The organism is Flavobacterium gelidilacus DSM 15343, assembly GCF_000422685.1.
Lineage (GTDB): Bacteria > Bacteroidota > Bacteroidia > Flavobacteriales > Flavobacteriaceae > Flavobacterium > Flavobacterium gelidilacus.
Genome location: NZ_KE383904.1, coordinates 67,928 through 183,270, shown reverse-complemented (window position 1 = coordinate 183,270; position 115,343 = coordinate 67,928). Strand labels below are relative to the sequence as shown.

The 115,343-nt window shown below is 31.0% G+C and carries 118 protein-coding genes and 1 pseudogene (1 of these 119 cut by a window edge); 18 read left to right on the top strand and 101 right to left on the bottom strand.

The features are described from left to right. Nucleotides 1-110 precede the first annotated feature (110 nt). The 5 genes from G507_RS0113330 to G507_RS0113310 all read right to left on the bottom strand — a co-directional run bounded on the left by G507_RS0113330 (nucleotide 111) and on the right by G507_RS0113310 (nucleotide 4,030). On the bottom strand, nucleotides 111-563 hold the full coding sequence (locus G507_RS0113330; protein WP_026717955.1) for a peroxiredoxin: 453 nt from the start codon (nucleotides 561-563) through the stop codon (nucleotides 111-113). A gap of 1 nt (nucleotide 564) precedes the next feature. Next, nucleotides 565-975 (bottom strand): 6-pyruvoyl trahydropterin synthase family protein, encoded by a 411-nt coding sequence (locus tag G507_RS0113325; RefSeq protein ID WP_026717954.1) that lies wholly within the window; start codon nucleotides 973-975, stop codon nucleotides 565-567. A gap of 45 nt (nucleotides 976-1,020) precedes the next feature. Continuing rightward, a complete protein-coding gene (gene idi, locus G507_RS0113320; RefSeq protein ID WP_026717953.1) occupies nucleotides 1,021-1,548 on the bottom strand; it encodes an isopentenyl-diphosphate Delta-isomerase in 528 nt (175 codons plus the stop codon). Nucleotides 1,549-1,633: 85 nt separating this feature from the next. Continuing rightward, on the bottom strand, nucleotides 1,634-3,196 hold the full coding sequence (locus G507_RS0113315) for an NAD(P)/FAD-dependent oxidoreductase (protein WP_026717952.1): 1,563 nt from the start codon (nucleotides 3,194-3,196) through the stop codon (nucleotides 1,634-1,636). A 42-nt stretch (nucleotides 3,197-3,238) separates the two neighbouring features. Next, on the bottom strand, nucleotides 3,239-4,030 hold the full coding sequence (locus G507_RS0113310; protein ID WP_026717951.1) for a hypothetical protein: 792 nt from the start codon (nucleotides 4,028-4,030) through the stop codon (nucleotides 3,239-3,241). 128 nt (nucleotides 4,031-4,158) lie between these two features. Between G507_RS0113310 and G507_RS0113305 the strand changes: the two genes are divergently transcribed. Continuing rightward, nucleotides 4,159-4,395, top strand: coding sequence for a hypothetical protein (locus G507_RS0113305; protein WP_026717950.1), 237 nt, complete (start codon nucleotides 4,159-4,161; stop codon nucleotides 4,393-4,395). A gap of 77 nt (nucleotides 4,396-4,472) precedes the next feature. On the opposite strand, the gene G507_RS0113300 is transcribed toward G507_RS0113305, so the two are convergent. After that, nucleotides 4,473-6,668 carry a RecQ family ATP-dependent DNA helicase gene (locus G507_RS0113300; protein WP_026717949.1) on the bottom strand — a complete coding sequence of 732 codons (2,196 nt, stop codon included), beginning with the start codon at nucleotides 6,666-6,668 and terminating at the stop codon, nucleotides 4,473-4,475. Nucleotides 6,669-6,823: 155 nt separating this feature from the next. Between G507_RS0113300 and G507_RS0113295 the strand changes: the two genes are divergently transcribed. The 4 genes from G507_RS0113295 to lptB all read left to right on the top strand — a co-directional run bounded on the left by G507_RS0113295 (nucleotide 6,824) and on the right by lptB (nucleotide 9,847). Beyond that, nucleotides 6,824-7,789 carry a KpsF/GutQ family sugar-phosphate isomerase gene (locus G507_RS0113295; protein WP_026717948.1) on the top strand — a complete coding sequence of 322 codons (966 nt, stop codon included), beginning with the start codon at nucleotides 6,824-6,826 and terminating at the stop codon, nucleotides 7,787-7,789. After that, nucleotides 7,789-8,604, top strand: coding sequence for a twin-arginine translocase subunit TatC (gene tatC, locus G507_RS0113290; RefSeq protein WP_026717947.1), 816 nt, complete (start codon nucleotides 7,789-7,791; stop codon nucleotides 8,602-8,604). Before G507_RS0113295 ends, tatC begins: the two co-directional genes overlap by 1 nt. 3 nt (nucleotides 8,605-8,607) lie before the next feature. Further along, complete coding sequence (locus G507_RS0113285) at nucleotides 8,608-8,958, top strand: carboxymuconolactone decarboxylase family protein (RefSeq protein ID WP_026717946.1); 351 nt, start codon at nucleotides 8,608-8,610, stop codon at nucleotides 8,956-8,958. Between the two features lie 148 nt (nucleotides 8,959-9,106). Continuing rightward, entirely contained in the window at nucleotides 9,107-9,847 is a 741-nt protein-coding gene (gene lptB, locus G507_RS0113280) for an LPS export ABC transporter ATP-binding protein (protein WP_026717945.1), read from the top strand. A 159-nt stretch (nucleotides 9,848-10,006) separates the two neighbouring features. On the opposite strand, the gene G507_RS16980 is transcribed toward lptB, so the two are convergent. After that, nucleotides 10,007-10,852: a glycoside hydrolase family 25 protein gene (locus G507_RS16980; protein ID WP_035666282.1), complete on the bottom strand. Its 846-nt coding sequence runs from the start codon at nucleotides 10,850-10,852 to the stop codon at nucleotides 10,007-10,009. Further along, the gene (locus G507_RS0113270; protein ID WP_211218984.1) at nucleotides 10,845-11,591 is read right to left on the bottom strand and encodes a CDP-alcohol phosphatidyltransferase family protein; all 747 of its coding nucleotides are present in this window, start codon (nucleotides 11,589-11,591) and stop codon (nucleotides 10,845-10,847) included. Before G507_RS0113270 ends, G507_RS16980 begins: the two co-directional genes overlap by 8 nt. 103 nt (nucleotides 11,592-11,694) lie before the next feature. Between G507_RS0113270 and G507_RS0113265 the strand changes: the two genes are divergently transcribed. Then, nucleotides 11,695-12,768, top strand: coding sequence for a putative type IX sorting system protein PorV2 (locus G507_RS0113265; protein ID WP_026717943.1), 1,074 nt, complete (start codon nucleotides 11,695-11,697; stop codon nucleotides 12,766-12,768). A gap of 53 nt (nucleotides 12,769-12,821) precedes the next feature. Continuing rightward, nucleotides 12,822-13,925, top strand: a complete 1,104-nt coding sequence (locus G507_RS16975; protein ID WP_035666281.1) for a lipoprotein N-acyltransferase Lnb domain-containing protein — start codon at nucleotides 12,822-12,824, stop codon at nucleotides 13,923-13,925. Between the two features lie 126 nt (nucleotides 13,926-14,051). On the opposite strand, the gene G507_RS0113255 is transcribed toward G507_RS16975, so the two are convergent. From G507_RS0113255 to G507_RS0113140, 24 genes are all read right to left on the bottom strand, one after another. Continuing rightward, nucleotides 14,052-15,437, bottom strand: a complete 1,386-nt coding sequence (locus G507_RS0113255) for an exopolysaccharide biosynthesis polyprenyl glycosylphosphotransferase (RefSeq protein ID WP_026717942.1) — start codon at nucleotides 15,435-15,437, stop codon at nucleotides 14,052-14,054. Between the two features lie 78 nt (nucleotides 15,438-15,515). Then, nucleotides 15,516-16,526, bottom strand: coding sequence for a glycosyltransferase family 4 protein (locus G507_RS0113250; protein WP_026717941.1), 1,011 nt, complete (start codon nucleotides 16,524-16,526; stop codon nucleotides 15,516-15,518). After that, entirely contained in the window at nucleotides 16,489-17,838 is a 1,350-nt protein-coding gene (locus tag G507_RS0113245) for an O-antigen ligase family protein (RefSeq protein ID WP_342662436.1), read from the bottom strand. Before G507_RS0113245 ends, G507_RS0113250 begins: the two co-directional genes overlap by 38 nt. Continuing rightward, nucleotides 17,838-18,890 carry a glycosyltransferase gene (locus G507_RS0113240; protein ID WP_281169403.1) on the bottom strand — a complete coding sequence of 351 codons (1,053 nt, stop codon included), beginning with the start codon at nucleotides 18,888-18,890 and terminating at the stop codon, nucleotides 17,838-17,840. Before G507_RS0113240 ends, G507_RS0113245 begins: the two co-directional genes overlap by 1 nt. A gap of 53 nt (nucleotides 18,891-18,943) precedes the next feature. Continuing rightward, nucleotides 18,944-20,071, bottom strand: a complete 1,128-nt coding sequence (locus G507_RS0113235) for a glycosyltransferase (protein ID WP_026717938.1) — start codon at nucleotides 20,069-20,071, stop codon at nucleotides 18,944-18,946. A gap of 28 nt (nucleotides 20,072-20,099) precedes the next feature. Further along, complete coding sequence (locus tag G507_RS0113230; RefSeq protein WP_026717937.1) at nucleotides 20,100-21,116, bottom strand: glycosyltransferase family protein; 1,017 nt, start codon at nucleotides 21,114-21,116, stop codon at nucleotides 20,100-20,102. Next, nucleotides 21,116-22,108 (bottom strand): glycosyltransferase family 2 protein, encoded by a 993-nt coding sequence (locus tag G507_RS0113225; protein WP_026717936.1) that lies wholly within the window; start codon nucleotides 22,106-22,108, stop codon nucleotides 21,116-21,118. The genes G507_RS0113230 and G507_RS0113225 overlap by 1 nt, the downstream gene beginning before the upstream one ends. Then, nucleotides 22,105-23,670: a glycosyltransferase family 2 protein gene (locus G507_RS0113220; RefSeq protein WP_035666280.1), complete on the bottom strand. Its 1,566-nt coding sequence runs from the start codon at nucleotides 23,668-23,670 to the stop codon at nucleotides 22,105-22,107. The genes G507_RS0113225 and G507_RS0113220 overlap by 4 nt, the downstream gene beginning before the upstream one ends. A 4-nt stretch (nucleotides 23,671-23,674) precedes the next feature. After that, the gene (locus G507_RS0113215; RefSeq protein WP_026717934.1) at nucleotides 23,675-24,820 is read right to left on the bottom strand and encodes a glycosyltransferase family 4 protein; all 1,146 of its coding nucleotides are present in this window, start codon (nucleotides 24,818-24,820) and stop codon (nucleotides 23,675-23,677) included. A gap of 12 nt (nucleotides 24,821-24,832) precedes the next feature. Beyond that, complete coding sequence (locus G507_RS0113210) at nucleotides 24,833-25,705, bottom strand: hypothetical protein (protein ID WP_026717933.1); 873 nt, start codon at nucleotides 25,703-25,705, stop codon at nucleotides 24,833-24,835. Further along, complete coding sequence (locus G507_RS0113205) at nucleotides 25,705-27,138, bottom strand: MBOAT family O-acyltransferase (protein ID WP_026717932.1); 1,434 nt, start codon at nucleotides 27,136-27,138, stop codon at nucleotides 25,705-25,707. Before G507_RS0113205 ends, G507_RS0113210 begins: the two co-directional genes overlap by 1 nt. A 14-nt stretch (nucleotides 27,139-27,152) precedes the next feature. After that, on the bottom strand, nucleotides 27,153-28,031 hold the full coding sequence (locus tag G507_RS0113200) for a hypothetical protein (protein ID WP_026717931.1): 879 nt from the start codon (nucleotides 28,029-28,031) through the stop codon (nucleotides 27,153-27,155). Then, nucleotides 28,028-29,431, bottom strand: a complete 1,404-nt coding sequence (locus tag G507_RS0113195; RefSeq protein ID WP_035666279.1) for a glycosyltransferase family protein — start codon at nucleotides 29,429-29,431, stop codon at nucleotides 28,028-28,030. Before G507_RS0113195 ends, G507_RS0113200 begins: the two co-directional genes overlap by 4 nt. A 104-nt stretch (nucleotides 29,432-29,535) precedes the next feature. Then, entirely contained in the window at nucleotides 29,536-30,357 is an 822-nt protein-coding gene (locus tag G507_RS0113190; protein ID WP_026717929.1) for a polysaccharide pyruvyl transferase family protein, read from the bottom strand. Between the two features lies 1 nt (nucleotide 30,358). After that, nucleotides 30,359-31,234 (bottom strand): N-acetylneuraminate synthase family protein, encoded by an 876-nt coding sequence (locus G507_RS0113185; RefSeq protein WP_026717928.1) that lies wholly within the window; start codon nucleotides 31,232-31,234, stop codon nucleotides 30,359-30,361. 157 nt (nucleotides 31,235-31,391) lie between these two features. Then, complete coding sequence (locus G507_RS0113180) at nucleotides 31,392-32,549, bottom strand: acylneuraminate cytidylyltransferase (protein ID WP_026717927.1); 1,158 nt, start codon at nucleotides 32,547-32,549, stop codon at nucleotides 31,392-31,394. 13 nt (nucleotides 32,550-32,562) lie between these two features. After that, nucleotides 32,563-33,441, bottom strand: coding sequence for an FkbM family methyltransferase (locus tag G507_RS0113175; RefSeq protein WP_026717926.1), 879 nt, complete (start codon nucleotides 33,439-33,441; stop codon nucleotides 32,563-32,565). Then, nucleotides 33,442-34,227, bottom strand: coding sequence for a glycosyltransferase family 2 protein (locus G507_RS0113170; protein WP_026717925.1), 786 nt, complete (start codon nucleotides 34,225-34,227; stop codon nucleotides 33,442-33,444). It abuts the gene before it with no gap. After that, complete coding sequence (locus G507_RS0113165; protein WP_026717924.1) at nucleotides 34,220-35,347, bottom strand: glycosyltransferase; 1,128 nt, start codon at nucleotides 35,345-35,347, stop codon at nucleotides 34,220-34,222. The genes G507_RS0113170 and G507_RS0113165 overlap by 8 nt, the downstream gene beginning before the upstream one ends. Next, nucleotides 35,344-36,417 carry a glycosyltransferase family 2 protein gene (locus tag G507_RS0113160; protein ID WP_035666278.1) on the bottom strand — a complete coding sequence of 358 codons (1,074 nt, stop codon included), beginning with the start codon at nucleotides 36,415-36,417 and terminating at the stop codon, nucleotides 35,344-35,346. The genes G507_RS0113165 and G507_RS0113160 overlap by 4 nt, the downstream gene beginning before the upstream one ends. Nucleotides 36,418-36,419: 2 nt before the next feature. Further along, the gene (locus G507_RS17400) at nucleotides 36,420-37,376 is read right to left on the bottom strand and encodes a glycosyltransferase (RefSeq protein ID WP_026717922.1); all 957 of its coding nucleotides are present in this window, start codon (nucleotides 37,374-37,376) and stop codon (nucleotides 36,420-36,422) included. 8 nt (nucleotides 37,377-37,384) lie between these two features. Continuing rightward, entirely contained in the window at nucleotides 37,385-38,107 is a 723-nt protein-coding gene (locus G507_RS0113150; RefSeq protein ID WP_026717921.1) for a hypothetical protein, read from the bottom strand. Continuing rightward, nucleotides 38,104-39,372, bottom strand: coding sequence for an ABC transporter ATP-binding protein (locus G507_RS16965; RefSeq protein WP_035666275.1), 1,269 nt, complete (start codon nucleotides 39,370-39,372; stop codon nucleotides 38,104-38,106). The genes G507_RS0113150 and G507_RS16965 overlap by 4 nt, the downstream gene beginning before the upstream one ends. Nucleotides 39,373-39,461: 89 nt before the next feature. Continuing rightward, complete coding sequence (locus G507_RS0113140; protein ID WP_026717920.1) at nucleotides 39,462-40,331, bottom strand: ABC transporter permease; 870 nt, start codon at nucleotides 40,329-40,331, stop codon at nucleotides 39,462-39,464. Nucleotides 40,332-40,523: 192 nt separating this feature from the next. On the opposite strand from G507_RS0113140, the gene G507_RS0113135 reads away from it, so the two are divergent. Further along, entirely contained in the window at nucleotides 40,524-41,258 is a 735-nt protein-coding gene (locus G507_RS0113135) for a tyrosine-protein phosphatase (protein WP_026717919.1), read from the top strand. Nucleotides 41,259-41,916: 658 nt separating this feature from the next. On the opposite strand, the gene G507_RS0113130 is transcribed toward G507_RS0113135, so the two are convergent. The 7 genes from G507_RS0113130 to G507_RS0113100 form a co-directional block, all read right to left on the bottom strand. Next, nucleotides 41,917-44,277: a GumC family protein gene (locus G507_RS0113130; RefSeq protein ID WP_026717918.1), complete on the bottom strand. Its 2,361-nt coding sequence runs from the start codon at nucleotides 44,275-44,277 to the stop codon at nucleotides 41,917-41,919. A gap of 1 nt (nucleotide 44,278) precedes the next feature. Then, on the bottom strand, nucleotides 44,279-45,049 hold the full coding sequence (locus tag G507_RS0113125) for a polysaccharide biosynthesis/export family protein (protein ID WP_026717917.1): 771 nt from the start codon (nucleotides 45,047-45,049) through the stop codon (nucleotides 44,279-44,281). A gap of 60 nt (nucleotides 45,050-45,109) precedes the next feature. Beyond that, entirely contained in the window at nucleotides 45,110-47,047 is a 1,938-nt protein-coding gene (locus G507_RS0113120) for a polysaccharide biosynthesis protein (RefSeq protein ID WP_026717916.1), read from the bottom strand. A gap of 36 nt (nucleotides 47,048-47,083) precedes the next feature. After that, nucleotides 47,084-48,226, bottom strand: a complete 1,143-nt coding sequence (locus tag G507_RS0113115) for a DegT/DnrJ/EryC1/StrS family aminotransferase (protein WP_026717915.1) — start codon at nucleotides 48,224-48,226, stop codon at nucleotides 47,084-47,086. 60 nt (nucleotides 48,227-48,286) lie between these two features. Continuing rightward, nucleotides 48,287-48,922: an outer membrane beta-barrel protein gene (locus tag G507_RS0113110; protein WP_035666271.1), complete on the bottom strand. Its 636-nt coding sequence runs from the start codon at nucleotides 48,920-48,922 to the stop codon at nucleotides 48,287-48,289. An 85-nt stretch (nucleotides 48,923-49,007) separates the two neighbouring features. Continuing rightward, a complete protein-coding gene (locus tag G507_RS16960) occupies nucleotides 49,008-49,577 on the bottom strand; it encodes a sugar transferase (RefSeq protein ID WP_051191691.1) in 570 nt (189 codons plus the stop codon). Between the two features lie 368 nt (nucleotides 49,578-49,945). After that, entirely contained in the window at nucleotides 49,946-50,125 is a 180-nt protein-coding gene (locus tag G507_RS0113100; RefSeq protein WP_026717913.1) for a hypothetical protein, read from the bottom strand. A 714-nt stretch (nucleotides 50,126-50,839) separates the two neighbouring features. On the opposite strand from G507_RS0113100, the gene G507_RS0113095 reads away from it, so the two are divergent. Further along, nucleotides 50,840-51,592, top strand: coding sequence for a hypothetical protein (locus tag G507_RS0113095; protein ID WP_026717912.1), 753 nt, complete (start codon nucleotides 50,840-50,842; stop codon nucleotides 51,590-51,592). Nucleotides 51,593-51,682: 90 nt separating this feature from the next. Here G507_RS0113095 and G507_RS17915 read toward each other — a convergent pair. From G507_RS17915 to recR, 20 genes and pseudogenes are all read right to left on the bottom strand, one after another. Further along, a pseudogene (locus G507_RS17915) lies at nucleotides 51,683-51,811 on the bottom strand (acetyltransferase); the annotation flags it as partial. Between the two features lie 233 nt (nucleotides 51,812-52,044). After that, a complete protein-coding gene (locus tag G507_RS0113090) occupies nucleotides 52,045-52,689 on the bottom strand; it encodes an acetyltransferase (RefSeq protein WP_026717911.1) in 645 nt (214 codons plus the stop codon). 7 nt (nucleotides 52,690-52,696) lie between these two features. Then, the gene (locus G507_RS0113085) at nucleotides 52,697-53,302 is read right to left on the bottom strand and encodes a sugar transferase (protein WP_026717910.1); all 606 of its coding nucleotides are present in this window, start codon (nucleotides 53,300-53,302) and stop codon (nucleotides 52,697-52,699) included. Then, nucleotides 53,295-54,479, bottom strand: a complete 1,185-nt coding sequence (locus tag G507_RS0113080; RefSeq protein ID WP_026717909.1) for a glycosyltransferase family 4 protein — start codon at nucleotides 54,477-54,479, stop codon at nucleotides 53,295-53,297. The genes G507_RS0113085 and G507_RS0113080 overlap by 8 nt, the downstream gene beginning before the upstream one ends. Before the next feature lie 5 nt (nucleotides 54,480-54,484). Next, nucleotides 54,485-55,441 (bottom strand): polysaccharide deacetylase family protein, encoded by a 957-nt coding sequence (locus G507_RS0113075; RefSeq protein WP_051191689.1) that lies wholly within the window; start codon nucleotides 55,439-55,441, stop codon nucleotides 54,485-54,487. Nucleotides 55,442-55,443: 2 nt separating this feature from the next. After that, nucleotides 55,444-56,490: a GNAT family protein gene (locus G507_RS0113070; protein ID WP_026717907.1), complete on the bottom strand. Its 1,047-nt coding sequence runs from the start codon at nucleotides 56,488-56,490 to the stop codon at nucleotides 55,444-55,446. Between the two features lie 2 nt (nucleotides 56,491-56,492). Continuing rightward, nucleotides 56,493-57,407 carry a glycosyltransferase family 2 protein gene (locus tag G507_RS0113065; protein WP_026717906.1) on the bottom strand — a complete coding sequence of 305 codons (915 nt, stop codon included), beginning with the start codon at nucleotides 57,405-57,407 and terminating at the stop codon, nucleotides 56,493-56,495. An 8-nt stretch (nucleotides 57,408-57,415) separates the two neighbouring features. Then, nucleotides 57,416-58,489 (bottom strand): EpsG family protein, encoded by a 1,074-nt coding sequence (locus G507_RS0113060; protein ID WP_035666265.1) that lies wholly within the window; start codon nucleotides 58,487-58,489, stop codon nucleotides 57,416-57,418. Between the two features lie 32 nt (nucleotides 58,490-58,521). After that, a complete protein-coding gene (locus G507_RS0113055) occupies nucleotides 58,522-59,430 on the bottom strand; it encodes a WaaS/CpsH family glycosyltransferase (protein WP_026717904.1) in 909 nt (302 codons plus the stop codon). Next, nucleotides 59,427-60,395, bottom strand: a complete 969-nt coding sequence (locus G507_RS0113050) for a glycosyltransferase family 2 protein (protein ID WP_026717903.1) — start codon at nucleotides 60,393-60,395, stop codon at nucleotides 59,427-59,429. Before G507_RS0113050 ends, G507_RS0113055 begins: the two co-directional genes overlap by 4 nt. Before the next feature lies 1 nt (nucleotide 60,396). Beyond that, nucleotides 60,397-61,518 (bottom strand): polysaccharide pyruvyl transferase family protein, encoded by a 1,122-nt coding sequence (locus G507_RS0113045; protein ID WP_026717902.1) that lies wholly within the window; start codon nucleotides 61,516-61,518, stop codon nucleotides 60,397-60,399. Then, nucleotides 61,515-62,867, bottom strand: a complete 1,353-nt coding sequence (locus tag G507_RS0113040) for a Coenzyme F420 hydrogenase/dehydrogenase, beta subunit C-terminal domain (protein WP_026717901.1) — start codon at nucleotides 62,865-62,867, stop codon at nucleotides 61,515-61,517. The genes G507_RS0113045 and G507_RS0113040 overlap by 4 nt, the downstream gene beginning before the upstream one ends. Beyond that, complete coding sequence (locus G507_RS0113035; RefSeq protein WP_245575623.1) at nucleotides 62,867-64,183, bottom strand: lipopolysaccharide biosynthesis protein; 1,317 nt, start codon at nucleotides 64,181-64,183, stop codon at nucleotides 62,867-62,869. Before G507_RS0113035 ends, G507_RS0113040 begins: the two co-directional genes overlap by 1 nt. Nucleotides 64,184-64,408: 225 nt before the next feature. Continuing rightward, entirely contained in the window at nucleotides 64,409-65,455 is a 1,047-nt protein-coding gene (gene rfbB, locus G507_RS0113030) for a dTDP-glucose 4,6-dehydratase (protein WP_026717899.1), read from the bottom strand. A gap of 1,458 nt (nucleotides 65,456-66,913) precedes the next feature. Continuing rightward, nucleotides 66,914-68,215: a nucleotide sugar dehydrogenase gene (locus tag G507_RS0113025; RefSeq protein ID WP_026717898.1), complete on the bottom strand. Its 1,302-nt coding sequence runs from the start codon at nucleotides 68,213-68,215 to the stop codon at nucleotides 66,914-66,916. A 269-nt stretch (nucleotides 68,216-68,484) separates the two neighbouring features. Then, a complete protein-coding gene (locus G507_RS0113020; RefSeq protein ID WP_035666262.1) occupies nucleotides 68,485-69,873 on the bottom strand; it encodes a UDP-glucose 6-dehydrogenase in 1,389 nt (462 codons plus the stop codon). 653 nt (nucleotides 69,874-70,526) lie between these two features. Continuing rightward, nucleotides 70,527-71,510 (bottom strand): SDR family oxidoreductase, encoded by a 984-nt coding sequence (locus G507_RS0113010; protein WP_026717896.1) that lies wholly within the window; start codon nucleotides 71,508-71,510, stop codon nucleotides 70,527-70,529. After that, nucleotides 71,511-73,949: an exopolysaccharide transport family protein gene (locus tag G507_RS0113005; protein ID WP_026717895.1), complete on the bottom strand. Its 2,439-nt coding sequence runs from the start codon at nucleotides 73,947-73,949 to the stop codon at nucleotides 71,511-71,513. A gap of 2 nt (nucleotides 73,950-73,951) precedes the next feature. Next, the gene (locus G507_RS0113000; RefSeq protein WP_026717894.1) at nucleotides 73,952-74,740 is read right to left on the bottom strand and encodes a polysaccharide biosynthesis/export family protein; all 789 of its coding nucleotides are present in this window, start codon (nucleotides 74,738-74,740) and stop codon (nucleotides 73,952-73,954) included. Between the two features lie 70 nt (nucleotides 74,741-74,810). Then, nucleotides 74,811-75,431 (bottom strand): recombination mediator RecR, encoded by a 621-nt coding sequence (recR, locus tag G507_RS0112995; protein WP_026717893.1) that lies wholly within the window; start codon nucleotides 75,429-75,431, stop codon nucleotides 74,811-74,813. A 78-nt stretch (nucleotides 75,432-75,509) separates the two neighbouring features. Here recR and G507_RS0112990 point away from each other — a divergent pair, with 78 nt between their 5' ends. Next, nucleotides 75,510-76,952 (top strand): sodium:solute symporter, encoded by a 1,443-nt coding sequence (locus G507_RS0112990; protein WP_026717892.1) that lies wholly within the window; start codon nucleotides 75,510-75,512, stop codon nucleotides 76,950-76,952. On the opposite strand, the gene G507_RS0112985 is transcribed toward G507_RS0112990, so the two are convergent. Then, nucleotides 76,929-77,288, bottom strand: coding sequence for a CoA-binding protein (locus G507_RS0112985; RefSeq protein ID WP_026717891.1), 360 nt, complete (start codon nucleotides 77,286-77,288; stop codon nucleotides 76,929-76,931). The genes G507_RS0112990 and G507_RS0112985 overlap by 24 nt on opposite strands. A 98-nt stretch (nucleotides 77,289-77,386) precedes the next feature. Between G507_RS0112985 and G507_RS0112980 the strand changes: the two genes are divergently transcribed. The 3 genes from G507_RS0112980 to G507_RS0112970 all read left to right on the top strand — a co-directional run bounded on the left by G507_RS0112980 (nucleotide 77,387) and on the right by G507_RS0112970 (nucleotide 80,008). Continuing rightward, entirely contained in the window at nucleotides 77,387-77,809 is a 423-nt protein-coding gene (locus G507_RS0112980) for a hypothetical protein (RefSeq protein ID WP_026717890.1), read from the top strand. Nucleotides 77,810-77,862: 53 nt separating this feature from the next. Continuing rightward, entirely contained in the window at nucleotides 77,863-78,504 is a 642-nt protein-coding gene (locus G507_RS0112975) for a MarC family NAAT transporter (protein WP_026717889.1), read from the top strand. Nucleotides 78,505-78,577: 73 nt separating this feature from the next. After that, entirely contained in the window at nucleotides 78,578-80,008 is a 1,431-nt protein-coding gene (locus G507_RS0112970; RefSeq protein ID WP_026717888.1) for an SDR family oxidoreductase, read from the top strand. A gap of 78 nt (nucleotides 80,009-80,086) precedes the next feature. On the opposite strand, the gene ctlX is transcribed toward G507_RS0112970, so the two are convergent. Both ctlX and G507_RS0112960 read right to left on the bottom strand, forming a co-directional pair. After that, nucleotides 80,087-81,022, bottom strand: a complete 936-nt coding sequence (gene ctlX / locus G507_RS0112965) for a citrulline utilization hydrolase CtlX (RefSeq protein ID WP_026717887.1) — start codon at nucleotides 81,020-81,022, stop codon at nucleotides 80,087-80,089. A gap of 55 nt (nucleotides 81,023-81,077) precedes the next feature. Then, nucleotides 81,078-81,992 carry a dimethylarginine dimethylaminohydrolase family protein gene (locus tag G507_RS0112960; protein ID WP_026717886.1) on the bottom strand — a complete coding sequence of 305 codons (915 nt, stop codon included), beginning with the start codon at nucleotides 81,990-81,992 and terminating at the stop codon, nucleotides 81,078-81,080. Nucleotides 81,993-82,143: 151 nt separating this feature from the next. On the opposite strand from G507_RS0112960, the gene G507_RS0112955 reads away from it, so the two are divergent. Then, nucleotides 82,144-82,509, top strand: coding sequence for a hypothetical protein (locus G507_RS0112955; protein WP_026717885.1), 366 nt, complete (start codon nucleotides 82,144-82,146; stop codon nucleotides 82,507-82,509). A 57-nt stretch (nucleotides 82,510-82,566) separates the two neighbouring features. Here G507_RS0112955 and G507_RS0112950 read toward each other — a convergent pair whose 3' ends face one another. From G507_RS0112950 to rpsL, 38 genes are all read right to left on the bottom strand, one after another. Continuing rightward, on the bottom strand, nucleotides 82,567-83,850 hold the full coding sequence (locus G507_RS0112950; RefSeq protein ID WP_026717884.1) for a citrate synthase: 1,284 nt from the start codon (nucleotides 83,848-83,850) through the stop codon (nucleotides 82,567-82,569). A gap of 356 nt (nucleotides 83,851-84,206) precedes the next feature. Further along, nucleotides 84,207-87,194 (bottom strand): T9SS type A sorting domain-containing protein, encoded by a 2,988-nt coding sequence (locus G507_RS0112945; RefSeq protein WP_084518984.1) that lies wholly within the window; start codon nucleotides 87,192-87,194, stop codon nucleotides 84,207-84,209. Nucleotides 87,195-87,332: 138 nt separating this feature from the next. Further along, nucleotides 87,333-88,094 (bottom strand): LytR/AlgR family response regulator transcription factor, encoded by a 762-nt coding sequence (locus tag G507_RS0112940; protein ID WP_026717882.1) that lies wholly within the window; start codon nucleotides 88,092-88,094, stop codon nucleotides 87,333-87,335. 56 nt (nucleotides 88,095-88,150) lie between these two features. Beyond that, nucleotides 88,151-90,106: a tetratricopeptide repeat protein gene (locus tag G507_RS0112935; protein WP_026717881.1), complete on the bottom strand. Its 1,956-nt coding sequence runs from the start codon at nucleotides 90,104-90,106 to the stop codon at nucleotides 88,151-88,153. A gap of 193 nt (nucleotides 90,107-90,299) precedes the next feature. Beyond that, a complete protein-coding gene (gene eno / locus G507_RS0112930) occupies nucleotides 90,300-91,592 on the bottom strand; it encodes a phosphopyruvate hydratase (RefSeq protein WP_026717880.1) in 1,293 nt (430 codons plus the stop codon). Nucleotides 91,593-91,760: 168 nt separating this feature from the next. After that, nucleotides 91,761-92,879 (bottom strand): glutamine-hydrolyzing carbamoyl-phosphate synthase small subunit, encoded by a 1,119-nt coding sequence (gene carA / locus G507_RS0112925; RefSeq protein WP_026717879.1) that lies wholly within the window; start codon nucleotides 92,877-92,879, stop codon nucleotides 91,761-91,763. Nucleotides 92,880-93,241: 362 nt separating this feature from the next. Next, nucleotides 93,242-93,748, bottom strand: a complete 507-nt coding sequence (gene rplQ / locus G507_RS0112920) for a 50S ribosomal protein L17 (RefSeq protein WP_026717878.1) — start codon at nucleotides 93,746-93,748, stop codon at nucleotides 93,242-93,244. 62 nt (nucleotides 93,749-93,810) lie between these two features. Beyond that, nucleotides 93,811-94,803, bottom strand: coding sequence for a DNA-directed RNA polymerase subunit alpha (locus G507_RS0112915; protein WP_026717877.1), 993 nt, complete (start codon nucleotides 94,801-94,803; stop codon nucleotides 93,811-93,813). A 20-nt stretch (nucleotides 94,804-94,823) separates the two neighbouring features. After that, entirely contained in the window at nucleotides 94,824-95,429 is a 606-nt protein-coding gene (rpsD, locus tag G507_RS0112910) for a 30S ribosomal protein S4 (RefSeq protein ID WP_026717876.1), read from the bottom strand. Between the two features lie 117 nt (nucleotides 95,430-95,546). Next, nucleotides 95,547-95,930 (bottom strand): 30S ribosomal protein S11, encoded by a 384-nt coding sequence (rpsK, locus tag G507_RS0112905; protein ID WP_026717875.1) that lies wholly within the window; start codon nucleotides 95,928-95,930, stop codon nucleotides 95,547-95,549. A gap of 8 nt (nucleotides 95,931-95,938) precedes the next feature. Then, nucleotides 95,939-96,313, bottom strand: coding sequence for a 30S ribosomal protein S13 (gene rpsM / locus G507_RS0112900; RefSeq protein ID WP_026717874.1), 375 nt, complete (start codon nucleotides 96,311-96,313; stop codon nucleotides 95,939-95,941). Nucleotides 96,314-96,315: 2 nt separating this feature from the next. Next, the gene (gene ykgO, locus G507_RS17580) at nucleotides 96,316-96,432 is read right to left on the bottom strand and encodes a type B 50S ribosomal protein L36 (RefSeq protein ID WP_073370549.1); all 117 of its coding nucleotides are present in this window, start codon (nucleotides 96,430-96,432) and stop codon (nucleotides 96,316-96,318) included. A gap of 10 nt (nucleotides 96,433-96,442) precedes the next feature. Beyond that, nucleotides 96,443-96,658, bottom strand: coding sequence for a translation initiation factor IF-1 (infA, locus tag G507_RS0112895; RefSeq protein ID WP_008254466.1), 216 nt, complete (start codon nucleotides 96,656-96,658; stop codon nucleotides 96,443-96,445). Nucleotides 96,659-96,665: 7 nt separating this feature from the next. Then, complete coding sequence (secY, locus tag G507_RS0112890; RefSeq protein WP_026717873.1) at nucleotides 96,666-98,015, bottom strand: preprotein translocase subunit SecY; 1,350 nt, start codon at nucleotides 98,013-98,015, stop codon at nucleotides 96,666-96,668. Between the two features lie 16 nt (nucleotides 98,016-98,031). After that, nucleotides 98,032-98,484, bottom strand: a complete 453-nt coding sequence (gene rplO, locus G507_RS0112885; RefSeq protein ID WP_026717872.1) for a 50S ribosomal protein L15 — start codon at nucleotides 98,482-98,484, stop codon at nucleotides 98,032-98,034. 11 nt (nucleotides 98,485-98,495) lie between these two features. Next, nucleotides 98,496-98,675, bottom strand: coding sequence for a 50S ribosomal protein L30 (gene rpmD, locus G507_RS0112880; RefSeq protein ID WP_026717871.1), 180 nt, complete (start codon nucleotides 98,673-98,675; stop codon nucleotides 98,496-98,498). Between the two features lie 15 nt (nucleotides 98,676-98,690). Then, nucleotides 98,691-99,215, bottom strand: a complete 525-nt coding sequence (rpsE, locus tag G507_RS0112875; protein ID WP_026717870.1) for a 30S ribosomal protein S5 — start codon at nucleotides 99,213-99,215, stop codon at nucleotides 98,691-98,693. A gap of 6 nt (nucleotides 99,216-99,221) precedes the next feature. Continuing rightward, nucleotides 99,222-99,572, bottom strand: a complete 351-nt coding sequence (gene rplR, locus G507_RS0112870) for a 50S ribosomal protein L18 (RefSeq protein WP_026717869.1) — start codon at nucleotides 99,570-99,572, stop codon at nucleotides 99,222-99,224. Nucleotides 99,573-99,583: 11 nt separating this feature from the next. Continuing rightward, a complete protein-coding gene (gene rplF / locus G507_RS0112865) occupies nucleotides 99,584-100,126 on the bottom strand; it encodes a 50S ribosomal protein L6 (protein ID WP_026717868.1) in 543 nt (180 codons plus the stop codon). Between the two features lie 12 nt (nucleotides 100,127-100,138). Then, entirely contained in the window at nucleotides 100,139-100,537 is a 399-nt protein-coding gene (rpsH, locus tag G507_RS0112860) for a 30S ribosomal protein S8 (protein WP_026717867.1), read from the bottom strand. Nucleotides 100,538-100,643: 106 nt separating this feature from the next. Next, nucleotides 100,644-100,913, bottom strand: a complete 270-nt coding sequence (rpsN, locus tag G507_RS0112855; protein ID WP_026717866.1) for a 30S ribosomal protein S14 — start codon at nucleotides 100,911-100,913, stop codon at nucleotides 100,644-100,646. A 3-nt stretch (nucleotides 100,914-100,916) separates the two neighbouring features. After that, nucleotides 100,917-101,468, bottom strand: a complete 552-nt coding sequence (rplE, locus tag G507_RS0112850; protein ID WP_026717865.1) for a 50S ribosomal protein L5 — start codon at nucleotides 101,466-101,468, stop codon at nucleotides 100,917-100,919. Between the two features lie 2 nt (nucleotides 101,469-101,470). Then, on the bottom strand, nucleotides 101,471-101,785 hold the full coding sequence (gene rplX, locus G507_RS0112845; protein ID WP_026717864.1) for a 50S ribosomal protein L24: 315 nt from the start codon (nucleotides 101,783-101,785) through the stop codon (nucleotides 101,471-101,473). Nucleotides 101,786-101,797: 12 nt separating this feature from the next. Continuing rightward, nucleotides 101,798-102,166, bottom strand: coding sequence for a 50S ribosomal protein L14 (rplN, locus tag G507_RS0112840; protein ID WP_026717863.1), 369 nt, complete (start codon nucleotides 102,164-102,166; stop codon nucleotides 101,798-101,800). A gap of 2 nt (nucleotides 102,167-102,168) precedes the next feature. Continuing rightward, a complete protein-coding gene (gene rpsQ, locus G507_RS0112835) occupies nucleotides 102,169-102,426 on the bottom strand; it encodes a 30S ribosomal protein S17 (protein ID WP_026717862.1) in 258 nt (85 codons plus the stop codon). 17 nt (nucleotides 102,427-102,443) lie between these two features. Next, entirely contained in the window at nucleotides 102,444-102,632 is a 189-nt protein-coding gene (gene rpmC / locus G507_RS0112830) for a 50S ribosomal protein L29 (RefSeq protein ID WP_026717861.1), read from the bottom strand. A 13-nt stretch (nucleotides 102,633-102,645) separates the two neighbouring features. Next, the gene (rplP, locus tag G507_RS0112825; RefSeq protein ID WP_026717860.1) at nucleotides 102,646-103,071 is read right to left on the bottom strand and encodes a 50S ribosomal protein L16; all 426 of its coding nucleotides are present in this window, start codon (nucleotides 103,069-103,071) and stop codon (nucleotides 102,646-102,648) included. Nucleotides 103,072-103,091: 20 nt separating this feature from the next. Then, a complete protein-coding gene (gene rpsC / locus G507_RS0112820) occupies nucleotides 103,092-103,826 on the bottom strand; it encodes a 30S ribosomal protein S3 (protein WP_026717859.1) in 735 nt (244 codons plus the stop codon). An 8-nt stretch (nucleotides 103,827-103,834) separates the two neighbouring features. Further along, on the bottom strand, nucleotides 103,835-104,245 hold the full coding sequence (rplV, locus tag G507_RS0112815; RefSeq protein WP_026717858.1) for a 50S ribosomal protein L22: 411 nt from the start codon (nucleotides 104,243-104,245) through the stop codon (nucleotides 103,835-103,837). 6 nt (nucleotides 104,246-104,251) lie between these two features. Beyond that, nucleotides 104,252-104,530, bottom strand: a complete 279-nt coding sequence (rpsS, locus tag G507_RS0112810; protein WP_026717857.1) for a 30S ribosomal protein S19 — start codon at nucleotides 104,528-104,530, stop codon at nucleotides 104,252-104,254. 10 nt (nucleotides 104,531-104,540) lie between these two features. Further along, nucleotides 104,541-105,365 (bottom strand): 50S ribosomal protein L2, encoded by an 825-nt coding sequence (rplB, locus tag G507_RS0112805; RefSeq protein ID WP_026717856.1) that lies wholly within the window; start codon nucleotides 105,363-105,365, stop codon nucleotides 104,541-104,543. Nucleotides 105,366-105,374: 9 nt separating this feature from the next. Beyond that, nucleotides 105,375-105,665, bottom strand: coding sequence for a 50S ribosomal protein L23 (rplW, locus tag G507_RS0112800; RefSeq protein WP_026717855.1), 291 nt, complete (start codon nucleotides 105,663-105,665; stop codon nucleotides 105,375-105,377). 6 nt (nucleotides 105,666-105,671) lie between these two features. Beyond that, a complete protein-coding gene (gene rplD, locus G507_RS0112795; RefSeq protein WP_026717854.1) occupies nucleotides 105,672-106,301 on the bottom strand; it encodes a 50S ribosomal protein L4 in 630 nt (209 codons plus the stop codon). Further along, nucleotides 106,301-106,918: a 50S ribosomal protein L3 gene (rplC, locus tag G507_RS0112790; RefSeq protein ID WP_026717853.1), complete on the bottom strand. Its 618-nt coding sequence runs from the start codon at nucleotides 106,916-106,918 to the stop codon at nucleotides 106,301-106,303. The genes rplD and rplC overlap by 1 nt, the downstream gene beginning before the upstream one ends. 226 nt (nucleotides 106,919-107,144) lie before the next feature. Further along, nucleotides 107,145-107,450: a 30S ribosomal protein S10 gene (gene rpsJ, locus G507_RS0112785; protein WP_008254495.1), complete on the bottom strand. Its 306-nt coding sequence runs from the start codon at nucleotides 107,448-107,450 to the stop codon at nucleotides 107,145-107,147. A gap of 11 nt (nucleotides 107,451-107,461) precedes the next feature. Continuing rightward, the gene (gene fusA / locus G507_RS0112780) at nucleotides 107,462-109,618 is read right to left on the bottom strand and encodes an elongation factor G (RefSeq protein ID WP_026717852.1); all 2,157 of its coding nucleotides are present in this window, start codon (nucleotides 109,616-109,618) and stop codon (nucleotides 107,462-107,464) included. Between the two features lie 9 nt (nucleotides 109,619-109,627). Continuing rightward, nucleotides 109,628-110,104 (bottom strand): 30S ribosomal protein S7, encoded by a 477-nt coding sequence (gene rpsG / locus G507_RS0112775; protein WP_026717851.1) that lies wholly within the window; start codon nucleotides 110,102-110,104, stop codon nucleotides 109,628-109,630. Nucleotides 110,105-110,196: 92 nt separating this feature from the next. Beyond that, nucleotides 110,197-110,580 (bottom strand): 30S ribosomal protein S12, encoded by a 384-nt coding sequence (rpsL, locus tag G507_RS0112770; protein ID WP_026717850.1) that lies wholly within the window; start codon nucleotides 110,578-110,580, stop codon nucleotides 110,197-110,199. 202 nt (nucleotides 110,581-110,782) lie between these two features. Here rpsL and G507_RS0112765 point away from each other — a divergent pair, with 202 nt between their 5' ends. From G507_RS0112765 to G507_RS0112750, 4 genes are all read left to right on the top strand, one after another. Further along, nucleotides 110,783-112,444, top strand: a complete 1,662-nt coding sequence (locus G507_RS0112765; protein ID WP_026717849.1) for a BamA/TamA family outer membrane protein — start codon at nucleotides 110,783-110,785, stop codon at nucleotides 112,442-112,444. A 151-nt stretch (nucleotides 112,445-112,595) separates the two neighbouring features. After that, entirely contained in the window at nucleotides 112,596-113,330 is a 735-nt protein-coding gene (gene rlmB, locus G507_RS0112760) for a 23S rRNA (guanosine(2251)-2'-O)-methyltransferase RlmB (protein WP_026717848.1), read from the top strand. Between the two features lie 16 nt (nucleotides 113,331-113,346). After that, nucleotides 113,347-114,174 carry a tetratricopeptide repeat protein gene (locus G507_RS0112755; protein ID WP_026717847.1) on the top strand — a complete coding sequence of 276 codons (828 nt, stop codon included), beginning with the start codon at nucleotides 113,347-113,349 and terminating at the stop codon, nucleotides 114,172-114,174. Nucleotides 114,175-114,195: 21 nt separating this feature from the next. Beyond that, nucleotides 114,196-114,732: a hypothetical protein gene (locus G507_RS0112750; protein ID WP_026717846.1), complete on the top strand. Its 537-nt coding sequence runs from the start codon at nucleotides 114,196-114,198 to the stop codon at nucleotides 114,730-114,732. Here the strand turns inward: G507_RS0112750 and G507_RS0112745 are convergent. Then, on the bottom strand, nucleotides 114,719-115,343 hold the 3' portion of the coding sequence (locus tag G507_RS0112745) for a rhomboid family intramembrane serine protease (RefSeq protein WP_026717845.1). The gene runs 125 nt beyond the window's last position; only the last 625 of its 750 coding nucleotides appear in the window; its start codon lies beyond the right edge, outside the window — the gene reads right to left on this strand; the stop codon is at nucleotides 114,719-114,721. The genes G507_RS0112750 and G507_RS0112745 overlap by 14 nt on opposite strands.

Sequence of the window (115,343 nt, the reverse complement as noted above, 5' to 3'; positions counted from 1 at the left end):
TGTCTTATTTACAATACAAATATCAACAATATATGTGGTTTGAAAAGTGATTTTTCGATAAAAAACGTTTAATTAAAGTCAAATGAGTAAAAAGTATAGATTAATTCAACCTACTTCATTTTTTGAATCATCTCTAAAGCATGCTCAATATGAACATTTGCTTTGATACTGTTGAAAACAGAAACTACTTTTCCTTCTTTATCAATAATATAAGTGACTCTTCCAGGCAATAAGCCAAAAAAGTGAGTTGGAACACCAAAAATATTTCTTATTTTTTTATTTCCGTCAGACAACAATATAAAAGGTAATTTATGCTTTAGAGCAAACTTATCATGTGAATCTTCAGAATCACCACTAACACCAATTACTTCTGCACCTAAATCTTGAAAATCCTGGTATTGATCTCTAAAACTACACGCTTGCGTTGTACAACCTGGTGTATTGTCTTTTGGGTAAAAATAAATCACTAAAGGTTTTCCTTTGTAATTTGACAATTCGAATTTTTCACCTGATTGTGTTTTTGCTTTGAAGTTTGGTACTATATCACCTTTACTAATTGCCATATTAATTTCCTTTATAGGTTACAAAATTTCTTGGTGTTTCATATAAAACGACTTCTAAATCATTTTTTTGTTCAATATATGGTCGTAATTTATTCCAAATTACTACGGCAATATTTTCTGCTGTTGGATTTAAATTTTCGAAATCAGACACATCAACATTTAAATTTTTATGATCAAATGCGTTTTCTATGTGTTCTTTAATTAAATCAGACAGAATCTTTACGTCTACAACAAAACCTGTCTCTTGATCGATTTCACCAGTTACACTTACAATTAACTCATAATTATGACCATGAAAATTAGGGTTGTTGCATTTTCCAAAAACAGCGTTATTCTTTTCCATTGACCAATCTTTTCGAAATAATCGATGGGCTGCATTAAAATGGGCTTTTCTTGAAACAGTTACTCTCATTTGATATAATATTGTTTATTAACGATTTTTTTGACTGGTGAATTTTTATATTTTATGGTTTTCTAAATAATGGTAAAATTTATCGAAAATGATTTTAAACCAAACCGTATAAATTTCAGGATGGATTTCCATATCATTTTTGATCGCTTCAATTTTCATCCATTTCCAACTCTCGACTTCCTCTAAATTTATTTTTGGATCATCATTTGAATACCCAATCATTACATGATCTAATTCGTGTTCAGTTAATCCATTATCAAAAGGAGCTTTGTAGATGAAATGAAAAAGCTCTTTAAGTTCTGTAACAAAGCCCATTTCTTCTTCTAAACGTCTTTTTCCTGCTTGAATATTTGATTCACCTGCTCGTTGATGACTGCAACAAGTATTTGTCCATAAAAGCGGTGAATGGTATTTGTGTGAAGCACGTTGTTGCAACATGACTTCATTTTTATCATTTAATACAAAAACGGAAAAGGCACGATGCAATAGGGCTTGTTCATGAGCAGCCATTTTCTCCATTAAACCTATAGGTTCATCGTTGATATCAACTAAAATTACTTTTTCTTCAATCATGGTTTTTATTTCACTTCAAAAATACGAAAAAAGTACCATTTTAAGGCTCAAAAATAATTTTAGTAAAAGTTTAACGGCTGTTGAATTATGCTTTTATCGATTCTGAAATCATTAAAGCACATTTTTCGCCATCTATTGCTGCAGAAATAATTCCACCGGCATAACCTGCTCCTTCACCACAAGGATATAATCCTTTAATTTGAACATGTTCTAAGGTTTGATTATCTCTTGGAATTCTGACTGGTGAAGATGTTCTACTTTCTGGTGCATGTAAAATAGCTTCATTGGTAAAATAACCATTCATAGATTTACCAAAATGCACAAATCCTTCTCTCATGGTTTGGGTTAAGAAACTTGGAAAAACTTCTCCTAATTCTACAGAAGTTGTTCCTGGCACATAAGATGTTTTTGGTATCGATGATGAAACTTTCGTTTGAGTAAAATCTACCATTCTTTGAGCTGGAACTTTTTGAGTTTCTCCTGCTAATTGCCAAGCTTTTTGTTCTATGGCTTTTTGAAACTCCATTCCGGCCAAAGGTCCAAATTTTTCAAATGGTTTGAAATCTTCTAATTTTAATTCAACTACAATTCCCGAATTAGCTGTTGCTTGATCTCTTTTAGAAGGTGACCATCCGTTAGTAACTACTTCACCTGGACTCGTAGCACAAGGAGCAATTACGCCTCCTGGACACATACAAAACGAATACATGCCACGACCTGCAACTTGTTTTACGATTGAATAGGGTGCTGGAGGCAAAAATTCACCACGAAAATCACAAGAATATTGAATTTTATCTATCAATTCCTGTGGATGTTCTGCTCTTACTCCAAGCGCAAAAGGTTTAGCTTCAATAAAAATATCTTTTTTATGTAATAATTCAAAAATATCTCTGGCAGAATGACCGGTTGCTAAAATGACTTTATTGGATTCAATTGTAGTTCCATCGTGCAAAACTACTCCTTGAATTTCATTGTTTTTTATAGTAAAATCTGTGACTCTTTTTTCAAATAAAACTTGTCCACCACATTCGATAATTTTCTCACGAATATCCTGAATAATTTGAGGTAGTTTATTGGTTCCAATATGTGGATGAGCTTCTACTAAAATTTCTGACGTTGCACCAAAAGCGACTAAAAGTTCTAAAATTCTATCTACATCACCACGTTTTTTGGAACGTGTATATAATTTCCCATCTGAATAAGTTCCTGCTCCACCTTCACCGAAACAATAATTGGAATCTTCATTTACAATTCCTTCAACGTTTATGGATTTTAAATCTCTTCGTCTTCCACGAACATCTTTTCCTCTTTCAATGACAATCGGTTTTAAGCCTAATTCAATTAATTGTAAAGCTGCAAATAATCCAGCTGGACCAGCACCAACGACAATAACTTCTTGTTTATTGGAAACATTTGGGTAATTTGGCAATTGAATTTCAGTATCCACAAAAGCTTCATTTTGCAAAAAAACTTGTCCTTTGACGTTGAATTTAACAGCTTTTTGACGAGCATCAATGGAACGCTTTTGCACTACAACTTTCTGAATATCTTTTACAGAAATTTGCAATTGTTTAGCAACGGCTTGTGCTAACAAATTTTCATTTGAGGCAACTTCTGGTGCAACTTGAAATTGGAATTCTTTTGGCATTTTTTTTGAGGTTCAGATATTCAGATTATAGATTTTCAGAAATTAATTATAAGTAATTATTATTTCTGATATTAATTCTTGCTGACTACCATTAAAATTATATTTTTTAATATGAATTGGATAATCTTCTGCGTTGTAAGTTATTACAAAATCTCTAAATTGTGTCCCTTGAATTGAATTTATGTTGTCATAACTATAACTTTTAATCAAATTGTTTTGATTAATAACATTACAAGTTTCCAATTCTAAAAGATACTTTAAATAAGGATTCATGTTTTTCATCATACTGTTCTTGGCATCAAATTCAAACGTTTGTTTGTAAGATTGAGTTGAAAATTGATTTTGAAAAATAGTTTTTATTATATTATTAGAAGTAATTTGATAATCTTCAGAATTAAAAATCACCCAATTTCCATTATTGCTATAACTATTTGTTTTTGAAACTAGAATACCATTTTGATAACTAAATGTCGTTTTCTCGTCTTGATCATCTTGAATAATTGTTGTTAACAAATCTCCTTCATAAGTCAGAAAATTAGACTCAACATATAGATTATTTACTAATCTTTTGATTTCAATGATTTTTGAACCATCGTATACAAAATCCAATCTATTGTTAGAATCAGAAAGTGATTTTAATAGATTATTTTCATAATTAAAATCCATATAATAGTCCGTATCAACCTGACCATTATAATATACCTTTTCTTCAATTTTTTTAATTGTATTTGTTGTTAAAGCAGAAGAAGAAGAAGAAGAAGAATCATCATTTGAACAAGAAATTACACTTGTAATAAGGATAAATAAAAGAACATTACAGGCTTTTTTTTTCATTTTTTTTTAAATTTGAGATCAAAAATAATGAATATATAATATCAATTAAGAAAATTAGAACATTTTTTATTTTTTGCAAAAGCAAAGAAATGTTTTTTGAAGTTGTAACTTTGTTTTTTATAAAAATTATGTCGAGAAAAATAAAACTAATTTGGGATTTTAGAGGAGAAGTTGCTGCCAAAACAGCTGAACATCACGAAATTCATTTAAAAGAATTCATAGAAGCAGAAAAACTTGAATTAAACATCACTGGTTTTGAAGTTCTAAACGAAATGTACGCTATTGCTTTTATGGTTGTAGAAGAAAAAGATATGATAATGGTTCGCGATGCTTTGAAACCTCATCGTGGAGAAGTTTTTGAATAAAATTCTAAAAAAATAAATTCCAAATTCCAACTACTATAGTTAGGAATTTGGAATTTAAAATATTGGAATTTCAACTTCTAATTCGCTACTTCACTAATAAACTTAATTCGCATTAAGCGTAACTCTTCAGTATCATAATCACCGTCAAATTCTTTTAGTGCAGCATCTATTTTATCAGATTCAGATTCCATAAAATAATCATGAATTTCTTCTTGTTGTTCATCATCTAATATATCATCAACCCAATATTTTATATTTAATTTCGTTCCAGAATAAACGATTTGTTCCATTTCTTTTAACAAATCATCCATCGATAAACCTTTGGCTTTCGCAATATCATCCAACGCTAATTTTCTATCTACATTCTGAATAACATAAAGTTTTAATCCTGAATTTGCTCCTGTAGATTTAACTACCAAATCATCTGGACGAGTTATATCATTTTCATCAACATATCTGTTAATTAAGGCTACAAAAGGAGGTCCGTATTTTTTGGCTTTTCCTTCTCCAACTCCGTGAATATTACTAAGTTCTACTATAGAAATAGGGTATTTTAAAGCCATATCTTCTAAAGACGGATCTTGAAAAATCACGAATGGTGGTACACTTAATTTTTTAGCTTCTTTTTTACGTAAATCTTTCAACATTGCCATTAATACTTCATCAGCAATTCCTGTTGATTTAGATGCTGTTACAATTGCATCATCTTCTACTTCATTATATTCATGGTCTTCTGACATCATAAATGAAGTTGGGTTTTTTAAATAAGCTTCTCCTTTGGCTGTTGTTTTTAGAACACCATAACTTTCAATATCTTTTCCTAATAGCCCATCTACTAAAACCTGACGAATTAAAGCCATCCAATATCTTTCTTCAAAAGCACTTCCTTTTCCGAAGTAAGGCTGAACATCTATTTTTTGGGCTTTAATAATAGCGTTTACTTTTCCAACTAAAGCAAAAATCAATTCTTTTGATTTAAATATTTGCTTAGTATCTCTCACCATATTTAGCAAAATCACGACTTGATCTTGGGCTTCAACTTTTTTCTTGGGATTGCGAACATTATCATCCATGTCTGCTCCATCTCCATTTACATCGTCAAATTCTTCTCCAAAATAATGCAGTAAAAATTTTCTACGACTCATTGAAGTTTCAGCATAAGCCACAACTTCTTGCAACAAAGAAAAACCAACTTCTTGTTCAGCAACTGGTTTTCCTGACATGAATTTCTCCAATTTCTCAACATCTTTGTATGAGTAGTAAGCTAAACAATGTCCTTCTCCTCCATCACGACCAGCACGACCCGTTTCTTGATAATAACTTTCTAATGATTTTGGAATATCATGATGAATTACAAATCGAACATCTGGTTTGTCAATTCCCATTCCAAATGCGATTGTTGCTACAACGACATCAACATCTTCCATTAAGAACATATCTTGATGTCTGGCTCTTGTTTTAGCATCTAATCCTGCGTGATAAGGAACCGCAGAAATTCCGTTTACCTGAAGTACTTGTGCTATTTCTTCAACTTTTTTACGACTTAAACAATAAATAACACCCGATTTTCCTTTGTGCTGTTTTATAAATCTAATAATATCTGATTCAACATTTTTAGTTTTTGTACGGATTTCATAGTATAGGTTTGGTCTATTAAATGAAGCTTTAAAAGTATTGGCGTTAGACATTTCTAAGTTTTTTAGGATGTCTTCTTGCACTTTTGGAGTAGCGGTTGCAGTTAATCCAATAATTGGAATATCTCCAAGCAACCTTATAATGTTTCTTAAATTTCTATATTCTGGTCTAAAGTCGTGACCCCATTCTGAAATACAATGTGCTTCATCAATTGCGACAAACGACACAGGCACTTCATTAAAAAAATTAATATAGTCTTCTTTAGCTAATGATTCTGGTGCTACATATAATAATTTTGTGACACCTGATCTGATATCTGCTTTAACCTGATTTATTTCCGTTTTAGTCAGTGAAGAGTTTAAAACATGGGCAATTCCATATTCTGAACTTATGCTTCGCATGGCATCTACTTGGTTCTTCATTAGAGCAATTAAAGGGGAAACAACAATAGCTGTTCCACCCAAAACTAATGCAGGAAGTTGATAACACAACGATTTTCCTCCACCAGTTGGCATAATTACAAATGTGTTGTTTCCAGTTATAATACTTTTTACAACACCTTCTTGTAGACCTTTAAATTGGTTAAATCCAAAATACTTTTTTAATTCTTTATGTATGTCTATTTCGCTAGATTTCATTCTTTTTGGTGCATTTAATTCTTTGAAGGTAATCATTTAATTTTATTAGAAATATATCTCTACCTAAATATTATGTTTTAAGATGATTTTACCTAAATTTGCATCTATAAATATACAACTTTCTTTAAAAAACCAAAATAAAATAAAAATAAATTTTGAACACTACTGAAAACATTCTATTAAATGCAAAAAAAACAATACTATCTGAAAGTGAAAGCATTGCAAAACTTGCAGATTATTTAACAACTGATTTTGCTGAAAGTGTAGAAAAAATATTTGTATGCAAAGGAAGAGTTGTTGTTACAGGAATTGGCAAAAGCGCTATTATTGCTCAAAAAATCGTAGCAACTTTAAACTCAACCGGAACACCTTCTATGTTTTTACATGCTTCTGAAGCTGTACATGGTGATTTGGGAATGTTACTAAATGAGGACATTGTAATTTGTATTTCTAAAAGTGGAAATAGTCCAGAAATAAAAGTTTTAGTTCCTTTATTAAAACGTTTTGGCAATACTTTAATAGGTATGACTGCTGATTTAAATTCGTTTTTAGGCAAAGAATCACATCATGTTTTGCATGCTCATGTTGACGCTGAATCTGATCCAAATAATTTAGCACCAACAAATTCAACAACGGCACAATTGGTTTTAGGTGATGCCTTAGCCGTTTGTTTAATGGAAATGAGGAACTTTAAAAGTGAAGATTTTGCCATTTATCATCCTGGAGGAGCTTTAGGTAAAAAATTATTACTTCGTGTAAAGGATATGTTGGATACAACACATGCGCCACAAGTTAATCCTGAGGCTTCAATAAAAAAAGTAATCATGGAGATTTCTGAAAAACGTTTAGGGGTTACTGCAGTTATAGAAAACAACAAAGTTATCGGAATAATAACAGATGGTGATATTCGTAGAATGTTAAACGATAGAGATACGTTTGCGGATTTAACTGCTAAAGATATAATGACTAAAAGCCCTAAAAATATTTCTACTTCAATTTTAGTTAGTGAAGCTTTAAATGTTTTGGAAAACAATGCCATTACGCAATTAGTTGTAATTGATGAAGGAGAATATAAAGGCATTATTCATTTACACGATATTCTTAAAGAAGGAATTGTATAATGGCAAAGAAGAATATAGCAGAAATGTCATTTTTAGATCATCTTGAAGAATTAAGATGGTTATTGATTAGAAGTACTATTGCTATTTTAGCATTTGCAAGTGCTTCCTACTTTTTTATCGATTATATTTATAGTGATATCTTATTTGGTCCAAAAAATCCAAAATTCATTACGTATCAATTTTTCTGTAAAATATCAACTTACTTTGGTTTTCAAGACGCACAAATTTGTAATGCTGAAATGCCTTTTATCATTCAGAATACTGATATGGGTGGACAAGTTTCTTTTATGATTTGGACTTGTATTACTGTCGGATTCATAGTAGGTTTTCCATTCATATTATGGGAGATTTGGAAGTTTATTAGTCCAGCACTTTATGACAAAGAGAAAAAATACGCGGTGCTTTTTATTGTTGTATCTTCCTTTTTATTCTTTTTAGGGATATTGTTTGGATACTTTATCATAACACCCTTATCAGTTTATTTCTTTGGTTCCTTTTCGGCTAGTCCAGAAATCGTGAATGAATTCAACTTAGAATCTTATACGGGAATGATAAAAACGTCGGTTTTAGCTTGTGGATTGATTTTCGAATTACCAATTTTAATCTACTTTTTAACTAAACTAGGCTTAGTTACGCCAAGTTCCCTTAGACAATATAGAAAATACACCTTAATTATAGTACTAGTCCTTTCTGCAATTATTACACCTCCAGATATTATCAGTCAAATAATTGTAGCAATACCTATTATGTTATTGTATGAAATTAGCATTCTAATTAGTGGTGTTGTAGTAAAAAATCAACTTAAAGAAAAATAAAAAATGGCAAATGTAGTAGAAGAATTTAATGATTACCGTTCAAAAATGAATGAAAAATTATTAGCGGATAATAATAAAATTGTAAAACGAATTTTCAATCTAGACACTAATGCATATGCAGAAGGAGCTTTAGATGTTAAAACTAAAGAGCTTTTAGGCTTAGTAGCATCAGCTGTTTTACGTTGTGATGACTGCATCAAATACCATTTAGAAACAGCTCACAAAAACGGAATTACGAAAGAAGAAATGATGGAAGCCATGGGAATCGCAACTCTTGTTGGTGGAACAATCGTAATCCCACACCTAAGAAGAGCTTATGAATTCTGGGAAGCACTTGAAGACAGTGTTCAGTAGACAGTGTTCAGTGTTCAGTGTTCAGTGTTCAGTGTTCAGTGTAAAATAAAAAATTGTTAATTCGTTTAACTGTTAAATTGTTTATTTGTTTATTTGTAAACAAATCTCAGCAACTTTGTAACTTAGTTACTCAGCAACCATAAGAAACATGAAATTAAGAGCAGAAAATTTAGTAAAAACCTATAAGAAAAGAAGTGTTGTAAAAGGTATTTCTGTAGAAGTAAATCAAGGTGAAATTGTAGGACTTTTAGGTCCAAATGGTGCTGGAAAAACGACTTCTTTCTACATGATTGTAGGTTTAGTGAAACCAAATAGTGGTCATATCTACCTAGACGATATGGATATTACTGATTTTCCTATGTACAAACGTGCACAAAACGGAATTGGTTATTTGGCTCAAGAAGCTTCTGTTTTTAGAAAATTAAGTATTGAAGATAATATTCTAAGTGTTCTTCAACTGACTAACAAAACCAAGGAAGAGCAAGTTGCGAAAATGGAAGAATTAATTTCAGAATTTTCTTTGGAACACATTAGAACCAATCGTGGAGACTTACTTTCTGGTGGAGAACGACGTCGTACTGAAATTGCGAGATGTTTAGCTACTGACCCAAAATTTATTTTATTAGACGAACCTTTTGCTGGAGTTGATCCTGTAGCAGTTGAAGATATTCAGAGAATTGTAGCTCAATTGAAAAATAAGAATATTGGAATCTTAATCACAGATCACAACGTTCAAGAGACTTTAGCCATTACAGACAAAACCTACTTAATGTTTGAAGGTGGGATTTTAAAAGCTGGAATGCCAGAAGAATTAGTGGAAGATGAAATGGTAAGAAGGGTTTATCTAGGACAGAATTTTGAATTGCGTAAGAAGAAGCTGGAGTTTTAAAGAAGTGTTCAGTGTTCGGTGTTCAGTGTTCAGTGTTCAGTGTTCAGTAATATGTTATTTTAAAGTTTTTAACGTTACACTTTATTTTTTAAATTTCTGTAATTTCTTACCCGAGCCTGAAAGTGCGAACTGACGAAGTAAATCTGTGTTCCAAAAAACTTACTTCAAACATTTCTCCATCAACTCAATTTTCAAACCATCATAAACGTTTACATCAACTAAACCTTTTATGCCATTGACTTGCGCTTTTTCGGTAAATTGCCATAAAAGCCAATCGTTATCCATTTCTTTTCTCCAAAAATTATAATTAGCTATCCAAAAAGGATATTCAGAGAATTCTTCTTTCAAAAAATCATTATAATAACTTTCTCCTGAATAAATTATCGGTTTAACTTTGTAATGCTTTTCAATTTTAGTCAACCAACGTTTTAAACCTACTTTTAAACTATCAATAGATTGTGTTTTTGGCAGTTTTTCAATATCTAAAATAGGTGGTAGATCTCCTTTGGTTAATTTTACAGTTTTGATGAAATTTTCAGCCTGAAGTAACGAATTTTCATTTGGACGGTAATAATGATAAGCACCGCGAATGTATTTCCCTTTCGTTTTTTCCCAATTATGGGCAAACTTTTCATCTACTTTATCTTTTCCTGCAGTAGAACGAACAATTACAAAATCAACTACGAAACTACCATCTACTTTCTTTATTTCTGACCAATCAACTTCCCCTTGATATTGAGAAACATCAATTCCAATAGTCTTTTCTTTATAAGTGGTCAAAACTTCATAAATCCGAATGTCATGTAGCTCTCGTTCTTTGGTAGATAATGTATTTGAATGTTTAGATTTATAGCCTAAATAATACAAAACTCCATCTCTATATTGATAAACAACTACGGAAAGCATTACAAACAATAAGGCTAAAACAGAAAACACCACTAATTTAGTTAGTGATGTTTGTTTCTTTTTTTGAGTTCGTTTACTTGTAGTTTTCTTCTTAGCCAATTGCTGGTCTTGATGTTGAATTGATTAATACAGATAATAATATATATGACAATACTATAATAGGAATAGCAATAAAATCAAGTAATAAAAATAATACTACAGCAAATGCCATAAATAGGTATTGCAATTTAGCGTCTTTCCATGCAAAAGATTTTAACTTAAGTGAAAATAAAGGAATATTTGCATTTAAAAAATAAGCACTTAATAAAGTTAAAAACATCAATACAAAAGGATTATTTAGTAAATGAAAAAGCCATTCATATTCGCCATAGTATTGTATCATTGGAACACTCATAATAAATAGTGCGTTGGCTGGAGTTGGCAATCCAATAAAAGAATCAATTTGACGCTTATCTATATTAAATTTTGCCAATCTATAAGCAGAAGCAATGGTTATTAGGAATCCGAAATAAGGAACTATACCCATATAAAAGGTCTCTTCTGTTACATTGTATTGAGTTTGTGTGTTTTGAATCGTTTCAATCAGTCTAAACATTATTAAACCTGGCACCACTCCACTAGTTACCATATCAGCTAATGAATCCAGTTGCAAGCCTAATTCCCCTGATACATTGAATTTTCTTGCTAAAAATCCATCCCAAAAATCAAAGAAAATCCCTAAACAAACGAATAAAAAGGCTTCATCATAATAGCCTTTAAAAATGGCAATTATTGCTAATAATCCACTGGATAAGTTTAATAAAGTTATAAAATTTGGTATGTGCTTTTTAATTTCCATAATTGTTACTCAGAATTTATAGCAAATGTAATACAATAAGTTAATACTTTTAGAGTTTAGTAATTAAGAATTTTGTTCGATATTTGTAAAAAAAACAATTGCATTGAAAAAGTTAGTTGTAATTATCCTAATATTACTTCCTGTATTGGTATGGAGTCAAGCTGTGCGAAAATATTCTAATGAATTTTTAAGCATAGGTGTTGATGCAGCTGCATTGGGAATGAGTAATGCCGTTGTTGCAAGCACTGGTGATGTAAATTCTGGGTATTGGAATCCTGCTGGTTTATTAAAACTAGAAGATAGACAAGTTTCTTTAATGCATGCAAGTTATTTTGCTAATATAGCTCAATATGATTATGCCGCTTTTGGAATGCCAATTGATGATAGAAGTGCTTTTGGTATTTCACTAATTCGCTTTGGTGTAGATGATATTTTAAATACGACACAATTAATTGATAGCCAAGGAAACATTGATTACAATAGAATTTCTCTTTTCTCAACAGCTGATTATGCTCTAACGGTTTCTTACGCAAGAGCTTTACCTCTTGAAGGTTTTAATTATGGTGTAAATGCAAAAGTTGTGCGAAGAATAATTGGAGATTTTGCGAATTCTTGGGGGTTTGGTTTTGATTTTGGACTTCAGTATGAAAGCGATAACGAATGGAAAGTTGGATTAATGTTAAGAGATATTACAACCACTTACAATACTTGGACAATAAACGAAGAAGAGTATCAAAAAATTAAAGATGCTGTTCCTGGTGAAAATCAAGATTTACCTGAAACAAGTGAAATTACACTGCCAAAAGCTCAATTGGGACTTTCTAAAAAGTTTGAATTTCACAACGAAATGAGTCTTTTAGCCGCTGGAAATTTAAACATGCAATTTGCACAAACTAATGATATAATTTCAACAAAAGCGGTAAGTATTGATCCTGCTTTAGGGTTTGAATGGGGTTATACCGATTTAGTATTCTTAAGAGCTGGTGTTGGAAATTTTCAACAAATTACTCAAATTGATGATTCTAAAAAACTAAGTTTTCAACCTAATATTGGATTAGGCTTTAAATATAAAGGCATTCAAGTAGATTATGCACTTACAGATTTAGGAGATCAAAGTGTAGCGTTATATTCCAATATTTTTTCTTTAAAAGTCGATTTAGATATTTTTAGTAGATAGTTATTGGTTGTCTGTTGTCTGTTGTCTGTTGTCTGTTAAAATAGTTAATTGTTATGGGTAAAAAATTACTCTTTTTTTTATTTTTATTCGTTTTTTTTCAAGGATTTTCTCAAGATTTACAACTTTCTGAGAATGCTAAAGTTAGTATCATAACAATTGGAACAGCTACTCCTTCGTATGCTTTGTATGGTCATACCGGAATTCGTTTTAAAGACATTGCAACAAATACTGATGTAGTTTTTAATTATGGTGCGTTTGACTTTCAAACACCTAATTTCATGTTACGCTTTGTTAAAGGTGATTTGCAATATTTTGTAACTAGTAATTCTTTTGCTGAATTTGAATACAGTTATAGGTATGAAAACCGAAGTATTTACGAACAAGAACTTAATTTGCCTAAAGATAAAATTAGCATTTTATACAATAACATCAATAACTCCTTAACTTCAAACGAACGCTTTTATACTTATAAATTTATTGATAAAAATTGTACTACAATGGTTATTGATAAAGTCAATGAAGTCTTAGGTAGTCAAGTAATTGATTTTCAAAAACCACAAGAACAAACCTATAGAAGCGTATTATTTCCTTATGCAAATGATCAATTTTTACAGCAATTAGGTATTAATATAATTTTCGGGACTAAAGTAGATGAAAAAGCTACTAAATTATTTCTTCCTTTAGATTTAATGAATGAATTAAAAACTACTAAATACAACGGAAAACCTTTAGTAAAAGAAACTTCAACAATTTTTGAAGCAAAAAAAGAAAAAGTTCCTTTTAATTTTTTCGATTCGATTTATTTACTAATAGTAGTTTTTGGGATAATTGTACTACTAAACAACCAAAAATTAACTTTTGCGTACTTTACGTTATTGGGATTACTTGGTTTATTTTTTAGCTTAATTGGATTATATTCCTTCCATCAAGAAGTACTTTGGAATTATAATGTATTATTGTTTAATCCGTTTTATTTGGTTTTACTTTATTTTTATTACAGAAAAAATGCAATAAAATTTAAACGAGTAAAATGGTTGATTCTTTTTATGTTAGCTATTTATGTAATTTTACTACTCAATAAAGTGTATTTGATTTCTGTTTTACCAATTATAATAGCCAATTTCATTTTGCTTTTTAGAACGAAAATTAATAATTAAAAAATTTTGAAACACAGATTTACTTCGTCAGTTCGCACTTTCAGGCTCGGGTGAGAAATTGAAGAAATTTTAAAAATCTTTATAAATTGGAATTTTGAATTTTTTATATTGGATTTCAAAAAAACCTTACTGTCCTTTATAAAACAAAACAGTTCCTATAGTTTTTATTAAAATATTTATATCTAAAAAAATACTTCGATGCTTGATATAAAATAAATCATATTGTAGTTTAATCAAAGCATCATCAATTGTATCGGTATACGAATGATTCACTTGTGCCCAACCTGTTAATCCTGGTTTAATTACGTGACGTGTTTGATAAAAAGGCAGTTTTTCAGCTATTTGATTAACGAATATTGGTCGTTCTGGTCTTGGTCCAATAATGGACATTTCTCCTTTTAAAACATTGATGAATTGAGGTACTTCATCTAACCTGCTTTTGCGCAAAAACTTACCCAAAGGAGTAATTCTTGTATCGTTTGTTGTGGCAAAAACAGCTCCATCTTTTTCAGCATCTTTTACCATAGTTCTTAATTTATAAATCGTAAAAGGCTTATTGTTTTTACCGACACGATCTTGTGTGTAAAAAAGTGAACCTCTATTCCAAATTAAATTAAAAATTAAGATTAAAGGTAAAATTAGCAATCCAATTGAAATTCCTAGCAGAGAAAAAATCACATCAAAAACTCGCGTAAAAGTTAAGTAAAACTTATTTTGATTGCTTCTGCTAAAAGGGAAGTATTTATAAAAATCTTTGGACAAATAAGCTACTGGTAGTCTGTTTGTACTGGCTTCATATACTTGATCATATTCTCTTATAATAACACCCTCTTCTAATAAATTTAAGAGTTTTTCATATAACCCAACAGATATTTCATCTTTCTTTTTAAAAGCAATTACGATTTCAGTCAATCTATTTTGATATATAAATTCCTCAAATTCCTCAAACGGTATTTTATAATAAGATGATTTGTTTTCATGCTCTAGATGTGAAGCTACAAAACCAATTACCTGATAATGAGGATTTACCTTTGTTAAATCATCAGCCATTCTATTTAAAGACTTACTATCACAAACAAATAAAACACGCTTAATAAATCTGTTAGAAGCAAATAATTTTAAATATAAAAATCTCCAAATTAGTAGCGCAACTAAAATTGCGAAATAAAAATAAATAATTTGTGTTCTATTTTCGGGTAATGTTGGTGTAAAAATTGGGGTTAACAAATAAAACAAAACCGTTGAAGAAGTAGTCAAAATAATACTTCTAACCATTTGATACTGATTGCTAGCGACTTGAAGATTATATAATTCAAAAATAGTTCCGAAAAAATTCAAATACAAGGCTAAAACGATAGTCCAATAAAAATTAGAAAAATCAAGATGAAAGTATGAAAAATTAAAAACTTCTCCTAAAATGTATAATGAAATAAGCACAAAAAGAACATCGATTATTCGAAGTAGAATTTTTCTTTCCGAAATTTCAAAATGTATTTTCTTTTTGATTTTCATTTATAGCTATTATTTGTGCAAATTAACCAATAAATTTACACTTAATCTATACAAAACTGCTTTTTTTGAAGGAATTTATCAAACTAACAATTCATTCCATTTTAATTTCACCACTTGCCAGTCCATAGTTTCCAAAAGCAGTTTAGCGTTTGAAGTAATGTATTTTACTTTTTGAGGATTATTCAATAAGTCTTCAATAGCATTAGTCATTTCTAAAGGTTGATTGTCATTAATTAACAAAGCATTTTTATGATTTGTTAGCATATATGGAATTCCACCAACGTTTGTAGTAACAACTGGCAAACCTAAAGCCATAGCTTCCAAAACACTGATTGGAGTATTGTCAAAATGCGTTGTATTAATAAATACATCATATTCACTCGCTAAATTTGTCCATTGCTCTTTAGAGAGTTTTCCGGTAAAATTGACTTCTAAATTTAGACTTTCTGCAAATTTTTTAGTAGTTCTTAAACTTCCGTCTTTGTCAGGTCCAACCATTTTTAGTGTTGCTTCTGGATATTTTTCTTTTAAAAGTTTTAAAACTTCAACAGCCATTTTCGGGTTATATATAGCAGCAAAAGCTCTAACCCATAATAACTTCGGCTGAATTATAGCTCTAGTCTTAAAGACGTAAGCATTTAGATCAATAGAATTAGGTATAAAAATTATATTATCAAATCCTTCTGATTTAAATTTATCTAATAAATATGAAGATGGGGCTACATTCACATAGGCATTTTTGAAAATAATTCCACATAATTTAGGGCTTTTTTTTAACCGATTCGTCAGATCTCCACCTCTTAGAATAGGAATATAATTTACGTTTAAAACTCTAGCAATTTGACTACAAAATAACGCATACCAAAAGCTAGTAGTACTATACGTATCAATTAAAACATAATCAACTTTTTTAGCATATAAAAAAGTACTTAAAATCATGTCTAAAAAACGAAGAATTTGATTTTTTTTATCAGATGTATATCTTACGTTATAGTCTTCATGAGCTAAAAAGACTCCTAATGTCTCAATAGAAGTTTTATTAAAACCGTGCTTATATAATTTGTTCCCTATGTACAGAAGGTTCTTCATCAAAATTGACTTTTAGTAAAGTTAAAGCATAAATAAATGCTGGGGCCGCTAATCGCATAGCCGCATGATTAATAGTTAAAGCCCAAAACAAATAAAAAGGCAGTAAAAAAAGATTTTGTTTATTTTCAAAAGCTGAAAGTAACGGAACAAATACCAATATCAACAAAGCCAAAATACCAAGCGAGCCATGTTCTGCCAAAAGCCTAGTAACCTCATTGTGAGAGGCAGCGACAATACCCGTTTCTTCTTCTCTAAATTCTTTATTTTTACCTACTCCAATTCCTAATAATGGGTTATCCCAAAACATTTGCAATTCGGTCATAGCAATTTGCTCTCTACCACCTAACCGATCTTCTTTTTCTCGACCTCTTGCATCCTGATTTGCATACCGATTCTCAATCAAACCTCCTGTTTGGATAACACTATAGCTCCATGTTAAGGAGCCTAAAAGGAGAGCTCCTATGATTAGTAAGACTATTTTGCTTTTGGCTTTATTATTAGAATACCTATAAGTTAAGACAAATAAAACTAAAATCATTATTAGACCTGTAATTACTCCTCCTCGAGAAAAAGTAACTATACCTCTATAAGACACAATTAAAAGCAAACCCAAGTGTAATAATTGTTGCTTTTTTGTTTTTGAAAAAAAGAGGAATAAAGCAAAAAAAATAAACATTCCTAAACCTAAAATAGTTGATACTTGATTTGGTCCAAATCCTCCCGAAGTTTGAAAATTTGATGAAGTTCCTGTAACTACATCTCTAACTGAAGGTGTATGTAGAAATAAATAGGTCAATATTGAAATAATGGGAAGAGCAAAAGATTTTAAAATATATTCAAAATCTTTAAATTTTATTTGACGATCATAGCAGTAAAAAACAGAAATAAATAATGTAATTTCTCCTAAAATATTAAATATTATTGCCTTCCTCATATTGGTATCAAAATTCAATACGGTTGTACCAATATAAACCCCAGGCATCAACACCAATAAAAACAACAAATAAATAGCGTTTTTTTTGGAAACACTTGAATAAAAAGCCCCCATTAAACAATAAATTATTACAATATATTTAGCTAAATCGTGAGAAATATTACCATTCGTCATTCGCATTAAAACCTCAGACCCTACAATGTAGGAACAAGCTACTAAAACTTGATTATTCTTATTTTGGGTACGCATAATATATACTAACCCAACGATAGGTATAAGAATTCCAAAAAGTTTTGACAAAAAACCAAGTGCATATAATACAATTCCTAACCCAATATGAGCTAAGATTAAGGTATTGTATGTTATTTTTCTATTCACTATTGGGTATATATTTTCATCAATTGGACGATAGCTTTTTCAGAATTGTATTCTGATGAAACAAAATTACATAAATTTTTTCCCAATCTTTTTCTTAAGGCTATATCTTTTATTAATAAGTCAAAAGCATTCAAAGTCTGCTTTTCGTCATTAACAGAAACCAAAAATCCAGTTATATTATCTTTTATCAACACATTACAATACCCAACATCAGAAGAAATAACTGCTAGGCCTGCTTTACCATATTCCAATAAAGTTACAGGAAAACCTTCTGAAGTCGAAAGCAATACACCTATTTCACATTGATGCAGAATAGAATCAATATCATTTTTTGCTCCATAAATAAAAATCGAATCTAGTACGCTTAAATAATCAATTTTAGATTGTATCCGCATCAGATACTCCTTATCATTCATATTACCAATAAGGTGCAAAGTCCATCCTTCTTGTATTGCATTACTTCTCACAAACATCTCAATTAAAAAAGTATGATTTTTTGGGTTACGCAAATTAGCTAAACAAACCATTCTTTTTCCTTCTATTCCTTTTAAAACAGTTTTATTTAGCTTTTCAGTGGGAACGTACGCTATAAAATTTTGCAAATAATAAACATTTTTGCACCAAAGATTTTTTTTAGCCCAATTTTCAAGCTCTTGATTAACCGTTATTACGGAACTAAAAAACAAAGAAGCTATTTTAAGCTTCCAATTAGTTTTAGCACTATTTATTCGATTTCCATGATGATCATGCCAAACTAATTTAATATTAGGTTGTCCAATTTTTATTAAAACACCAAAAAACCAAGAACTACTGTGGGCATGTACTTGCTTTACATTATTCTTTTTAATAAAATTTAAACATTTTTTTAGCGCCAACAAATCAAAAGTCCTCTTTTTATGTAAATAAAAATAAGTGACTTCTGTTGCTAATTGATTCACTAATGCGCCTTCCGCTCTAGTGGTTACAACACTTGAACTTAAACCTTTTGCGGCTAATGCATTAGCAATGGTAACAACCATTCGTTCTGCACCACCAGCTTCAAGACTATCAATTAACTGAATTGTTCTTATATTTTCTATTGTTGTTTCGATTTTTTTTTGTTTTTCTATTTTAGCAACTTCTTAATTTCTGCTTCAAATTTATCTGTAGTAAATTGTCTAGACCATTTCTGAGCCAATCTACTCATTTTAGTTAAAGCTAAATCAACATCAAGTAAACTTTCAATTGCTTTTACATCTCGTTCTTTATTTTCAGTTAATAGTACTCCCCTTTTTCCTTCACCTAGCATATAAGGAACACACGAAACAGAAGTCACTATTGGAATACAACCCCAAAACATGGCTTCGGCAACCACTTTTGGCCAACCTTCACTTTTTGATGGCAAAATAAGAAAATGATGGTTTTGATATGCTTTTAGAACAATATCCATAGATTGATTGCCTTTTAATTCAACTATATTTTCTAAATTATGAACGATAATATATTGCTCTAATTCTTTGCGTAAATCTCCATCTCCATAAAAATCCAATTTTACCTTTATACCATTTAAATGCAATTGTTCAACTAACTGAATAGCATATAATGGCTGCTTGCCTTTTGACAAAGTACCCACAAATAAAAACGTATAAGGCACTTTAAAAACAGAATCCTGAATCTTATATCCTGAATTCAAAAGATCAAGCTCACTATAAGTAGCTGTAAAAAAAGATTTTATATTTTTAGTTTGCATAGGCCATTCACCATAAACCAAAACTTGCATATTTCTAGTTAATAACTCATTTGACAAGATCCAACGCTGCAGTTTATAGGTTAAAGGCTGTTTCGATTTAGGATCCCAATTTCCAGCATATTTTGCTGTTTTATACTTTGAAGGAAATAATATTTGAACTATCGCACCTATCAATCCCATATTTCCTGGACATCGCAAATGTATATGATCTGCTTTAGACATTACACTATAAGTAGCAAAAATAATAAACGGCAAATTAATAAGAGTGCCTAAAATATGCTTAAACGAGGTTACACTAAACTGTGGAACTTGCTTAAATTCAATATTTTCATGTAGATAAGATGCATGAATCGGATTAATATCATTTTTAACAAGTGGGGCTACTACAAGTAATTGATCAACATACTTTGCCCATATATTCAGTTCCCGAACATATGGAGCATAACCAAAGTATTGATTTCCTTTTTTTATATGTGGAACGTGTGTTATTACAGCAAATTTCATTATGGAGGCCGAGGCCTACTTTTTGATACTAAACAAGATCATTAATAGCTTCATTTAGTAAAATTAAACTTTTATATCGATTTTTTTCAAAATCATAACTTTTATAATAACTCTCATGATAGAGTGTTACATTTTGACGTAAAATTTGATAATCATCAGCAGATATTTTTAGGGCAAAATCTAGAACAGTAGTTACATCTTCCATTGACTTATACACCAAGCAATTCTCTCGATCTTCTAAACTTGGATTTAACCAACTTTCATAATTTATAATTGGCACAACACCCACAGACATAGCTTCTAAAACATTATGACACATAGGCATGGTCATTCCTGGGGAACAAAATAAAAACCTAGAGGAAGATAAATAATTACGCCATTCTTCTGTTGGAATAGCTCCTTCTTGCCATTTCATTACTACAACTTTATGCAAATAATCATCAGTAAATAATCGCTCTTTCAAGACAATACCAGTAAGTGACAACATTGATGGATGTTTTATAACTTGATTATATATTTGCCAACGATTCAACAGTTGAAAATTTTTAGTAATTAAATCTGAATCATATATTTTTGCCTCAAAATTACCACTCATTAAAACACCTATTTTTTTTTCTAAAAGTAAAGGTTCAGCAATCATGTAATTTCTAGGATGCATAATATAAGGAATAGCCTCTTCAACAAAAGCACTAGATTGGTAGACTTCCTTATAAGCAAATGTAATTAAAAAATCTGCTTTTTTATCATGTCCAAAGAGTCTAAATATTTTAGGTTTTCGAAAAGGTTTTGAAAAATAAATAAAGTCTAATTCTCTAAACCATTTAGCCAACACAAAATAGCGAAATAAAGAAAACTCAATTACAATAGGGTTAGAATAATGCTGTTTTAATCTAAAAATCAAATTCAAATATGTTCTTACTTTTGTGCTTCTTTTTAAGTGCAAGAACAGCACTTGCTCATTGCCATTATAGAAACGCACTTGCTTATAGTTTTCTTTAAACTCTTTATATTTTCTTCTTATTTTCTTCTGTAGTAAATATAGCATTATTGAGGTTTATTAATGAACAAAGAAAACCATCCTACAGCTCTACCTACTGACTCACTAAGTGCTTCTTTTCTTTTATTCGTAGTGAATATATTACTGGTGCGTATAACTGTCAAAAACAAAGTAATACAGTGCCACTTTATTTGGGCTTTTATTGAAGGCTCAGGGTATTTGACACGCCAAACATAAAACCCATTTCTTACAATCATTTTTCCATAATCATATTTATTAGGTCTGCCCGAAGCATCATGAAAATGACCCAACTGAGCAGCCGTGTTTACATACAAATCTCCTTTTTTAGAAAGTCGTAAAGTAAAATCAGCATCCTCATATAGACCATATCCTTGAAAATAAGTTGAAAATTGGAAATTTTTAAATACTGATGTTCTAAATGAAGATACACCTCCCATCAATTGCTCTACTTTATATATTTTTCCCGAAGGAGGCAAAAAACCTATACTTCTTCCATGTGAAAAATCAGGCAAGCAACCAGGTGGCCGATTACTATCCAAACCTAATCGTTTTCTCCAAACGAAACGAGTTCCATCTTTTCGCTTCCAACCATCATAAACAAATTCATTTATTTTAGAAGTATAATTTGCATCAACTTTTATCCAAGGGGTCTCATTATTTATATATCCACCAATACCTAAAGCACTTGGATAAGCTACATAAGCTTTAAGTAGTTCTTCAAAGTAATTAGGTGTTAAAATCGTATCATCATCTAGAAAACTAACCACTTCACTAGTAACATTAACTCTAGCTATACCAAAATTACGCTGTTTAGTTAATCCTCTTTCTTCTGGACTTACTTGATAATAAGACAAATTAGAAAAAGTATTTTGATCCAAAATTTCTTTTGTATCCTTATCTAAAGAACCGTCAATAATTAAAATTTCATCGGGATATAAGGTTTGTGCCTTTACTGAAAATAATAATTTCAACAAAGGTTGTGCACGTTTATAAGTACAAATGATTAATGTAAATTTCATTTAATAGATCTTTCTCTTAATATATTGGCCCATTTAAAACTCTCATTCCACTGATTCTTCATGACCTTAAAATAAAGGAATGGATTTCTAATAGTTTGATGACTGTAAAATTTTAAAAACAAATTCATTTTATAACCTAATAATTGCTGTTTCGTATGATACAATAATTTAAACAACATTATAGTAGGTGCCGGTTTAGGCTTAATTTTTTCATTCTCCCATAAATAAGTGGGTTGAACTCTAAAGCCCCCAACAGGAGCTTTTAAATGTAAAATAATGGGCTTGGGTAAATATAAGACATCACAACCATTATTACGCAGTTGCATGCCAAAATCAGCATCTTCACCAAAACCATTTTCAAATCGCATATCAAAAGTTAAACCTGCAAGTGCCTCTTTTTTAACAATACTACATCCTGAACCAAAAGTGTCCCAATGCATTAAATGATTAAAAACTGGTTTTTCATCAACTCTAAAACAAGCTAAAGTAAAGGCACTCTCACCGCTAGTTAAAATAGCTTTCAAACTACTGCCTATAAAACCTTCAGAAATTCTAATATCATCATCAGCAAAAAACACCCAATCACTGATAACTTCTTTTAAACCAATATTTCTAGCGTTACAAGCTCCCGTCTGATGCGTAAAGTGATGAATAATTTCAAAAGGCCAAAGTTCATTTTTTAAATAATCAAGTTCGGAGATACTTTCTACATCTGCATTTTGCTCAACAATGATAACTCTACTTGGAATTTTAGTTTGATTTTTTAAATCACATAAAACATCATACAAATAGGGCTTTCTACCAATTGTAGGAATCAAAACATCAAGACTAAGCTCTTTAACTACGACAGGTTCTGAAACAGCGACAGAATCGAATTCCATTAAATTTTTTACTGGAGCATCAAAAGAAATTCTTTGCACGAATAAAGATTTAAAAAAGGCAATTAATGGAAATTGATAATCGTACCAAAACAACAATAAAAACAACTGCAAACTCTTTGAAAAACCATAATACTGCGCCGTTAACCTAAACATTTCTGAAGAATTCCCTAGCAATGGTTTTACCTCTAAGGGTATTTTGTTTAATAATTTAGATGTAGAATAAGTCAAAAATCCATTGCGATGTCCTATTTTAGATACAATCGTTAAAAAATAACCAAAACTATAATCCTTCTTCAAAAAAGGAGTCCCAAACTTTAAAAAGTCACTACCCATAACACATCCTACAAATGCACTAGCTTGCCAAGTAGCATATGAAACATTTTTATTGATGTTTAAAAAAGGAGAAGGTTCTATGTAACCTATTTTAGGACTTAAAAACTCAACTGATGTTGGATTGAAAAAAAACATTTTTGAGTCTTTTACATGAACCCTTACCCACTCATAATCAACAATATCAGCTAAAGATTCATGTACCCAAATTAAACAGGCTTCGCTATGTAAATTAGCATAAGTAGCCATTTGACTTTGAATACTTAGAGAAGCATCAAAAGTTAAATCCTTACTACCATCTTTATATAGAGTTGTAATTTTATTTAAATTATGTATAAATATTATATTCATATACTTAATGTATCATTTTTTCATAAAAGTCAATGTTAAGAGATGCTTGTTTTAAAATGTCAAATTTATCCAGCACATATTTTCTGGCTTCAATCCCAATAGAAATAGCTAATTGAGAATCATTAATAAGTTGAAGAATTCTATCTGAATAGGCATCATGATCTGAAGGGTGAATCAAAAAACCACTCTTACCATCTTCCATCAACTCTTGAGCCCAACCAATATTACTATTTACTACAGCTTTTTGCATCGCCATAGATTCTATCGTAACCATTCCTAAAGTCTCAGCATAAGTTGGAAACAAACAAACATTGGCATTTTTAATAGCAGTCTGAACTTCAGAATAAGGCACTTTACCTAAATAAGTTACATAATTTAATAAACCCTCACCAAATTGTTCTTTTAATAATTGCCATGTAGAAATGGAACCAGTTTGAACATCTTTAGAGTCTCCACCTATGAGTACTAGTTTAGCCTCTGGAAACTTGTCATGTACTTTTTTAAATATTTCTGGCAATTCAAAAACCCCTTTCTTTCTAATAATTGTGCCAATATATAGCAGTAAACCCTTCTCAAATTGCAAGGGATTTTCATTTTGAAATTGATCCAAATTCAATCCATAATGAATTGTTTGAACTTTTTCTATAGGAATACCAAAGAGTTCTGATGAAATTTTACCCGCAAAACTTGTTGGCGCAATATAACCTTGTGCATTTTTTACCGCTAAAGATTCAAACCAGTGGTTTTTCCATTTTTGTTTACGCTTTTCAATGTGACAAAAATAAGTATCACTTCCATGAAAACGAATCACTAAAGGAATTTTAAAACGCATAAAAGCTGTAATCCCTGTCCAATCAGGTGCTTCTAATAAATCAATAGCTTCTTCTTTTATAATGCGCTGTAAATAATTTTGAATATGCTTTCTGTAAAAAAACCATTTACCATAAAGATACTTTTTATCATCAATTAGATGAAATCGAATTCCTTCTTCTTCAAAAACTTCTTGTACGGGTTGACCATAAATAAAAACACTAACTCGTATTCCCTTTTCAACCAAAGCCATGGCTAAATTTTTAACACTTGTTCCCAGACCCCCAGCGTGTTTTGCTTTAGGATGTGGATACTCTGGAGTTAGAAAAGCAATATGCATATTTGTGTATTTTTAAAAAAAATCATTAATAATTTGTTGTGTAAATAATGCTGCTCCTTTTGTATTCATATGCCCACAGGAGGAAAAATATTGATCACCTGTAACTGAATTTTCATAATTATGAACTTCCGGATAAATTGTATTTATAGCATCGAAATACTCTATTCCTTTAACTTGTGAACACATTGGAGTACTAAGTACAAGTAAATTTATTTTGTGCGCTTTGCAAATATCTTTAATAAATTCATAATCTTTATTTTTCTTTACCGAGTATTTCGATAAATCATACTTCATATTAGTCCCTGAACCTTTCAAACCAGAAAAACCTAAATTTTGAATACTTGCAGATGGCTTATTAATAGCCGAGAAAAAAAGTTCTCTAAACCCAATTTGAGAATCATAATTTATATATCTATAAAAGGGAACATAATAGAGTAAATTAAATTCAGGAATAATATCCTCATAATAATTAGAGACTATTTTATTGGAACGTAAACAAGGCATAAACAGAGCTCTTGTACCTTCTGAATAACCCTCTGAATTAATATTTAAATCAATTTCAAGAATAACAGTTTTGAGGTCATAATCATTAACTAGCATTAACTGGAGAAGCAAGGCAGATTCTTGAAGCCTAGACCCACTAATACCATAATTAAAAGATTTTAAGCCTTTATCAACAAATAACTGAGTATCAAAGTGATTATTAGCTCGAGAAGAGCCCAACATAATTACATCATAACTTTTCGAAGTTGAGTTCAGCACATTTGCAACTTTGTTTCTAGTGGTAGATTTAGAATAAATATAGGTATAACTCAAGTCTAACACACTAGCTGAAAGCAATAGGAGTAAAATTATTTTTCCGATAAAAAATAAAAAATGTTTCATTAAAATTGAAAATAAATAAATTCCTTATAATCTGAATAAACACCTAAGGTCAATAACGCTATTAGAGCTAAAGTTACTTTAATCCAACTAAATTTACCCGACAAAGGTTCTTCTCTAGTCCTACTATACCATTCTACGAGCACAAATATCAAAACTAACAACAGTAATTCAAAATTGTAACGCTCATTATTTAAATACTGACTTTCAAAATGAAAATTACTAAACATTCTTTTGATATAACCAAAGGCCTCAACTATCGATTTCGACCTGAAAAAAATCCACGCAAAACAAGTTAAAGAAAAGGTAAATAACATAGAAACAAGAGTCTTTATACTTGCTAAATTTCGACCCAACACAATGCTATCCATATTAGCACGATTTTTATTTTGCAATAATAAAGGTAAAAAATAAAGTGCATTTAAGAAACCCCAAATAATAAAGGTCCAGTTTGCCCCATGCCAAAAACCACTTACTATAAAAATAATAAACGTATTGCGAACTTTCATCCACGTTCCTCCCTTACTTCCTCCTAACGGAATATATAAATAATCCTTAAACCAAGAAGAAAGTGAAATATGCCAACGCCTCCAAAACTCGGCTATATCTCTAGAAAAATAAGGATAATTAAAATTCTTCAACAAATCAATACCAAATAATTTAGAGGTTCCTAAAGCAATATCTGAATATCCTGAAAAATCTCCATAAATCTGAAAGGCAAAATAAACAGCTCCCAAAAGTAAAGTTAGAGAATTCATACTTTCATAATGATCAAAAATTGCATTTGCATAAGTAGCACAACTATCAGCAATAACTACTTTTTTTACTAATCCCCAAATAATCTGATAAATACCTTCTTTAGCTTTTTCAAAATTAAAATCTCTTTTAATTTTTACTTGTGGAAGCAAATGTGTAGCACGTTCAATCGGACCAGCAACCAACAGTGGAAAATAACTCACAAATAATGAATAATCAATAAAATTGCGTTCGGCAGTAATTCTTTTATAATAAGTATCAATTACATAAGACAAGCCATGAAAGGTATAAAACGAAATACCCACAGGCAATACTAATTCTAATAAATAAGGATGTGCTTTTAACCCAAATCCATTCAACAAAACAGCAAAAGAAGATGCAAAAAAATCATAATATTTAAAAACCCCCAGAAAACCAAGGTTAATACCAACAGTCAGCCACAACCAAATCTTTCGTTTAGTATCCGTGCTACTATTCTCCATCATTATTGCACTAAAATAATCCAAAAGAGTAGAAAATACTAATAGAAAAAGAAAACGCCAATCCCAGCAAGAATAAAAATAATAACTAGCTAGTATCAAAATTGTATTTTGACTCGTTTTACTTTTATTAAATACCAACCAATACAATACAAAAACTATTGGTAAAAAAATCGCAAAGGATACGGAGTTAAAAAACATAGCTTAGGGTAATGTTACTGTTTAGAAATTATTGTGTTAGAAAATTGTTGTGAAAATTGTTGAGCTCCTTCATCATTTAAATGATAACCATTTTTGAACAATTTATCATCCGAAATTAGCATTGAAAAATCCCAAAACATCTGGTATTCCTTTTTCAGTTGCGAAACAAAAAATAAGTTTTTAGTATCTGGTCGAAAAGGTGCCGTAAAAAAAATAGCTATATTATTGGTACTATTTAAATAGTTTTTTATACTATCGTTATAAAATGAATTCTTTTTCAACTTCTTTGGCAATTCTCTTTGCCATTTACCATCGCTACCTTTTAAACCAATGTATCCTTTATCTTGCTCAAAAATATTCTTTCTTTTTAAGGAAACAACTAATTCTCTAACACCTAATTTAGAACTATTTTTACTGTAGCGATAAAAAGGAAAATAATACAAACTCCAAAAATCCTTTTCATCCCGAAAATAGGAAGTAATAATTCTTTGATCCCTAATATAGGGCAATAAATCCACATATAAGAACTTCGATTTATCCCTAGAGTTATAATAATAATCAGTCTGAATAAAAAGAGTATCGGATTGAATGGAATAAAGATCCATCAACTGCAACAGCGTAAATATATCTTTTGGTTTTGCATCCATAACTCCAAAATTAATCGATTTCTTATTCGTCATTGAATCTATTATTCTTGGATTAATATGATTCACTACTCTAGAAGAACCCATAAAAACATAATTAAAATGCTTATCATGCTGATTTTTAATAAAATCAAACTTAGTGGTATTTACAACATTAGAATATAAGGATGTGTAAAGAACATCAAGCAACAAAGCCGCTAGAAATAAAATGGCTAAAATTTTAATTATAAATAGAATAAACTTACTCAAATTTTATTTTTTAAGATAACGTCTATTGCTTTCCATATTGTCTCAGAAGCCTTTTTAGGCTCAGTACCTACAACAACATCAAACCACTTTTTACCAACTGGTACATTTGTTAATCTCCCTTCTAAAATGGCTTTAACAATAGCTGTCAAATCTTTTTTATTATGTACAAATAGAGCGGCCTCGTTCGTTGGCATAGAACGAAAGTGAATATACTTGTAATTCTGACCTATATCACGTATTCCTTCTTGCAATTGAGGTTGTTCATAATCAAAAAACAAACAAGATTTACCGTGGGCTACAAAATCAAAAACCATAGAAGAAGCAATATTTCCAACGAATTCGGTATGATGGCAAATATTAGCCTGTAATGCAAAATCTTCCTTGGTGGGCATAATTTCATTCCAACTCGTTCCAACGGGTCTCCATAATGGATCAACAGAAACAATAACATCTTTATATTGTTCTAAAACTGCATCATAACGACTTGTAAAGTCAACAGGGCATTTACGATAAATAATACCTAAATTATATCCTTGTGTATTTAGTTCTCTAACAGATAGAGCTAAATCTTCAATATACAATTGATCTAAGGGAGAAGTTACAATATCATCACCTGAAAAACATATATATTTTTTTTCTAAATTTAAATTGTGACTCTTAAAAAAAACTTCTTTAGTTTGCAATAAGCTTTCATCAAAATGACTCTCAAATTGAGGGGTTCCTGTAACAAAAATTTGTTCGGGTTTAACATACGGGCAATAGCGCAACAATTCGTTTTTCATATAATCACTCCAAACAAAATAAAAATCTGGCTCTATTAAAGTAGTGGCTTTAGGCAAATTATCCCAAGAAAAAATAAAACTTGCAGTTGGAATACCTAAATCTTGAGCAGCTAAAACAGGAGCAATCGCTTGTGTGGGTCTTGGATTTGTACAAAAAACAATATCAGGCTTATGCTCTTGTAATTGTCGTTTACAATACTCATATTTAGATGTAGAACGTTCTAATTCTTTAATTTTTTCTCGAATTACATTAACACCTTTTTCAGTAGATTTGGTAGCTACTAAAAAATCAACATTTAAACTTTTTATAATATTTTTTATTCCTTTATATGATTGTGGGAAATTATAGGTATTGTAAACGGTTTCGTTAAATTTTTTATCAAAAATATTTAACTCACAACGCTTTCTAGCTCGAGTAAAAACTGTTGTCATGGGATGTAACTGATGATTCGTTAAAACAACCTCATCATAACCCAATTCTTCCTTTATTTTAAAAGGGGTATTGTTCCAATAGGTAATTTCATATCCTAGACTTTTCCCAATAGCATTAAAAGTAGTTAATGCAAAATTACGCAATCCAACTCCATCAGGTAAAAATATAAATGCTTTTTTACTCATAATCTTCAATTCTTTAATAAGAAAGCAAATATAGTACTTCTTACCATAAGAACAGAAAATTACAAAAGAGTTTTAAAGATAAAGCAGAGCTTAAAAAAGTGAAATTATTTGGATTTAAAAGGACACACATCCATCAAACCATTACACAAATGTTCAAGAGCTTTAGGATCAGGAAGGCTTGGCAAAGTTTCAAAAAGTTCTTCATACTCTTTAACTGTATAAGGGCTTGTTTTTATATCTGGTCTATAAAAGGCTAAGCCTACAGATTCCATATAATCCTGATATTTAATATCATCACCAAAGACTTTATTAGAAAATTTTTGCCAAACAGCAGGAATACCATAAGAATGAGCAACAATAATCCCATGTAAAGAGGATGATATAATGGATTCACATTCTAAAAACTCAATGGTTTTAGACTCAATATCATTAGTCATCATATCAATAACTACTATATCTTCTCGATCCCGAAACCAATCGCTAATTAATCTATAGTCGTTATAATGAGGAACAATACCTATTTTATGTTTTTTCTGAACTTTTGGATTAAAATAACGGGGCAACAGTAAAGCAGGGTCTCCATAAACTTCGGGAACATCATAACCAAAATTTAATAAAAAACTTCTAGTCTGTGGACCTCTAACTGCTAAAAAAACAGCATTCTTTACTTTAATTTCTTGATTAATTATACCACTTCCCCAAACGATACATTTGTGATTTACATTATGAATAATACTACCAATAGTAACATAAATGGGATTAAAGAAATCGTAAATTGAAAACTTTTTAGGCCATGCAAAAACTACTTTTCTGCCAGAAATTTTTTCAACCAAATAACGACCCAAGACATCCCCATAGTTTTCTTTCGATTTGCCTTGTATAATTTTTTCATTCCACCAAAATAATCGGATGGTGTTTTTAAACATGTTAAACTTTTTTATTTTTTAATTTATCACGTTGCACTTGTTCTATAGGAAGAATATCTTGACTTTTAAAATTTAAGGCTTTATGAACTGCCTTTAAATCGCGTGAAAGTTTACGCAATCCTTCTGGTTCTAAAGAAGCGGCATGATCTGTTCCTTTCCATGTTCTATCAATCGTGTAATGGCGTTCAATTACGTTTGCTCCTAAGGTAAAAGCTGCTACATCTACCGCAATACCAAGATGATGACCAGAAAAACCAATATGCTTTACTTTGTCTCCATATTTTTCAATTAATAAATTAATATCTAATAAACAAACATCTTCAAATGGCACTGGGTATCCGGACGTACAATTATATAAAACTAAATCTTTATTTCTGCCTTTAGATTCAAAAAAACGAACTAAATCATCAGTTTCATCTTTTGTAGTCATACCTGTTGAGATATGAATTTCTCCCTCATAATGATCACACAACCAACCCAACATGTCATAATTATTATTACAAGCAGATGGTATTTTAATAAAAGTTGGTTTTAAAGAAGCAATCTCTTGAGCAGATGTAGTATCCCAAACAGAAGTAGAATATTCAATTCCTAATTCCTCACAATATGCCTTTAGTTCTGCATGTTGTTTTACATCAAATTCTAAATATTCACGGTGAGCCCCATAAGTATCTCCATAGGAATTAATAGGATTAGGATGTGGTGCATTATACTGATCTTCTGTTAACAGTTCCGTATTATTTCTTTTTTGAAATTTTACAGCATCAGCATTACAAAATATTTTAGCTATTTTAATTAACTCTTTTGCAATGGTCATTTCACCTTTATGGTTACATCCAATCTCAGCAATTACATATGGGGCTTTATAAGTATTCATTTTATTTTTTTATAGAACAGCAAAGAAAATTAATTTAATTGAATAATCACAATTTTAGCGACTTAAAGTTTGAGATTTAACCCTTAAGTAAACGTTTTAAATGAAAACTATAATTTATAAAAAAAGACACTCCTCCGACTCCCTCATTAATCTAATGCTAAAACCTCTTATTGTACCTCATAACCCATTCGCTAACTTCTCTAACAGCACCAGCAGCAGAATCATGATTTAGAATGACATCAACATGAGATTTAACTACTAAAGTTGCATTGGCTGGTGCAAAAGACCAACCTACCGAACATAAATTAGCCAAATCATTAACATCGTCCCCAACATAGGCCAAATTAGACCAAGTCACATTTTTTTCAATAGTAAAATGCTGAAGTAAGGAGTGCTTATCTTTAACGCCTAAAAAGACATGGTTAATTTGTAATTTTTTCATTCTTTGGGACACTAACTCTGAATTTTCAGAGGTCATTACAACTACATCGACTCCAGTTTGCCTCAAAATTTCTAAACCCATGCCATCTCGCATATCAAATTTTTTCATCAGCTCTCCTTCTGCTCCAAAATAAACACAGCCGTCGGTAAAAACACCGTCTACATCCAATACCAAATACTTAATTTGCTCTTGCTTTTTTAAAGATTTTTGCCTTTCAGCTAATAAACTTTCAACTAGTAACCAATCACTCAAACTATCAATTTCAACCAATGTTTCTTCAGACATTTCAACTAACCCAATTGGAGCACTGACTCTGTTTCTAGAGGTTAAAAAAGCTTCTTTGCTACTAGCATAAACAGCTCCATTTTCCATCAATAGTCCTTCAAAATCTTGTCTTCTTGGACGATTAAAAACATCATAGTTTTGAGCAGTCCCATCTGCATTCCAAGTAAAGCGATGCGTCTTTACAACGGTTAGTGCTGATACTTTTTGCTCTTCAGTTATTTGTCTTAGTACAGCATTAATATCTAAAAAAGTTGTCAATGGTGAAGTAGCTTGAAGCAAGCATAATAAATCAAAATCGTTAGCTATTTTAGAAGTAAATTCTAACATCGCACTTTCTGTGGAAGCCATATCATTAGCATTAATATCGTCACGAAGAATGCCTTTAACTTTAGTAGTCCATTGATATTCTTTTGCCACGAAATTTAAAACATTCTTATCATCCGTAAAAATATAAACCTCGTCCAATTCAGAAAAAATTGCAGCTTCTAAAACCCAAGTAAACAAAGGCCTACCTAACATTTTTTTTGTGTTTTTTCCTGGTATTCCTTTTGATCCTTTGCGCAAAGGAATTATGGCTACTTTTTTCATATAATTTGAGTTATTAAATTAGTTCTGACGAATCAAAATTAATTAGGTTTTTATTTATTCCTAAAGTTAGTTCTCCTGCATGAATCAATTCAAAGCCATAGTGCTCTAAAGTATCTTCAATATCTTTTCTGCAATCAAATTCATCGTGTATTTCCAATGCTATACATTTTGTATGTTTTAAAAACCCCAATGAGTCTTTAGCACTGAAAACTTGTTTCTCGGCGCCTTCAATATCTATTTTAAAAATATCTACAACATCAAAACCAGAATTTTGTAGGACATGATCTACGGTAAAAGCCCTTAAACCTGAGTTATTATTAGTTTCTTCAACCCTTATAGACCAATCTGACTGATCTCTAAAGTCTCTAACAATTTTTAAATAGGTATTTTTATCCCATAAGCCTCCTTTAAACAATTGGGCTGTTATGTCATTAATTGCAAAATTCTCTTCAATCATTGCAAAATTTTCATCACTAGGTTCAATAATTGCTAAAGTAGTTTCAGGAAAATTATAGTTAAAAAAAACAGAAGTATAACCAACATTTGCTCCTGCATCAATTATATTTTTAGGGGCAGCACCAAAATGCTTTTTATATAATTCAACTACACTTTTATACTCATGACCACGAAAAACTTGACCAAAAACTTTTAAATCGCTAGAAGGATATTTTCGAATATTTATGAGTACAGCAAAGTTAAAGATATAAACTTTAAAAGTATTCTCATCTTCTGAAATAAGTTTCCCATCCGAATAGATTAAATGATGGAACAATTCATTTACTTCTAATTGACGTAAAGTGGGCTTTAACTTTAAGGCTTTAAAAAGGTAATAAAAAAACAGAATACCTTTTTGTTTTAAACTAATTCTATATAAGTTTTTTATTTTTTTCATCTAACTTTTTTTTAATTGATGGGATATCCAAAGTTTTACTTTAAACCTTTTAAAATCTCTTGAAAAACTCTTGAAAAACTGAAGTACATTAGTAACAAAAACTTTTTTAAAAAAAGAAAGAACTATCTTTAAATCAGTAGGGAATTTCAGATCCTGCTGCAAGGTATATGTTGCTAATGTTTCATTTTTAAAACGATGCAATTGAGAAACTTCAGACCTATTAATTTCGTAAAAAAAAGTCTCATTAAAGTCATAGATTGCATAACCACTCTTCATTACTCTTTGTGACCATTCTTTATCTTCACTAAAGGGTAAAAGTTCATCAAACTTAAACTGTTCCCAAACAGATTTAGAAACCAAACAACAAGCTGCCATCAATCCAAAATCTAAAGGTTGTTTTACTTTAAAATCATGTACTAAAGCACGTTCAAAATTCTTAACGCTATTAATAAAACGAACACCTGCCCAATCCCTTTTATCTGATATAAATCGTATTGAATTCTTAAAAAAACTATTACCTATAGGAACAGCATGGGAACTCAATAGCAATATAATTTCGTTTTTTGTGTTTTCAATACCCAAATTAATAGCACTACCATAAGTAAATTGAGTACTAGTTAAAATTTTGCAATTATATTTTGCTCCAACTAACAAACTAGTATCGGTAGATTGATTGTCAACTAAGATAATTTCATCTATATCATCAGCATAAAATTGGGTCAAGATCTTTAAAGTTCTTTCTAAATAATAAGCTTCATTTTTATTACGAATCACAACACTAATCATCACTTATAGTTTTATAAATTGCCTGAACTTTATTTTCAATAATAATTGTATCCAAACTTCTAATCAACAAATCATTATTTATTTTTTCAAAATCAATGTACAAAGATTCTAATATTAATTTTTCTATAGAAGTTACATCCTCACAATCTTCAATTAATAAGCCATTAATACCATCTTGAATCAACTCTTCTGTAGCATTCCCAGGATTAGATTGAATTGGAAAAACACCCATACAAATTGCCTCTAACATAGTGTTTGGCATTCCATCTGAATTGCTATTTCCTATATAAATTAAAGACTTACCCATTAATTGAAGAACTTCAACATGAGATATTTTACCAACAGCCTTAAAATTATCCCAACCAAGAAGTACAGAAGATTCTAGATAAGAAAATGCCTCAACATCTGTTCCAAAAACAACAATTTGATAGTTAATCAACTCATTTTGAAGTTTTTCAATAGCTTTAAAAACAGGTATAACCCTGCCCGAACGTCCTTGAAAACCTTTAATCAAAATAATTTTTCTCTTTTTATATGGTAATTTAAACGCCTCCATACTTACTAAATCAAAGCCTCCACCTCCTGGAAAAACACCTAAAAAGCGACCCGTAAAACCATAAGATTTGGCAATTGCATAATCTCGCTTACAATCTGTAAACAAATAATCAACTCTTGGCAAAACACGTTTAATATCATTTAAGGATTCTGTGAAATTTTGAAAATAAAACAAATCACTTCCCCAAGAAGAATAAATCCATTTCAAATTAGTTTTTTTTTCCATTACAGAAATGATAGGAGCACATGAAACATATAGTGCAAAACTATGAACTACATCAGGCTGTATATGATTAAGATAATATTCAAAAGTTAAAGCTGTATTTTTTTCATTATACTTTTGCACAAACTTATAGACTTTTGGAAAGTGTTTTTTTACAAAACTTCTTCCCCAATAATTTATTTTTAGTTTCCAATTTACTTTTTGCTGCACCCAACTTATTTTCTCAACCCTAGGGCTCATTCCCGAAATATCAAACCAATAAACCTCATGGCCTGAATCTTTTAATTGATTCGTCCATCTAAAAAAATGAAGGTTAGGTATAGACACTAGAACAATTTTCATGACGCAAAGTTTATAACCAATCGTATAGTATTAGTTCGTCGATCAAAAGTATAACTATAAGGACAATTTCTATAATTTTTAATAATTTCTTCAAGAAGTAAATTATTCAAATGTTCCATTTTATAATAAGGTTGATGTTTTCTACCCAATACTTTTTTAAAGTAATTTTTAAATTTTTCAAAAAAAGATATTGGTGTAATTTCTATTGCAACTACTTCTTGGTGAAAATTATTAAATTGAGCTAAAATGGCATTTGTTTTCAACACTGAATTTGTGAGTTGAAAAGTAAGAGTAGGGTATTGTAATTTAATATATGCTTCATCGCTGGTAATTTGTCCCCAGGCAAAATCTAGATTCACCTTAACTCTTCTTGTAACTTGCGAAAGCTTCATATATTCTAGATTGATACGCTCTAAATTAGAATGGTAAGGACTCGTACTTTTTATACTGCGATAAGCTTTAGGATGCCATTGATGCTTTACTAAAATTTCATCTTCATAAAAAACAACTTCCAATCCTGAATTTTGCATGCGTATATGAGCATCAGTATCTTCAGCACCCCAACCTTGATAAAACTCATCAAAACCATTAACCGATCGTAAAGCTTCTGTTGGAAACATTGTATTCCCTGTCACATGTTCACTTCCTTTAAAGTCGACATCAAACGCTTCAAAATTTTTGTGTTTTAAAGATTCTTGCTCACTTAAAAAACCATATTGAAAATAGTAAACTTTTTTTTTATGAGCCAATTTTTTCAAAATATTTATGTAAGACACATGAAAAACTAAGTCAATATCGCCTACTACAAAATAGGGCTGAGTACTTTTTTGAAGCGCTAAATTAATAGATCTACATTTACTCCATAATTGTCCCATTGTAGGACAACAAAGTAATTTTATCTTTGGAAAAGTCATAACTAAAAGCTTTAATTCAGACAAATAGTCATCCTCAGATCCATAATCAACTAAAAATAATTCAAAATCAATATCTGACTGATTTATCAAAGAGACCAAACAGTTTTTTACAATTCTTAAATCGCGATTGCGATTAGTCAGGACTAGAGATATCATAGTTAGAGTTTTAGTAGAAATTTAAATTTAGTATCTCCTCTTCCTAGTAGTTTAAATAAAGAATAGAATAAAAAAATACCCTCTAATTTAACTCGTATATCAGTAAAGTTACAATTTGCCCGAAGAAAAACAATTATTTTTTTTCCAAGTACATATCTTTTGGAGGCAAGGCAGTAACGCAAAATCCCTAAAATTTCTTTGATTTCAATAAGAGCTATTTCTTTATTAAATTTATCTAATTTAATAATTCGCCTTCTAACTTCCAGAAAGGAGTCTAAATATTCTTCCAAATTGATAAAAAAACGATTAGAAATTGAATTTTGATCTGTTCTGTAAAAAATTAATGATTTATTAATAAAACAATAATTAGGAAAATTGAAAAATATTCTAGAATGAAACTCTAGATCCTGAGACTGTTTTAAAGATTCATCAAATAATTCAACTTTATTTAGAATGCTTTTTCTCCATAAAGAAGTAGGAGTTCCTACAGCAATAATTTTTCTTAAATAATCCTCAAGAAATTTAGTAGCTATAATATTTGTTTCTTTAATATTTATACGAATATTACCTCTTTTTTTAAAAGCGGTCATTTTAGAGAGACAATAATCACATTCTGGATTGGCAATTAATATTGCGACTTTTTCACCTAATAAATCTTCATGCATTAAGTCATCACTATCAAACCATTGAATAAATTCCCCACTACTTTTCTCAAAACCATAATTTCGAGCTGCATTTCCCCCTGCCAATCGATCTAATGGTCTTTCAAAATATTTAAACCGTTTGTCATTTAACAAATAAGTTTTTAAAATTTCCTTAGTATTATCAGTACTCCCATCATCAACTATAATACATTCCCAATTTGAATATTTTTGCCCTATTATACTCTCAAGCGTTTCATTTATTAAATGAGCACGATTATATGTTGGAATAATTATAGATACAAGATGATTATTCATATACTTTATTATAAACTAGAAATGTATTTATATTTTTCTGTAGCTATTATCATTACGCTCTTCAATCCTTTATAAACTGCTAAATATATTTTTATATTTTTAGCTTCAAACATCGACAATAATTCATCCGTTGTTTGTCTTTCGCCAATTCTATGATAATCATCCATAATTATTATAAAATCATCTTGATTCGTTAGCTTTTCAGCTAAATTATAAATATCAAATCTTGAATAATTTGGCGAACCAAAAGGACCATCAATAATATATAAATCAAAATTTGAATTAATAGTATGTTCTATATTTTCATATCCATTATATTCAAATTCTTTGTATTTCTTTTTTAATAAAGGCAATACTTTTAACGAAGTTCTTGAGGATACTTTAAATTTATTTTCAAAAATAGTTGCCCAATTGGCATCTTGCTCTAAAATTAAATGTTCTGAATCTAAAAGATAATTATCTAAATAAGTAGAAACAAATTTAGAAGATTCTCCTAAACCGAATTCTAAAATTCGTTTAGGTTGGTAGTCATTTAAAATTCTATTTAAAACATAAAATAGAGCATAACTCCCAGCCCATCTCCCAATATTTAAAGGCAATTCTTCTAGACTCTTTTTTCCTCTTATACTATCGTGAAAAACAGAAGCCCACAACAATTCATCATTCTGTTTTACAATATACTTTTGTTTATTTTTAAATTCTTTTAAAATCTCTTTTATCTTTCCTATCATTTATACACTACATTAAAGTCCATTAAAATTTTACTTTGTGAGGGAGATACTTGTCGACCTGTACCATAAAAATCTCCTTCAGTTACATCAAAACTAAAGGCATTTTGAATCCAATCACTTACCGCATTATTAACCATAAGATGGGTTGTTACATAGTAAGTACCTTTATTTAAATTTAATTTTTGAATTTCAAAACTAATAGTCTTACAGTTTTCTGAGGGAGAACTTTCAACTACTCGGTTGCTAATCCATGCTATACGTTGTCCCACATAATCGTCTATACGAAAATCAAATTTCATAGTAGAACTATCAATTTTTTGTGGATTATCAAAGTCAAACTCAATTATGAATTTTTTTCCAGTTTGAGGCAAAATATCTTTCTGTGAACCATGAACTGAAACATTTTTTAGCTTAACTAAGCCATTACCTTTACGGTGCTCAATCTTTTCCATCTCAAAACTTGAACTACTTTCTTTAAGATAAAATTGAATTGCATCATCTGTTTCACCTACATATTGAATAGTTCCGTTTTGTAAAACTATACTTCTTGTACAAAGCGATTGAACAGCCGCCATATTATGACTCACAAACAAAACAGTTCTTCCCCCTTCTTTGGAAATATCTTGCATTTTACCAATCGCTTTCTTTTGAAATTCGGCATCACCTACTGCTAAAACTTCATCCACAACCAAAATCTCTGGCTCTAAAAAAGCGGCAACGGCAAAAGCTAAACGAACTGTCATTCCACTGCTGTATCTTTTTGTAGGGGTATCAATATAACGTTCACAGCCGCTAAACTCTATTATTTCATCTAACTTTGAAGTAATCTCCTTTTTGGTCATTCCGAGAATTGCTCCATTCAAATAGATATTTTCTCTGCCGGTTAGTTCTGGATTAAATCCTGTTCCAACTTCTAATAAAGAAGCAATTCGACCACGCGATTTTATTAAACCTGTAGTGGGTGCCGTTACTTTTGATAGTATCTTTAATAAAGTGGATTTTCCTGCACCATTTTTTCCAATGATCCCTAAAACTTCTCCTACTTCAACTTCAAAATTAATATCTTTTAGTGCCCAAACATATTCACTGGCTCCTTTGGAACTTCTATCATTAACTTCCCCAACTTTCAAATAAGGATCTTCTTTACCTCTAATCTTATGCCAAAATCGATTCAAATCATGACTCAAAGTTCCTGTCCCAACAGTTCCCAAACGATACTGTTTAGATATGTTTTCAGCTTTTAATATGATGTTTTTATTATTCATAATTATTCTATAACCTGTAATTTATAAACATATAAGTCATATAGGTTTTTCAAAACCAATCACCCATTCTCCCTTTCTCCAATACCAAACTAAACCGTATCGATAAAACTTTTTTCTGTTTTGTTAAAAATCAACAATCCTACAACCACAATTACAAACGTAATCACAACTGTATATAGCATTCCAAATCCAGAAATCGTTCCTTCTTTTAATAATAAATATCTTGAAGTTTCTACAATATATGCCAATGGATTATATTCGATTAACCAACCAAAAGAAGGTAATTTTTCTTTAAGTAATGCCATGGGATACATAACAGCTGATAAGTACATTAACAATTGAACTCCAAAACCCACTAAAAAACTTAAATCTCTATATTTTGTAACTAAAGAGGATATTATCATACCTAAGCCTAAACCTAAAAACCCCATCAATACAACCAATAGTGGAAAAAACAATGTTATACTGCTCAACTGAAGTTCCATCCCATTAAAAACATAATAAATATAAAAAGCTACAAAAATTAAAAATTGAATACCAAATTTAACAAGATTGGAAACCACTATAGATAAAGGAACAATTATTCTTGGAAAATATACTTTACCAAAAATACTGGCATTTTTTTTAAAGGTATCTGATGTATCATTTAAACAAGAAGTGAAATAATTCCAAACCATAATTCCCGCTAAATTGAATAAAAAGGGAGGAATAGAACCTGTTTGAATACCAGCCACATTATTGAAAATAATAGTAAAAATTATTGACGTAAATAAAGGCTGAATTAAATACCACAAAGGTCCTAATACAGTTTGTTTGTAGACAGTTACAATGTCTCTATTTACAAACAAAAGTAGTAAATCCCTATATTGCCAGACTTCCTTAAGGTTTAAGGAAAAAAAATTGTTCTTGGGTTTAATTTCAAACAACCATTCTTCTTGTTCAAATTCTGTATTACTCATTATTATTAATTACTATAATGTATAGGCCTCAAAATTAAGCTATTTTAAAGAAGGTACAAATTTATTTCCTTATTGTTTGTTTTAAATTTATTATCGTTATCAAATATTAAACTTGTAATTTCATAGAGTTTAATCATTGACTGTAGATAACAGATTACAAAAAAAACTATCTTTGTAACAAATTGCAACTACATGTTTTCATTCCTAAAACCAAAAGCACGATTACTAGATTTAATTCCTACAAATTATGTGGATATTCATTCGCATGTGTTGCCTGGCATTGACGATGGTGCCAAAACTATAGAAGATTCAAAATTCCTATTGGAGAGCATGATTGCATTTGGTTTTTCAAAAATTATAACTTCGCCCCATACCATTGAAAACATTTGGAATAATACTCCAGAAACTATTTCAGAAGCCTTACAATTTACTAAAGAAAACTTGAGTGAATTAACTACAAAAGTGACCCTAAAAGCTGCTTCTGAATATATAATGGATGACTATTTTGCTTCTTTATTTGAAGAAGGAAAGCTTTTAACACTAAAAGATAATTATGTGTTAGTTGAAATGTCTTATATCAATCCGCCTATTCAACTTTATGATTATATTTTTAAGCTTCAAGTCGCAGGGTATATTCCTGTTTTAGCGCATCCAGAACGCTATGTTTTTTATCATTCTGACTTTTCTAATTATGCTAAACTAAAAAAAGCAGGTTGTTATTTTCAAATGAATTTACTTTCTGCCACTGGTTACTATGGTAAGGAAGTCGCTAAAATTGCTGATGAACTATTAAAGCATAACATGATTGATTTTGTTGGATCGGATTTTCATCACAAACATCATGTAGCTTCTTTTTTAAATCCGATTGTTATTAAAGAAGTCGATCAACTGAAAAAAGCGGCTGAGAATAATTCTTTTTTTTATTAGGTTCTCGATGATCTGTGGTTATTAGTAAATTTAATCTGGATTAAATTTGAAAACTTGTTGAATTAATGAACTACAGATTCTGACGTACACCGTACTATTCAGACCCTTTTACTGAACTAAATTCAGCACAAGCAGGGTGACAAGTTTGGAGGATAGACGCTTGTAAGTAAAATTTAAATAATTGGTAAACACCAACAATCAATCAACAACGAAAGCACACAACCCACCACTTTGTCATCCTGAAAGGATCTGGTTTGTAAGTACAGCTTTTGAACTTGCAGTGCATTGATTTCGAGTATTCACAACATACAATTGAATTAAAAAACTACCAATACTTGGGATGATTGTAATTTTAATATAAAATAAATTTGAAAACTTGTTGAATTATGAACTATAAGTTCTAACGCACAACATGCTATTCAGACCCTTTCAGGGTGACAAAGTGGTGGGTTGAGAGTATTCGTAATTAATACTTAATAAGTACTGACGTTTAATATGCAAGCGAGACCCTTTCAGGGTGACAAGTTTGCGGAGAGACGTTTGGTATTACTATTCAAATAATTGGTAACCACTAAAAATAAAGCGCAAAAAAAGAGCAGCTGTAAAACAACTGCTCTTTAATTCCACTATAACCTTATAACCTCTTAAACTTTTAACCTTAAAACTTAAAGAGTCTTTTGAACCAAGATTTTTTTTCTTTTACTTCTGCTCCGTAGCCGTAGCCATAACCGTAGCCATAACCGTAGCCTTTATTGGAATCGGTGTCATTTAAAATAACAGCCATATTAGGCAATTTCTTTTCTTGATATAACTCTTCTGGGATGCGTAACATTCGTTTGTCTAACATATTAGCTCTTACCACATACAAGAAGCAATCGGCTTGTTTTGCGATTACGAAGGTATCCGTAACAAGTCCGACTGGAGCGGTATCTACAATTATATAATCATAGGCTTGTTTTAATTCTTCGAATAATTCATCTACTTTTTTGCTCATTAATAATTCCGCTGGGTTTGGTGGAATTATACCAGATGGCAATACATAAAACTGTTCAAAATTATCTTGTTTTACTATAAATTCTGAGATGTTTTTGTTAGTAGTAGTTAAATAATTGGTTAGTCCTGATGAAGGGACATTTATATATTCATCAATTTTTGGGTTTCTTACATCCATTCCAATTAGCAACACTTTTTTACCTGATAAGGCAATGGTAGCCGCAATATTGATGGATAAAAAGGTCTTTCCTTCTTTGGGAAAAGTTGAGGTTACAAAAATTGTTTTAGCGGAAGTATCTGTCTTGTTGTTGAATAAAAACTCAACATTAGTTCTAATAATTCTTAGCGCTTCGGCTGTACTTGAACGACTATTTACATCTATAATTTGATCTGAGGAAACTGATTTTGGCACATCTCCTAAGAATGGTATAGAAGTATTTTTTTCAATATCTAACCTAGTCTTAATTTTAGTATCTAGCAAGTTTTTGATGTAAATCACACTAAATGGTAACAACAAACCTACCAATAGCGATCCTAAGAAAATAATTCTTTTGTTTGGTGAAACTGGATTAATACTAGAAATTGCAGGGTCAATTACTTTGGCATTAGCTGATGTGATCGCTAAAGAAATAGCCGCTTCTTCCCTTTTTTGCAACAAGTATAAATACAACGATTGCTTTATGTTTTGTTGTCTTACTAAACTTCTGTATTCATTTTCTTGACCTGGAATTTGAGAAATTTTACCTTCCAAAAGAGCTCCTTGTCTGTTTAAGTCGCGTCTTTTTATTTCTAAGGTTTGTCTTAAACTTTTTAGACTATTTTTTACATTTGCTTTTAATTCTGAAATCTGCTTGTCAATGGCTAAGATTTTTGGATTATCAGGTCCAGCGCCACTTTGAAGAAAATTATTTCTGGTTAGAATTAATTGGTTGAATTGATTAATTTGGTCGCTTGCTCCGCTTTCTGAAGTAATTTTGGTAGCTGGGATTAATTCTTTATCGTTGCTTGTAATATACTCGCTCATTGATGAAACGACTTTTATTTGTGTTTCATTTTCAACTACTTTCTTTTCGTATTCAGAAGCATTTTCTAAAAACAAACCCGCTTCGGAAGGAATATCTGTTAATTTATTTTTGGTTTTAAAAGATTCTTCATCTGATTCTACCTCTTCTAATTCTTTTGAAATTAGTACTAGCCTTTGATCTATAAAATTAGAGGTACTTTCAGAAATATAATTTTTATCTGCCACAGCATCCGCATTATAGTTTTCTACCAAAGTATCTAAAAACTCTTCTGCTCTTTTTTTGGTAGGATCGGTTAAAGATAACTCTATTACACTAGTATTCTTACTCAAGGCAGAAACTACTAACCTTGCTGAAAAACTTTCAATTAAACTTTTTAATGGTACAATTTGAACCCAAACCGAAACACTTTTAGTGCCTTTAGCTTGTTGGTTCATAACTACCAAGTCTGCTTCCTTAAGTTTTATTTTTTGTCCAAAAGTATAGTCCCCAATTTTTTTATCATTTGCGTCAAATAAACTAAATTTTTGGTTGTTTTTCTTAGTGATAAAATAAGCATTATTTAGGTCATAAAAATCTTTTTCATAATTAGAGAAAAAAACTTTAAAAGGTAATTCTCCATAAAGTTCTCCATCTTTAATTCTTCCTTTGTTGTAGTATTTGATGTTGAGGTTTAAATCTTTAATTGTTTTTTCTATTAAGGTTCTGGACTTAATAATTTCAATTTCATTGTCTACATTGCTTTTGGCTCCTGATAATATACCCAACTCCGAGAAAGCGGCTAGTTCATTGGCTATACCTCCTTTTCTATCATCTTTTACTAAAATAGTAGTGGTTGCTTTAAAAATAGGAGTTGCATAACGCAAATAGGCATAAGCAATTGCTACAAAAACGACAGCACTTAAGGCAAACCATTTCCATTGCGCTACATATTTCTCAATTTCTTCTCTAATGTTTATTGAATCGTCTTGCTCTAGACTATTTTTTTTATACTCCTGTTCCATATTATCGTACTGTTATGGCTATTATAGTTATTAATAAAGATAGTGCTGTAAGCCCAACAGTTACATTAGGACCAATGACAGAAGAGTTAACTCTAGTCTTATTTGGTTCCACGTAAATCACATCATTTTGGGATAAATAATAGTAAGGTGAATTCACAAAATCTCCTTTGGTAATGTCCACTTTTTGAAAGCTCTTTATTCCATTTTCTTCTCTTATGACTAAAATATTGTCTCTTTTTCCATAAATGGTTAAATCACCCGCCATACTTAAAGCTTCTAACAGCGTAACTCTTTCTGAATTGATTGGAAAAGTACCCGGTCTATTAACTTCACCTTGTACCGATATTTTAAAGTTCAATATTCTTATGGTAATGACTGGGTTTGTAATTTTACCTTCTAATAATTTTTCTATATGCGCCATCAATTCATTTCTAGTTTTACCTGCAGCCTTTATAATTCCTAATCCTGGTAATTGAATAGTACCTAGTTGATCTATTTGATAAGATAACAATCTTTGTAGACCAGCAGCTGTTTCATTATTTGTAGCAACAGAAACATTAGACAAATTATAAGGTTGGGCAATAATAGGATTTTCAGCTGATATCATAATCATTAAAAGATCATCGGGTTGCAATTTTACTTGGAAATCGGCTTCTTTAGTTTCATTTGTATTTGATACATTTTGCAATAAAGCAAATTTATCAGCAGAAGCACAAGAGCCAAAGCATAAACTAAGTAGTAAAATTAAATATACTGGGATTGTTCTATTCATGTTTTTATTTTAAAAGGCAAAGATAAGGTAATTAAATTTTTCAAAAAATGTATTCTGGTATTAATCCAGCATTTCGTAGGTAGAGTTTAAACTCTTAAATTCTGGTACAATTTTTTTCATATATTGAACAATATCCACTTCATTTTGACAAGTAGCAATCGTTATCAATTGGTCTGTATTCACTATAATTTTGTCAAAATCTGCTTCCTCTTCTTGGGCAATCATAATTTTTTCATGGTGGGTAGGCAACGTTTTTGAAGTATCATTCAACAACTCTTCATACAGTTTTTCCCCTGGTCTTAAGCCTATAACCTTAATTTCTATTTCTTTATCAGGCTCATAACCCGCCAATTGAATCATTTTTCTAGCCAAATCAATAATTTTAACGGGTTTACCCATGTCAAAAATATATATTTCTCCCCCATTTCCCATTCCTCCGGCTTCTAGAACCAATTGACAAGCTTCTGGTATGGTCATAAAATAGCGTATAATTTCTGGATGTGTTATGGTAATAGGCCCTCCGCTTTCTATTTGTTTCTTAAAAAGAGGCACTACTGAACCATTAGAACCTAAAACATTACCAAATCGGGTGGTAATAAATTTTGTATCATGCGCTTTTTCTGTAGCATTCTTATAATGAAGTGCTTGTACGTATTTTTCAGCTATTCGTTTGCTGGCCCCCATTACATTGCTAGGATTTACAGCTTTATCTGTAGATACCATTACAAATTTTTTCGCTCCATAATATACTGCTAAATCCGCTACATTCTTAGTCCCTAAAACATTGGTATAAATGGCTTGACAAGGATTGTTTTCCATTAAAGGCACATGCTTGTATGCCGCTGCATGAAAAACAACATCAGGCTTGTATTGTTCGAAAACTTTTTCTAAACTAGCTTTATTTCGGATGTCTGATATTATAGTAATTACTTTTACTTTCTTTTGCGATTTTTCAATTTCTAATGAAATGTGGTGCAAAGGAGTTTCAGCTTGGTCTATAATGATTAGTTTTTTGGGACTAAACTCTAACACTTGCCATACAATCTCACTACCAATAGAACCAGCAGCTCCAGTAATCAATACGGTTTTTCCAGACAGCTGGCTTGAAACTAATTTGTTATCTAAAACAATAGGTTTTCTTTCTAATAAATCTTCAATTTGGAAACTTTTGATTTGTTTCGAAATTTCTTTTTCATTTTCCCAATTCGTTATAATAGGAATTGTATATACTTTGATGTTGTGCTCTAAACAATCGTCAATAATACTAATTTTATCTTCTTTTGAAAGGGATTTTTCAGCAATAATTAAAGCATTGGCCCTGTAGCTTCTCATGATTACCGATATTTTTTTACTGTTGTATAGAATAGGTAATCCTAAGATGCTTTTTGACTTATTTGCTTTTGAGTTGTCCATGAAAGCCACTACTTTAAACCTGGGAGGACTTTCCGATTTTATGGCATTGGCTACTGCTATGGCATTGGCATCTGAACCATACACAACAGTAGGGGTTAATTTTTTTGAGTCTACTTTATTGATTAAACTTTCAAAAACAAACTTTACTATAATTCTAAAGAAAAACAAGAACGTAAAGGACAATACAAAACTCAGGATTAAGCCAGGTACTAAAAATATTTTTTCACCAGAAACAAAATAGCTTATATAATTAATAATCACCAATGCAACTAGAGAAGTAAAGGTAGAAAACAATAATTTTACGGCATCTATAAAACTGCTATGTCTTATAATACCTGCATAAGTGCGGAAGAAAATAAAAAAAACTATATTAACGCATATTATTAAACCATATCTTTCAAATACATTTAATAAGTTATAAAATGTTGAATCAAGATTCGTTAACATTATATAAGTAAGTAGGTTGGCAAAAATTAATATGCCAATATCAATACTAAAAATAATCCATCTTGGCAAATACCCAAAAGAGTTTACTTTCTTATTAAAAACGGCCTCTATGGCTTTATTTAGTAAATTATTTTTCAATGCTTTTTTGAGGTTAAAACAATACTTAACAATTTGTTACAAGTTGGCAAATGTAGTAAAAAAAGAACTTATATTTTTTTCAATTCTTAGTTTGTCTGTTTCCTTTAAATTTGATCCAGAAGGCAAACACAAGCCGTTATCAAACAGTTCTTCTGCTACTTTTTTGCCATAATAAGGGTATTTTGAAAAAATAGGTTGCAAATGCATGGGTTTCCACAAAGGTCTAGACTCAATGTTTTCTTTTTCCAAAGCCAAACGCAGTGCTTCTCTTTTTTCATAAGAATCTAACACAATAGCACTCAACCAGTGGTTGGAAAAATAATCTGTATTAGGTTCTTTAAAAACAGAAACTTCGTCATTGTCTTTAAAAATTGCTTGGTAAAAAGTATTCATAGCTCTGCGCTGAGAAACTCTTAAGTCAATAACTTCCATTTGTCCACGACCTATTCCAGCACAAATGTTACTCATTCTGTAGTTATAGCCAATTTCTGAATGTTGGTAATGTGGGGCATTATCTCTAGATTGCGTAGCCAAAAAGACCGTTTTATCTTTGTCTTCTTTCTTTTTACAAACTAATGCTCCCCCACCAGAAGTAGTTATAATTTTATTTCCGTTAAATGATAAAGCTGCTAAGGGTCCAAATGTACCGCATTTTTGTCCTTTGTAAGTGCTTCCCAAAGCTTCGGCACTGTCTTCCAAAACAGGAATATTGTATTTTTTGGAAACTGTCATTATTTCCTCCACTTTAAAAGGCATCCCATATAAATGCACGCCAATTATAGCTTTTGGCTTTTTACCTTTGGCTATTCTGTCTACAATAGCTTCTTCTAGAGCTATCGGGCATAAATTCCATGTGTCTTTTTCACTGTCAATAAAAACCGGTATGGCTCCTAAATACAAAATAGGATTAGCAGATGCTGAAAATGTCATGCTTTGGCAAATTACTTCATCCCCAGCTTTTACGCCTAATAAAATTAAACCTAGATGCAATGCCGCTGTCCCTGAACTTAAGGCCGCTACATGGCTAGATTGCTCCAAATACTTTTCAATATCGATTTCTAAACCATTCACATTGGGTCCTAAAGGAGCTACCCAATTGGCCTCAAAAGCTTCTTGTACATATTTTTGTTCGTTGCCTCCCATATGTGGAGAAGACAACCATATTTTTTCTGTATTCATAAACTAAACTTATTTTTAAAGGATGTTAATTAATCCTTTAAAAGAATATTCTTCCTTATATTAGTACCAATCTGCATGCTTGCTTTTGTTGCCCCAGTAAAAAATTAGGCCTACAGAAAACACGGTTGTTTTTCCTAACTTTGACTTGTATTCACTATCTAAAAGAACTCCGTCAAACCCATAATGTTGTTTTAAGCGAAATGCATAAGCTGCATCCCCATAAATACTGATTCGTTCTGAAAGTTTTACTTGAGGTGTTAAACCAATAGTTGCTGTTCCAATATGTTCTGTTCCGCTAATGGTTTCAGGTTTAGCAAAAGTAACTCCTACACCAACACGTCCTAGCAACCCTATTTTTTCATTAGTAGCTCGCTTTAAATCAAACAAACTCCCTACATTATAAACTCCAGAAACCATAATACTGTTGTAAGTTACACCAGCATCTCCTTTTGAGAATACGTCTCTCCCATAATTTAGTTTTAGTCCAAAATTTTGTTCAATCATATAACGCACTCCCACATCAAAATGATTAAAGCCTGAAAAATCACTTTTACTGTAAGCATCCCCATACAATTTTGAAGGAGATACATATCCATAGCCAGCTTCAATGGAAACTTGGTTCCACTTCTTTTGCCCAAAAGACATTACACTACACAAAAGAACTAACACTACACTTGCTTTTTTAATCGTATTCATTTTTTTTTAATTTTAATGACCTAAAAGATTAGGCTTCTATAGTTAAACGCAATAAAAATAAACCCAAAACCTCTTGTATTTCTTATCATTTCGCCTTCTCATCTTCCCTTTTCCAAATGTCTCCTTCTCCAAATGACCTGAAAATTGTCCTAAACAATATTTGCAAATCTAAGAAAATACTTTGGTTATAATAATATTTTAAATTCATTTTCACTTTATCGGGAAAAATTACATAATCATTATAAGCCAAAGGATCAACTTGTTGGCTAAGAATCATTTCTTCTTTAGCGTATTTAATTGAAGCTTCCGAAGTCAAACCTGGTTTTAATTTTAGTATTTTTCTATTCTCCCCTTCTAAGGTATCGTAATAGCCTGGAATATCGGGTCTAGGACCTACAAAACTCATTTGCCCTATTAGAATATTAACTAGCTGCGGTAATTCATCTATTTTGGACTTTCTTAAAAAATTTCCAATTGTAGAAATTTTTTTTGTTTTGGGATTTATGGTTTTGAGTTTGTATATGGTAAACAACTTGGCTTTTTGTCCTACTCTTATTTGTTTAAATAAACCGTTTGAAGAAGTGTCTATACTTGTAACTAAATACGCTATAAGAATAGGTACTCCAAAGAATACTAAACTTATTAAGGCTGCCATAAAATCAAAAAGACGTTTCAATAAAAAATGTTTTTTATTTATTTTTTTACTTGCATTTCATTGAGTGAATTCCAAAGGTTACAAATATACTTTTTTTTATGTCAACATTAGTTTACATTTATCTGCTTTTGTACTCTTAATTCTATTAGCCGCTTGATAAACTGTTTTTCTCCATTTGTTTTTGGGCTAAACGTTTTTTTTATTATTGCAAGCCTGTATTTTTAAAAGAAAATAAATGGGCACAGCACACCATATACTATGCTTTCTGCTATAGAAAATGCCAAAAAGAAAAATTTAGACCCTTCGCTTTATTCGAATTGCTTTTTTTATTTTAGGAGCTATCTAAAAAAAACGGAAGATTTGTTTTTTTATTCTTCTTGTTCTATGCCAAAATATCTATAAAATTCTTTAAAAGTGATGGCTTGATGCCGTTCTTTTTTGTAATGCTGTTTTATTTTTAGGATAATTTGATAGCATGCTTTTTCCTTTTTGCCTGTTATCACCTGAATGTCTTTGACATTTATGAAGACTCTTTTGTTTGGATGCACCCTTTTAGTTTTTAGCTTGTTATTTTTTTTACTATCTCTGGTTCGTTTTTGCACGATAAAAAAGCGCTTTATCGTGCCAATGTTGCAGTTCCTTCGTGTTTACTTCGTAATTAGTACGTTGTTAGGTCGTATTTACATCGTGTTGGTTGTTGTTTTGTCGTGTTTATTTTTTGCTTTATCCTTATCATACTCCCTACTGTTGTAAAAACCTTAGCTATATTTTTTTTTATTTTAGCTTTTCCTATTTTAAAGCTGCACTTGTCGATGTGTTTCATTTTTACAACTTCTAAAGATTCCGTTAGACCCTAGAACTTTTAATCGCTTGTGCTTTTATCCTCCCCTTTAAGCTAAACCCACTTGGTGCGTTCGCTTCATATGCTACTAGCTTTTTACCCTTTCCTATGTTTCAACAACAAGTCTTTCTTGAAGAAAAGACAACTTGCTAAAAATACTACAAATTAAATATTTTACACGAAATTAGTGTTTTTTATTTAATACCAAAACAAAAAATGTTAAAATTTTAAGTATTGTATAAGTTTATTTGGTTCTTTTAAGTCATTTTCAGTCCTTTTATGTTGTTTTTTTGTATTAAAAGCCGTTTTTTGTCATTATTTAGGTCTTTTTATTCCTTTTAGGTTATTTGACTACCTAAGTTTTGTTTTTGTTTTTATAGCCTGCTACATTTGGCTTTATTAACTATAAAAACCATAAGAAATGGCTAAAAATCAAGGGATTGTACGCTTAAGAGGTTCCATAGATGGAGTTACGTACACAGAAGGTGTTAACGGAAGATTAAGTCGCTCTAAATCTTCGTTGGACAAAGCAAAAATGGATGCTAATCCAAAATTTAAAACTTTGCGCATGTTGCAAAAAGAACTTGGTGCGTATTCCAAGTTTGGTGCTTTGCTTCGCAGTGGTATTAAAAATGAACTTATAAAAGTTAAACCTTTTAGAGGGGTTCAGCGGTTGAACAAATTGTTAAACCAAATTAAAAATGCAGATGCTATTCACCGTTTGGGAGGCAGAGAAGTTAGCGAAGGTTTATTGACGGTTAAGGGAAAAGGACTGCTTACTGGGTTTGATTTTTATGGGAAAACGACTGTAAGTAGTTTGATGGCCCGTGATTTTGTAATCGATATGGCCAGTGGAGAAGCTAGCATTACTTCTTTTAATCCTATAGAAGATCTTGTGGCTCCTACTGGTGCTACGCATGTAAGTTTTAAAGCGGTAATGATTGGGATGGATCCTGTGAATTTTATTGTTTCGCCTAAACGAAATGATGAAGTTTATTTGCCCATAAGCAATGTGGCTGCCGATTTAATTTTACAACCCACTGATTTGCCGAATGTTTCGACTTTTATTTTTTATATGGTGCAAGTGCTATTTTATAAAGAAATAAATGGCTTTAAGGAATTAACAGCCTTAGATTCTAGTGCTCTTAGTATTTTGGAAATTGTTGACAACTAGGTTGTTGTTGGTTTTGGAAAAATTGTCCGTGGGTTTTGCCTGCGGATTTTTTTTTTTGGAGGTTGCAGCGTTCCTCGCAATGACAACATTTTAATTTGTTTTGATAATTTTTCCTGGATTGCCGACTACTGTTGCATAGTCTGGAATGTCGTTAATTATTACGGCTCCTGCTCCTATGGTTGCCCATTTGCCAATTTTTATGCTTTGAATTACACTTGCTTTACTAACTCATATCATTTAAGAATAAGATATCTACTAGAGCCTTTCTGTATTAGTGAAAATTTACATTAAATTTTTACTATTGATTGTCTTGTTTTGGTAGCTAAGCATTTTATTAGGATTGCTTAAGTACTAGTAAAATAGTTCGAAAACATTTTTAAAATGTAAAAATTTTTATTACTTAAAATAATCTTTAACCAATAAATTTAAAACCTTTGAAAAAAAAATACTAATTAATGGTACTTAATTGGTTTTGCAGGTATTCCAACAGCTGTGCATCTTTCTGGGAGTGATTTAGAAACAACTGCTCCAGCTCCTATAATTGTTTGTTCTCCTATCTCTAATTGATTAATTATTTTAGCTCCTGTACCAACATATACTTCTTCATGAATTACAACTTCTCCTGAAATATTAACTGATGGCATAAAAGATGCAAATGAATGGATAGTAGTATCATGTCCTACCGTGCACATTAAATTTAAAATAACAAAATCCTTTATTATTATGTTACACGTAATTATTGTTCCTGCACAAATAATACATCCTTTTCCAATCGATACAAATTCATCGCCTATTATTACAGATGGATGAATTAACGTTGGAAAGGCAATATTCGAATTTTTAAGCAATTTCTCAACAATTTTCTTTTTGATATCGGGTGAGCCAATTGCAACTATAACATTTATTTTTTCGTCGCTTTTTAACAAATCATCAATTGAACCTAAAACTTCATTATTATTAATAATTGTACCTGTTTTTACACCATCATCAAAATAACCTAGAAACTCGTATTTGTTTCCTTTTAAATTCATTTGATCAATTAGCATTTTAACTTCTCGACCAAATCCACCTGCTCCTATGATTATAATTTTTTCCATACTAAATTTAATTTGAACCTTTAAACACTTCCATTGTTGCTTCTCCTTCTTGTGAAATCCCTTCACTTACAAATACTTTTTTAACCGTTAAAAATAGAATTTTTATGTCTAATAAAAAAGTACAATTGTTTACATACCAAACATCATACTCAAATTTTTGGTTCCAACTTATGGCATTTCTACCATTTATTTGTGCCCAGCCTGTTATACCCGGTCTAATGTTATGACGCTGTTTTTGGGTTTCATTGTACAAAAGTAAATATTGCACCAACAAAGGCCTTGGACCAATTAAACTCATGTCTCCTTTCAGTACGTTTAGTAATTGTGGGATTTCATCTAAAGATGTTTTTCTAACAAAAGCGCCAATTGAAGTCAGCCGTTCACCATCAGCTAATAAATTTCCATCTTTATCTTTTTTATCATTCATAGTTTTAAACTTGATGATTTTAAAAAGCATTTCATTTTTACCTGGACGTGTTTGAAAGAAGAAGGGTTTTCCTTGATTGGCAAAAAATAAAGCTATCATTACAACTAGAAAAATTGGACTTAAAATTATGAATCCAATTAAGGCTGCTGAGAAATCTAGTAGTCTTTTGAAATATGTTTTATACATTTTCTTCTAATTTTTTATATTCCTCTAAAATAGCATTCCAAACCACTTGTTGTTCATAATTCTCAACTATTCGTTTTCGTGAATTTTGTTTAAGATCATTATAAAAATCAACATCTTCAACCATTTTTTTCATCGCTTCAAAAATAGCTGTTGTGTTTTTAACTGGAATTATCATTCCGTTATGCTTCTCAATTATAATTTCGTTACAACCATTTATATTGGAAACAATACTTGGCAAACCCATAGCTCCTGCTTGCATTACAACGTTTGGAAAACCTTCTCTGTAACTCGGAAAAACCAAAGCATCAGCAATCGCAAAATAAGGACGAACGTCGTTTTGATACCCAACAGTTATAATGTTTTTATTACTCTCAATTTTCTTTAAAGTTTCAGGCAATAATGGATCCAATTCCGTTTCCAAAGGCCCAACCAATAAAAGTTTCACCTTTTTAATTACCCCAGTTTCTAATCTCCAATCTCCAATCTCCAATTCCCCAAAAGCCTCCACTAACTCATTAATTCCTTTATCACCAACCAACCGACCCACAAAAATAAAAACAAAATCACTTGGAAGAATTTCTAATTTTTCTTTCGATATACTATTTTCCTTTAACGAATACTTTTCTGGATCAAAAACAGAAGTATCAATACCATTTGTACTTCCGTTTCCTAAAACTTTTAATTTTTCTGGTTCACAGAATTTTTCTGCCAAAATCACCTCTTGTAAACCAAAGGAATTTGGGTATATTTTTGTGGCACAGCTATAGGTTATTTTCTCCACAAAATTTAATAGCTTTCTTTTATTGCCAGTAGCTTCCATTAAAGGCAAACCTGCAATCGTATGGAGTCTATTTGGTACACTAGCCAATTTTGCTGCTAGCATTCCAACGGTTCCTGCTTTAGGTGTGTGTGTATGCACTATAAAAGGTTTTTCCTTTTTGAAAAATCTATATAATTCATAAACAGAAACTAAATCTTTTATGGGTGTAATTTGTCTTGTCATATCTATGTGACAAACTTCTATGTTTTCTTTTTTACCAACTTGTTCTAGGTATTCTTTTTCAGAAGAAACACCAATGACTTTATAAAACTGATTCATAAATGCCAACTGACCCGACAAGAGTTTGTCTAGTGAAATGGGGACGGTTGTTATGCGGATTAGTTTATGTTTAGTCATTATTTTTAATTATCCATCTCAAGCATCGTTTTAGAAGTAAGTCCATACTTTTTATTTAACACTTGATAATGATTTAAGATATCTTCTAATTGTAATAAATTCTGTGGAGTTGAATATCCAAAATTATGTGGATGCCACCATAAATGATATGATCTATTATTTTTTGCAGCATAAGTCATCTCCTTTTTTATTCTATTGATTTTCAAAGATTGTATTCTACTTTCTCTTGTAACGTATGGTCTAAAAAACCTGCTTGCCGGGAGTAATAATACGTCTTTCTTAAGAAGTTTATTTGAATTAAAGGTCAATGATTTACTAATAGAAAACAACGTATCAAAAGCTCTAGCCAATGCTATAAATTTAAATTTGCTTTTCCAAAACCAAACGTTTGGATTAGAACGCACTACTTTGATACCATTCTGTTTTGCTATATATAAATACTCATTATTAAACTGGTTTCTTGGAAAAACTAATGATTTTAATTTGTAGTTAAAATTCTCAAGTGCAATCTGTTGTGCTGCTTTTAAATCTGCATCAAACTGAAATTTATTTTGCCCATTTTCAGTACAATAATAATGTGCAAAAGTATGAGTTGCTAATTCTTGATTTGGTGTATTTATAATTAACGAAATAAGTGAAGGCGCAAAATGATAAGGGTCTACTTCTTCATTTTTGCCCACCTCATTATTATCGATTAAGTTGTAATAGGAAAGTAAATTATTATTATATGTTGGTTTATTTACAGGACAAAAATCTAACAGTTGTTTTTTATTATTAGCAAATAAAAAACCCACTGTTGCCCAAGTAGCATGAATTTCATATTTTTTAAAAAGATTTAAAACCAAAGGAACACTCTCTCTTGTTGCATCAAAATATGCTTTTTTTTTGGATAAGTCCCATTTTTCAGCTGCACCCCAATGCAGTTCAAAATCTAACGATATAATAAAATTTCCTTCTTTCATAATTAGACAGTATCTGAATCAGAATAACTAATATACCAATTATCTCTAGTGTATATCAAGTCATCGTACTTTTTATTAAAACTTCTAACTCCAAAATGCAATTCGATTGGCCTTAGTTTTTCTGGCATATTGATAAAAAAATAGCTTTTATATAGCGTGAAATTTGGAGAATGATCGAAACACCAGTTTAATATACAATCTGCCTTTTGCTTTTTAATTGAATTAACAGCATAAGACAATAATTGTTTACCAACTTCTTTGTCGTTTATATCATAGATCATTTCCATAATATAACCAATTTTACCGTTATGCTTTTCTTTAACAACGTATACTATAAAACCTTTATAATTATTAGCATTATCATAACAATGAGCGATTTCATAACTTTCATGTGGTTTAGCAATATATCGCCAATCTAAATATTCTTTATTACGGATAACTGCCACTGCAATATCTTTTGAAAAGATTTTCCAAATATCATTAACTTCTTCTGGAAAATTATTTTTTGCTTTGATTGTTAAACTTTTACTTTTTTTATAACTTAAAAACGATAATGTTATGTTAGGCATAAACTTTAAAAACTTTATTTTATCCGTAAAATATTTAGTCCTTAATGGTTTTATCAAAAATGGTAGTGGGTCTAAAGCCTTCCACTGTAATTTTTTTTCAAAACCGTAAATAGAATTACCATTAGGAAAACCATACACCAAAGCGACATTTTCATTTATTGCATTATTATATACGTTTTCAGCTAACTTAATAAACAACCCTTTTCCTCTATAATCAATGTCTGTAATCGTATCTAAAGATTGAGTTCCTACATGCAGTTCATTATCAATTTTAAATTTAACACATGAAACAGCATAAATAGCAGCTGTTTTTTGTTTTGATTCATCAAAGGCAATATCTACAAACCCTTTTTTTTCAGTGTTTTTAAAAAATTGCCATTCAATATTTTCAAGTTTCTTGGGACTTCCGTTTGAATCAAAACAGTTTTTATATTGGTTTATTGAAGATGTATTAAGATTTAATATTTTTAAATTTTTCATTCTTATTTTATATAATTAGAAATATCACGTTTAGAATTTACCATTAATTTAATTTTAAAATACCAAACTATACCAAAAGGAATAGCTAAAATGGTTAATAAAATATTTGGAGATCCTTTAAGTAAATTAATCTCTTTTAATATTATATTAGATGATACTAAATGAATTGCACTTTTTAATTTATTCTTAAAATTTTTAAAATGTATCATCTCAATTCTTCGTGAGAATCTAAATCCTTGAGGATTCTTAATATATTGTTTAAATATATTAATTGTTGAACCATCATCTTGATATTCTACAATGCAGAAATCGGTATTAAAACATAAATACTCATACTCAGAATCTAAAATGATTGGGAAATATAGCGGAACAAATTTTTCAGTATTAAATACCGGATATGGTTTAAGCTTTTTTACATTAACAGATTTAAACACAATTTTTTTATCTCCTACAGCATTATGTTTATAAGAAATATTTTGGTAAGTACTTCTCATTATATCTTTAGGAAATTTATTTCCAATTACATTTCCATTTATCGTTATATTTAAACCAATAAAACCCGCAAGAGTTTTGTCTTCAGATATTTTATGTTTTTTTATTAGACTAATAAATTTTTCAATACTATCTAACAATAAGAAATCATCAGAATCAACACAGACACTATATTCGGTATTAATGAGCATAAATGCTGTATTGTGCCCTGTGTGCATCCCCCCATTTTCCTTGTATTGGTATTGTATATCAATCTTGTTTTCCAGAATCCATTCTGCCACTAACTCTTTAGTATTGTCAGACGAACCATCATCTATGATCAGCCATAAGAAATCGTTATTTGTTTGATCTCTTAAACTTTTGTAAAGCCTAGGTAGCAAATACGCTCTATTATATGTGGGTGTAAAAATAGTAATTGTTTTCATTTTTTTTATTAGGAGCTTAAAATAACATTCATAAAAAAGGTAAACAGAAAATACAAAAGTAGTACTTTTGCAAAGCTTTTATGTTGATTCCTTAAAATGTTGCTTTTTAAAAAAGGATATGCAATAACTAACGCCATCATAAACCATGATAAGTATGCGAATCTATTAGAAAAATTTGCCCTAATAACTAAAATCCAAAAAGCATTGGCAAATACGTAAATATTAAAAATAATAAAATACATGTTGTCTACAAATTTCTTTTTTATTATAAAATACCATCCTGTATAAACAGCTGTTGCACTATATAACAAAAAATCCCAGCGAAATCCAATACTGCTGAAGTTTTTTATACTAGCGTCATCAGTCAAATAAGAAAACCTATCATCTTCAAAGCCTAAACTTGCAAATAAGGTTTCCCAATAACCACCCCCTAATAATGATAAAGGTATACTAAATAACCAAAACCACATTAGATACTTTGGCTTATTATAAAACTGAGTAATTATTAAACCCAGAATAGGCAAGAGCATTGTCTTGTGAAAACTAACAGATATTAAAAGTAATATTATTTGCCATAAACGTTTTTCTCTTGAAATTGCTAACAAAAAGATAGAACCTGCAATTCCATTTCTAATTCCGTTAGTTCCAGCTCCCCAAAAGGAAAAAGAAGCTATCAAGAGTAAAAAAGCATAAAACCAATATTTGACAAACCATTTTTTACAAACTAAATATAGTGGAAATATGTATAAAAATGCACATGTTAAAAAAAAGAAATTTACAGACATAAACGACGAACACCACTGCATAAAATAATGAAATAAAATATCTTTATCTGTTAAAATAGATTCTCCGTTTTGATAATTCTCAAAATATTTTGCATAAGTGTCCATATCTGCGAAATAAGCTATACTTATCGGTCTAAATCCCATATATATAATAACAAACCAAACTAAAAGCAAACCATTTTTATTAGATTTAAATTTTGCTGTTTGAAGTTGAAAAAAAGTATTCAATACAACTATTAAAATAATTAAATAGTAAATAAAAGTATAATATTCTAGCGGAATAAAGTCAAAACTCATATCTGGTATTTATTTTTAAATGACATATTATCTTAGTCTTTTAAATTTCGGAAATTACTTAACCAAGTATTAACATCATGTTTGTATATAAATTGTTCTTTTAATTCTACGTAATCACTATTTAAAAAAGAATTTAATATACTAAAATCATCTATTCCAATAATAAAAATATTTTGAGAATTATAAATTTTCTCATTAACTAATGATTTATTATTGGTTATTAACTTTTTCTTAAATGCAACCGCCTCTAGAGGTCTTAAAGACATACCTTCTTGATCTTTTTGAACTATATCTACAATACACTTAGATTTTTTTACGTTTTCAATATTCTCTGAATATGTAACAAGATCTTTTGAATCTACTACAACATGAAAGAGTGTTCTAAATTTTGATAATTTATTTTGTAAATCATTTATTTCCTTAATTCTATCTTTAGCAAATCCTAGAAAATAAAAGTCATAAACCGAAGAGTTTACAACTTTTTCAGATTGAGTCATTTTATAAAATTGATTCAATAATTTAAGATTATACTGCAAAGCATCATTTTTATCAAACGTACAAACCATATATTCCTTTATTTTTAAAAACTTCATTTTTGATTCTACCTTTTGTATTTCGTTTGATTTTAAAGGGTTCCAAATCCAAATATATTTATTTATTTTTTGATCAATTAATTGATCGATTGAAAGAATAATATTTTCATCTGTATAATCAATTAGCAATAAACTATCCTTATCATTAATATTCTTAAGTGTTTTTCTTAATTTTCGACCTAAAATCAAACTTGACAAAACTAGAGATGGAGGTAAAATTTTTCTTAAAAATCTCTGAAAATACGAGCACTCTTCGTTTAGATTAATTAATCTAATTTCATTTTGATTATTTATACCACTTAATATATAATCAAAAACCTCTGTTTTATTATAAAGTATATAAATCATTTATTATCTTTTAAGAACAACAAAAAAGTAGCTAAATTTTTCATTCTGTTTGAAACTAACCACGCTATTAATTTAATATTGAATGGTGTCTGTTTAAAGTTCCAAATATTCTTATGCGTTTCTGGAAATATAGAATACCAATAGTCAAAATTCCTAATTTTCGGATTTATTAGTAACAATTGTTTGGCTTGAAATTTTAAATATTGTATTTGTAAGAATAAAATATCTTGTGCGTTATGCTCAATAAAAAAATGTTCTAGGTTTTGAACACATTTTATAATTTCATCTGATTTTGAATTGTTAAAATTTGTTACAATTGAATCAAGATTCAATTGATTATAATGATAGAAAGGTTTTGGAACAACTATTGTTTTTTTAGAATAAAATCTAACTCTTGTAATCAATCCCAAATCTTCACTCATATTAATATCTTCAAAAAATTTTAATGAAAATTTTTTGATTATTTCTTTTTTGACTAACTTATTCCATAGTGCTCCGTACAATGGTTCAATACCAAGAATTAAATTATCTTTATTTTCCTCCAAATAATCAAAAGAGCTTATTCTAGTTGAGTCTTTATACTCAACTATATAATTACAACATACAACGTCTGCATTTTTTGCTTTTGCTTCATTATACATTGTTTCATAGGCTTCTAAATCAACCCAATCATCACTATCGCAATGGATTAAATATTCGCCTTTTGCAAAATCATTCCCATCCTGTCTAGAAATTGCTACACCTTTATTTTCTGTATGATTTAAGAAATGAACATGTAGTATTCTATTTGGAAATTCTTTTAAAACATTTTTAATGATAAAAATACTATTATCAGGTGTACAATCATTAATGAAAATAAATTCTAAGTCTTCTAAAGTTTGTCCAAATAAAGATCTACAGCATTTCTCAATAAATTTTTCTGCATTATATACTGGTATGATAACTGATACTTTAGGATTTATCATTTTATTGAATTAAAGCGTTTTTTATAAATCTCTCTGAAGTTTCTCTTTCTTCTTTTAACATCTCATTTACTATATCATATTCAATATTTTTCAAAATTTCATTTTTCCTTTTCAAAAAATCAGAATGAGAAATGACAAGTTTATGTGAAAGTTTAAATTTGCTCAAGATCGAGTTAAACCTTGTTAAACCTCTACCTTTGTTGCCAATACAAACAAACTGCTTATTAAATAAAATTGAAAAGACAACACCATGGAAAGAATCTGTTACTATAAAATCTGCTTCATAAAAACCATTAATCCAACTTTCAATTGACGGAAAACCTTTTTTACTAGGCTTCCCTACAACATTTCTTTTAAGCTGCTTAATTGCAGAGATATCCTCTACAATTGCTTCTTTGTCTTTATTTAAATCTAGAACATAAATGCATAATAAATTTTTATCCAATTTATCAACTTTGTCTTTAATAAGTTCTTTGTATTTATGAGAATCTAATAACATTGTAGGGTCTAGTGTTTGCATTACATTAACTCCTAAATAATCATTACACAAATTAATTGCTGACTCTTCTCGCACAGATATAGCATCAAACAATTTTGCTCGTTCAGCTATAAATGGTGTTACTTTTTCATCTGTTTCCCAATCATCTACCCCGAATGATGCTGAGTAAGCAACTTTTACTTTTTTTTCATTATTTACAAAATCTAAATAATAGTTTGGCAGAAAAGGTGAGTAACGGGGTCTCCAAATCTGATCACTACCTACAATATAAGCATAAAAATCATTCTTGTCATCAAACTCTTCAGTTAACTTTTGCTTAACCGTTACATAATTAATATTTTCTTTAATAAATCTTTTTTGATAAAATCCAGGAGTGTTTAAAAATTTAACTTGTCTTTCCACATTTATAAACAGTATGTTTTTATCACCTAAGTATGATTTTATTAACCTTTTACATATACTTAAGGCTAATCTTAATTTTGAATATTTTATTTGTTTATTTATAATATTAACAGTTACTGGCTCAAAACCTATACTTTTTAAATATGTTTGTAAAGCGAAATTTTGTAAAATACCTCCATAATTATTATGAAGAGGTTGTGTTAATATGGCAATTTTTTTCATTTTAATTTATTTAAGATATTTTTTATTTTTCTTATCTTATGATAAAGAAGTGTGTGTTTTTGCAACTTAGTCTTAAAAGGTTTCATTAAATTATCAAAAGCTGTCTTATTACGTGTTAATTTCCACGTAGAGAGGCTCTTTTTTCTAACTATCATTCTATGTTTTTGTACAATTTTAAAATATATTGGAATACTTGTAAAAAACTTAGAGCGCACTGATGGTATAATCTTTTTATGTTTTCTTATATTGTCGACCCTGTATTTTAAAGCGTCTTGTCTATGGTAAAAGCTACTTAACTGCGACTGCTTAAATAAATTTAATGATAATTCTCCAATACTTAAATCTCCTTTAGAAATCCCGTTTTTTATTAAATTATCTGCACTAGTTGATCTTGTTACAATTACACTATTTCCTAATCCTTCTTGAGCGTATGGGTTTAACCATGCATCACCTAATGAAATATCTGCTAATTCTGTAGTAACGTCATCACAAAAATCACAAGCATTTGATTTAAAAAGACCTGACCCCCACATATCTCCAACTTCAACCATTCTAACTTTCTTAAGCTCTTTTTCATCATTAAAAGCCCCAAAAGAATAATCAGGTGCAGTTGAATTAGGGTCTTTAATTCTGTAATCTTGTTTGCGATAACTAGAAGTAATGCCTGCCTTTTGTGCTAAATAATCAGTAAAAAATTTACTTTTTAAACCACCACAAATAATCCCCACTAAGAAAGGTATTTTTACTTTGTAATGAGGATGATAATATTGTTTTAATCGTATTGCTTTTATAAAACAAGCAACTCCAGAAACTGCAACTTTACCTTCTTTACTATCAATTTCTTTAAATAAATTTTCCATTGTTACAGGAAGATACCTAGTTTTGGAGATTAGTTTAATTTGTTTAAAGTCGCTAAACCATTGATATTCGTACGTTCCATTTACCTCCTTAACTATAAATAAATTCTGGACAATATTTTGCTCAAGCAATTGCTCAAAAATATAAGTGGCTAAACCACCAGATGAAGAGGAAGATCGAAATTTATCTGAATAGCCAACATAAATATTTTCATATCTACCTATCTTTTCATCTAAATGTTTACTTTTATTTAAGAAAATTGTAGCTAAATTATCTTCATCCTTAACATTTTCTTCTGGTTGAGGATTAAAAGGGCAAACTTTTACTGCATCACTATCACTATCATTTAAATGGCCAATTGGTTTTGGTGTTAAAAAACCATGATCATTCCAGTCCATTTTAAGTTTACCTGAAGATTCCGATATGCAAATTCCACAACCTGTGCATAAATCAGCATTCACAATGTCTAATATATTGTGTTTTTTACTCATTATTTCTTTATTTTTTTTAAAATAATTTCTTTTAGATAGTTACGTTCTTTACCATCAATACCTAATAAAAAAGTACTGACAATAGTAATAACTAATAACACAAATGACTTGGACAAAAACAAAACCCATTGATTAAAAAAAGTAAAATATGGTTCTATAATTAAGAATAACAATATTGTTATTATTGTTACTAATACTATTTTTACTATCACTTTTAAAAAAAAATCTCTTATAGATAAGGATAAACTTTTACTAATAAAATATATTCTAAAAAATAAAGATATTATAGAAATAGAAATACTAACATAGTAAACCACAACAGGCTCTTCATGATATTTTAAAATTAAATAACTAACGGGAAGGTTTAAAAAAAGCAAACTTCCTACAACAATTTGATACCATTTTATATTACCCGTAGCTTGAATACCTGTCATTATGGGACCTGATAAACAATCAATTAATAAATTAACAAGACAAAGATTCACAAAGAGAGAAGTATAATTAGGAGGTATTTTTAACCAAAAATTTAATATAAAATCAATATTAAATAAAATTGGCATTATAATTATAAACATTAATAAATAAGAAAATTTTGAGCTTTGATAAATTAAGTTTTTACATTGCTGCACATCTCCGACAGCGTATTTTTTAATTATCTGTGGGTTTACTGCCATTTGAAAATTTGTAACAAACAAACTTACAGCAGCTTGCACTTGGAGAGCAATGCCATAAGTGGCATTTAAAACAGTTCCAAAAAACATATTTAAAAGAACATTAATACCTTGTCCTTTAGCTATTGATGCAATGTTACCAAATAAATTCCATCCGGAATAATTTAATAATTCTATATATAATTTTTTGTCGTAATAAAACAAATATTTACTTTCTTTAAAATAAGTTTTACAATATATTTTATGAGCTAGTCTAACTATAAAAGTGACTAAAAAGTATAAAAACGAATACAAAATTAAGTGATCAAAATCAACAACTAAAAGTAGGTAAACTATAAGTAATTTCAATACTGCTTCTATTATACTCATGTAAGCATAAACATTCATTCTTTCTCTTGCTATAATTAAAGCATCATAAGGCACTTGAATAACTCCAATTAAAAATGTTAAAATCGAAAACTGATATACCCAATTCGCAGCTTCAACCCTCTCACTAGCTATATTCAATTTGTAATTCACAAACCATAGACCAATAGTTTCTGCCAATATTAAAACCAAAATTGCTATCGCAATATGAATATTAAGTGTTGCATTAAACGTTTTTTTTATTTGTATATAATCATTTTTTCCAATATCAAAAGACAAAAACCGTTGTGTAGAACTTACCATAGCTCCATTAAAAAAGCCAAACATCGATACTATACCTCCTACTAAACTATAAATACCAAAATCATTTACTCCTAATGTTTCAAGAATTATCCTAGAAGTATACAAGGAAACCCCCATTGTAAAGAACATTCTTATATAAAGGAAAAGTGTGTTTTTTGCAATTTTTTTTGAACTTGACATTAATTCTTATATCTTAATAAATTACTTATACTGTTCCTTATAATACTTTTGATAATCACCCGAAGTAACGTTTTTCAACCATTCTTCATTCGACAAATACCAATCTATGGTTTTTTCTAAGCCTTGTTCGAAAGTTACGGATGGTTTCCAACCTAATTCTTTGTTTATTTTTGAGGCATCTATGGCGTAACGCAAATCGTGTCCTGGTCTGTCTTTTACATACGAAATTAACTTTTCAGACTCACCAACTGCTCTACCTAATTTAGCATCCATTTGTTGGCACAATAGTTTTACTAAATCTATGTTTTGCCATTCGTTAAAACCACCAATGTTATAGGTTTCATGGTTTTTTCCTTCATGAAACACTAAATCAATAGCTACAGCATGGTCTTCTACGAATAACCAATCGCGGGTATATTTTCCATCGCCATAAACGGGTAACGGTTTTTTCTCTATGATGTTATGTATGAATAAAGGAATTAACTTTTCTGGGAAATGATTGGGTCCATAATTGTTAGAACAATTGGTAATTACATAAGGTAAACCATAGGTTTCTCCGTAAGCTCTAACAAAATGGTCGGAAGCCGCTTTGGAGGCTGAGTAAGGTGAATTTGGATCATAAGCCGTAGTTTCTGTAAACAGACCTGTTGCTCCTAAAGAACCGTAAACCTCATCGGTTGATATGTGGTAAAAACGTTTGCCTACAAAATCGTCCTTCCACTGTTTTTTGGCTACGTTTAATAAATTCATGGTTCCAATAACATTTGTTTTTACAAAGGCTAGTGGGTCTGTGATTGATCTATCGACGTGGGATTCTGCGGCTAAGTGTAAAACGCCTTCAAATTGGTATTTAGCAAATAACTCTTCTAAAAAGGCTTCGTCTAAAATATCTCCTTTTACAAATGTGTAATTGGGTTTGTTTTCAATGTCTTTGATGTTTTCTAGATTTCCAGCATAAGTCAAAGCATCTAAATTAAACACATGGTAATTTGGATATTGATTTACAAATCTTCTTACAACGTGTGAACCAATAAAACCAGCTCCACCAGTGATAAGTATGTTTTTCATTTCTTTGAAATTAGTATTTTAAACAAGCGTTAATTGCAAAAATAAACTTTATTTTTATTAATCAAGGTTATTTTTACATTAATAGGGGTTGTTAAGGGTTTTTGGTTGTGAGTTATCTGTTGTCGGTTATAGGTTGAATTTAGATTAATCCGTGATAATCTTTGGGATCCGTGGCAAGTAGGTTCTTACGTTGGGGGTGTAGGCTAGACCCTTTCACTGAAATAAATTCAGCACAAGCAGGGTGACAAAGTGGTGGGTTGAGAGTATTCGTAATTAATACTAACTAAGTACTGACGTTTAATATGTAAGTTAGGCCCTTTCACTGAAATAAATTCAGCACAAGCAGGGTGACAAAACTGAGGAGAGAACTACTTGTTAGTAAAATTTAAATAACTAGTAACCATCAACACTCAATCAAAAACGAAAACGTACAACCCACCACTTTGTCACCCTGTCAAGGGTCTGGTCTGTATAATCAACGTTAGAACCAATACATAATTGATTGACATTTCTTCAATTCTTTTACTTAAATGAATTTAGTAAAAGTAAGATTAGAGGTTTGGGGGTAGTTGGTTGTTGGTTATGGGTAAATATGGGGATTTTTTGATTTTATGAATTGTGGATTCTGACGTATGACGTGCTATTCAGACCCTTTCACTGAAATAAATTCAGCACAAGCAGGGTGACAAAGTGGTGGGTTGAGAGTATTCGTAATTAATACTAACTAAGTACTGACGTTTAATATGCAAGCTAGACCCTTTCAGGGTGACAAGGTTGGGGGTAGAAAAGTTTTACCGCAAATTCGCAAATTATAGGTAGTTATGTTTAAAGGAATTTGTGAAAATTCGGGTAATTCGTGGTGAAAAATTTCTGAAGTTGAACGTATAAGCTAGGCCCTTTCACTGAAATAAATTCAGCACAAGCAGGGTGACAAAATGGTGGGTTGAGAGTATTCGTAATTAATACTTAATAAGTACTGACGTTTAATATGCAAGTTAGGCCCTTGGCAGGATAACAAGGTTGGGGGTAGAAAAGTTTTACCGCAAATTCGCAAATTATAGGTAGTTATGTTTAAAGGAATTTGTGGCAAGTAGGTTCTTACGTTGGGGGTGTAGGCTAGACCCTTGACAGGGTGACAAAGTGGTGGGTTGAGAGTATTCGTAATTAATACTTAATAAGTACTGACGTTTAATATGTAAGTTAGGCCCTTTCACTGAAATAAATTCAGCACAAGCAGGGTGACAAAGTGGTGGGTTGAGACGCTTAGTGTGAAATAAGATAATTTGTGGAAATTCGTGCCATTCGTGTCAAAAAAGTTCTGACCTTATTTACACGACATACTTATGTAAACTATCCAAAAGCGTAGCGCCTTAAACACAAAACAAATCCTATCCATCTATGTGTTTCAAAAAAAAGCCCTGAAAAAATCAAGGCTTTAAATTTTATATTTAAAATGAATTACAACTTGCCGTCTACGTTGTTGCCTAGGATACCTTTTACGTCGTATAGAACACTATTCTCTTTTTGTAGGCTAGGAATGTCTAGTTGTAAAAACTCTTTGTGTGAAACTCCTAAAACTACTGCATCAAACTTTTGGTTTGGAATTTCTTTAGTGCTTTCAATTTTATATTCGTGTTTAACTTCTGCTGGGTTGGCCCATGGGTCATAAATAGAAACTTGGATACCGTATTCTTTTAAAGAAGCGATTACGTCTACAATTTTTGTATTTCTAACATCCGGACAATTTTCTTTGAACGTAATTCCTAGCATTAATAATTGAGCACCGTTTACGGTTACTCCTTTTTTGATCATGCATTTTACTACTTGAGCCGCTACATATTCTCCCATGCTGTCGTTTAGTCTTCTTCCGGCTAGGATGATTTCTGGGTGATAGCCTTTTTCTTGGGCTTTTTGGGCTAGATAGTACGGATCTACTCCGATGCAATGTCCGCCAACTAAGCCTGGTTTGAACGGTAAGAAATTCCATTTCGTTCCAGCAGCTTCTAAAACATCGTGGGTATTGATGTCTAATAGATTGAATATTTTGGCTAGTTCGTTTACGAAAGCGATGTTGATATCTCTTTGTGAATTTTCTATCACTTTTGCTGCTTCGGCTACTTTTATGGTTGGTGCTAAATGCGTTCCGGCTGTGATGACCGTTTTGTATAAATCATCTACTTTTTTTCCGATTTCTGGCGTAGAACCCGCTGTTACTTTTAGTATTTTTTCAACCGTATGTTCTTTGTCCCCTGGGTTAATCCTTTCTGGTGAATAGCCCGCAAAAAAGTCAACATTAAATTTTAATCCACTAACGCGTTCTAAAACAGGCACACATTCTTCTTCTGTAACTCCAGGATATACTGTAGATTCGTAAATAACGATATCTCCTTTTTTAAGGACTCTCCCAACCGTTTCACTTGATTTATATAGAGGTGTTAAATCAGGTCTATTGTTTTTATCTACCGGTGTTGGAACCGTAACTACGTAGTAATTGCAGTCTTTGATATCTTCTAAATTTGCTGAACAAAACAATCCGTTTGCATCAGAAGGAGATTTTACTAATACTTTTTGTAAAACATCTACCTCAATCTCTAAGGTATTGTCTTTTCCTGCATTTAGTTCGTCAATTCTTTTTTGATTGATATCAAATCCTACTACCGGAAATTTTGTTGCAAATAATCTTGCTAACGGTAAACCAACATATCCTAATCCAATGATGGCAAGACGAGGTGATGGGGTGATTTTGTGATTTTGTGACATTATATTTTTATTTTTTATTACAACTTTTGATAGACAAATTGGTGACTTATCTATATATTTTTTCAACAAGGGTTTTCTATACAATTTCCGACTGGATCGGAATCACTCGAACTGACGATACTTAGAACAATTGAATATTAAAATTTCTTTAATCAGAACTTCTAAAAAACGTAATGCATCGTTTTTAAAAGAACGGTTCTCGATACAATTTCAACTCCACTTTGTTCCGTCAAAATCACTCGAACTGACGGTTAAAAGGGCAAATAAATCTAACTCCCAATAGCCTGATAAACAAACCCAATTTGTTCTAATTCTTTTTTGTTTAATAAATTTCTTCCGTCAAAGACAAAAGCTGGCTTTTGCATTTGGTTGTATATTTTTTGCCAATCGTATGTTTTAAATTCATCCCATTCTGTTAAGATGGCAATGGCGTGTGCATCTTTGCATGCAGCATAGGGATCCGTACTTACCGTTAATCCTTTTTTGTTCTCTTCTTCAGCACGGCTTTCCAAATAATTTAAATCATAATATATTTGATTTTCATTTACTTTAGGATCAAACACTACTACATTAGCTTGTTCGGCTAGTAAATCATCCGCTACATAAATAGCTGCTGATTCTCTAGTATCGTTTGTGTCTTTTTTAAAGGCCCAACCTAAGAAAGCTATTTTTTTTCCAGAAACGGTATTGTATAATGTTTTAATAATGTTTTTTGCAAACCTTCTTTTTTGATGGTCGTTCATTATGATTACTTGTTCCCAATAATCGGCCACTTCATTCAAACCATAAGATTTTGCAATATAAACCAGGTTTAATATATCTTTTTGAAAGCATGACCCTCCAAAACCTACAGAAGATTTTAGAAATTTTGATCCAATACGACTATCCATTCCAATAGCTCTCGCTACTTCATTTACATCTGCTCCTGTTTTTTCGCATAATTCTGACATGGCATTTATGGAAGAAACTCTTTGGGCTAAAAAGGCATTGGCTGTTAATTTTGACAATTCGGATGACCAAACATTGGTCGTTAAAATTTGTTCTTTTGGGACCCAATTCGCATAAATATTGACTAAAGATTGAATCGCTTTTTGTCCGTCTTCATTAGAGTCTCCTCCGATTAGGACTCTATCTGGAGCCAATAAATCTTCCACAGCTGTTCCTTCTGCTAAAAACTCTGGATTTGATAAAATTTGAAATTTTACCCCATTCCCTGTATGGTCTAATATGCTTTTTATAGCACTAGCTGTTCTAACCGGTAAAGTTGATTTCTCTACTACAATTTTATCTGTTTTTGCTACTCTTGCAATTTGTCTTGCACAAAGTTCAATATATTTTAAATCGGCTGCCATTCCTTTTCCAACACCATACGTTTTGGTAGGTGTGTTTACCGAAATGAATATCATTTCAGCTTCGTCAATAGCTTTGTCCACTTCTGTTGAAAAAAATAAATTTCTTCCGCGAGCTTCTGCAACAATTGCGCTTAATCCTGGTTCGTAAATAGGAATATTATCGACGTTAGGATCGTTCCAATCGGCAATTCGCTTCTCGTTTAAATCTACTACAGTCACTTTAATTCCGGGGCATTTTTGTGCAATGATTGCCATTGTTGGTCCCCCAACATAACCTGCACCGATGCAACATATATTTTTAATCATTTTATTGTTTTATATTTTTGATATTGTTTGTTTGTTTTTCAGGATTAGGGGCAGGATTTTTTGCTGCTGATTTACTGATTTTTTTTCTTTTTTAAACACATAGGCACATAGAATTGTTTTTTTTCTAGGCGCTTTGCTTTTGGATAGTTTATTTAAGTTTTAACTGCTTATTATATTGTGGTTTTTTACCACTGATTCACTGATTTTATTTTTAAACATATAAGTCATATAGTTTTATTTTTATTGTCTAGGCGCTTTGCTTTTGGATAGTTTACATAAGTGTGGCGTGTAAATAAGGTCAGAACTTTTTTGACACGAATTGCACGAATTTCCACAAATTATCTTATTTCACACTAAGCGTCTCAGCCCACCACTTTGTTACCCTGCAAAAGGTCTCGATAGCACATTAAACGTAAGTACTTATTAAGTAATAATTACGAATACTCTCAACCTACCTCTTTGTCACCCTGAAAGGGTCTCGCTTACACGTTCAACTTCAGAAATTTTTCACCACGAATTACCCTAATTCTCACAAATTGCTTCAAACATAACTACCCATAATTTGCGTCTTTGCGGTAAAAATCTCCTCTTCTCCTTTTCTCCTCTTCTCCCATTCACCTATCACCTATTACCTATCACCTATCAACCACAAATTACTTCAAATTCTCCCAATACCAAGCAACTGCTTCTTTTAACCCTTCTCTCATGGAATACTTTGGACTGTAGCCTAATAATTCTTTTGCTTTATCTATGCTTGCTAATGAATGAGGTATATCTCCTGCTCTATTTGGACCATATATAACCTCAACATTTGCAATTTCTGCATCAAATTCTGATAAAAACTCTTTTAGATAATTTATTAAATCATTTAGCGTTGTTCTATCCCCAAAAGCTGTGTTATAAACTGTATTTATAGCCTCTGGATTTGAAGTTAACAAAGCTTTTTCATTCATTTGAATCACATTGTCAATGTAGGTAAAGTCTCTTGAAAACATTCCGTCTCCATTAATCACTGGACTTTCATGATTGATAAATTGCGATACAAATTTAGGAATAACGGCTGCATAAGCTCCATTTGGGTCTTGGTTTCTTCCAAAAACATTAAAATAACGCAATCCGATAGTCTCTAATCCATAAGTTGAACTAAAAATTGTAGCATATAATTCGTTAACATATTTAGTAATAGCATAAGGAGATAATGGTTTTCCAATAACGTCTTCTACTTTCGGCAATCCTTTTGAGTCTCCGTAAGTTGAAGAACTTGCTGCGTAAACAAAACGTTTTACATTTCCATCCCTAGCAGCCACTAACATGTTTAAAAATCCAGACACATTCACATCATTTGAAGTAATTGGATCTTTAAGGGAACGTGGAACACTACCCAAAGCCGCTTGATGCAGAACATAATCTATCCCTTCTACCGCTTTTTTACAAGTATCTAAATCCCTAATATCCCCTTCAATTAAAGTGAAATTTGGATTTGCCTTGAATTTTTCAATATTGTGTCTATGTCCTGTCGCAAAATTATCTAGACAAGTAACATTGTTATTATTAGCTAAAAAGTACTCGCATAAATTAGAACCTATAAATCCGGCTCCACCTGTAATAAGTATTTTTTTGTTTGTTAAAATTTCCATTTATTGTTTTTTTCTAAACCAATTTAAGAATTTGTTTTTCTTTTTTGATTCTTTGTAATCCTCTCCATAAGCTCCATATCCATGTTTATAGTTATACCCATAACCATATTTTGACTCGTTAAGAAAATCATTAAGAATTATACTTATATTATGCAATTCACCTCTTTTGTGTTTTTCATTGACAACAGATAACATCCCTTTCTTAGTGACTCCTTGGCGAACTACATAGAGTGTTGCATCACAATATTGAGCTAACTCAAGTGCATCTGCTACAAGTCCAACAGGTGGTGTATCTAAAATTATATAATCATATTTTAGTTTAAGTTCTTCAATCATTTCTTTCATTGATTCACTTATAATAAGCTCAGCTGGATTAGGAGGCACTGGTCCTGATGTAATCAAATCAAGGTTAGGAATATGTGTTTTCTGAATTATTTCATCTAATGTTTTTTGTCCAATTAAATAATTCACTGAACCAATAATATTATCTATTTTAAAATCATCAAATAGTTTTGGTTTTCTTAAATCTAAACCAACTATTACTGTTTTTTTACTACTCATCGCAAAAACAGTTGCCAAATTCATGGTACAAAAAGTCTTTCCTTCTCCACTAATTGATGAAGTTAGCATTACTATTTTAGGCCCTTCTATTTTTTGTTTCTTATATATAAATTGAAGAGATGACCTTATGCCTCTAAATGATTCTGATAATGTAGAATTAGATTTTTCAAAAACAGCTAAATTTCCATTGTCCTTATTATTACCGATAACTCCAATTATTGGAATTTTTGTTAGTTTTTCAATGTCTTCTGTTGTATTTATTGAATTGTCCAACAACGTTTTAACAAAGACCACGATAAAAGGAATTCCTAAACCGAGTAACAAGGCTAAAATATAGTTCACACTTGTTTTAGGTCCAATTAAACCATCGCCCACATCTTTAGCTGGATCAATAAAATCAACATCTGATAAATTAGAGGCTTTTATAATATTTGCCTCTGCTCTTTTCTCAAGGAATGTAGTATATATATTATCTTTAAGATTGAATTTTCGGGTAAATTTTATTAGGTCTTGCTGCTGATCGGGTAATTGACTAATAGTGCTTTCTGCTGTATTAATATTACTCGAAAGTAGTGACAAATCAATTTGTAAGGCACTTTTTGAACTGGCAATATTATTTAGCAATACCTTTTTAACGGATTCCATTTGCACATCGAATTCGGCAAACATCTTGTCATTTTTAACCGAGTAGGCTAATTCAGATCGCTCCGCAGAAAGTTCAATTAATCTGGACACATTGCCTATAATATTTGGATCTTCAATTCCGGCTACTGAAGGAGCTGGTAATTTTGAATAATCGTTGTTTTTTTCTAGGTAATTTTTTAGTAAATTATAATAGGCAATTTTTCTATTGACAATATCTTTTTCTACATCATACTCAGATAATTTTGATGTTAATGCTTCTCCACCGCCTTCAAGCATATATACATTTTTATCTCTTCTAAAGTCCTTAAGATCTCCTTCCGCTTGATTCATTTGTTTTTCAACATCAATCAGTGTGCTGTCAATGAACCTAATGGTGTTGGTTGCAAATTGGTTTTTACTCTCTAATTGGCGTCTTTTTAAAGTAGTAACCGTTGCGTTAAGAAAATCAACTAATCTAGCTTTATTTGTTCCTGCTTTTGCAATTTTAATAATCGAACCTCCTTTAATGTCTGCTTCAACATCTACGTTTCTATACCCCGCAACTGTTCCATTAAAATCTGAAAACTTAATGAAATATTCTTGCTTTAGATTGTTAAGATTCATCAAATCTTGGGTTACTTTAAAACTTAAAAAAGGCAGTTCAATTTTTTCATTTATGTTGAACGTTTTTACAAAATCACCAATAGGCACTTTAGTACTGCTATTAGTGTTGTCAGCATAATGATATAAATTAGCTATAGAGTTCTCAAAAGTGGTTGAGAGTTCAATTTGATTTTGATTTAAAAACTTTATCTTAAGTAATTGATTGGCAATTTGTCCTTTATTTTCATCTATAATAACTTTAAATGGTGTTTCTCCATAAGCATCTTGAAGACTAAACTCCCCCTGTTTAAGGTAATTTATATAAAACTGTAACTCTTTAATAACAACCTCATTGTGTGATCTTGATTTTAATGTAGTAATTACGGTTTGTACTTTATCTGATGTTCCGCCCCAATTAAACACCAAACTTGTGCTTGATGAAAAAAGTTGGTTGTTTTCATCTTTGACAACTATTAAAGTCTCCATTCCGTAAATCTTTTCTTTACGGATATTTACTTGGTAGGCAACTGTAAACGTTAAAATTAAACACAAGATAAACCACTTCCAATAGCTTATTAACTTTGACAAAAAACCCTTGAAGTCAAAGGTGTTTTGGGTTTCTAAAATATTAAAATCTTTTATATCTAACATGGTTAATTTCTAATCAATAAAATTGTAGTTGTAACTAAAGATAAGGCTGTAATTATTGTACCCAGTGTTTGTATACCAGTTGTTCCTGTTCCCCATGATTTTTGTCTCAATGGTTTCACAATAATGTAATCATTAGGCTGAATGTAAAAATTAGGTGAATTTACAATAGTTGCGTCTGTTAAATCTAGTGAAAACATTTCAAAACCATGCGGTTGTTTTCTTAATATTTGGACTTCTTTTCTATTACCTGTTAGATTTATATCACCCGCATTGGCAATAGCTTCTAGAATCGTAACCTTTTCTTGAAACAACACTTGAGTTCCTGGCTTTGCTATTTCTCCGTTGATTGTATAATTAAAACCAGCTAACTTTACGGTAACAAAAATTCTAGCTTCTGCTGTAAAATATTCATCTGTTAATTTCTTTTCTACAGCGGCTCTTATTTCTTCTATTGTAAATCCTAAAACATTAATTTCTCCTAAAACTGGAATTCTAATATTGCCGTGTTGGTTTACATTATATCCAGAAAAATATATAGTTTGTGGACTTGGCATCTGATTTGACTGTGATGACGCACTAAACATAGCAACTAGTTTTGGGTCTAATGCTTTTATATTTATACTTAAAATATCGTTGACTTGAACTCTATAAGGCTTAGCATCAAATTCATTTATTGTGATTCCTTCTGGTTTATTTCCATAATCTTGAAGATAAATCAAATCTTTGTTTGGAATACACGAAAACAATGATGTTGCGACAATAAATAGTATAAAAAACTTTAAAATTCTCATTCCTTAGAAATTAGTAGGCAAATATAAACAAAACCTTTAAAAGAGTAATAAATATAACACTATTAAACTGTTAAACGTTTTTTATGGACATTTCAAATGGAATTCTGTGTAATAAACTTCTTCCAAGTGTTACTTCATCTGTATATTCTAGTTCGTCTCCAATAGCTATTCCTCGTGCAATTGTTGAGACATTAATTTGATAGTCTTGAATTTGTTTGTAGATGTAGAAATTTGTGGTATCGCCTTCCATGGTTGAACTTAAGGCAAAAATCAACTCTTTTACTTCTCCTAATTTTACTTTTTCTACAATAGGAAAAATACTTAATTGTGAGGGACCAACTCCATCTATTGGTGAAATTCTACCTCCTAAAACATGGTATAATCCTTTGTATAAACCTGTGTTTTCGATAGCCATTACATCTCGAATGTCTTCCACCACACAAATTATAGATTTATCTCTTTTTGGATTTAAACAAATATCACAAACATCATTATCCGACAAAGTATTGCAATTGTTGCAAAACTTAATTTCTAGACGCATGTGTTGCAAGGCTTCGGTTAAAAACTGCGTTTGTTCTTTGGGTTGTTTTAATAAATGAAGGACTAAGCGCAAGGCTGTTCGTTTCCCTATTCCGGGCAATTGAGCCATTTCATTTACGGCCTTTTCTAATTTCTTTGATGATAATTCCATACGTTACAAATATAGTTATTTCAATAAAAAATTTGTACTTAATTTTATTCTATTATTTTTGTGCAAAAAACTAACCCCATGCAACCTATATCCATTTTACTTCTTGTACTTGCTTATTTTACTGTACTTATTTTGTTTTCGTACTTTACAGGAAGAAAATCAGAAGAAAATAATGATACTTTTTTTAAAGCCAACCGACAATCTCCTTGGTATTTGGTAGCTTTTGGAATGATTGGAGCTTCACTTTCTGGTGTGACCTTTATTTCTGTTCCTGGAAAAGTGGAAGCCGCTCAATTTGCTTACTTTCAAATTGTAATTGGATATATTTTAGGTTATTTTATTATTGCCACTGTACTACTTCCTTTATATTATAAATTACAATTGACCTCTATCTATACTTATTTAGATGAACGTTTTGGAAATTACTCTTATAAAACTGGGGCTTGGTTTTTTATCGTTTCAAGAACTGTTGGGTCGAACTTAAGGCTTTTATTAGTGGCTGATGTTTTGCAAACTTTAGTTTTTGAACCGCTTGGTATTCCGTATTGGATAACCGTTACTTCTATAATTTTCTTAATTTGGGTTTACACTAATAAATCAGGCATAAAAACCATTATTTGGACTGATACTTTACAGACCTTGTTCATGTTAGTTTCGGTTGTGATTTGTATTGTCGTTGTTTCTCAAGATTTAGGCTTGAATATTTCTTCTATCTCATCTTATGTTGCTGATAGTGATTTTTCTAAGACCTTTTTCTTTGACGATTTAAGTTCGCCAAAATATTTTTGGAAACAATTTTTCTCAGGTGCTTTTATTGCAATTGTGATGACAGGTTTAGACCAAGATATGATGCAGAAAAATTTAACTTGTAAAAGTTTAAAAGATGCCCAAAAGAATATGTTTTGGTTTACGATTGTCTTAACCTTTGTAAACTTTCTATTCTTAGTATTAGGGTTGTTATTTACAGAATACGCTTTGAAAAACGGAATTGATGCTCACAAAGATCAATTGTTTGCTGTTTTAGCTAACAATTATCTTGGCGTTGTAGTTGCTTTTAGTTTTATTCTTGGCCTTATAGCTGCTGCTTTTTCATCTGCAGACAGTGCATTAACTTCTTTAACTACATCTTTTAGTATTGATATTTTGAATATTGAGAAAAGATACGACGCTGCAAAACAAGTTGCCGTTAGAAAGAAAATTCACTTGCTATTTGTGGTGATTTCCATACTTGTTATAATGGTTTTCAAATATGGATTTAATGATGTAAGCATCATTGACAAAGTATTAAAATTCGCAGGATTCACTTATGGTCCTTTACTAGGACTATACAGTTTTGGGTTATTTACCAAATGGAATGTAAAAGACAAATTAGTACCTATTGTAGCTATACTAGCTGTACTAATCTCTCTTTTATTAAATGCTTACGGTGAAGTTTGGTTTAATTACACCTTTGGCTTTGAAATCTTAATGGTAAATGGTTTTTTAACTTTCCTTGGCTTAATATTGATTCGTAGAAAGTAAAACTAAGGTACAAGCTTCTTCATATTTAATGCTGTTTGCTTTAAGCAATTGATAAAATTCAGGGTTTTCTGTACCTGGATTAAACAAAACTCTTTTTGGCGTTAAACCAATAATGTAATTGTAATAATCTCTTTGAGCTACTGCATTAAGGTACAAAGAAACAGTATGTATTTTTGTTGCAGGAATTGCTTTTGCTTGAATAGTTACTCCAGCTACTTCGCCAACTTTTTGACCAATTGCTACTACCGTATGGTTGTGTTCTACTAAACTATTAATGGCTTTAAAACTATATCTTTCTGGATTTGTTGAGGCTCCAATTACTAATGTCTTTTTCATATCTGTTTTTTAATGGCACAAAAATACGAATAAACAATTTATAAATATTTCCTAACTGTTGTATTTAACTTTAATTTTATAATTAATTTTAAATAAAAATGCTTTTTAACATTTCACACAACGACAAAAAAATCAAGAAAACCATTAATGATTTAGTGGGAAAACCTTTCGGACTTCTAGAAAACATAAAACTGAGAGGGGTTGGTTCACCGAGATTACTGATCACAAAAGCTAGTCAGGAAATCGGATTGATTTTAAACAAAAACAACGCGACAAAACACGCTAATGTAGAGATAAGACCTAATGGAATTATAATTGGTTTTCAATCGCAATTAGAAGTTTATGCCTTAGTCATCCCTTTTTATAAACTAGTGGTTTTTAAACCTGGTAATTTGATTACCTTCCACATTGATCATCATTTTATAAGCATTGATACTTCAAAAAATGTCAAAAAAATAAAGGAATTCATGAATAAAGTTGACAATCAAAAAATGAAACAACCTTACGAATTCATAAATTAATGTTTTAATAAAACGAAATAAAACTATTTATACTACATTTGTAAAAAAAATAAATGGAAGTATTCTTACTCTTATTTGCTGCATTATTTTCAGTTTTAAACCCTATTGGAACTGTTCCTATATTTGTAGGATTAACTGAAGGATACACTAAAGGTGAACTTTCCAAGACCTCTTTATGGACAGCCATTAATGTGTTTATCATTTTAATGATTGCTTTTTTTGTTGGACAATATGTTTTATCTTTTTTTGGAATTACCATAACTGCTTTAAAAATTGCTGGTGGAATTATTATTACTAATTCAGGTTTTGGCTTGTTGAATGGTAAATTCAGTAAAAACAAAGGAATTAATAAAAAAGCAGAAGAGGAAGCACAAGAAAGAAGTGATATTGCATTAACTCCTTTAGCCATGCCAATGCTTGCTGGTCCAGGATCCATGTCTTTATTAATTGCTTTTTATCAGCAATTAAAAGAATCTGACAAAATGATTACTACTTATGAAATTCTGAGTTCTTGTTTTGCTATTTTAGCGGTTGCCTTGAGCATCTATTTAATCTTAAGAAGTGCTTATTTTTTATCTAGAATCTTAGGTGCCTCTGGAATTGTTGCTATTTCTAGGATTGTAGGCTTCTTAACTATTGCTATTGGAATTCAATACATTATAAGTGCTATTTTGAGCATTGTAAGAGGTGTGTAAACAATTGCCAAATTTTATTAAATCAAACGCTATTATTTCTTTTTTTTCTTAACTTTAAGAAAATTTAAAAACAATGCGAATTCTTCTTACTGGTGCAAATGGTTATGTTGGCAAAAGACTTTTACCTGAATTACTAAACAACGGTCATGAAGTGGTCTGTTGTGTAAGAAATAAAAACAGACTTGGACTTGATGCCGCAACGCTTGCCAAAATAACTATCTGGGAACTTGACTTCTTAGAAGAACCATCCCTTGAAAATCTCCCTGCTAAGTTTGATGTTGCTTTTTACCTGATTCATTCTATGTCCTCTTCTACTGATAAATTTGATGAATTAGAATCTAAAGCCGCTAAAAATTTTAATACTTATTTAGATGAAATTGGTGTAAAGCAAGTTGTTTATCTTAGTGGAATTGTCAACCAAGACACCCTTTCCAAACACTTGCAATCGAGGTTAAACGTAGAAGAAATTTTATATGAAGGGAATTTTAAAACTACCGTTTTAAGAGCTGCCATAATTGTTGGCTCTGGAAGTTCTTCTTTTGAAATTATTAGGGATTTGTGCGAAAAACTGCCTTTAATGATTACTCCAAAATGGGTTTTGACAAAATCTCAACCTATTGCTATACGCGATGTGATTCAGTATTTAATTGGCGTTATGTTGAATGAAAAATGCTATGATGATTCCTTTGATATTGGTGGACCAGATATTATTACTTACAAGCAAATGATGCTTTCCTATGCTAAGACCAGAAAGATAAAACTTTGGATCTATACTATACCGGTTATGACCCCAAAACTATCTTCTTATTGGTTGTATTTTGTCACCTCAACATCTTATAAATTAGCTGTAAATCTAGTAGATAGCATGCGCATGGAAGTTGTTTGTAAAGACAATCGTTTACGCGACATCTTAAACGTACAACCCATTTCGTATGTTGAAGCCATCAAATTAGCCTTTTTGAAAATTGAACAAAATTTAGTGGTTTCAAGTTGGAAAGACAGCTTGGTAAGTGGTCGATTTAAAGAAGATTTAAGCGGTTACATTCAGGTTCCAACTTATGGTTGTTTAAAAGATGAGAAATCAATTCAAATTGAAAATCCAGAAAAAGTATTAGAAAATATTTGGTCTATTGGTGGTGAAAAAGGTTGGTATTATGGCAATTGGCTTTGGGAAATTAGAGGTTTCATGGATAAAGTAGTCGGTGGTGTTGGCTTGCAAAGAGGGCGAACCCATTTAAATGAAATTGCCTCTGGTGATTCTCTAGATTTTTGGCGTGTTTTATTAGCCGATAAAAAAGAAAAAAGATTGTTATTGTTTGCTGAAATGCGTTTGCCTGGTGAAGCTTGGTTAGAGTTTAGAATTGATGAAAACAATGTTTTACACCAAATTGCGACTTTTAGACCCAAAGGTTTATTTGGAAGGTTGTATTGGTATAGTTTAGTTCCGTTTCACTATTTTATTTTTGGTGGAATGATAAGGAATATTGCGAAAACAACTTCATAAAATTCCAAAAAATAAAAATTCCAAACTCCAATTTAGATATTTGGAATTTGGAATTTTAGTCTTGAATTATTTTTAACTTTATTTTTTAGGAAGAAAAATTTCAGCCATCATGCAACGAGCACTTCCACCACCACAAGCTTCAATAGTATCTAAACTTGAACTTAAAATGGTAGCATGTTTTTCTAATTTTTCAATTTGCTCTGGCGTTAAACTTTCATGAGCTGATTTACTCATTACTAAATAACTTTTATCGTCTGTTCCTTTTAATTGCAACATGTTACCCGCAAAGTTATTTACTTGATCTTCTGTAATTAAAATAATTTCTTTTCCGTCGTCTTTTAAACTTTTTAAGACTTGTTTTCTTTCGCTTTTATCATCAATACAATCTGAACAAATTACGACAAAAGTTTCTCCTAAGCACATCATTACATTGGTATGATAGATTAGTTTTCTTTCACCATCAACTGTTTGATAAGCTTCAAAAATAACGGGTCCCATGTCAAAATCTTCACAGAATTCAATCATTAATTCTTCATCAGCTCTTGGCGATAAAGCACAATATGCTTTACCGTTAGCTCTATCTAACAAAAGACTTCCTGTTCCTTCCAAGAAAATTTCGTCTTCTTCTGCTGACGTATAATCAACAATGTCATTTAATTTAAATCCTTTATCTTCTAATAAATCTAAGATATCTTCTCTTCGTTCTGCACGACGATTTTCAGCAAACATTGGATATAAGGCTACATCACCATTTTCGTGAAAAGAAACCCAATTGTTTGGAAAAATACTATCTGGTGTGTCTGGATTTTTAGTATCATCGACAACGGTTACATCGACACCAACCATTTTTAGTTTTTGTACAAAAGTATCGAACTCTTCTTGCGCTTTTGCGTTTACGTTTTCCGGAGTTAATCCGTCTAATACTTTTTGGTAATAATTATTTACAGCTGTTTGTTCGTTCATACGAAAAGCCACTGGACGAATCATTAAGATTGAATTTGTTGTTTGTTTCATGTTTTATTTTGTTGAGTCGTTGCATTGCAATGACTGTACATTTATCTATTTAATTTTAATCTCTAATTAGTGGTAAAGTTGAACATCTTAATAAGCCTTCTTGTTTTGCAATTTCAGCATACGGAATTTCTTCTACAGTAATTCCTTTTTCTCTTAACCAAGTATTTAGTCTCGTGAAGTTTTTTTCTGAGACCACAACATCTGGTGCAATTGAAAAAATATTTGAATTCATGTTATACATTTCATCACGTGTAATGTGAAATAAATTTTCTTTTCCGAAAAGTTTGACTAAATACATGTAATCTGCTTCTTCGCGAAAACCACTTTTGTAAATGATTCCTTTATCCGTTCCTACTGGTTGAAAACAGCAATCCAGGTGTAAAGCATTGTCTTTGGCTTCAATTTTTGACTTTACTAAATCAAATTCTTTTACAATTTTATTTGGAAACAATTCTTTGATATACTTTACTCCAGCCATATTTGTTCTAGCTGTGATATAGTCTTTGTAATCTGACCCTTTATAGGTTCCTATAAAAATATAATCGTTCCATACCATTACATCACCACCTTCAATGTGGACTTCTTCTGGTGGACGAACTACTTTTTTTGGATCAATTTGATCTATTACATACTGAATAGCGTCTAATTCTCTTTCTCTATCTGGAAGAATATTGGCTTTAATGAAAGTGTCTTCAATTACAAAACCAATATCTCTTGTAAAAATTTGATTGTAATCTTCTATCATCTCTGGACGAAAAACTTTGACATCATATTTTTGAAAAACTTGATTAAAAGCTTCCATTTCTTTAACCATATCTTCTTCTACAGGATATGTTCCTGCTAAGATATGCTCTAATGATTTTGGATCATAAGCTTCTTCTACCGATGGTGTTGGACCATTACTTGTTGCAGAGCCTAAAACTACTGCTCTTAATCGCGATGATTCATTTTTAACATTTAATTCTAACATAGATTTGCTTTTTGACATTGTGCAAAGATAAATAACTGCATGTGCATTTAAACGATAAAATTGTTTAATTTTCCACATAGTTATTAAATAACGATATTATTTAAATCTTTTATTTACATTTGATTAACTAAAAACAAATAACAAATTAATTATGGGAATTTCAAGTTTTTTTGGTTCACTTTTTGGAAAAGCAAAAGGAACTATCGACAGTGTAAGTGACAAAGTTGAAGACATGGCAGAAAATGCTATTGACAAAGCAACCGATGTGGCTGGTGATTTAAAAGAAAAAGCATCTGGTCTTATTGATGATGCCTCTGAAAAATTAGACGAAATGGGTGTAGGTGAAAAGGTGTCTGGTTTTGTTGAAACTGCAAAAGAAAAATTAGAAGATGCATCAGAATGGGTAGAAGAAAAAGCTGATGACGCAAAAGAAGCTGCTTCAAATTTTGTAGATAAAGCTGAGGATAAAATAGATGATTTAAGAGGTAAAAAAGATAATTTCGAACAAGCTGATTAATTCTTTTTTTAAGATATAAAAAAATCCCGTTTCAAATTGAAACGGGATTTTTTGTTTTTATCTGTTTTTCTCTTCAGTAAAAGGTCTTAATGTATGACCTGTATAAACTTGTCTTGGTCTTCCGATTGGTTCCCCGTTTAAACGCATTTCTTTCCATTGTGCGATCCAACCTGGTAAACGTCCAATGGCAAAAAGAACTGTAAACATTCCAACAGGAATTCCCATAGCACGATAAATGATTCCTGAATAGAAATCAACGTTTGGATATAAATTTCTTGTTTTGAAATATTCGTCTTCTAAAGCCACTTTTTCTAATTCTCTTGCAATGTCTAATAATGGGTCGTCAACACCTAAGGCATCTAAAACATCATTAGCAGCTTGTTTGATTATTGTTGCTCTTGGATCAAAGTTTTTATAAACTCTATGACCAAATCCCATTAAACGGAATGAATCATCTTTGTCTTTTGCTTTTAAAACATATTTTGCAACATCACCACCGTTGTTATGAATTTCTTCTAACATTTCTAACACCGCTTGATTTGCTCCACCATGCAAAGGCCCCCAAAGTGCAGAAACTCCAGCAGAAATTGAGGCAAACAATCCAGCATGAGAAGAACCAACTATCCTAACTGTAGATGTAGAACAGTTTTGCTCATGATCTGCATGAAGGATAAATAATTTATCTAAAGCATCAATTACTTTTTTGTCAAACTTGTAAGGTTGTGTTGGAACTTCGAACATCATTCGCATGAAGTTTTCTACATATCCTTTTGTGTTATCGTAATAATTTAAAGGTAAACCCATAGACTTTCTGTACGTCCAAGTAGCGATTACTAAGAATTTTGCCATTGTTTTACAAACAGCATCATACATTTCTTTTTCGTTATTTGGATTAACTGGTTTTGGATTAAAAGCTGTTAATGCAGAAGTCAAAGCCGCTAAAACACCCATTGGATGAGCTGTTTTTGGAAAACCATCAATGATGTTTTTCATTTCTTCATTAACTAACGTATGCTTTCTAATATCGTTTTCAAATTTTTCTAACTCTGCTTTTTTTGGTAATTCCCCAAAAATCAACAAATAAGATACTTCTAAAAAATCAGCTTTTTCTGCTAATTCTTCGATTGAATATCCTCTGTAACGCAATATTCCTTCTTCACCATCTAAAAAAGTAATTTCGCTTTTACACGAACCTGTATTTTTATATCCTGGATCAATTGTAATTGCTCCGGTAGCACTTCTCAATGTACCTATTTCAATAGCAACTTCATTTTCTGTTCCAACAATTATTGGAAACTCATATTTTTTGCCATCTATTTCTAATGTAGCCGTTTTTGACATAATAGTATTGGTGTTTTTTTCTTGTAAATTAATCAATCCCACAAAATTACTGAATTACTTGTTAATTAAAAAGGAAAAATGAACTACATTTCGTTAATTATTCTATAAAATTGCAAAGTTGGTATATATTTCTGTTTTATTATGACTTTTAACAATTCAAATATTTAAAAACTTTTAACTTTAGTTTTATTTAGGAACATGAATTTTAACGCAGAAATTTATAAAGTTTTTAGTAAAAAAATATTTTAAGTAGAAAAGTAAAACTTTTTTTTCTCCATCTTTAAAATTGATTTAAAAAAACGAACCCTCACAGCTTATGAAGAACTGAGAGGGTAATTAACAAACAATTATATTTTTTATTCTTTAATTAATTTTTCTACTTTTTGACCTGTTTCTGTTTTTATCATTAGAAAATAAATTCCGTTTGTGTAATTTGAAATATCTACTGCTTCGATGTTTTGGTTTGTGATTTTAGTTTGAATTATTCTTCCTTGCATATCATATATTTCTATGGAATTAATTGTTGAATTTGCTTTTATGTTTACAATATCTTTTGAAGGATTTGGATTAATCCCTACAGAGTTATCAATTGTTACAACAGAATTACTTAATACTTGAAAAGTTGTATTGGCTAAATTTGTAACTATTGGAAAATTATAATCATAAAAAATTCTGGCTTGATTAGTAATTGTATCACTTGATTGCAAAGTATCATCGGTTTTAATTTTTAATAAAATATTGCCATGACCTCCTGTATCTAGCATTGCATTTTCAAGAATAAATTCAACAATATTCCCAGAAATTCTTGTGTAACAATCATGTGAGGTATTTAATATTTGTAAGGTGTTAATTTCAAAATGAGCTTCATTAATATCCATTCTTAAAACAATATTATTAGCAACAGCTGTTCCTGTATTTTCAAAATTAATTATGTAATGTAAATAATCCCCAATTACAGTCAACGGAGCATTTGATCCTTCTACGCAAGTAATAGTGTTTGTTATAAAAGAATCTACTACAGTTTCATTGTAGACATAAGTATTATCTAAAACCGTCTCATCTCCAACTATGGGTTCAATTGAAGTAGAAAAAAGCAACACATCACCACTATTGACAGGAACAATATCTGTTGTTGAATTGATATTGAATTTAACCTCAAAACTTCTACTTTCAAATGGTATTAAATTAGAATAACTCCATTTTAATTGACCTAAAGCATTTTGTGATGGTGTAAAAGTAGAAGAAATAAAATCCATTAAATTTTGATTGTAATTTAAAGTTATACCATCTACTTGACTTAAGGTTTGATTGCCTTTATTTTTATAAACTAGTTGATAAACTGCATCTTGACCTGAACGAGATGGAAAAATTGGTGCAATCACAATTTCTAAATCAGGATGAAACCCATTTGGAGTAATACAAAAATCTTGAATAACTTCATTGTTATTGATGTCTACAAAGGGTATGGTTGCAATACTAGGGGAAATGGTAAACCAATTTGGATTTTCGATACTTGGAGTTACTGTAAAAGTTCCATCTTGCGTGTAAAAACCATAATTTCCAATAAAACTAGAAAAAGCAGCTCCTTGATTTGTTCCATCGTTGATGTCAATTCTAATATTTGGTTGTGGTAAATCTTGTATATCACAACCATTTGAATTAGCATCGAAAATTATTTTTCCTTTTATGGTGTTGTAGTTTCCACCGGGTAAAAAAGTGCAATAGGAATTTAGAACATAATCATTAGGATTTCCCAAACCCGCATTACCTAATTGAATACTTTGAATTTGTGATTCATCGGCACAAATGTATTGTAGATTTGGACAATTTGCTGCCCAAATAAATTCATCAATACCATTTTTAATGAATATGGTTTCTAAAAGACTGTTTTCACTACATCTTAATATTTGAAAATAATCTGTTACACTTTCAATATTAAGGGTGGTAATCAAGTTATTGTTGCACTCTAACCTATTTAAAAAATTTAGACCATCTACATTTATGTCAGTTAGTAGATTGTTATTTAATACCAATTCTACAACATTTGGTATTTGTTGCAAATTAAGTGAAGTTAGTTGATTGTTCGTCACATAAAAACCACCAATTGAAGTGCCTTGTAAATTGATAGATGATAACAAATTGTTAGAACAATTTAAATATCCTAAATTTGATAATCCTTGTACATTTAATGAAGTTAATTGAGAATTTTGGCAATCTAAATTTATTAAACTATTAAGTTGAGTTACATCTAATGTAGTTTGTAATATTCCTCCACAATCTAAGTTTTTTAAATTAGGAAGATTTTGAAGATTTAAATTTATTATTGGATTGGCACCACAAGCTAGCTCCTCTAAATTTAAAAAATTTTGTAAAGTTAAAGAGGACAAATTATTAAATGAGCATGCTAAATATTCTAAGTTTACTAATGAATCTATATTTAAAGACTGTAAAAAATTATTATTACATTCTAATCGAGTTAAATTTGTAAAAGCATTAATACCTTCTAAAGAAGTAATCTTTTCACTATCTTGTATATAAAAGCCACTTAATCGAAAATAAGTAACTTGTAAAGCTTCACTTACCTGAATTTCGCCATCGCTATTAGCATCAAGTGTTATCCACGTATTTGGACCACTACTAGCAATTAGTTCCGTTGGTGAAGCTGCAAGCAGTCGTGCTTTAAATTTTGGATCTGGAATATTTACTACAACTGATGAATCAAAAACTTTTAACACATAACTTCTTACTACAAAACAATTGGAAACATTATCGGTTACACGAAACCAAATGGTTTGCAAATTACTTCCCGTGAATGAAGTTGGATTTGCTATTTGATTAGTTACATTAAAAGCATCTGCTTGCGTTGAAAAGTAGGTAATCTGATGATTTGTATTTGTAGACACTAAGCCATTTCGAGAAGTTAAATCAAAATTAGCAAAGCCATCAAATGGATTTTCATAAATAGCATAAGCCGGAATGTTGTTATTAATTGCAATTGTGTTTACAATTAGTTGTAAACTTGTAGTTGAAAAACTACTTGGATTGCTATTGTTTTGTACCCTTACAAAAATAGTTTGACTTCCTGAAGTTGTGTTTATGTAGGGACTCGAAATCACATTATTATTGAGAAATGAACCTACATTAGATGCATGATAACTCACTGAAAATGTAGCTGGATTCAAAGTGCCTAAAATTTCAGCATTTTTAGATGTCAAATCAAACGGCTCTAATCCATCGTTGTTAGTGTCGCAAACTGATAATGGTGTTGGATTTATAATTGATGGTGATTGAGCCATTGCGAAATAGGAATATCCTAGCAAGAATATGTAAAGTATTTTTCTCATGATTTCTATATTTTGTATAAATTTAATACTGTTTTATTTATTTTTTATTACTCAATGAGTAAATGCGTGTTTTCAATTAGAATTCGCGTTTGTGTTTAGATTCTTAGATTCTGAAACGAGTTCAGAATGACAAATATTTTATATGGTTTTCAAGATTTCTTGTAAACGTTCTCGTTTTCGTTGCGAAATAGGTAAATGACTTTCATCAGCCATAATTACATAACCACCCTCTTTTTTAATATAAGATTTTAAATAATTCAAATTAATTAAATGCGATTGATGTATGCGTTCAAATCCGTGTTCGGTTAATAGTTCTTCATATTCTTTCAAGGTTTTTGAAATCATTACTGGTTTACTATTTTTAATATAAAACTTGGTATAATTGTCTTCGCTTTCACATCGAATAATATCACTAATATCAAACAAATGAATTCCATCTGAAGTAGAAAGTGCTATTCGCTTAAAATTATCAACCTTTTTTCTGATGTTTTCCAACAACAAATCAATGTGAGCATAATCATTAGTTTTCTCTAAAACGGATTCTATTTTTACAATCACTTTTTGTAATTCATCTGGATCAACTGGTTTCAGTAAAAAATCTAAAGCACTAAATCGAAATGCTTTTATGGCATATTGTTCGTGTGCCGTAATAAAAACGATGTTCGACTTAATAGTTCCATTTTTGACCGCTAATTGTTCCAAAATATCAAAACCTGTCCCGTCATTTAATTGAATATCCAAAAACACAACTTGCGGTTTTAAGGTATCCATTGCTTCGATACCAGTTGCAACACTATCAGCTTCACCAATGATTTCTATATTGGGAGCAAATCGTTCCAACAAACCTTTCATTCCTTCTCTAAGGTTTTGGTCATCGTCAATTAATATGGCTTTTATCATAATTTTAAGGTTATGAGTTTTTAGGTTTAAAAGGTTAAAAGGTTTTACAAAAAATTCTATACTATATATTGTAAGGGTAAATGCAAAATCACTTTTGTTCCGGTTATTTTATTTTCTTCTGTTAATTCTTCAATTTCAATGGTAGCTTTTTTTGATGTTGAGGAAGCAATCATTTCCAATCGTTTGGTGATAATATCTAAAGCCATTGATTTGTGTGCCACAACCGAATTTTCTTTGTTTAACTTGGATTGATTGATTCCAATTCCGTCATCTAAAATAGTACAAATTAGGGAATCATCCTTTATTGAAAAATCGATAGTTATATTTCCCATTTCTTTTTTCGGGATTACTCCATGAATTATTGCGTTTTCTACAAAAGGCTGAATTAATAAAGGCGGTAAAGCTACATCATCTTCAATATCAGCACTTTTTTGAATGTTAAAATTAAATTTGTGATTAAATCGTAGTTGTTCTAGCTCCAAATAATTTTGTAAACTTTCTATTTCTTTATCAATTGGAATTAATGATTCTTTAGAATATTCTAAAGTCAATCGCATTAATTTTGAGAATTTAGACAAATATTTTATAGCTGAATCTGTTCCGTTTTGCACAATAAAACTCGAAATTGAACCCAAACAATTGAATACAAAATGTGGATTCATTTGTAAGTGCAAAGCTTTTTGTTCGTATTCAGCTAATTCTTTTTGTAGCGTTAAAGTCTTTTTAAGTTGCGTTCTGTTGTAAATTAGAAATCCAATTCCAAATAACAACAAAGCAATTAATGCTCCGAATATTAATTTTAATTTAGAACTTTTAGCTTCTTCTTTTAGCAACAATTCTCTTTTATCGTTTTCTTCTTTTTGTAGTAATTCTTTCTTTTCAAATTCATAATTCATGGAAGCTTCAACTGATCTTCTGATGTTTTCTTCATTAGTCAAACTGTCTTTTGCTACACTATATTTTTGAAAATGTTCTAAAGCTAAATTTGAGTTACCTTTTTTAGCATAAATCTCACTCAATAATTTTTCTGAAACTGCTTTTTGTTCTAATACATTAATTTCAGTGGCTAAAGTCAATGCTTTATTAGTATTTTGAAACGCTTCATCTAATTGGTTTTTCGCCAAATAAAATTGACCTAAAAAAATATAAGTATCAGCCAAACCAAATTTATCATCAATACTCTGGAACGTTTTAATTGAATTATTCCAACTCGAGATTGCTTCGTTATCTTGATTTTTTTCTACATAGTACAAACCCATATTATTGTACCATTCCCCTAAAGCTCTTGGATTTGGATTTTTCTCTAAAGCTTTTTTGGCTAAGGTGTAATATTCTGAAGCTTTGTCTAAACTTTTCTGTTTAAGGTAAATGTTTGCTATATTGGTTAAAGTGATTCCGACATTAACATCTTGTAATTTATCTTGAATTTTTTGTGCTTTAATAAAATATTCTAAGGCTTTGAAATCCGAATTTTGAGATTTATAAACGACTCCAATGTTGTTGTAGATTTTAGAGCATTTGCTTTCATCTTTTAAACTTTCATAAATTTTCACGGATTTTAGGTAAAATTCTAGAGCTTTTGCGTAATTGCTTTGTTCTGAAAAAACGATTCCCATGCTACCATAAGCTTTGGCTAAACCTTGAGCCACTTCTTTTTTAGTAGATGAAGTGTTGTTTTCTTCAAAAATATCTTTAGCTAAAATAAAATTATCTAGTGCTTTTTTATAATCGCCTAAAATGATGTTTGAAGTTCCAATGTTTAAATAAGCATTCCCTTCTTCTACTTTATATTTGATTTTTTTGGCTAATTGTAACGCTTGATTTCCGTATTCAGCCATTTTAGTTGGATCAGAATATTTGTATTGATCTGCAATAGCATTTAGCACTATTGTTTTATCAATGTCGTTTTTTGCTTTTTTTAGTTCATTTTGCAAGCTATCTAGCACTTTATCTTGTGCTTGAACGACTGTTGCAATGATTAAAAAAAGATATAGAAGTATTTTTGTTCTCATTTATTTATTATTGATAAACAAATGTAACATTTCCTTGTTAGGAATTTATAGTGATTTAGAATTTGAGTGTTTTGAATGAGAATTTGAGATAAAAAAAGCAAACCCTTCTAAAGTTTGAAACTCTAGAAGGGTTTAAATGCTAAAATACTGAAATGAATTCAGCACTAGCAAATTCAGTATAACAGTTAATGTCTTATTTTTGCTTAAAAGCTTTCATTCCTGGAAAATAAGCTACTTCAGCTAATTCTTCTTCGATTCTTAATAATTGGTTGTATTTTGCCATTCTATCAGAACGTGAAGCTGAACCTGTTTTAATTTGGCCACAGTTTAAAGCTACTGCTAAATCAGCAATAGTGTTATCTTCTGTTTCTCCAGAACGGTGACTCATTACTGATGTATAACCAGCATTGTGTGCCATGTTTACAGCTGCAATTGTTTCTGTTAAAGTTCCGATTTGGTTTACTTTAATTAAGATTGAATTGGCTGTGTCGTTTGCAATTCCTTTAGCTAATCTTTCAACGTTTGTTACGAATAAATCATCCCCAACTAATTGTGTTTTATCTCCAATTAATTCTGTTAAGTATTTCCAACCTTCCCAGTCGTTTTCGTCCATTCCGTCTTCGATAGAAATGATTGGGTATTTTTTTGATAAATCTGCTAAATATTCAGCTTGTTCTTTTGATGTTCTTACTTTTCCTGTTGGTCCTTCAAATTTTGAATAATCATATTTTCCGTCAACAAAAAATTCTGCTGCAGCACAATCTAAAGCAATCATTACATCATCACCAAAAGTATATCCAGCATTTGTAACAGCTAATTTGATAGAGTCTAAAGCGTCTTCTGTTCCTCCTTCTAAATTTGGAGCAAAACCACCTTCATCACCAACTGCTGTTGACAAACCTCTATCGTGTAATACTTTTTTAAGGTTGTGGAAAATTTCAGTTCCCATTTGCATTGCTTCTGTAAACGTTTTTGCTTTCACTGGCATAACCATAAATTCTTGAAATGCAATTGGAGCATCAGAATGAGAACCTCCATTGATGATATTCATCATTGGAACTGGTAACGTATTAGCAGAAACTCCACCAACATATCTATATAAAGGCATTCCTAATTCGTTTGCTGCTGCTTTTGCAACGGCTAAAGAAACTCCTAAAATTGCATTCGCCCCTAAATTAGATTTATTTGGCGTACCATCTAATTCAATCATCATTTTGTCAATAGAATTTTGCTCAAAAACTGACATTCCAACAACTTCTGCTGCTATATCTGTATTTACATTTTCAACAGCTTTTAAGACTCCTTTTCCTAAGTAAGCTTTTCCTCCATCACGTAATTCAACGGCTTCGTGTTCTCCTGTTGAAGCACCACTTGGCACAGCTGCTCGTCCTAAAACTCCGTTTTCTGTAATTACATCAACTTCTACAGTTGGATTTCCGCGAGAATCAAATATTTGTCTTGCGTGTACTTTGATAATTATACTCATTTTTTAATGATTTTTTAAAATTCGGTATACAAATTTAAACATTCTATATTTTAAACGCCAATAAACTTATAAACGATAACGTTTTAGTTAAATTGTTACAATCTTATTCTTTTTTTAATTTCTTAAAAAACCTAACAAGTTCTGAAAACGTGTTAGGTTTAAATCTTATTAAACTTCTTGTAAATTTTGTTTCTTTATATTCTCTATAAAAGTATCGAACAAATATTCAGCATCATGTGGTCCTGGACTTGCTTCTGGGTGATATTGTACTGAAAAACAGTTTTTAGATTTCATTCGCATTCCGGCTACAGTATCATCATTTAAGTGTAAATGCGTGATTTCCATATCTTGATTTTTTTCTAATTCTTCTTTATTTACAGCAAATCCGTGATTTTGAGAAGTGATTTCTCCTTTACCTGTCAACAAGTTTTTTACAGGATGATTAATTCCTCTATGACCATTGAACATTTTATAAGTCGAAATTCCATTGGCTAAAGCAATTACTTGATGTCCTAGACAAATTCCGAATAACGGTTTATTGTTAGCGATAATTTCTTTTGCAGTGTTTTGTGCTTGATGTAATGGCTCAGGATCACCAGGTCCATTTGATAAAAAATATCCATCTGGATTAAAACTTTTTAAATCTTCATAAGAAGCGTCAAAAGGAAATACCTTTATGTAGCAATCTCTTTTTGCTAGGTTTCTTAAAATATTAGTTTTAATTCCTAAATCTAAAGCTGAAACTTTATAAGTGGCTTTTTCGTCACCATAAAAATAAGGTTCTTTAGTAGAAACTTTAGAAGCTAATTCTAAACCTTTCATGTTTGGAACATTTGCTAATTGATCTTTTAAATCCTCAATTGATGTGCCGTCTGTTGAAATAATTGCATTTTGTGCTCCATTATCTCTAATATAGCTTACCAAAGCCCTTGTATCAACATCTGAAACAGCAACGATATTTTGTTTTTCAAAATAATCATATAAACTTTCAGAAGCGTCTGGTCTAGAATAATTGAAACTAAAGTTTTTACAAATAAGTCCAGCGATTTTTACTCCATCTGATTCTACATCATTTAAGCTTACACCATAGTTACCAATATGAGGATTGGTTGTTACCATAATTTGCCCGAAATAAGAAGGATCTGTAAAAATTTCTTGGTAACCGCTCATTCCAGTATTGAAACAAACTTCGCCAAAGGTTGTACCGCTAATTCCGATTGATTTTCCGTGAAAAATAGTTCCATCTGCTAGTAATACGATGGCTTTTTGTTTAGTAGTGTATTGCATTTGTTGTGTGTTGTTTTGCAAATTTAGTGTAATTCTTTTTTCTAAAAAAATAAGTTTATAAACATTCGAACAGATTCTCTTCTAGCCCTGATGGGAATGGCATCCTTTTATTGCGAAATTATAGTATCATTATAAGTTTGCTTCGTTCCTCGCAATAAAAGATAGAATGGACAGCAGGAATTACATAACCCAATAAAGCCCAAGCCTTAATACTCCAAAAAATCATAGTTATAAATATCTTCAAAACCTTTAACCACCCCACCCTTTGGGCACCCCTCCAGAGGAAGGGAAAATAAAAACCAAAAAAAAAGGATAAACTAAAAATTAGCTTATCCTTTTTTGTATTTATGAATAGATATTCATTATTCTGCTTTATCAGTAGATTCTTCAGAAGTTTCAGGAGCAGGAGTTTCTGCAACAGGAGCTTCAGTAGTTGATTCCGCTTTTTTAGCTTTACCACCTCTACGGCTTCTTCCTTTTTTCTCTTCTTTTTTACCACCATTGTACAATTCATTGAAGTCAACTAACTCAATCATTGCCATATCAGCGTTATCTCCTAAACGATTACCCAATTTGATGATACGAGTGTATCCTCCTGGACGATCTCCAACTTTAGCAGCAACTTCTCTGAATAACTCAGTAACTGCATATTTGTCTCTTAAATAAGCGAAACAAATACGACGATTATGTGTAGTATCTTCTTTTGATTTTGTAACTAACGGCTCAAAAAACACTCTTAAAGCTTTCGCTTTTGCAACTGTTGTATTGATACGTTTGTGCTCAATAAGTGAACAAGCCATATTTGCAAGCATAGATGCTCTATGTCCTTTTTGTCTACTTAAATGATTGAATTTTTTTCCGTGTCTCATGACTTATTTTTTAACCCTCATCTTGCTACAATCCACTATTGGAGAGCAAAATATGAAGTAATTTATTCTTTATCTAATTTGTATTTTGCTAAATCCATACCGAAAGTAAGACCTTTCACAGCGACTAATTCGTCTAATTCTGTTAAAGATTTTTTACCAAAGTTACGGAATTTCATTAAGTCGTTTTTATTGAAAGACACTAAGTCTCCTAAAGTGTCAACTTCAGCTGCTTTTAAACAATTTAAAGCTCTAACTGATAAATCCATATCCACAAGTTTAGTTTTTAACAACTGTCTCATGTGTAATGACTCTTCGTCATAAGATTCTGTTTGAGCAATTTCGTCAGCCTCAAGTGTAATTCTTTCGTCAGAAAACAACATAAAGTGATGAATCAACGTTTTAGCTGCTTCAGTTAATGCATCTTTTGGATTAATTGAACCATCCGTTTGGATTTCGAAAACTAACTTTTCATAGTCAGTTTTTTGCTCCACACGAAAGTTCTCAATAGAATACTTAACATTTTTTACTGGTGTGTAAATTGAGTCAGTATATATTGTACCAATTGGTGCATTTGCTTTTTTGTTTTCTTCTGCTGGAACATATCCTCTACCTTTTTCGATAGTAAGTTCCATATTAATTGAAGTTTTGCTATCAAGGTTACAGATAACTAAATCTGGGTTTAAGATTTGGAAACCAGAGATGAATTTTTGAAAATCACCTGCAGTTAACACCTCTTTACCTGATAGAGACATTGAAACAGACTCGTTATCGATATCTTCAATTTGACGTTTAAAACGTACTTGTTTAAGATTAAGGATAATTTCTGTAACGTCTTCAACTACACCAGGAATTGTAGAGAACTCATGTTCTACACCTTCAATTTTTACTGATGTTATTGCAAAACCTTCTAATGCAGAAAGTAAAACTCTTCTAAGTGCATTACCAACTGTCAATCCGTAACCAGGTTCTAAAGGTCTGAATTCAAACTTACCTTCAAAATCGGTTGAATCGATCATGATAACTTTATCGGGCTTCTGAAAATTAAATACTGCCATAATTCGCTTAATGTGTATTTTTATTTGTTATACAACTCTACGATTAGTTGCTCTTTAATGTTTTCTGGAATCTGAAGTCTTTGAGGAACAGATACGAAAGTACCTTCCTTAGTATCATTGTTCCATGTAATCCACTCATAAACTTGAGATGCATTAGATAAAGAACGATCGATAGCTTCAAGAGATTTAGATTTTTCACGAACAGCTACTTTATCACCTGGTTTGATGTGATAAGAAGGAATGTTCACTAATTCACCATTTACAGTAACGTGTCTGTGCGAAACGATTTGACGTGCACCTCTACGAGAAGGAGCAATACCCATTCTGTATACTACGTTGTCTAATCTTGATTCACAAAGTTGTAAAAGGATTTCACCTGTTACACCAGAAGCTGCAGATGCTTTTTTGAATAAGTTTCTGAATTGTTTTTCTAAAATACCGTAAGTATATTTAGCTTTTTGCTTTTCCATTAACTGGATAGCATATTCAGATTTTTTACCTCTTCTTTTAGACATTCCATGTTGTCCAGGAGGATAATTTCTTTTTTCGAAGGCTTTGTCTTCTCCGAATATTGCTTCGCCAAATTTACGAGCAATTTTAGTTTTTGGACCAGTATATCTTGCCATTTCTAATTGTTTAAGATAGAGATTATGAATTCAGGTCTAATCCTTCGATAATCGTAATTCTATCTAGTTTATACTAAAATATTTTTTTAAGAGTGCAAATATAGTAAATATATTTGATTAAACTCTTCTTCTTTTTGGAGGACGACATCCATTATGAGGCATTGGTGTTACATCAATAATTTCTGTAACTTCAATTCCACCATTATGTAATGATCTGATTGCAGATTCTCTACCGTTTCCTGGTCCTTTAACGTAAACTTTTACTTTTTTAAGACCAGCGTCAAGAGCTACTTTTGAACAATCTTCTGCTGCCATTTGAGCTGCGTATGGAGTGTTCTTTTTAGAACCTCTAAAACCCATTTTACCAGCTGAAGACCAAGAAATAACTTCACCTTTCTTATTTGTTAAAGAAATAATGATGTTGTTAAAAGTTGCACTAATATGAGCTTCTCCTGTTGATTCAACAATAACTTTACGTTTTTTTGTAGTTGCCTTAGCCATATTACTTATTATTTAGTTGCTTTTTTCTTGTTTGCAACAGTTTTTCTTTTACCTTTTCTTGTTCTTGAGTTGTTTTTAGTTCTTTGACCTCTTAAAGGAAGACCCGCTCTATGACGAATTCCTCTATTACAACCAATATCCATTAAACGTTTGATGTTTAATTGAACTTCTGAACGTAATTCACCTTCAATTTTGAAAAATGATACAGCTTCACGAATTGCTCCGATTTCTTCATCGTTCCAATCTGAAACTTTTTTGTCTTCGCTAACTTGAGCTTTTTCTAAAATCTCTTTAGCTCTGCTATTACCAATACCAAAAATGTATGTTAAAGCAATAACTCCTCTTTTCTGTTTAGGTATATCTACCCCTGCTATTCTTGCCATAATTATCCTTGTCTTTGTTTAAATCTAGGATTCTTTTTGTTGATTACGTATAATCTGCCTTTTCTTCGTACAATTTTGCACTCGGCACTTCTTTTTTTAACTGATGCTCTTACTTTCATGCTATTAGATTTAGTATCTATATGTGATTCTTGCTTTAGACAAATCGTAAGGACTCATTTCTAGTTTCACTTTATCACCAGGTAATAATTTGATATAATGCATACGCATTTTTCCAGAGATGTGAGCAATTACAATGTGCCCGTTTTCTAATTCTACTCGAAACATAGCATTTGATAATGCTTCAATTATTGTTCCGTCTTGTTCTATTGCTGATTGTTTTGCCATAAAATAATTAAGCTACTGCTTTTCTGTTTTTACCACTTTTCATCAACCCATCATAATGTTTATTCAATAAATAAGAATTTATTTGTTGAATTGTATCAATTGCAACTCCTACCATAATTAATAACGAAGTTCCTCCATAGAAATAACCCCATGAACCTTGAACACCCATAACACTAACAGCTATAGCTGGAAACACAGCGATAAAAGCAAGGTAAAGTGAACCTGGAAACGTTATTAGTGACATAATTTTATCTAAAAAGTCTGAAGTTTCAGAACCTGGCTTAACACCTGGTATAAATCCACCACTCCTTTTTAAATCATCAGCCATTTTATTAGTTGGTATTGTAATCGCAGTATAAAAATATGTAAACACTATAATTAGTAATGCAAACACTAGATTATATACTAATCCAAATGGATTTTTAAACATTGTTGCGATAGATTGTGCATTATCAGATTGTGATAAACCTGCTAATGCAGCTGGGATAAACATAATTGCTTGTGCAAATATGATTGGCATTACACCCGATGCGTTTAATTTTAATGGAATAAATTGTCTATCACCACCACCCATTAGATCTTGTTCAAAGTCACCAGAAACTGTTCTACGTGCATATTGAACTTGAATTTTTCTAACAGCCATTACTAACAATACACATGCTACTATTACTAGCAACCATATTATTATTTCAATTACAATCATAAGTACACCACCATTTGCTTGAGAAGTTCTTGATGCTATCTCTTGCATGAATGCTTGTGGCATCCTAGCGATAATTCCAACCATAATTAATAATGAAATACCATTTCCAATACCTTTATCAGTAATCTTTTCTCCTAACCACATAGCAAAAATTGTACCTGTAACTAGGATTAATACTGCTGAGAATAAAAATTGGAATGAATTAAATCCTAATAAAAATGCATCAGGAGGAAGTGTAGAATAAAGATTATAAATATAACCAGGACCTTGAACTAAAGTAATTGCAATAGTCAACCATCTTGTAATTTGATTTATCTTTTTTCTTCCACTTTCACCATCTTTTTGAAGTTTTTGCAAGTAAGGAACTGCTATTCCCATCAATTGTACTACAATCGATGCAGAAATATAAGGCATAATTCCTAAAGCAAAAATAGATGCTTGTGAGAAAGCTCCACCTGTAAAAACATCAATTAACCAGCCAATACCTTGATCGGTTTGGCTAGTTAAATTTCCTAGTTTAGTAGCATCAATACCTGGAAGTGTTACTTGAGCACCAAAACGATACACCAATAACAATCCTAGAGTCAACAGAATTCTGTTTTTTAACTCTTCGATTTTCCAAACATTGACTAAAGAATCTATAAATTTCTTCATTTTACTATACTATTTGTTATAAAATTACTACTTCTCCACCAGCAGCCTCAATAGCAGCTTTTGCAGTAGCAGTAAATTTGTGTCCACTCACTTTAAGTTTTGCTTTTAATTCGCCTCTACCTAAAATTTTAACTAATTCGTTTTTGGTCGCTAATCTTGTATCAACTAAAACTGTAAAATCTACAGTGTCAGTTACTACTCCATTGTCAACTAACATTTGAAGTGTATCAAGATTAACACCTTGATATTCTTTTCTGTTAATATTTTTAAATCCGAACTTAGGCACACGTCTTTGAAGAGGCATTTGCCCTCCCTCAAAACCAATCTTCTTAGAATAACCAGAACGAGATTTAGCTCCTTTATGTCCACGTGATGCGGTACCACCTTTTCCAGAACCTTCTCCTCTACCTAATCTTTTATTTTGGTTGTGCGTTGAACCTTCCGCTGGTTGTAAATTACTTAAATTCATAACTGTATATGTTATTTAGTTTCAACAGAAACTAAGTGTTTTACTTTGTTTACCATTCCAAGGATAGCTTGGTTGTCATCATGCTCAACAACTTGTCCCATTTTTTTTAGACCTAAAGCAATAAGAGTTCTCTTTTGTGTAAGAGGACAATTGATTTTGCTTTTTACTTGTTTTACTAATATTTTTGCCATTTTTTCCTTGAATTATTAACCTTTAAATACTTTTTCTAAAGATACTCCCCTTTGTTTTGAAATCGTATAAGCACTTCTCATTTGCAATAACGCATCGAAAGTTGCTTTAACAACATTATGAGGATTTGATGAACCTTGAGATTTTGATAATACATCATGAATACCTACTGACTCAAGTACCGCACGTACTGCACCACCTGCAATAACTCCAGTACCATGAGAAGCTGGTATTAAAAATACTCTTGCTCCACCAAATTTACCTTTTTGTTCGTGAGGAACTGACTGTCCTTGTAATGGAATTCTAACTAGATTTTTCTTAGCGTCTTCAACTGCTTTAGCAATTGATTCTGCTACATCTTTAGATTTTCCAGTACCATGTCCGACAACTCCGTTTTCATCACCTACAACTACAATAGAAGAAAAACCAAATGCTCTACCCCCTTTTGTAACTTTAGTAACACGATTAACATTCACCAAACGGTCTTTTAAATCAAGTCCTCCTGGTTTTACTAGTTCTACGTTTTTATAATTATTGATCATATTATCTTAGAATTTAAGTCCAGCTTCTCTTGCGCCTTCAGCTAATGATTTAACACGTCCGTGGTATAAATATCCACCTCTATCAAAAGTGATAGTAGATACACCTGCTTTAAGAGCTTTTTCAGCTACTAACTTACCTACTGCATTAGCAGTTTCAGTGTTTGTTCCTTTAGTAACACCTTTCTCTCTTGAAGATGCTGCTACTAATGTAACACCGTTTACATCATCTATGATTTGAGCATAGATTTCTTTATTAGATCTAAAAACAGCAAGTCTAGGTTGCGCAGCAGTACCGCTAACAATCTTTCTAATTCTGAATTTTATTCTTTGTCTTCTTTCCGTTTTTGTTAATGACATAGTCTTAAATTTTAAGCTGATTTACCTGCTTTTCTTCTTAATACTTCACCTACAAACTTAATTCCTTTTCCTTTGTAAGGTTCAGGTTTACGAAAAGCTCTGATTTTAGCAGCAACTTGACCTAATAATTGTTTGTCAAATGATGATAATTTTACTAAAGGATTTTTACCTTTCTCTGATATAGTTTCTACAGTTACTTCAGAAACAACTTCTAGGACAATATTATGAGAGAATCCTAAAGCTAAATCAAGTCTTTGACCTTGATTAGATGCTCTATAACCTACTCCTACTAGTTCTAATTGTTTTGAAAAACCTTCAGAAACACCAACAATCATATTGTTGATCAAAGAACGATAAAGTCCGTGTTTCGCTCTCTCGTCTTTGTGATCTGATGAACGTTCAACGATAACTTGGTTATCTTCTATTTTTACCGTTACATCAGAAAATTCTTGAGTAAGCTCGCCTAATTTTCCTTTTACTGTAACCACAGCGTCTTTAACATCTACTGTTACTCCTGCTGGAATTGCAATTGGATTTTTACCTATTCTTGACATTTTTCTTTTATATTAGTATACGTAACAAATTACTTCTCCACCTACGTTTAGTTGTTTTGCCATCTTACCTGTCATCAAGCCTTTTGATGTGGAAACAATTGCAACACCTAATCCGTTAAGAATTCTTGGGATCTCTGAAGAACCTGAATATTTACGTAAACCTGGTTTACTAATTCTTTGAATATCTTTAATTACAGATTCTTTTGTTTCTTTATCGTACTTAAGTGCGATTTTGATAGTACCTTGAACGGTAGCATCTTCGAATTTGTAACTTAAAATATAACCTTGATCAAATAAAATCTTTGTGATTTCTTTTTTAAGGTTTGATGCTGGAATCTCAACCACTTTGTGGTTAGCTCTCACAGCATTTCTAACTCTCGTTAGATAATCCGCTATTGGATCTGTATACATAACATGTATGAATTACGATTATGGTTTTCAAATGGTACTCACCAAATGAACCTATAACCAGTTAAAATTATTTTTTGGATTGCAAAAGTACAAACTTATTGCGAGATTACCAAGATGCTTTTTTAACACCTGGAATTAATCCTTGATTAGCCATTTCACGGAATGTAACACGAGAAAGTCCAAATTGACGCATATACCCTCTTGGTCTCCCTGTTAATTTACAACGATTGTGTAAACGTACAGGAGATGCATTTTTAGGTAATTTTTGTAAACCTTCATAATCTCCAGCTTTTTTCAAAGCTTTCCTTTTTTCAGCATACTTTTCAACTGTTGCTTCTCTTTTTACCTCGCGGGCTTTCATTGATTCTTTAGCCATATCTTAGTTCTTTTTAAAAGGTAATCCTAGTTCTGTTAATAAAGATTTTGCTTCTTTATCTGTTGGTGCTGAAGTCACGAATGTAATATCAAAACCTGAGATTTTATTAACTTTATCAATATCGATTTCTGGGAAAATGATTTGTTCTAAAACTCCTAAATTATAATTACCTCTTCCATCAAATCCATCAGATTTAATTCCACCAAAATCTCTTACACGAGGTAAAGCTGAAGTTACAAGTCTATCTAAAAACTCATACATTCTTTCTCCACGTAAAGTTACTTTAGCTCCAATTGGCATACCTTTTCTTAATTTAAAAGACGCAACGTCTTTCTTAGAAATAGTAGCTACCGCTTGTTGTCCGGTAATTTTTGTCATTTCTTCAACAGCATAATCTACTAATTTCTTATCAGAAACAGCTGCTCCAACTCCACGGCTTACGACGATTTTTTCAAGTTTTGGAACTTGCATTACGTTTTTGTAACCGAATTCTTCCGTAAGTGCAGAAATTACTCTGCTCTTATATTCTTCTTTTAGTCTAGGTATGTAAGCCATCACTATAATACTTGATTAGATTTTTTTGAGAATCTCACTTTCTTATCTCCTTCTTGTTTATAACCAACTTTAGTCGTTTCTTTTGACTTAGGGTCGATTAAAGACAAGTTTGAAATATGAACAGCAGCTTCTTTCTTTACGATTCCACCTTGTGGATTAGTTGCGCTAGGTTTAGTATGCTTTGAAACCATATTTACACCTTCAACAATCGCTTTATTTTTTTCACGTAGAATAGTTACGATTTTACCTTCTTCACCTTTATGGTCTCCAGCAATTACTCTAACTAAATCTCCTGATTTTACTTTTAACTTTGTCATCATTTTTTAGAATTAAAGCACCTCTGGTGCTAATGATACAATTTTCATGAATTGTTTTTCACGAAGTTCTCTGGCAACTGGTCCAAAAACACGAGTCCCTCTCATTTCACCTGCAGCGTTTAACAATACACATGCGTTATCGTCAAAACGGATATAAGATCCATCAGCTCTTCTCACTTCTTTTTTGGTACGTACAACAACTGCAGTTGATACAGCTCCTTTTTTCACACTTCCGTTAGGAGCAGTGTCTTTTATAGAAACTACAATTTTATCACCTACAGAGGCATAACGACGTTTCGTTCCTCCTAATACACGGATAGTCAAAACTTCTTTTGCTCCTGTATTGTCTGCTACTTTTAATCTTGATTCTTGCTGTACCATAATTATTTAGCTCTTTCAATGATTTCAACTAATCTCCAACATTTTGATTTACTCATAGGTCTTGTTTCCATGATCTTTACAGTATCTCCAATGTTACAGTCGTTTATTTCGTCGTGTGCAACGTATTTTTTAGTTTTTAACACGAACTTACCATACATAGGGTGTTTTACTCTTCTTGTTTCAGAGACAACAATAGACTTAGTCATTTTGTTGCTAGTAACAACCCCAATTCTTTCTTTTCTTAAATTTCTTTTTTCCATCTTTCAGCAGTGTACAATTATTGTAACTTTTTAGTCAATTCAGTAGTAACTCTAGCAACAGACCTTCTTAAAGCTCTTAGTTGTAATGGATTCTCAATAGGAGAAATCGCATGAGCATTCTTTAGATCAGCGTATGTTTTCTTTAACTGGCTAAGTTTTTCTTGTAACTCAGTTGCTGATAGACTTATAATTTCTGATTGTTTCATAATTAATTTGTGATTATGCTTCAAAGTCTCTTGCAACAACAAACTTAGTTTTCACTGGAAGTTTTTGTGCTGCTAGACGTAAAGCTTCTTTTGCAACTGATAGTGGAACACCACCAACTTCAAACATTATTTTACCAGGTTTACAAACTGCAGCCCAATATTCGACTGCACCTTTACCCTTACCCATACGTACCTCAAGAGGCTTCTTAGTAATAGGTTTGTCTGGGAAAACATTGATCCATAATTGACCTTCTCTCTTCATAAAACGAGTTGCAGCGATACGCGCAGCTTCGATTTGACGTGAAGTTAAGAATACTCCTTTTTCATGAACCGATTTAATTCCAAACATTCCACTAGAAAGTACATGTCCTCTTTGAGAATTTCCTTTCATTCTACCCTTTTGTACCTTACGGTATTTTGTTCTTTTAGGCTGTAACATTTTTTCTTTAGTTTAAATAATTACTTTCTTTTGCGATTGTTTGGTCTACCACCATCTCTTTTAGAAGATGAAGATCCTGAAGATTTAGACTGTTTTTTGTCCATACCAACTAACGGGGAAAGATCTCTTTTACCGTAAACCTCACCTTTCATTATCCATACTTTAATACCCATTCTACCATAAGTAGTATGTGCTTCAGATAATGAATAATCAATATCAGCTCTGAAAGTTGACAAAGGAATTCTACCTTCTTTGAATTGCTCAGAACGTGCCATTTCAGCTCCATTTAAACGACCAGAAATAAGTACTTTAATACCTTCTGCGTTCATTCTCATAGCTGCTGCGATAGCCATTTTGATTGCTCTTCTGTAAGAAATTCTATTCTCAATTTGACGTGCGATACTTGCTCCTACTAATAGGGCATCAAGTTCAGGTCTTTTGATTTCGAAAATGTTGATTTGAACTTCTTTGTCAGTAATTTTCTTAAGTTCTTCTTTTAACTTGTCTACCTCTTGACCACCTTTTCCGATAATAATACCAGGTCTAGCAGTAGTGATAGTAACGGTTACAAGTTTTAAAGTTCTCTCGATAATTATTTTTGATACACTAGCTTTTGATAAACGAGCGTGGATATACTTTCTGATTTTATAATCTTCAGCGATTTTATCACCGTAATCATTTCCACCGTACCAGTTTGAGTCCCAACCTCTGATGATACCAAGTCTATTCCCTATTGGATTTGTCTTTTGTCCCATACTGTTTATTAATTGCTTTGTGTGTTATCTAATTGCCCTAATACGATTGTAACGTGATTAGAACGTTTTCTTATTCTGTGTGCACGACCTTGAGGTGCTGGACGAAGTCTTTTTAACATCGCTCCACCATCTACTCTAATCTCTTTTACAAATAAACCTGCATCTTCAAGACTAGCTTCACTATTTTTTTGCGACCAGTTATTAATAGCTGACAACAATAGTTTTTCTAATTTTCTTGAAGCTTCTTTAGTACTAAATCTTAAAACATTAAGAGCTAGTTCTACTTTTTGACCTCTTACCATATCCGCAACTAAGCGCATTTTTCTAGGTGAAGTAGGGCAGTTATTTAATTTGGCAAAAGCGATAGACTTATTAGCCTCTTTTCTTGCATCTGCTGTTTCTCTTTTACGAACTCCCATTGCTTCTTATTTTTTACCTTTATTTTTTGCACCTGCGTGACCTCTAAAAGATCTTGTTGGTGAAAATTCTCCTAATTTATGTCCTACCATGTTCTCAGTAACATATACTGGAACAAATTGACGACCATTATGAACAGCTATCGTTTGTCCAACAAAATCTGGAGTAATCATTGATGCTCTAGACCAAGTCTTAACAACACCTTTATTACCTCCTTCAATATTAGCTTGAACTTTTTTCTCTAACTTATAATGTACAAATGGTCCTTTTTTTAATGAACGTGCCATGTCTATCTAATTATTTCTTTCTGCGTTCAACAATATACTTACTACTCGGGTTAACCTTAGAACGAGTTCTATAACCTTTAGCTGGTATTCCTTTTCTTGATCGTGGATGACCTCCTGAAGAGCGTCCTTCTCCACCTCCCATAGGGTGATCAACTGGATTCATAGCTACTGGTCTAGTTCTTGGTCTTCTTCCTAACCATCTTGATCTACCTGCTTTACCAGATACGATTAATTGGTGATCAGAGTTCGAAACCGCTCCAATTGTTGCTGAACAAGTAAGCAAGATTAATCTTGTTTCACCTGAAGGCATTTTAATTGTAGCATATTTTCCATCTCTTGCCATCAATTGAGCAAAAGTACCTGCCGAACGAGCAATAACTGCTCCTTGACCTGGTCTTAATTCAATACATGATATAACTGTTCCTAGAGGAATTTTACTTAAAAGTAAAGTGTTTCCAATTTCTGGAATCGCATCTGGACCTGAAACTACTGTTTGACCAACTTGTAAACCATTTGGCGCAATTACGTAAGTTTTTTCTCCATCTACATATGCAAGCAATGAAATGAATGCTGAACGATTTGGATCGTATTCAATTGTTTTAACTGTAGCAGGAATTCCGTGCTTAGTTCTTTTAAAATCGATAATACGATACTTTTGTTTGTGACCACCACCTGTGTAGCGCATGGTCATCTTTCCTTGACTATTTCTACCTCCTGAACGTTTTTTCGGTGCTAGCAATGCTCGCTCCGGCTTATCAGTTGTAATAGTGTCAAAGCTATTTACAACTCTAAATCGCTGTCCTGGGGTAATAGGTTTTAATTTTCTAACTGACATCTTGTTTTATTAGATATTATTATAAAAGTCTATTGCTTCTCCTTCTTTCAGTTGTACAACTGCTTTTTTATAAGCATTTGTTTTACCAACGATTAAACCACTCTTAGTGTATTTAACCGATCTATCAGATCTGTAATTCATTGTGTTAACATTTTCAACAGTTACTCCATAAGAAGCCTCAATAGCTTTCTTAATTTGTATTTTGTTTGCTTTTTTGTCAACTACAAAACCAAAACGGTTAAAAATTTCACCGTCTTTTGTCATTTTTTCAGTAATGATAGGTTTAATTATAACATTCATACCTTCTTATTTACTTAAATTAGTTTCAATTCCTTCTAACGAACTCTCCATTAAGACTAATTTATTAGTATTTAAAATACCATAAGTACTTAACTCTGAGGTAGTTATTACACTAGACCCTTTTAAATTGCGTGACGACAAATATACATTTTTATTTGAATCACCCAACACAAATAGAGATTTTTTATTATCTAACCCTAAAGCTTTCAAAACGTTAATGAAATTTTTAGTGTTTGGAGTTTCAAAATTGAAGTCTTCAACTACTACTAAATTATCTTCTTTTGCTTTGATTGAGAAGGCAGATTTTCTTGCTAAACGCTTTAAAGATTTATTCAATTTGAATGAATAACTTCTTGGTCTAGGTCCGAATACTGTTCCTCCACCTTTAAACAAAGGGTTTTTAGCACTACCAGCTCTGGCAGTTCCTGTTCCTTTTTGTTTTTTTATCTTACGAGTACTTCCCGCAACTTCAGCTCTTTCTTTAGCTTTGTGCGTTCCTTGTCTTTGGTTAGCTAAATATTGCTTAACATCAAGGTATACAGCGTGATTATTTGGTTCAATTGCGAATACTGAATCAGAAAGTTGTACTTTTCTCCCAGTTTCTTTTCCGTTTACATCTAATACTTTTACTTCCATTACTTCTGAATGATTACGTAAGAGTTTTTATGTCCTGGCACACATCCTTTTACTACTAAAAGGTTTTTGTCTGCAACGACTTTTAAAACTCTAAGATTCTGAATTGTTACGTTATCTGTACCCATTCTTCCAGCCATACGCATTCCTTTGAATACTCTAGATGGATAAGAAGAAGCTCCAACTGAACCTGGCGCTCTTAAACGGTTATGTTGACCATGAGTTGCTTGTCCAACACCACCAAATCCGTGACGCTTAACAACCCCTTGAAAACCCTTACCTTTAGATACACCTTGTACATCTACAAATTCTCCTTCCGTGAATAAATCCACATTCAACACATCACCTAAGTTGTGTTTTTCTTCAAAATACTTGAATTCAACGACTTTCTTCTTAACATCTGTTCCTGCTTTCTTGAAGTGACCTTCTTCTGCTTTAATAGAGTGTTTGTCAGTTTTGTCATCGAAACCAAGTTGAAGAGCTTCGTACCCGTCAACCGCTATGGTTCTGACTTGGGTAACTACGCATGGACCAGCTTGAATTACAGTACAAGGAATATTCTTCCCGTTCTCATCAAAGATGCTAGTCATGCCAATTTTTCTTCCGATTAACCCAGACATATTAAACTAATTATTAATTACTACTTAATTTTTTTGTGTATATAATATATACACACTCTTTTTTACAAGGGTGCAAATATATAAATTTTATTTAATTAATACAAAATTAATTACTTAACTATTTTTAAATGAATAATTAAGTAAAAAACATAGCATTAAAGATTAAAAAAACCGCAGTAAACAAATACTAGCGGTTTTTTTTAAACTGACTTAACAGTGTATGAAATTATACTTTAATCTCTACTTCAACACCACTTGGCAATTCCAATTTCATTAAAGCATCAATAGTCTTAGAAGAAGAACTATAAATGTCTAACAATCTTTTGTATGAACTAAGTTCAAATTGCTCACGCGATTTTTTGTTTACGTGTGGTGAACGCAACACAGTAAAAATCTTTTTGTGTGTTGGTAATGGAATTGGTCCAGTTACAACAGCACCTGTACTTTTAACAGTTTTTACAATCTTTTCAGCAGATTTATCTACCAACATGTGATCGTAAGATTTTAATTTTATTCTGATTTTTTGACTCATTTTCTTTAGAATTAAGCGTTACCTTTTGCTTTTTTGATTACCTCTTCTGAAATATTCGAAGGTGTTTCTGCGTAGTGAGAAAACTCCATTGTAGAAGTTGCTCTACCTGATGATAATGTTCTTAATGTTGTAACATAACCAAACATTTCAGATAAAGGCACATCTGCTTTAATAGTTTTTGCACCACTTCTATCACCCATATCATTAACTTGTCCTCTACGACGATTTAAGTCACCAACGATATCACCCATGTTTTCTTCTGGAGTAATAACTTCGATTTTCATGATAGGTTCAAGAACTACAGCTCCTGCAGCTTTCGCCACTTCTTTGTATCCCATTTTTGCTGCTAACTCAAAAGAAAGAGCATCAGAATCCACAGGGTGAAAAGATCCATCTGACAATGTAACTCTTAAACTATCCACAGCATACCCTGCTAATGGACCAGTTTTCATTGCTTCACGGAAACCTTTTTCAACAGCTGGTATAAATTCTTTAGGAACGTTACCACCTTTTACTGCATTTACGAACTGTAAACCTACAGCTGGTTTTCCATCAACATCTTCTGCTGGTTCTAATGTAAATACGATATCACCGAATTTACCACGACCTCCAGATTGTTTTTTATATGTTTCTCTATGCGAAGCTGATTTTGTGAATGCTTCTTTGTATTCAACTTGAGGTTCACCTTGGTTAACTTCAACTTTAAATTCACGTCTCATTCTATCTACAAGAATATCTAAGTGTAACTCACCCATTCCTGAAATAATAGTTTGACCTGAAGCTTCATCCGTTCTAACTGTGAAAGTTGGATCCTCTTCAGCTAATTTAGCTAAAGCCATACCCATCTTATCAACGTCAGCTTTTGTTTTAGGCTCAATCGCAATACCAATTACCGGATCAGGGAATTTCATTGACTCAAGAATAATTGGGTGTTTTTCATCACACATTGTATCTCCAGTCTTGATATCTTTAAATCCAACTGCTGCTCCAATATCTCCAGCTTCGATATAATCGATTGGGTTTTGCTTGTTAGCATGCATTTGGTAGATACGAGAAATTCTCTCTTTATTTCCAGAACGTGTATTTAAAATATACGAACCAGCATCTAAACGACCTGAATATGCACGAAAGAAAGCTAAACGACCAACATAAGGGTCAGTAGCAATTTTAAATGCAAGAGCAGCAAACGGTTCTTTCACATCTGGACGACGTAAAATTTTCTTTTGATCTTCTTCTAATAAATCAGCATCATCAGGATGAATCCCTTCGATACCTTCTTTATCCATTGGAGATGGTAAATATTTACAAACCGCATCCAACATAAATTGAACTCCTTTATTTTTGAAAGAAGAACCTGCAATCATTGGAATGATAGCCATATCCATAGTAGCCGCTCTTAAAGCGTTATTGATTTCTTCCTCAGTAATAGAGCTCTCATCTTCCATGAATTTTTCTAACAGATTCTCATCATAATCAGCAACTGCTTCTATAAGGATAGATCTGTATTCTTTAACTTCATCAACCATATCAGCCGGAATGTCAATAATATCGAAAGTAGCTCCTAATGTTTCGTCATGCCATACAATAGCTTGATTTTTCACTAAGTCAACCACACCTCTAAAATCATTTTCTTCTCCAATTGGCAATGTAATTGCAACTGCGTTTGATTTTAGCATATCTCTAACTTGTTGACATACCATTAAAAAGTTAGACCCTTGACGGTCCATCTTGTTAACAAACCCCATTCTTGGGACTCTGTATTGATCCGCTAATCTCCAGTTAGTTTCTGACTGAGGCTCAACACCATCAACAGCACTAAATAAGAAAACTAAACCATCTAATACACGTAACGAACGGTTTACCTCTACTGTAAAGTCAACGTGACCTGGAGTATCGATAATGTTAAAGTGATAAGGTATTGATTCCGGTAAAATTGTACCTTGTTTTGTTGGAAAATTCCATTCACAAGTTGTAGCAGCAGAAGTAATTGTAATACCTCTTTCTTGCTCTTGTGCCATCCAGTCCATTGTTGCAGCACCATCATGTACTTCACCAATTTTGTGTGATTTTCCAGTATAGAATAATATACGCTCAGTTGTTGTTGTTTTACCAGCATCAATGTGAGCAGCAATTCCTATATTTCTTGTATATTTTAAATCTCTTCCCATTTCTTTTTATTAAAATCTAAAGTGTGAGAATGCTTTGTTTGCATCTGCCATTTTGTGAGTATCCATTCTTTTCTTAACTGCTGCACCTTCTTCTTTAGCTGCTGCTAAAATTTCTGATGACAATTTTCCAGCCATAGATTTCTCATTTCTTTTTCTAGCATAAAGAATTAACCATTTCATTGCAGTAGAAATTTTTCTATCTGGACGAATTTGCATAGGTATTTGGAATGTAGCTCCACCAACTCTACGACTACGTACTTCTACGTGAGGCATAACGTTTGTTAAAGCGTCTTTCCATAATTCTAAAGCTGATTTTTCATTATCACCTTTTTTTGCCTCTACGATGTCTAATGCATCATAAAAAACTTTAAAAGCTGTTGATTTCTTACCATCCCACATTAAGTTGTTCACAAAACGCGTTACCAACTGATCGTTAAATTTTGGATCTGGTAAAAGGGGTCTTTTTTTTGCCGCTCTTTTTCTCATTTCTTTTCGTTTGTGTCAAAGTTTAACAATCAAAAGCAGAAAGCACAATACTTTCATACATTTAAACATTATTCTCTAGACTGATTTTTGATTTACTTTTTAGCGTCTTTTGGACGTTTTGCACCATACTTAGATCTTCTTTGTGTTCTACCGCTTACTCCGGCAGTGTCTAAAGCACCACGTACGATGTGGTATCTAACTCCTGGTAAATCTTTTACTCTTCCACCTCTAACTAATACTATCGAGTGCTCTTGTAGATTGTGTCCTTCTCCAGGAATGTAAGCATTCACTTCTTTACCATTTGTCAAACGAACCCTTGCAACTTTACGCATTGCAGAGTTTGGTTTTTTTGGTGTAGTAGTGTAAACACGCGTACATACTCCTCTTCTTTGAGGACAAGAATCTAAAGCAGCCGATTTACTCTTCTTAGTCATTTGGGTTCTCCCTAGTCTTACTAATTGTTGAATTGTTGGCATAATTAAATACTAATTTTTCTTGTGATTTATTAATTCCCGCTTTTTTACGGGTTGCAAATGTATGAATAAATTTTAAGAAAACAAATCTAATTTATTAATTTTCAAAACTTTGTTGCTCAATACTTTTACATTTGATATAATCAATTAGAGTTTTAAAAGTTTATTTGAAATTAATTTTGTTTTTTTGCGTTAGATAAATGCCATGAAAAACTTATTATTCTTATTAATCCTATTTTGCTGTCAACTCTCATTTTCACAAAAATTTGAAATGATTGTTGAAGGAAGCAATGCAGTAGAAACAAGAACAATTGACAGCATAGGTTTTATCAAAAAACACATAAACGTTGCTTCTATTATTGAAGAACAAAAATCTTTAGAACAAAAACTTCAATACAAAGGGTATTTTCAAAATGAATTATTGCTTCAATCAAAATTAAATGACAGTATTTTCTTTTTCAAATACAGCTTAAAGAATCAAGTTCAACTTGTACATATATATATAGGTATAAATTCAGCAGAAGAAAAAGAACTATTAAGTCTGAAAGATGATTCCATAAAACTACCTATTGAAAATGTTGAATCTTTTATGCAAAATAAAATTTCTTTACTTGAAAAGAAAGGATATTCACTAGCTAAACTAAAACTAACAGATTACAATCAGGTTAATAATTATTTGGAAGCTAAATTAGTTTTAGATTTAAACCAAAAAAGAAATTTAACAAATATCGTAATTGAAGGTTATGACAAGTTTCCATATGGAATTAAAAAGGCAATTTTAAAGAAAGCAAGACGATTGGATTTCAATCAGGATAATGTTTCTAAAATTTATAAAGACTTTAATGAATTGCGTTTTGTGACACAAACCAAATATCCTGAAATATTATTCACGAAAGATTCTACAAAAGTTTACGTTTATCTCGAAAAAGCCAAACCTAACAAATTCGATGGCTTTATAGGATTTGCCAATGATGAAAATTCAAATCTTCGTTTTAATGGTTATTTGGATTTACAATTGCAAAATATTTTAAATTCAGGAGAAAAATTAAATTTATTTTGGAAAAATGACGGAAAACAACAATCGAGTTTTAATTTAGGAACTGAAATTCCGTACATGTTTAAAAGTCCGTTTGGAATTAAAGCAGATTTACGAATTTTTAAACAAGATAGTACGTTTCAAAACACAAAAACCGATTTGAATTTGGGTTATTATTTTAAATACAATTCGAAAGTTTATTTGGGTTATCAAAATACGACTTCAGTAGACATTCAAAACACAAACTCATTTAGTATTAACGATTTTACGAATACATTCATTACTTCTACTTTTGATTTTATTGACTTTAACAATGATGATTTTTTATTTCCAGAAAAGACTAAATTCAATATTAAACTAGGAACAGGAAATCGAACCATTAGTTCTTTAAAAACAAATCAATTTTTTGGACAAGTTAATTTTAGTCATAACTTATATTTGAATGAAAAGAACATCATAAACATCAAAAACGAAACATTCTACTTACAAAGTGATGATTACATAGTGAATGAATTGCATCGTTATGGAGGAATAAATTCGATTAGAGGATTTAGTGAAAACAGCTTGCAAGCTAATGCTTACAGCGGCATTTTAACTGAATATCGCTACATGATGGCACCAAGTATTTATATACATTCGATAATTGACTATGGCTATTTTCAAGATAAAACTTCTAATTTGAGTGGTAACTTATTAGGATTGGGTTTTGGTTTTGGCCTTTTTACTAAAAACGGATTATTTAATTTCATTTATGCGAATGGTTCAACAAACGACCAAACCATTAAACTTTCCAACTCAATCGTGCATGTGAGTTTTAAAACGTATTTTTAAGAAAAGATTGAAAAATTTAAAATTGTAGGATTGAAAAATTTCACACACTACATTATACCTTTTAACCTTTTATTGATCAAAACCAATTATCTTTTAATTTTTTAATCTTTCAATCTTTCAATCTTTTTAATAAAAAGACTATTTTTGCCAAATGGAAAGAGATAATCAAATATTCGGAATACGTGCTATAATTGAAGCAATTCAATCAAAAACAGAAATTGATAAAGTGTTTTTACAAAAAGAGCTTCAAGGTGACTTGATAAAAGATTTGATGAAAGCAATGAAACAAAACAACGTTAATTTCTCCTACGTTCCTGTAGAGAAATTAAACCGTTTGACTTCTGGAAACCATCAAGGTGCTGTGGCAACGATTTCTCCGGTTTCTTTTCATGATTTAGAGACTTTGATAGAAACTGTTTTGGCTAAAGAAAAAATGCCTTTGTTTTTAATTTTAGACCAATTATCTGATGCTCGTAACTTTGGAGCAATTATCAGAACAGCTGAATGTACTGGTGTTGACGGAATTATTGTTCAAAAACAAGGTTCTGCTCCCGTAAATGGTGATACGGTTAAAACAAGTGCTGGTGCTGTTTTTAATGTGCCAATTTGTAAAGTAGATCACATTAAAGATGCTATTTTTCATTTGCAAGGAAGTGGTATTAAAACTATAGCTTCTACTGAAAAAACAGATAGCAATATTTATGATTTAAACCTAAACGAACCTTTAGCCATAATAATGGGAAGCGAAGATAGAGGTGTAAATCCATCTGTGTTGAAAATTGTGGATGAAAAAGCAAAATTACCAATGTTTGGAACTATTGAATCTTTAAATGTTTCTGTAGCGTGTGGTGCTTTTTTGTATGAGGTTGTTCGTCAGAGACAGTAGATTTAAAAACTTATTTATGAAATATTCTTATCTTTTTTTAATTTTATGCTTTAATTCAATAAGTGCTCAAGAAATTAATCTAAATGTTTCTCTGGCAGAAGATTTTAGAGAAAAAGCTCTGAATTCATTAAGTTTGAAAAAGTACTCCAATAATCTAAAGCAAAAAAAAGATGAAGAATTATTAAGTATTAAAATGTATGATTCAAGTATTGAACATTATAATAAAGCAGTAATTAGTGATTCTTTAAATTGTACATGGATATATTATAGATTAGGGAGTTTAAATGAAGGTTTTGAAAGCTATAATGAAGCAATTGAAAATTACAACAAAGCTTTAAATTCGAATAATTGTGAAATTTATTTTAATGATGGTGTTACTGCACCTATAAGTTACTCTCACATTCATTCTAGAATAGCTAAAATAAAGACAATATTAAAAGACACTATTGGAGCAATAACAAATTACACAAAAGCTATTGAAATTTATGACGAAAATAATTTGGATTATTTTTATTCAGAAAGAGCAAAATTAAAAATAGAAATGTTAGATTTTAGAGGTGCAAAATTAGATATTTTAGAAGCATTAAAAATTAACGAATATTCTAATTATTATCAATTAATTGGTGATATAAACTTTTATAATTTAGAAAATTACAATGATGCAATAATTTATTATAAAAAAAGTCTAAAAATCGACGACAAGAATGACTCCGTTTATAATAAAATAGGTTTATGTTATATAAGTTTAAATGACAAAGAAAATGCTTGTTTAAATTTCAGTAAAGGTGGTGAATTAGGAAATCCTTTAGCTTATGAAAATATCAAAGATTTTTGCCAAAAGTAAATCACTTAAAAATAATAATTTATGATTGAGAGAGGAGATGAATTAATAATTAGAAATAAAGAAATAATTTCTGATATAATAATAAAATTTAATACCGTTGAAAAACTAATTAAAGAAATAATATCAAAATATATTTCTTCAGAAAAAACTACTTTTATTAATGATATTCTTTTAAATAATTTAATTTTAAATTTTTCATCAAAATTTAAAATTCTTTCTTACATAATTGAAATTGAAAAAATTAATATTGATAAAAATTTAAATAATAGTATTAAAAACATAATGACATTTAGAAACATTATTGCTCACTCTGACAATTTAATTGACTATGAAATAATAAGTTTAGCACAAAGTGATCTTTCTTTTACACTAAACCTACCTAGATCAATGTCTCCAATGCAAAAAGTTGAGAGTAAAAAACAAACTACTTTAAATTCTGGAAAAATCAATGAAATTGAAATTGAAAAAATACACAAAGATTTCATAAAACACTTTAATATCTCTTTTGAAAACTTAGGTTTAATTAATAAAAAACTACAAACCTCTATTCCTTCTTAATTCCAATAAAGTCATAAATCACCTTTATAGATGAATTAAAATATTCTTTAATAACTTCTTCTGGTTTTGGTGGTGGAGCGAATTTTCCGTTTTCGTCGAAGTTTTTCATAAATGGATCGTTTTCTGGATTAAAATCTGGACTTTCCCAATCGTAGAAAATGGCTTTATCAAATTGTGGTGTTTTTAAGAAATAACTCAATACAAAACCTGTCAGGAAACCGAATAAATGACCTTCCCACGAAATGTTGTTTTTTCCGACTTCTGGAAACATGTACCAAATCATTCCTCCGTATAATAAGATTACGGTTAATGAAACAGCTACTAATCTAAAGTATTTGGTAAAAATTCCTTTGAAGAAAATAAAACTGACTAAAGCATAAACCAATCCACTAATTCCAATGTGGTAGCTTGGTCTTCCTATTAGCCACGTTCCTATTCCTGAAAATAATATTCCGATTATTACAACTGTAACTGCTTGTTCTCTGTAGAAATAGCGCAAAAAAAGTAACAGAACAAATAATGCAATAGAATTATTAAACAAATGTTCTAAATCTCCGTGAAGAAATGGACTGAAAATTATTCCTTTTAAGCCGAAACCTTTTCTTGGGTAA

What these genes read in the sequence shown, in the direction of transcription:
- G507_RS0113330 (WP_026717955.1), bottom strand. Translation starts at nt 563, where the DNA reads ATGGCAATTAGTAAAGGTGATATAGTACCAAACTTCAAAGCAAAAACA.
- G507_RS0113325 (WP_026717954.1), bottom strand. Translation starts at nt 975, where the DNA reads ATGAGAGTAACTGTTTCAAGAAAAGCCCATTTTAATGCAGCCCATCGA.
- idi (WP_026717953.1), bottom strand. Translation starts at nt 1,548, where the DNA reads ATGATTGAAGAAAAAGTAATTTTAGTTGATATCAACGATGAACCTATA.
- G507_RS0113315 (WP_026717952.1), bottom strand. Translation starts at nt 3,196, where the DNA reads ATGCCAAAAGAATTCCAATTTCAAGTTGCACCAGAAGTTGCCTCAAAT.
- G507_RS0113310 (WP_026717951.1), bottom strand. Translation starts at nt 4,030, where the DNA reads ATGAAAAAAAAAGCCTGTAATGTTCTTTTATTTATCCTTATTACAAGT.
- G507_RS0113305 (WP_026717950.1), top strand. Translation starts at nt 4,159, where the DNA reads ATGTCGAGAAAAATAAAACTAATTTGGGATTTTAGAGGAGAAGTTGCT.
- G507_RS0113300 (WP_026717949.1), bottom strand. Translation starts at nt 6,668, where the DNA reads ATGAAATCTAGCGAAATAGACATACATAAAGAATTAAAAAAGTATTTT.
- tatC (WP_026717947.1), top strand. Translation starts at nt 7,789, where the DNA reads ATGGCAAAGAAGAATATAGCAGAAATGTCATTTTTAGATCATCTTGAA.
- G507_RS0113285 (WP_026717946.1), top strand. Translation starts at nt 8,608, where the DNA reads ATGGCAAATGTAGTAGAAGAATTTAATGATTACCGTTCAAAAATGAAT.
- lptB (WP_026717945.1), top strand. Translation starts at nt 9,107, where the DNA reads ATGAAATTAAGAGCAGAAAATTTAGTAAAAACCTATAAGAAAAGAAGT.
- G507_RS0113270 (WP_211218984.1), bottom strand. Translation starts at nt 11,591, where the DNA reads ATGGAAATTAAAAAGCACATACCAAATTTTATAACTTTATTAAACTTA.
- G507_RS16975 (WP_035666281.1), top strand. Translation starts at nt 12,822, where the DNA reads ATGGGTAAAAAATTACTCTTTTTTTTATTTTTATTCGTTTTTTTTCAA.
- G507_RS0113255 (WP_026717942.1), bottom strand. Translation starts at nt 15,437, where the DNA reads ATGAAAATCAAAAAGAAAATACATTTTGAAATTTCGGAAAGAAAAATT.
- G507_RS0113250 (WP_026717941.1), bottom strand. Translation starts at nt 16,526, where the DNA reads ATGAAGAACCTTCTGTACATAGGGAACAAATTATATAAGCACGGTTTT.
- G507_RS0113235 (WP_026717938.1), bottom strand. Translation starts at nt 20,071, where the DNA reads ATGAAATTTGCTGTAATAACACACGTTCCACATATAAAAAAAGGAAAT.
- G507_RS0113230 (WP_026717937.1), bottom strand. Translation starts at nt 21,116, where the DNA reads ATGCTATATTTACTACAGAAGAAAATAAGAAGAAAATATAAAGAGTTT.
- G507_RS0113225 (WP_026717936.1), bottom strand. Translation starts at nt 22,108, where the DNA reads ATGAAATTTACATTAATCATTTGTACTTATAAACGTGCACAACCTTTG.
- G507_RS0113220 (WP_035666280.1), bottom strand. Translation starts at nt 23,670, where the DNA reads ATGAATATAATATTTATACATAATTTAAATAAAATTACAACTCTATAT.
- G507_RS0113215 (WP_026717934.1), bottom strand. Translation starts at nt 24,820, where the DNA reads ATGCATATTGCTTTTCTAACTCCAGAGTATCCACATCCTAAAGCAAAA.
- G507_RS0113210 (WP_026717933.1), bottom strand. Translation starts at nt 25,705, where the DNA reads ATGAAACATTTTTTATTTTTTATCGGAAAAATAATTTTACTCCTATTG.
- G507_RS0113205 (WP_026717932.1), bottom strand. Translation starts at nt 27,138, where the DNA reads ATGTTTTTTAACTCCGTATCCTTTGCGATTTTTTTACCAATAGTTTTT.
- G507_RS0113195 (WP_035666279.1), bottom strand. Translation starts at nt 29,431, where the DNA reads ATGAGTAAAAAAGCATTTATATTTTTACCTGATGGAGTTGGATTGCGT.
- G507_RS0113190 (WP_026717929.1), bottom strand. Translation starts at nt 30,357, where the DNA reads ATGTTTAAAAACACCATCCGATTATTTTGGTGGAATGAAAAAATTATA.
- G507_RS0113185 (WP_026717928.1), bottom strand. Translation starts at nt 31,234, where the DNA reads ATGAATACTTATAAAGCCCCATATGTAATTGCTGAGATTGGATGTAAC.
- G507_RS0113180 (WP_026717927.1), bottom strand. Translation starts at nt 32,549, where the DNA reads ATGAAAAAAGTAGCCATAATTCCTTTGCGCAAAGGATCAAAAGGAATA.
- G507_RS0113175 (WP_026717926.1), bottom strand. Translation starts at nt 33,441, where the DNA reads ATGAAAAAAATAAAAAACTTATATAGAATTAGTTTAAAACAAAAAGGT.
- G507_RS0113170 (WP_026717925.1), bottom strand. Translation starts at nt 34,227, where the DNA reads ATGATTAGTGTTGTGATTCGTAATAAAAATGAAGCTTATTATTTAGAA.
- G507_RS0113165 (WP_026717924.1), bottom strand. Translation starts at nt 35,347, where the DNA reads ATGAAAATTGTTCTAGTGTCTATACCTAACCTTCATTTTTTTAGATGG.
- G507_RS0113160 (WP_035666278.1), bottom strand. Translation starts at nt 36,417, where the DNA reads ATGATATCTCTAGTCCTGACTAATCGCAATCGCGATTTAAGAATTGTA.
- G507_RS17400 (WP_026717922.1), bottom strand. Translation starts at nt 37,376, where the DNA reads ATGAATAATCATCTTGTATCTATAATTATTCCAACATATAATCGTGCT.
- G507_RS0113150 (WP_026717921.1), bottom strand. Translation starts at nt 38,107, where the DNA reads ATGATAGGAAAGATAAAAGAGATTTTAAAAGAATTTAAAAATAAACAA.
- G507_RS16965 (WP_035666275.1), bottom strand. Translation starts at nt 39,372, where the DNA reads ATGAATAATAAAAACATCATATTAAAAGCTGAAAACATATCTAAACAG.
- G507_RS0113140 (WP_026717920.1), bottom strand. Translation starts at nt 40,331, where the DNA reads ATGAGTAATACAGAATTTGAACAAGAAGAATGGTTGTTTGAAATTAAA.
- G507_RS0113135 (WP_026717919.1), top strand. Translation starts at nt 40,524, where the DNA reads ATGTTTTCATTCCTAAAACCAAAAGCACGATTACTAGATTTAATTCCT.
- G507_RS0113130 (WP_026717918.1), bottom strand. Translation starts at nt 44,277, where the DNA reads ATGGAACAGGAGTATAAAAAAAATAGTCTAGAGCAAGACGATTCAATA.
- G507_RS0113125 (WP_026717917.1), bottom strand. Translation starts at nt 45,049, where the DNA reads ATGAATAGAACAATCCCAGTATATTTAATTTTACTACTTAGTTTATGC.
- G507_RS0113115 (WP_026717915.1), bottom strand. Translation starts at nt 48,226, where the DNA reads ATGAATACAGAAAAAATATGGTTGTCTTCTCCACATATGGGAGGCAAC.
- G507_RS0113110 (WP_035666271.1), bottom strand. Translation starts at nt 48,922, where the DNA reads ATGAATACGATTAAAAAAGCAAGTGTAGTGTTAGTTCTTTTGTGTAGT.
- G507_RS16960 (WP_051191691.1), bottom strand. Translation starts at nt 49,577, where the DNA reads ATGGCAGCCTTAATAAGTTTAGTATTCTTTGGAGTACCTATTCTTATA.
- G507_RS0113095 (WP_026717912.1), top strand. Translation starts at nt 50,840, where the DNA reads ATGGCTAAAAATCAAGGGATTGTACGCTTAAGAGGTTCCATAGATGGA.
- G507_RS0113090 (WP_026717911.1), bottom strand. Translation starts at nt 52,689, where the DNA reads ATGGAAAAAATTATAATCATAGGAGCAGGTGGATTTGGTCGAGAAGTT.
- G507_RS0113085 (WP_026717910.1), bottom strand. Translation starts at nt 53,302, where the DNA reads ATGTATAAAACATATTTCAAAAGACTACTAGATTTCTCAGCAGCCTTA.
- G507_RS0113080 (WP_026717909.1), bottom strand. Translation starts at nt 54,479, where the DNA reads ATGACTAAACATAAACTAATCCGCATAACAACCGTCCCCATTTCACTA.
- G507_RS0113075 (WP_051191689.1), bottom strand. Translation starts at nt 55,441, where the DNA reads ATGAAAGAAGGAAATTTTATTATATCGTTAGATTTTGAACTGCATTGG.
- G507_RS0113070 (WP_026717907.1), bottom strand. Translation starts at nt 56,490, where the DNA reads ATGAAAAATTTAAAAATATTAAATCTTAATACATCTTCAATAAACCAA.
- G507_RS0113065 (WP_026717906.1), bottom strand. Translation starts at nt 57,407, where the DNA reads ATGAAAACAATTACTATTTTTACACCCACATATAATAGAGCGTATTTG.
- G507_RS0113060 (WP_035666265.1), bottom strand. Translation starts at nt 58,489, where the DNA reads ATGAGTTTTGACTTTATTCCGCTAGAATATTATACTTTTATTTACTAT.
- G507_RS0113055 (WP_026717904.1), bottom strand. Translation starts at nt 59,430, where the DNA reads ATGATTTATATACTTTATAATAAAACAGAGGTTTTTGATTATATATTA.
- G507_RS0113050 (WP_026717903.1), bottom strand. Translation starts at nt 60,395, where the DNA reads ATGATAAATCCTAAAGTATCAGTTATCATACCAGTATATAATGCAGAA.
- G507_RS0113045 (WP_026717902.1), bottom strand. Translation starts at nt 61,518, where the DNA reads ATGAAAAAAATTGCCATATTAACACAACCTCTTCATAATAATTATGGA.
- G507_RS0113040 (WP_026717901.1), bottom strand. Translation starts at nt 62,867, where the DNA reads ATGAGTAAAAAACACAATATATTAGACATTGTGAATGCTGATTTATGC.
- rfbB (WP_026717899.1), bottom strand. Translation starts at nt 65,455, where the DNA reads ATGAAAAACATACTTATCACTGGTGGAGCTGGTTTTATTGGTTCACAC.
- G507_RS0113025 (WP_026717898.1), bottom strand. Translation starts at nt 68,215, where the DNA reads ATGTCACAAAATCACAAAATCACCCCATCACCTCGTCTTGCCATCATT.
- G507_RS0113020 (WP_035666262.1), bottom strand. Translation starts at nt 69,873, where the DNA reads ATGATTAAAAATATATGTTGCATCGGTGCAGGTTATGTTGGGGGACCA.
- G507_RS0113010 (WP_026717896.1), bottom strand. Translation starts at nt 71,510, where the DNA reads ATGGAAATTTTAACAAACAAAAAAATACTTATTACAGGTGGAGCCGGA.
- G507_RS0113005 (WP_026717895.1), bottom strand. Translation starts at nt 73,949, where the DNA reads ATGTTAGATATAAAAGATTTTAATATTTTAGAAACCCAAAACACCTTT.
- G507_RS0113000 (WP_026717894.1), bottom strand. Translation starts at nt 74,740, where the DNA reads ATGAGAATTTTAAAGTTTTTTATACTATTTATTGTCGCAACATCATTG.
- recR (WP_026717893.1), bottom strand. Translation starts at nt 75,431, where the DNA reads ATGGAATTATCATCAAAGAAATTAGAAAAGGCCGTAAATGAAATGGCT.
- G507_RS0112990 (WP_026717892.1), top strand. Translation starts at nt 75,510, where the DNA reads ATGCAACCTATATCCATTTTACTTCTTGTACTTGCTTATTTTACTGTA.
- G507_RS0112985 (WP_026717891.1), bottom strand. Translation starts at nt 77,288, where the DNA reads ATGAAAAAGACATTAGTAATTGGAGCCTCAACAAATCCAGAAAGATAT.
- G507_RS0112980 (WP_026717890.1), top strand. Translation starts at nt 77,387, where the DNA reads ATGCTTTTTAACATTTCACACAACGACAAAAAAATCAAGAAAACCATT.
- G507_RS0112975 (WP_026717889.1), top strand. Translation starts at nt 77,863, where the DNA reads ATGGAAGTATTCTTACTCTTATTTGCTGCATTATTTTCAGTTTTAAAC.
- G507_RS0112970 (WP_026717888.1), top strand. Translation starts at nt 78,578, where the DNA reads ATGCGAATTCTTCTTACTGGTGCAAATGGTTATGTTGGCAAAAGACTT.
- ctlX (WP_026717887.1), bottom strand. Translation starts at nt 81,022, where the DNA reads ATGAAACAAACAACAAATTCAATCTTAATGATTCGTCCAGTGGCTTTT.
- G507_RS0112960 (WP_026717886.1), bottom strand. Translation starts at nt 81,992, where the DNA reads ATGTTAGAATTAAATGTTAAAAATGAATCATCGCGATTAAGAGCAGTA.
- G507_RS0112955 (WP_026717885.1), top strand. Translation starts at nt 82,144, where the DNA reads ATGGGAATTTCAAGTTTTTTTGGTTCACTTTTTGGAAAAGCAAAAGGA.
- G507_RS0112950 (WP_026717884.1), bottom strand. Translation starts at nt 83,850, where the DNA reads ATGTCAAAAACGGCTACATTAGAAATAGATGGCAAAAAATATGAGTTT.
- G507_RS0112945 (WP_084518984.1), bottom strand. Translation starts at nt 87,194, where the DNA reads ATGAGAAAAATACTTTACATATTCTTGCTAGGATATTCCTATTTCGCA.
- G507_RS0112940 (WP_026717882.1), bottom strand. Translation starts at nt 88,094, where the DNA reads ATGATAAAAGCCATATTAATTGACGATGACCAAAACCTTAGAGAAGGA.
- G507_RS0112935 (WP_026717881.1), bottom strand. Translation starts at nt 90,106, where the DNA reads ATGAGAACAAAAATACTTCTATATCTTTTTTTAATCATTGCAACAGTC.
- eno (WP_026717880.1), bottom strand. Translation starts at nt 91,592, where the DNA reads ATGAGTATAATTATCAAAGTACACGCAAGACAAATATTTGATTCTCGC.
- carA (WP_026717879.1), bottom strand. Translation starts at nt 92,879, where the DNA reads ATGCAATACACTACTAAACAAAAAGCCATCGTATTACTAGCAGATGGA.
- rplQ (WP_026717878.1), bottom strand. Translation starts at nt 93,748, where the DNA reads ATGAGACACGGAAAAAAATTCAATCATTTAAGTAGACAAAAAGGACAT.
- G507_RS0112915 (WP_026717877.1), bottom strand. Translation starts at nt 94,803, where the DNA reads ATGGCAGTATTTAATTTTCAGAAGCCCGATAAAGTTATCATGATCGAT.
- rpsD (WP_026717876.1), bottom strand. Translation starts at nt 95,429, where the DNA reads ATGGCAAGATATACTGGTCCAAAAACTAAAATTGCTCGTAAATTTGGC.
- rpsK (WP_026717875.1), bottom strand. Translation starts at nt 95,930, where the DNA reads ATGGCTAAGGCAACTACAAAAAAACGTAAAGTTATTGTTGAATCAACA.
- rpsM (WP_026717874.1), bottom strand. Translation starts at nt 96,313, where the DNA reads ATGGCAAGAATAGCAGGGGTAGATATACCTAAACAGAAAAGAGGAGTT.
- ykgO (WP_073370549.1), bottom strand. Translation starts at nt 96,432, where the DNA reads ATGAAAGTAAGAGCATCAGTTAAAAAAAGAAGTGCCGAGTGCAAAATT.
- infA (WP_008254466.1), bottom strand. Translation starts at nt 96,658, where the DNA reads ATGGCAAAACAATCAGCAATAGAACAAGACGGAACAATAATTGAAGCA.
- secY (WP_026717873.1), bottom strand. Translation starts at nt 98,015, where the DNA reads ATGAAGAAATTTATAGATTCTTTAGTCAATGTTTGGAAAATCGAAGAG.
- rplO (WP_026717872.1), bottom strand. Translation starts at nt 98,484, where the DNA reads ATGAATTTAAGTAATTTACAACCAGCGGAAGGTTCAACGCACAACCAA.
- rpmD (WP_026717871.1), bottom strand. Translation starts at nt 98,675, where the DNA reads ATGGCAAAAATATTAGTAAAACAAGTAAAAAGCAAAATCAATTGTCCT.
- rpsE (WP_026717870.1), bottom strand. Translation starts at nt 99,215, where the DNA reads ATGATCAATAATTATAAAAACGTAGAACTAGTAAAACCAGGAGGACTT.
- rplR (WP_026717869.1), bottom strand. Translation starts at nt 99,572, where the DNA reads ATGTCATTAACAAAAACGGAAAGAAGACAAAGAATAAAATTCAGAATT.
- rplF (WP_026717868.1), bottom strand. Translation starts at nt 100,126, where the DNA reads ATGTCAAGAATAGGTAAAAATCCAATTGCAATTCCAGCAGGAGTAACA.
- rpsH (WP_026717867.1), bottom strand. Translation starts at nt 100,537, where the DNA reads ATGTATACAGATCCAATAGCGGATTATCTAACGAGAGTTAGAAATGCT.
- rpsN (WP_026717866.1), bottom strand. Translation starts at nt 100,913, where the DNA reads ATGGCTAAAGAATCAATGAAAGCCCGCGAGGTAAAAAGAGAAGCAACA.
- rplE (WP_026717865.1), bottom strand. Translation starts at nt 101,468, where the DNA reads ATGGCTTACATACCTAGACTAAAAGAAGAATATAAGAGCAGAGTAATT.
- rplX (WP_026717864.1), bottom strand. Translation starts at nt 101,785, where the DNA reads ATGACAAAGTTAAAAGTAAAATCAGGAGATTTAGTTAGAGTAATTGCT.
- rplN (WP_026717863.1), bottom strand. Translation starts at nt 102,166, where the DNA reads ATGGTACAGCAAGAATCAAGATTAAAAGTAGCAGACAATACAGGAGCA.
- rpsQ (WP_026717862.1), bottom strand. Translation starts at nt 102,426, where the DNA reads ATGGAAAAAAGAAATTTAAGAAAAGAAAGAATTGGGGTTGTTACTAGC.
- rpmC (WP_026717861.1), bottom strand. Translation starts at nt 102,632, where the DNA reads ATGAAACAATCAGAAATTATAAGTCTATCAGCAACTGAGTTACAAGAA.
- rplP (WP_026717860.1), bottom strand. Translation starts at nt 103,071, where the DNA reads ATGTTACAGCCTAAAAGAACAAAATACCGTAAGGTACAAAAGGGTAGA.
- rpsC (WP_026717859.1), bottom strand. Translation starts at nt 103,826, where the DNA reads ATGGGACAAAAGACAAATCCAATAGGGAATAGACTTGGTATCATCAGA.
- rplV (WP_026717858.1), bottom strand. Translation starts at nt 104,245, where the DNA reads ATGGGAGTTCGTAAAAGAGAAACAGCAGATGCAAGAAAAGAGGCTAAT.
- rpsS (WP_026717857.1), bottom strand. Translation starts at nt 104,530, where the DNA reads ATGGCACGTTCATTAAAAAAAGGACCATTTGTACATTATAAGTTAGAG.
- rplB (WP_026717856.1), bottom strand. Translation starts at nt 105,365, where the DNA reads ATGTCAGTTAGAAAATTAAAACCTATTACCCCAGGACAGCGATTTAGA.
- rplW (WP_026717855.1), bottom strand. Translation starts at nt 105,665, where the DNA reads ATGAATGTTATAATTAAACCTATCATTACTGAAAAAATGACAAAAGAC.
- rplD (WP_026717854.1), bottom strand. Translation starts at nt 106,301, where the DNA reads ATGGAAGTAAAAGTATTAGATGTAAACGGAAAAGAAACTGGGAGAAAA.
- rplC (WP_026717853.1), bottom strand. Translation starts at nt 106,918, where the DNA reads ATGTCTGGGTTAATCGGAAGAAAAATTGGCATGACTAGCATCTTTGAT.
- rpsJ (WP_008254495.1), bottom strand. Translation starts at nt 107,450, where the DNA reads ATGAGTCAAAAAATCAGAATAAAATTAAAATCTTACGATCACATGTTG.
- fusA (WP_026717852.1), bottom strand. Translation starts at nt 109,618, where the DNA reads ATGGGAAGAGATTTAAAATATACAAGAAATATAGGAATTGCTGCTCAC.
- rpsG (WP_026717851.1), bottom strand. Translation starts at nt 110,104, where the DNA reads ATGAGAAAAAGAGCGGCAAAAAAAAGACCCCTTTTACCAGATCCAAAA.
- rpsL (WP_026717850.1), bottom strand. Translation starts at nt 110,580, where the DNA reads ATGCCAACAATTCAACAATTAGTAAGACTAGGGAGAACCCAAATGACT.
- G507_RS0112765 (WP_026717849.1), top strand. Translation starts at nt 110,783, where the DNA reads ATGAAAAACTTATTATTCTTATTAATCCTATTTTGCTGTCAACTCTCA.
- rlmB (WP_026717848.1), top strand. Translation starts at nt 112,596, where the DNA reads ATGGAAAGAGATAATCAAATATTCGGAATACGTGCTATAATTGAAGCA.
- G507_RS0112755 (WP_026717847.1), top strand. Translation starts at nt 113,347, where the DNA reads ATGAAATATTCTTATCTTTTTTTAATTTTATGCTTTAATTCAATAAGT.
- G507_RS0112750 (WP_026717846.1), top strand. Translation starts at nt 114,196, where the DNA reads ATGATTGAGAGAGGAGATGAATTAATAATTAGAAATAAAGAAATAATT.